The sequence below is a fragment of the Macrococcus bovicus genome, from assembly GCF_004359575.1.
In the GTDB taxonomy this organism is placed as follows: Bacteria; Bacillota; Bacilli; order Staphylococcales; family Staphylococcaceae; genus Macrococcus; species Macrococcus bovicus.
Map to the genome: position 1 here is coordinate 1 of NZ_SCWF01000005.1, position 113,126 is coordinate 113,126.

General features: G+C 44.4%; 132 protein-coding genes (1 of these 132 running past the window's edge). 34 read left to right on the forward strand and 98 right to left on the reverse strand.

Annotation, left to right across the window (positions count from 1 at the left end; all coding sequences use genetic code 11):
• The 3 genes from ERX55_RS05830 to ERX55_RS05840 form a co-directional block, all read left to right on the forward strand.
• Positions 1-554: IS30 family transposase (locus ERX55_RS05830; protein WP_133451640.1), on the forward strand; the 554-nt coding region annotated here is incomplete at its 5' end.
• Positions 555-1,226: 672 nt separating this feature from the next.
• Positions 1,227-1,427 (forward strand): tyrosine-type recombinase/integrase, encoded by a 201-nt coding sequence (locus ERX55_RS05835; protein ID WP_133451641.1) that lies wholly within the window; start codon positions 1,227-1,229, stop codon positions 1,425-1,427.
• Positions 1,428-1,507: 80 nt separating this feature from the next.
• Positions 1,508-2,242 carry a hypothetical protein gene (locus tag ERX55_RS05840; protein ID WP_133451642.1) on the forward strand — a complete coding sequence of 245 codons (735 nt, stop codon included), beginning with the start codon at positions 1,508-1,510 and terminating at the stop codon, positions 2,240-2,242.
• A gap of 161 nt (positions 2,243-2,403) precedes the next feature.
• Here the strand turns inward: ERX55_RS05840 and rpsI are convergent, their stop codons facing one another.
• The 35 genes from rpsI to rpsJ all read right to left on the reverse strand — a co-directional run bounded on the left by rpsI (position 2,404) and on the right by rpsJ (position 20,760).
• Positions 2,404-2,796, reverse strand: a complete 393-nt coding sequence (gene rpsI, locus ERX55_RS05845; RefSeq protein WP_133431452.1) for a 30S ribosomal protein S9 — start codon at positions 2,794-2,796, stop codon at positions 2,404-2,406.
• A 19-nt stretch (positions 2,797-2,815) separates the two neighbouring features.
• Entirely contained in the window at positions 2,816-3,253 is a 438-nt protein-coding gene (rplM, locus tag ERX55_RS05850) for a 50S ribosomal protein L13 (RefSeq protein ID WP_133451643.1), read from the reverse strand.
• A gap of 118 nt (positions 3,254-3,371) precedes the next feature.
• Positions 3,372-4,193, reverse strand: coding sequence for a tRNA pseudouridine(38-40) synthase TruA (gene truA / locus ERX55_RS05855; RefSeq protein ID WP_133451644.1), 822 nt, complete (start codon positions 4,191-4,193; stop codon positions 3,372-3,374).
• A gap of 9 nt (positions 4,194-4,202) precedes the next feature.
• The gene (locus ERX55_RS05860) at positions 4,203-5,000 is read right to left on the reverse strand and encodes an energy-coupling factor transporter transmembrane component T family protein (RefSeq protein WP_133451645.1); all 798 of its coding nucleotides are present in this window, start codon (positions 4,998-5,000) and stop codon (positions 4,203-4,205) included.
• Entirely contained in the window at positions 4,990-5,841 is an 852-nt protein-coding gene (locus ERX55_RS05865) for an energy-coupling factor transporter ATPase (protein ID WP_133451646.1), read from the reverse strand. Before ERX55_RS05865 ends, ERX55_RS05860 begins: the two co-directional genes overlap by 11 nt.
• Positions 5,838-6,629, reverse strand: coding sequence for an energy-coupling factor transporter ATPase (locus tag ERX55_RS05870; protein ID WP_133451647.1), 792 nt, complete (start codon positions 6,627-6,629; stop codon positions 5,838-5,840). Before ERX55_RS05870 ends, ERX55_RS05865 begins: the two co-directional genes overlap by 4 nt.
• Before the next feature lie 250 nt (positions 6,630-6,879).
• Positions 6,880-7,248, reverse strand: coding sequence for a 50S ribosomal protein L17 (gene rplQ / locus ERX55_RS05875; protein ID WP_133431442.1), 369 nt, complete (start codon positions 7,246-7,248; stop codon positions 6,880-6,882).
• An 18-nt stretch (positions 7,249-7,266) separates the two neighbouring features.
• A complete protein-coding gene (locus ERX55_RS05880) occupies positions 7,267-8,211 on the reverse strand; it encodes a DNA-directed RNA polymerase subunit alpha (protein WP_133451648.1) in 945 nt (314 codons plus the stop codon).
• A 78-nt stretch (positions 8,212-8,289) separates the two neighbouring features.
• Positions 8,290-8,679 (reverse strand): 30S ribosomal protein S11, encoded by a 390-nt coding sequence (rpsK, locus tag ERX55_RS05885; RefSeq protein ID WP_133451649.1) that lies wholly within the window; start codon positions 8,677-8,679, stop codon positions 8,290-8,292.
• A gap of 22 nt (positions 8,680-8,701) precedes the next feature.
• Positions 8,702-9,067 (reverse strand): 30S ribosomal protein S13, encoded by a 366-nt coding sequence (gene rpsM, locus ERX55_RS05890; RefSeq protein ID WP_133451650.1) that lies wholly within the window; start codon positions 9,065-9,067, stop codon positions 8,702-8,704.
• 19 nt (positions 9,068-9,086) lie between these two features.
• Positions 9,087-9,200, reverse strand: coding sequence for a 50S ribosomal protein L36 (rpmJ, locus tag ERX55_RS05895; RefSeq protein WP_017473641.1), 114 nt, complete (start codon positions 9,198-9,200; stop codon positions 9,087-9,089).
• A 32-nt stretch (positions 9,201-9,232) separates the two neighbouring features.
• On the reverse strand, positions 9,233-9,451 hold the full coding sequence (gene infA, locus ERX55_RS05900; RefSeq protein ID WP_133451651.1) for a translation initiation factor IF-1: 219 nt from the start codon (positions 9,449-9,451) through the stop codon (positions 9,233-9,235).
• Between the two features lie 187 nt (positions 9,452-9,638).
• The gene (locus ERX55_RS05905) at positions 9,639-10,286 is read right to left on the reverse strand and encodes an adenylate kinase (RefSeq protein WP_133451652.1); all 648 of its coding nucleotides are present in this window, start codon (positions 10,284-10,286) and stop codon (positions 9,639-9,641) included.
• A gap of 15 nt (positions 10,287-10,301) precedes the next feature.
• On the reverse strand, positions 10,302-11,591 hold the full coding sequence (gene secY, locus ERX55_RS05910) for a preprotein translocase subunit SecY (RefSeq protein WP_133451653.1): 1,290 nt from the start codon (positions 11,589-11,591) through the stop codon (positions 10,302-10,304).
• Positions 11,591-12,031 (reverse strand): 50S ribosomal protein L15, encoded by a 441-nt coding sequence (gene rplO, locus ERX55_RS05915; RefSeq protein WP_133451654.1) that lies wholly within the window; start codon positions 12,029-12,031, stop codon positions 11,591-11,593. Before rplO ends, secY begins: the two co-directional genes overlap by 1 nt.
• Before the next feature lie 29 nt (positions 12,032-12,060).
• Positions 12,061-12,240: a 50S ribosomal protein L30 gene (gene rpmD, locus ERX55_RS05920; RefSeq protein ID WP_133431436.1), complete on the reverse strand. Its 180-nt coding sequence runs from the start codon at positions 12,238-12,240 to the stop codon at positions 12,061-12,063.
• Between the two features lie 13 nt (positions 12,241-12,253).
• Positions 12,254-12,751 carry a 30S ribosomal protein S5 gene (gene rpsE, locus ERX55_RS05925; protein WP_133451655.1) on the reverse strand — a complete coding sequence of 166 codons (498 nt, stop codon included), beginning with the start codon at positions 12,749-12,751 and terminating at the stop codon, positions 12,254-12,256.
• 18 nt (positions 12,752-12,769) lie between these two features.
• Positions 12,770-13,126 carry a 50S ribosomal protein L18 gene (rplR, locus tag ERX55_RS05930; protein ID WP_133451656.1) on the reverse strand — a complete coding sequence of 119 codons (357 nt, stop codon included), beginning with the start codon at positions 13,124-13,126 and terminating at the stop codon, positions 12,770-12,772.
• A 25-nt stretch (positions 13,127-13,151) separates the two neighbouring features.
• Positions 13,152-13,688, reverse strand: a complete 537-nt coding sequence (gene rplF / locus ERX55_RS05935; protein WP_133451657.1) for a 50S ribosomal protein L6 — start codon at positions 13,686-13,688, stop codon at positions 13,152-13,154.
• 28 nt (positions 13,689-13,716) lie between these two features.
• Positions 13,717-14,115, reverse strand: a complete 399-nt coding sequence (gene rpsH / locus ERX55_RS05940) for a 30S ribosomal protein S8 (RefSeq protein WP_012656119.1) — start codon at positions 14,113-14,115, stop codon at positions 13,717-13,719.
• Positions 14,116-14,144: 29 nt separating this feature from the next.
• A complete protein-coding gene (rpsN, locus tag ERX55_RS05945; protein ID WP_133417847.1) occupies positions 14,145-14,330 on the reverse strand; it encodes a 30S ribosomal protein S14 in 186 nt (61 codons plus the stop codon).
• Between the two features lie 29 nt (positions 14,331-14,359).
• Complete coding sequence (gene rplE, locus ERX55_RS05950) at positions 14,360-14,899, reverse strand: 50S ribosomal protein L5 (protein ID WP_133451658.1); 540 nt, start codon at positions 14,897-14,899, stop codon at positions 14,360-14,362.
• Between the two features lie 24 nt (positions 14,900-14,923).
• Entirely contained in the window at positions 14,924-15,229 is a 306-nt protein-coding gene (rplX, locus tag ERX55_RS05955; RefSeq protein WP_133451659.1) for a 50S ribosomal protein L24, read from the reverse strand.
• Between the two features lie 31 nt (positions 15,230-15,260).
• On the reverse strand, positions 15,261-15,629 hold the full coding sequence (rplN, locus tag ERX55_RS05960) for a 50S ribosomal protein L14 (protein ID WP_133451660.1): 369 nt from the start codon (positions 15,627-15,629) through the stop codon (positions 15,261-15,263).
• A gap of 29 nt (positions 15,630-15,658) precedes the next feature.
• Entirely contained in the window at positions 15,659-15,922 is a 264-nt protein-coding gene (gene rpsQ, locus ERX55_RS05965) for a 30S ribosomal protein S17 (RefSeq protein WP_133431431.1), read from the reverse strand.
• A gap of 22 nt (positions 15,923-15,944) precedes the next feature.
• Entirely contained in the window at positions 15,945-16,157 is a 213-nt protein-coding gene (rpmC, locus tag ERX55_RS05970) for a 50S ribosomal protein L29 (protein WP_133417843.1), read from the reverse strand.
• Positions 16,147-16,581: a 50S ribosomal protein L16 gene (gene rplP / locus ERX55_RS05975; protein WP_133431430.1), complete on the reverse strand. Its 435-nt coding sequence runs from the start codon at positions 16,579-16,581 to the stop codon at positions 16,147-16,149. The genes rpmC and rplP overlap by 11 nt, the downstream gene beginning before the upstream one ends.
• A 2-nt stretch (positions 16,582-16,583) precedes the next feature.
• Complete coding sequence (gene rpsC, locus ERX55_RS05980; RefSeq protein WP_133451661.1) at positions 16,584-17,237, reverse strand: 30S ribosomal protein S3; 654 nt, start codon at positions 17,235-17,237, stop codon at positions 16,584-16,586.
• A gap of 27 nt (positions 17,238-17,264) precedes the next feature.
• Complete coding sequence (gene rplV, locus ERX55_RS05985) at positions 17,265-17,606, reverse strand: 50S ribosomal protein L22 (protein ID WP_133451662.1); 342 nt, start codon at positions 17,604-17,606, stop codon at positions 17,265-17,267.
• Positions 17,607-17,630: 24 nt separating this feature from the next.
• A complete protein-coding gene (gene rpsS / locus ERX55_RS05990; RefSeq protein WP_133417839.1) occupies positions 17,631-17,909 on the reverse strand; it encodes a 30S ribosomal protein S19 in 279 nt (92 codons plus the stop codon).
• Between the two features lie 65 nt (positions 17,910-17,974).
• Complete coding sequence (gene rplB / locus ERX55_RS05995; protein WP_133451663.1) at positions 17,975-18,805, reverse strand: 50S ribosomal protein L2; 831 nt, start codon at positions 18,803-18,805, stop codon at positions 17,975-17,977.
• 35 nt (positions 18,806-18,840) lie between these two features.
• A complete protein-coding gene (gene rplW / locus ERX55_RS06000) occupies positions 18,841-19,116 on the reverse strand; it encodes a 50S ribosomal protein L23 (RefSeq protein WP_133431425.1) in 276 nt (91 codons plus the stop codon).
• Positions 19,116-19,739, reverse strand: coding sequence for a 50S ribosomal protein L4 (gene rplD, locus ERX55_RS06005; RefSeq protein ID WP_133451664.1), 624 nt, complete (start codon positions 19,737-19,739; stop codon positions 19,116-19,118). Before rplD ends, rplW begins: the two co-directional genes overlap by 1 nt.
• A 24-nt stretch (positions 19,740-19,763) precedes the next feature.
• Complete coding sequence (gene rplC / locus ERX55_RS06010; protein ID WP_133451665.1) at positions 19,764-20,426, reverse strand: 50S ribosomal protein L3; 663 nt, start codon at positions 20,424-20,426, stop codon at positions 19,764-19,766.
• Between the two features lie 25 nt (positions 20,427-20,451).
• On the reverse strand, positions 20,452-20,760 hold the full coding sequence (gene rpsJ / locus ERX55_RS06015) for a 30S ribosomal protein S10 (protein WP_133417834.1): 309 nt from the start codon (positions 20,758-20,760) through the stop codon (positions 20,452-20,454).
• Positions 20,761-21,106: 346 nt separating this feature from the next.
• On the opposite strand from rpsJ, the gene ERX55_RS06020 reads away from it, so the two are divergent.
• A complete protein-coding gene (locus ERX55_RS06020; RefSeq protein WP_133451666.1) occupies positions 21,107-21,502 on the forward strand; it encodes a hypothetical protein in 396 nt (131 codons plus the stop codon).
• A gap of 332 nt (positions 21,503-21,834) precedes the next feature.
• On the opposite strand, the gene ERX55_RS06025 is transcribed toward ERX55_RS06020, so the two are convergent.
• Together ERX55_RS06025 and ERX55_RS06030 are read right to left on the reverse strand one after the other, a co-directional pair.
• Positions 21,835-23,172, reverse strand: coding sequence for an NCS2 family permease (locus ERX55_RS06025; protein WP_133451667.1), 1,338 nt, complete (start codon positions 23,170-23,172; stop codon positions 21,835-21,837).
• Between the two features lie 149 nt (positions 23,173-23,321).
• Complete coding sequence (locus ERX55_RS06030; protein ID WP_133451668.1) at positions 23,322-25,439, reverse strand: DNA topoisomerase III; 2,118 nt, start codon at positions 25,437-25,439, stop codon at positions 23,322-23,324.
• A 104-nt stretch (positions 25,440-25,543) separates the two neighbouring features.
• Between ERX55_RS06030 and ERX55_RS06035 the strand changes: the two genes are divergently transcribed.
• The 5 genes from ERX55_RS06035 to ERX55_RS06055 all read left to right on the forward strand — a co-directional run bounded on the left by ERX55_RS06035 (position 25,544) and on the right by ERX55_RS06055 (position 29,372).
• Positions 25,544-26,347 (forward strand): HAD-IIB family hydrolase, encoded by an 804-nt coding sequence (locus ERX55_RS06035; protein WP_165983722.1) that lies wholly within the window; start codon positions 25,544-25,546, stop codon positions 26,345-26,347.
• Positions 26,337-27,143, forward strand: coding sequence for a GNAT family N-acetyltransferase (locus tag ERX55_RS06040; RefSeq protein WP_165983723.1), 807 nt, complete (start codon positions 26,337-26,339; stop codon positions 27,141-27,143). Before ERX55_RS06035 ends, ERX55_RS06040 begins: the two co-directional genes overlap by 11 nt.
• A 96-nt stretch (positions 27,144-27,239) precedes the next feature.
• Positions 27,240-28,094 carry a GRP family sugar transporter gene (locus ERX55_RS06045; protein ID WP_133451671.1) on the forward strand — a complete coding sequence of 285 codons (855 nt, stop codon included), beginning with the start codon at positions 27,240-27,242 and terminating at the stop codon, positions 28,092-28,094.
• 15 nt (positions 28,095-28,109) lie between these two features.
• Entirely contained in the window at positions 28,110-28,895 is a 786-nt protein-coding gene (locus tag ERX55_RS06050; protein ID WP_133451672.1) for a glucose 1-dehydrogenase, read from the forward strand.
• Between the two features lie 75 nt (positions 28,896-28,970).
• Positions 28,971-29,372 (forward strand): DUF4064 domain-containing protein, encoded by a 402-nt coding sequence (locus tag ERX55_RS06055; RefSeq protein ID WP_133451673.1) that lies wholly within the window; start codon positions 28,971-28,973, stop codon positions 29,370-29,372.
• Here the strand turns inward: ERX55_RS06055 and ERX55_RS06060 are convergent.
• Both ERX55_RS06060 and ybaK read right to left on the reverse strand, forming a co-directional pair.
• Positions 29,366-30,448, reverse strand: a complete 1,083-nt coding sequence (locus ERX55_RS06060; RefSeq protein WP_133451674.1) for a metallophosphoesterase — start codon at positions 30,446-30,448, stop codon at positions 29,366-29,368. The two genes, ERX55_RS06055 and ERX55_RS06060, sit on opposite strands and share 7 nt — an antisense overlap.
• Positions 30,445-30,918, reverse strand: coding sequence for a Cys-tRNA(Pro) deacylase (ybaK, locus tag ERX55_RS06065; RefSeq protein ID WP_133451675.1), 474 nt, complete (start codon positions 30,916-30,918; stop codon positions 30,445-30,447). Before ybaK ends, ERX55_RS06060 begins: the two co-directional genes overlap by 4 nt.
• A gap of 74 nt (positions 30,919-30,992) precedes the next feature.
• Between ybaK and ERX55_RS11405 the strand changes: the two genes are divergently transcribed.
• The 3 genes from ERX55_RS11405 to ERX55_RS06075 are packed head-to-tail and all read left to right on the forward strand — an operon-like array spanning position 30,993 to position 32,606.
• Entirely contained in the window at positions 30,993-31,157 is a 165-nt protein-coding gene (locus ERX55_RS11405) for an SE1832 family protein (RefSeq protein ID WP_165983724.1), read from the forward strand.
• Positions 31,108-32,298 carry an MFS transporter gene (locus tag ERX55_RS06070; RefSeq protein ID WP_243721467.1) on the forward strand — a complete coding sequence of 397 codons (1,191 nt, stop codon included), beginning with the start codon at positions 31,108-31,110 and terminating at the stop codon, positions 32,296-32,298. The genes ERX55_RS11405 and ERX55_RS06070 overlap by 50 nt, the downstream gene beginning before the upstream one ends.
• Entirely contained in the window at positions 32,295-32,606 is a 312-nt protein-coding gene (locus ERX55_RS06075) for a hypothetical protein (protein ID WP_133451677.1), read from the forward strand. The genes ERX55_RS06070 and ERX55_RS06075 overlap by 4 nt, the downstream gene beginning before the upstream one ends.
• Before the next feature lie 35 nt (positions 32,607-32,641).
• Here ERX55_RS06075 and ERX55_RS06080 read toward each other — a convergent pair whose 3' ends face one another.
• Positions 32,642-35,821 (reverse strand): efflux RND transporter permease subunit, encoded by a 3,180-nt coding sequence (locus ERX55_RS06080; RefSeq protein ID WP_133451678.1) that lies wholly within the window; start codon positions 35,819-35,821, stop codon positions 32,642-32,644.
• Between the two features lie 166 nt (positions 35,822-35,987).
• Between ERX55_RS06080 and ERX55_RS06085 the strand changes: the two genes are divergently transcribed.
• A complete protein-coding gene (locus ERX55_RS06085) occupies positions 35,988-36,275 on the forward strand; it encodes a hypothetical protein (protein ID WP_133451679.1) in 288 nt (95 codons plus the stop codon).
• A gap of 32 nt (positions 36,276-36,307) precedes the next feature.
• Here ERX55_RS06085 and ERX55_RS06090 read toward each other — a convergent pair whose 3' ends face one another.
• Positions 36,308-37,546, reverse strand: a complete 1,239-nt coding sequence (locus tag ERX55_RS06090; RefSeq protein ID WP_133451774.1) for a lipid II:glycine glycyltransferase FemX — start codon at positions 37,544-37,546, stop codon at positions 36,308-36,310.
• Between the two features lie 84 nt (positions 37,547-37,630).
• Between ERX55_RS06090 and ERX55_RS06095 the strand changes: the two genes are divergently transcribed.
• Complete coding sequence (locus tag ERX55_RS06095; RefSeq protein ID WP_133451680.1) at positions 37,631-37,885, forward strand: hypothetical protein; 255 nt, start codon at positions 37,631-37,633, stop codon at positions 37,883-37,885.
• Here the strand turns inward: ERX55_RS06095 and ERX55_RS06100 are convergent.
• The 17 genes from ERX55_RS06100 to ERX55_RS06180 all read right to left on the reverse strand — a co-directional run bounded on the left by ERX55_RS06100 (position 37,876) and on the right by ERX55_RS06180 (position 54,492).
• A complete protein-coding gene (locus ERX55_RS06100; RefSeq protein WP_133451681.1) occupies positions 37,876-38,598 on the reverse strand; it encodes a VOC family protein in 723 nt (240 codons plus the stop codon). The genes ERX55_RS06095 and ERX55_RS06100 overlap by 10 nt on opposite strands.
• 77 nt (positions 38,599-38,675) lie before the next feature.
• Positions 38,676-39,338, reverse strand: a complete 663-nt coding sequence (locus tag ERX55_RS06105; RefSeq protein WP_165983725.1) for an SdrD B-like domain-containing protein — start codon at positions 39,336-39,338, stop codon at positions 38,676-38,678.
• On the reverse strand, positions 39,283-39,609 hold the full coding sequence (locus ERX55_RS06110; protein WP_208001508.1) for a lamin tail domain-containing protein: 327 nt from the start codon (positions 39,607-39,609) through the stop codon (positions 39,283-39,285). The genes ERX55_RS06105 and ERX55_RS06110 overlap by 56 nt, the downstream gene beginning before the upstream one ends.
• Before the next feature lie 137 nt (positions 39,610-39,746).
• On the reverse strand, positions 39,747-41,417 hold the full coding sequence (locus tag ERX55_RS06115) for a glycoside hydrolase family 13 protein (protein WP_133451683.1): 1,671 nt from the start codon (positions 41,415-41,417) through the stop codon (positions 39,747-39,749).
• A gap of 84 nt (positions 41,418-41,501) precedes the next feature.
• Positions 41,502-42,638, reverse strand: coding sequence for an ABC transporter ATP-binding protein (locus ERX55_RS06120; RefSeq protein WP_133451684.1), 1,137 nt, complete (start codon positions 42,636-42,638; stop codon positions 41,502-41,504).
• A 12-nt stretch (positions 42,639-42,650) separates the two neighbouring features.
• On the reverse strand, positions 42,651-43,619 hold the full coding sequence (locus ERX55_RS06125) for a sugar phosphate isomerase/epimerase family protein (protein WP_133451685.1): 969 nt from the start codon (positions 43,617-43,619) through the stop codon (positions 42,651-42,653).
• Complete coding sequence (locus ERX55_RS06130) at positions 43,619-44,665, reverse strand: Gfo/Idh/MocA family protein (protein WP_133451686.1); 1,047 nt, start codon at positions 44,663-44,665, stop codon at positions 43,619-43,621. The genes ERX55_RS06125 and ERX55_RS06130 overlap by 1 nt, the downstream gene beginning before the upstream one ends.
• A gap of 12 nt (positions 44,666-44,677) precedes the next feature.
• Positions 44,678-45,694, reverse strand: coding sequence for a Gfo/Idh/MocA family protein (locus ERX55_RS06135; RefSeq protein WP_133451687.1), 1,017 nt, complete (start codon positions 45,692-45,694; stop codon positions 44,678-44,680).
• Positions 45,687-46,415 (reverse strand): ThuA domain-containing protein, encoded by a 729-nt coding sequence (locus ERX55_RS06140; RefSeq protein WP_133451688.1) that lies wholly within the window; start codon positions 46,413-46,415, stop codon positions 45,687-45,689. The genes ERX55_RS06135 and ERX55_RS06140 overlap by 8 nt, the downstream gene beginning before the upstream one ends.
• Positions 46,412-47,422 carry a LacI family DNA-binding transcriptional regulator gene (locus ERX55_RS06145; RefSeq protein ID WP_133451689.1) on the reverse strand — a complete coding sequence of 337 codons (1,011 nt, stop codon included), beginning with the start codon at positions 47,420-47,422 and terminating at the stop codon, positions 46,412-46,414. The genes ERX55_RS06140 and ERX55_RS06145 overlap by 4 nt, the downstream gene beginning before the upstream one ends.
• 1 nt (position 47,423) lies before the next feature.
• Entirely contained in the window at positions 47,424-48,233 is an 810-nt protein-coding gene (locus ERX55_RS06150; RefSeq protein ID WP_133451690.1) for a carbohydrate ABC transporter permease, read from the reverse strand.
• Positions 48,233-49,099 (reverse strand): carbohydrate ABC transporter permease, encoded by an 867-nt coding sequence (locus tag ERX55_RS06155; RefSeq protein ID WP_133451691.1) that lies wholly within the window; start codon positions 49,097-49,099, stop codon positions 48,233-48,235. The genes ERX55_RS06150 and ERX55_RS06155 overlap by 1 nt, the downstream gene beginning before the upstream one ends.
• A 58-nt stretch (positions 49,100-49,157) precedes the next feature.
• Positions 49,158-50,456, reverse strand: coding sequence for an ABC transporter substrate-binding protein (locus tag ERX55_RS06160; RefSeq protein ID WP_133451692.1), 1,299 nt, complete (start codon positions 50,454-50,456; stop codon positions 49,158-49,160).
• Between the two features lie 141 nt (positions 50,457-50,597).
• A complete protein-coding gene (locus ERX55_RS06165) occupies positions 50,598-51,638 on the reverse strand; it encodes a GTPase domain-containing protein (RefSeq protein WP_165983726.1) in 1,041 nt (346 codons plus the stop codon).
• Between the two features lie 54 nt (positions 51,639-51,692).
• The gene (locus ERX55_RS06170) at positions 51,693-52,703 is read right to left on the reverse strand and encodes a FecCD family ABC transporter permease (RefSeq protein WP_133451694.1); all 1,011 of its coding nucleotides are present in this window, start codon (positions 52,701-52,703) and stop codon (positions 51,693-51,695) included.
• Complete coding sequence (locus tag ERX55_RS06175; protein WP_424960682.1) at positions 52,700-53,686, reverse strand: FecCD family ABC transporter permease; 987 nt, start codon at positions 53,684-53,686, stop codon at positions 52,700-52,702. Before ERX55_RS06175 ends, ERX55_RS06170 begins: the two co-directional genes overlap by 4 nt.
• Before the next feature lie 2 nt (positions 53,687-53,688).
• Positions 53,689-54,492, reverse strand: coding sequence for an ABC transporter ATP-binding protein (locus ERX55_RS06180; RefSeq protein WP_133451696.1), 804 nt, complete (start codon positions 54,490-54,492; stop codon positions 53,689-53,691).
• A gap of 101 nt (positions 54,493-54,593) precedes the next feature.
• On the opposite strand from ERX55_RS06180, the gene ERX55_RS06185 reads away from it, so the two are divergent.
• Entirely contained in the window at positions 54,594-55,625 is a 1,032-nt protein-coding gene (locus ERX55_RS06185) for an NAD(P)/FAD-dependent oxidoreductase (RefSeq protein WP_243721468.1), read from the forward strand.
• A gap of 39 nt (positions 55,626-55,664) precedes the next feature.
• On the opposite strand, the gene ERX55_RS06190 is transcribed toward ERX55_RS06185, so the two are convergent.
• From ERX55_RS06190 to ERX55_RS06210, 5 genes are all read right to left on the reverse strand, one after another.
• The gene (locus ERX55_RS06190; protein WP_133451698.1) at positions 55,665-56,402 is read right to left on the reverse strand and encodes a glucosamine-6-phosphate deaminase; all 738 of its coding nucleotides are present in this window, start codon (positions 56,400-56,402) and stop codon (positions 55,665-55,667) included.
• Positions 56,403-56,412: 10 nt separating this feature from the next.
• Positions 56,413-57,246, reverse strand: coding sequence for a YitT family protein (locus tag ERX55_RS06195; protein WP_133451699.1), 834 nt, complete (start codon positions 57,244-57,246; stop codon positions 56,413-56,415).
• Between the two features lie 105 nt (positions 57,247-57,351).
• Positions 57,352-58,299, reverse strand: coding sequence for an L-lactate dehydrogenase (locus ERX55_RS06200; protein WP_133451700.1), 948 nt, complete (start codon positions 58,297-58,299; stop codon positions 57,352-57,354).
• Between the two features lie 31 nt (positions 58,300-58,330).
• Positions 58,331-59,923 (reverse strand): L-lactate permease, encoded by a 1,593-nt coding sequence (locus ERX55_RS06205; protein ID WP_133451701.1) that lies wholly within the window; start codon positions 59,921-59,923, stop codon positions 58,331-58,333.
• Positions 59,924-60,320: 397 nt separating this feature from the next.
• Positions 60,321-61,538, reverse strand: coding sequence for a NupC/NupG family nucleoside CNT transporter (locus tag ERX55_RS06210; protein ID WP_133451702.1), 1,218 nt, complete (start codon positions 61,536-61,538; stop codon positions 60,321-60,323).
• 240 nt (positions 61,539-61,778) lie between these two features.
• Between ERX55_RS06210 and ERX55_RS06215 the strand changes: the two genes are divergently transcribed.
• Positions 61,779-63,056, forward strand: coding sequence for a DUF1958 domain-containing protein (locus tag ERX55_RS06215; protein WP_133451703.1), 1,278 nt, complete (start codon positions 61,779-61,781; stop codon positions 63,054-63,056).
• 76 nt (positions 63,057-63,132) lie between these two features.
• A complete protein-coding gene (locus tag ERX55_RS06220) occupies positions 63,133-63,855 on the forward strand; it encodes a M50 family metallopeptidase (RefSeq protein ID WP_133451704.1) in 723 nt (240 codons plus the stop codon).
• A gap of 31 nt (positions 63,856-63,886) precedes the next feature.
• Here the strand turns inward: ERX55_RS06220 and ERX55_RS06225 are convergent, their stop codons facing one another.
• The gene (locus ERX55_RS06225; protein ID WP_243721469.1) at positions 63,887-65,086 is read right to left on the reverse strand and encodes a putative multidrug effflux MFS transporter TcaB; all 1,200 of its coding nucleotides are present in this window, start codon (positions 65,084-65,086) and stop codon (positions 63,887-63,889) included.
• A 102-nt stretch (positions 65,087-65,188) separates the two neighbouring features.
• On the opposite strand from ERX55_RS06225, the gene ERX55_RS06230 reads away from it, so the two are divergent.
• From ERX55_RS06230 to ERX55_RS06240, 3 genes are all read left to right on the forward strand, one after another.
• Positions 65,189-66,646, forward strand: coding sequence for an NAD-dependent succinate-semialdehyde dehydrogenase (locus ERX55_RS06230; protein WP_133451706.1), 1,458 nt, complete (start codon positions 65,189-65,191; stop codon positions 66,644-66,646).
• A gap of 103 nt (positions 66,647-66,749) precedes the next feature.
• Positions 66,750-67,175, forward strand: coding sequence for a MarR family winged helix-turn-helix transcriptional regulator (locus tag ERX55_RS06235; RefSeq protein ID WP_133451707.1), 426 nt, complete (start codon positions 66,750-66,752; stop codon positions 67,173-67,175).
• A 1-nt stretch (position 67,176) separates the two neighbouring features.
• Positions 67,177-68,364, forward strand: coding sequence for an MFS transporter (locus tag ERX55_RS06240; RefSeq protein ID WP_133451708.1), 1,188 nt, complete (start codon positions 67,177-67,179; stop codon positions 68,362-68,364).
• A 34-nt stretch (positions 68,365-68,398) separates the two neighbouring features.
• Here the strand turns inward: ERX55_RS06240 and desA are convergent, their stop codons facing one another.
• The 7 genes from desA to ERX55_RS06275 form a co-directional block, all read right to left on the reverse strand.
• Positions 68,399-69,397 carry a Delta(5) desaturase DesA gene (desA, locus tag ERX55_RS06245; RefSeq protein WP_133451709.1) on the reverse strand — a complete coding sequence of 333 codons (999 nt, stop codon included), beginning with the start codon at positions 69,395-69,397 and terminating at the stop codon, positions 68,399-68,401.
• A gap of 239 nt (positions 69,398-69,636) precedes the next feature.
• Positions 69,637-70,650, reverse strand: a complete 1,014-nt coding sequence (gene moaA / locus ERX55_RS06250; protein ID WP_133451710.1) for a GTP 3',8-cyclase MoaA — start codon at positions 70,648-70,650, stop codon at positions 69,637-69,639.
• The gene (gene mobA, locus ERX55_RS06255; protein WP_133451711.1) at positions 70,628-71,206 is read right to left on the reverse strand and encodes a molybdenum cofactor guanylyltransferase; all 579 of its coding nucleotides are present in this window, start codon (positions 71,204-71,206) and stop codon (positions 70,628-70,630) included. Before mobA ends, moaA begins: the two co-directional genes overlap by 23 nt.
• Complete coding sequence (locus ERX55_RS06260; RefSeq protein ID WP_133451776.1) at positions 71,203-71,436, reverse strand: MoaD/ThiS family protein; 234 nt, start codon at positions 71,434-71,436, stop codon at positions 71,203-71,205. The genes mobA and ERX55_RS06260 overlap by 4 nt, the downstream gene beginning before the upstream one ends.
• Positions 71,436-71,882 (reverse strand): molybdenum cofactor biosynthesis protein MoaE, encoded by a 447-nt coding sequence (locus ERX55_RS06265; RefSeq protein ID WP_133451712.1) that lies wholly within the window; start codon positions 71,880-71,882, stop codon positions 71,436-71,438. Before ERX55_RS06265 ends, ERX55_RS06260 begins: the two co-directional genes overlap by 1 nt.
• Positions 71,883-71,894: 12 nt before the next feature.
• Positions 71,895-72,335: a molybdopterin-guanine dinucleotide biosynthesis protein B gene (gene mobB, locus ERX55_RS06270; RefSeq protein WP_133451713.1), complete on the reverse strand. Its 441-nt coding sequence runs from the start codon at positions 72,333-72,335 to the stop codon at positions 71,895-71,897.
• Entirely contained in the window at positions 72,329-73,573 is a 1,245-nt protein-coding gene (locus tag ERX55_RS06275; RefSeq protein WP_133451714.1) for a molybdopterin molybdotransferase MoeA, read from the reverse strand. The genes mobB and ERX55_RS06275 overlap by 7 nt, the downstream gene beginning before the upstream one ends.
• A 59-nt stretch (positions 73,574-73,632) precedes the next feature.
• Here ERX55_RS06275 and moaC point away from each other — a divergent pair, with 59 nt between their 5' ends.
• Positions 73,633-74,112 carry a cyclic pyranopterin monophosphate synthase MoaC gene (gene moaC / locus ERX55_RS06280; RefSeq protein ID WP_133451715.1) on the forward strand — a complete coding sequence of 160 codons (480 nt, stop codon included), beginning with the start codon at positions 73,633-73,635 and terminating at the stop codon, positions 74,110-74,112.
• Here moaC and ERX55_RS06285 read toward each other — a convergent pair whose 3' ends face one another.
• Both ERX55_RS06285 and ERX55_RS06290 read right to left on the reverse strand, forming a co-directional pair.
• A complete protein-coding gene (locus tag ERX55_RS06285) occupies positions 74,113-74,598 on the reverse strand; it encodes a MogA/MoaB family molybdenum cofactor biosynthesis protein (protein ID WP_133451716.1) in 486 nt (161 codons plus the stop codon).
• Positions 74,599-74,608: 10 nt separating this feature from the next.
• Complete coding sequence (locus tag ERX55_RS06290; RefSeq protein WP_133451717.1) at positions 74,609-75,604, reverse strand: ThiF family adenylyltransferase; 996 nt, start codon at positions 75,602-75,604, stop codon at positions 74,609-74,611.
• 287 nt (positions 75,605-75,891) lie between these two features.
• Between ERX55_RS06290 and fdhD the strand changes: the two genes are divergently transcribed.
• Positions 75,892-76,677 carry a formate dehydrogenase accessory sulfurtransferase FdhD gene (gene fdhD, locus ERX55_RS06295; protein ID WP_133451718.1) on the forward strand — a complete coding sequence of 262 codons (786 nt, stop codon included), beginning with the start codon at positions 75,892-75,894 and terminating at the stop codon, positions 76,675-76,677.
• 15 nt (positions 76,678-76,692) lie between these two features.
• Here the strand turns inward: fdhD and ERX55_RS06300 are convergent, their stop codons facing one another.
• The 7 genes from ERX55_RS06300 to ERX55_RS06330 form a co-directional block, all read right to left on the reverse strand.
• Positions 76,693-77,433, reverse strand: coding sequence for a GNAT family N-acetyltransferase (locus tag ERX55_RS06300; RefSeq protein WP_133451719.1), 741 nt, complete (start codon positions 77,431-77,433; stop codon positions 76,693-76,695).
• 22 nt (positions 77,434-77,455) lie between these two features.
• Positions 77,456-77,998, reverse strand: a complete 543-nt coding sequence (locus ERX55_RS06305; protein ID WP_133451720.1) for a biotin transporter BioY — start codon at positions 77,996-77,998, stop codon at positions 77,456-77,458.
• Between the two features lie 109 nt (positions 77,999-78,107).
• On the reverse strand, positions 78,108-79,028 hold the full coding sequence (locus ERX55_RS06310) for an ABC transporter substrate-binding protein (RefSeq protein WP_133451721.1): 921 nt from the start codon (positions 79,026-79,028) through the stop codon (positions 78,108-78,110).
• Positions 79,029-79,156: 128 nt separating this feature from the next.
• A complete protein-coding gene (locus ERX55_RS06315) occupies positions 79,157-79,447 on the reverse strand; it encodes a hypothetical protein (RefSeq protein ID WP_165983727.1) in 291 nt (96 codons plus the stop codon).
• Complete coding sequence (locus tag ERX55_RS06320) at positions 79,444-80,058, reverse strand: DUF1361 domain-containing protein (protein ID WP_133451723.1); 615 nt, start codon at positions 80,056-80,058, stop codon at positions 79,444-79,446. The genes ERX55_RS06315 and ERX55_RS06320 overlap by 4 nt, the downstream gene beginning before the upstream one ends.
• Before the next feature lie 58 nt (positions 80,059-80,116).
• On the reverse strand, positions 80,117-81,259 hold the full coding sequence (locus ERX55_RS06325; RefSeq protein WP_133451724.1) for an acyl-CoA dehydrogenase family protein: 1,143 nt from the start codon (positions 81,257-81,259) through the stop codon (positions 80,117-80,119).
• Positions 81,260-81,339: 80 nt separating this feature from the next.
• Complete coding sequence (locus ERX55_RS06330; protein WP_133451777.1) at positions 81,340-82,488, reverse strand: zinc-dependent alcohol dehydrogenase; 1,149 nt, start codon at positions 82,486-82,488, stop codon at positions 81,340-81,342.
• 146 nt (positions 82,489-82,634) lie between these two features.
• Here ERX55_RS06330 and modA point away from each other — a divergent pair, with 146 nt between their 5' ends.
• Positions 82,635-83,366 carry a molybdate ABC transporter substrate-binding protein gene (modA, locus tag ERX55_RS06335; protein ID WP_133451725.1) on the forward strand — a complete coding sequence of 244 codons (732 nt, stop codon included), beginning with the start codon at positions 82,635-82,637 and terminating at the stop codon, positions 83,364-83,366.
• Positions 83,347-84,000 carry a molybdate ABC transporter permease subunit gene (gene modB / locus ERX55_RS06340; RefSeq protein WP_133451726.1) on the forward strand — a complete coding sequence of 218 codons (654 nt, stop codon included), beginning with the start codon at positions 83,347-83,349 and terminating at the stop codon, positions 83,998-84,000. Before modA ends, modB begins: the two co-directional genes overlap by 20 nt.
• 33 nt (positions 84,001-84,033) lie before the next feature.
• Here modB and ERX55_RS06345 read toward each other — a convergent pair whose 3' ends face one another.
• The gene (locus ERX55_RS06345; protein WP_133451727.1) at positions 84,034-84,915 is read right to left on the reverse strand and encodes an SDR family oxidoreductase; all 882 of its coding nucleotides are present in this window, start codon (positions 84,913-84,915) and stop codon (positions 84,034-84,036) included.
• A 133-nt stretch (positions 84,916-85,048) separates the two neighbouring features.
• Here ERX55_RS06345 and deoD point away from each other — a divergent pair, with 133 nt between their 5' ends.
• Positions 85,049-85,765: a purine-nucleoside phosphorylase gene (gene deoD, locus ERX55_RS06350; RefSeq protein ID WP_133451728.1), complete on the forward strand. Its 717-nt coding sequence runs from the start codon at positions 85,049-85,051 to the stop codon at positions 85,763-85,765.
• 22 nt (positions 85,766-85,787) lie between these two features.
• On the opposite strand, the gene ERX55_RS06355 is transcribed toward deoD, so the two are convergent.
• A complete protein-coding gene (locus ERX55_RS06355) occupies positions 85,788-86,117 on the reverse strand; it encodes a PH domain-containing protein (RefSeq protein ID WP_133451729.1) in 330 nt (109 codons plus the stop codon).
• Between the two features lie 167 nt (positions 86,118-86,284).
• On the opposite strand from ERX55_RS06355, the gene ERX55_RS06360 reads away from it, so the two are divergent.
• The 3 genes from ERX55_RS06360 (at position 86,285) to ERX55_RS06370 (ending at position 89,261) form a co-directional block, all read left to right on the forward strand.
• Entirely contained in the window at positions 86,285-86,902 is a 618-nt protein-coding gene (locus ERX55_RS06360) for a DedA family protein (RefSeq protein WP_133451730.1), read from the forward strand.
• The gene (locus tag ERX55_RS06365) at positions 86,902-88,083 is read left to right on the forward strand and encodes an NAD(P)/FAD-dependent oxidoreductase (RefSeq protein WP_133451731.1); all 1,182 of its coding nucleotides are present in this window, start codon (positions 86,902-86,904) and stop codon (positions 88,081-88,083) included. Before ERX55_RS06360 ends, ERX55_RS06365 begins: the two co-directional genes overlap by 1 nt.
• Positions 88,084-88,175: 92 nt before the next feature.
• Positions 88,176-89,261, forward strand: a complete 1,086-nt coding sequence (locus ERX55_RS06370) for a hypothetical protein (RefSeq protein ID WP_133451732.1) — start codon at positions 88,176-88,178, stop codon at positions 89,259-89,261.
• 25 nt (positions 89,262-89,286) lie between these two features.
• Here the strand turns inward: ERX55_RS06370 and ERX55_RS06375 are convergent, their stop codons facing one another.
• Positions 89,287-91,287: a catalase gene (locus ERX55_RS06375; protein WP_133451733.1), complete on the reverse strand. Its 2,001-nt coding sequence runs from the start codon at positions 91,285-91,287 to the stop codon at positions 89,287-89,289.
• Positions 91,288-91,616: 329 nt separating this feature from the next.
• Between ERX55_RS06375 and ERX55_RS06380 the strand changes: the two genes are divergently transcribed.
• Positions 91,617-92,405, forward strand: coding sequence for a TerC family protein (locus ERX55_RS06380; RefSeq protein ID WP_133451734.1), 789 nt, complete (start codon positions 91,617-91,619; stop codon positions 92,403-92,405).
• 100 nt (positions 92,406-92,505) lie between these two features.
• Positions 92,506-93,069, forward strand: a complete 564-nt coding sequence (locus ERX55_RS06385) for a TetR/AcrR family transcriptional regulator (protein ID WP_133451735.1) — start codon at positions 92,506-92,508, stop codon at positions 93,067-93,069.
• Here the strand turns inward: ERX55_RS06385 and ERX55_RS06390 are convergent.
• Positions 93,053-93,298, reverse strand: a complete 246-nt coding sequence (locus ERX55_RS06390) for a hypothetical protein (protein WP_133451736.1) — start codon at positions 93,296-93,298, stop codon at positions 93,053-93,055. The genes ERX55_RS06385 and ERX55_RS06390 overlap by 17 nt on opposite strands.
• 146 nt (positions 93,299-93,444) lie before the next feature.
• Here ERX55_RS06390 and ERX55_RS06395 point away from each other — a divergent pair, with 146 nt between their 5' ends.
• Positions 93,445-95,205, forward strand: coding sequence for an acyltransferase family protein (locus ERX55_RS06395; RefSeq protein WP_133451737.1), 1,761 nt, complete (start codon positions 93,445-93,447; stop codon positions 95,203-95,205).
• A 64-nt stretch (positions 95,206-95,269) separates the two neighbouring features.
• Positions 95,270-95,761: a pyridoxamine 5'-phosphate oxidase family protein gene (locus ERX55_RS06400; RefSeq protein WP_133451738.1), complete on the forward strand. Its 492-nt coding sequence runs from the start codon at positions 95,270-95,272 to the stop codon at positions 95,759-95,761.
• Between the two features lie 22 nt (positions 95,762-95,783).
• On the opposite strand, the gene ERX55_RS06405 is transcribed toward ERX55_RS06400, so the two are convergent.
• Genes ERX55_RS06405 through ERX55_RS06430 form a run of 6 tightly spaced genes read right to left on the reverse strand, consistent with a single transcriptional unit; the run spans position 95,784 to position 102,195 of the window.
• Positions 95,784-96,836, reverse strand: coding sequence for a glycosyltransferase family 2 protein (locus ERX55_RS06405; RefSeq protein ID WP_133451739.1), 1,053 nt, complete (start codon positions 96,834-96,836; stop codon positions 95,784-95,786).
• A complete protein-coding gene (locus ERX55_RS06410) occupies positions 96,833-98,311 on the reverse strand; it encodes a phytoene desaturase family protein (protein ID WP_133451740.1) in 1,479 nt (492 codons plus the stop codon). The genes ERX55_RS06405 and ERX55_RS06410 overlap by 4 nt, the downstream gene beginning before the upstream one ends.
• Positions 98,308-99,174: a phytoene/squalene synthase family protein gene (locus ERX55_RS06415; RefSeq protein ID WP_133451741.1), complete on the reverse strand. Its 867-nt coding sequence runs from the start codon at positions 99,172-99,174 to the stop codon at positions 98,308-98,310. The genes ERX55_RS06410 and ERX55_RS06415 overlap by 4 nt, the downstream gene beginning before the upstream one ends.
• Before the next feature lie 12 nt (positions 99,175-99,186).
• Entirely contained in the window at positions 99,187-100,683 is a 1,497-nt protein-coding gene (locus ERX55_RS06420) for a phytoene desaturase family protein (protein WP_133451742.1), read from the reverse strand.
• Positions 100,680-101,720 carry a type 2 isopentenyl-diphosphate Delta-isomerase gene (gene fni / locus ERX55_RS06425; RefSeq protein WP_133451743.1) on the reverse strand — a complete coding sequence of 347 codons (1,041 nt, stop codon included), beginning with the start codon at positions 101,718-101,720 and terminating at the stop codon, positions 100,680-100,682. Before fni ends, ERX55_RS06420 begins: the two co-directional genes overlap by 4 nt.
• Positions 101,707-102,195, reverse strand: a complete 489-nt coding sequence (locus ERX55_RS06430) for a glycosyl-4,4'-diaponeurosporenoate acyltransferase CrtO family protein (protein WP_133451744.1) — start codon at positions 102,193-102,195, stop codon at positions 101,707-101,709. The genes fni and ERX55_RS06430 overlap by 14 nt, the downstream gene beginning before the upstream one ends.
• Positions 102,196-102,322: 127 nt before the next feature.
• Here ERX55_RS06430 and ERX55_RS06435 point away from each other — a divergent pair, with 127 nt between their 5' ends.
• The gene (locus tag ERX55_RS06435; protein ID WP_133451745.1) at positions 102,323-103,717 is read left to right on the forward strand and encodes a protein adenylyltransferase SelO; all 1,395 of its coding nucleotides are present in this window, start codon (positions 102,323-102,325) and stop codon (positions 103,715-103,717) included.
• 123 nt (positions 103,718-103,840) lie between these two features.
• Here the strand turns inward: ERX55_RS06435 and ERX55_RS06440 are convergent, their stop codons facing one another.
• Positions 103,841-104,692 (reverse strand): PPK2 family polyphosphate kinase, encoded by an 852-nt coding sequence (locus ERX55_RS06440; RefSeq protein WP_133451746.1) that lies wholly within the window; start codon positions 104,690-104,692, stop codon positions 103,841-103,843.
• A 90-nt stretch (positions 104,693-104,782) separates the two neighbouring features.
• Between ERX55_RS06440 and ERX55_RS06445 the strand changes: the two genes are divergently transcribed.
• A complete protein-coding gene (locus tag ERX55_RS06445) occupies positions 104,783-105,211 on the forward strand; it encodes a 6-pyruvoyl trahydropterin synthase family protein (protein WP_133451747.1) in 429 nt (142 codons plus the stop codon).
• Between the two features lie 30 nt (positions 105,212-105,241).
• On the opposite strand, the gene lrgB is transcribed toward ERX55_RS06445, so the two are convergent.
• From lrgB to ERX55_RS06480, 7 genes are all read right to left on the reverse strand, one after another.
• Positions 105,242-105,943: an antiholin-like protein LrgB gene (gene lrgB, locus ERX55_RS06450; RefSeq protein WP_133451748.1), complete on the reverse strand. Its 702-nt coding sequence runs from the start codon at positions 105,941-105,943 to the stop codon at positions 105,242-105,244.
• Position 105,944: 1 nt separating this feature from the next.
• Positions 105,945-106,340 (reverse strand): antiholin-like murein hydrolase modulator LrgA, encoded by a 396-nt coding sequence (gene lrgA / locus ERX55_RS06455; protein ID WP_133451749.1) that lies wholly within the window; start codon positions 106,338-106,340, stop codon positions 105,945-105,947.
• A gap of 115 nt (positions 106,341-106,455) precedes the next feature.
• The gene (locus ERX55_RS06460; RefSeq protein ID WP_133451750.1) at positions 106,456-107,145 is read right to left on the reverse strand and encodes a LytTR family transcriptional regulator DNA-binding domain-containing protein; all 690 of its coding nucleotides are present in this window, start codon (positions 107,143-107,145) and stop codon (positions 106,456-106,458) included.
• The gene (locus ERX55_RS06465) at positions 107,146-108,888 is read right to left on the reverse strand and encodes a sensor histidine kinase (RefSeq protein WP_133451751.1); all 1,743 of its coding nucleotides are present in this window, start codon (positions 108,886-108,888) and stop codon (positions 107,146-107,148) included.
• Positions 108,889-108,938: 50 nt separating this feature from the next.
• Positions 108,939-110,222: an MFS transporter gene (locus ERX55_RS06470; protein WP_133451752.1), complete on the reverse strand. Its 1,284-nt coding sequence runs from the start codon at positions 110,220-110,222 to the stop codon at positions 108,939-108,941.
• A gap of 71 nt (positions 110,223-110,293) precedes the next feature.
• Positions 110,294-112,180, reverse strand: coding sequence for an FUSC family protein (locus tag ERX55_RS06475; RefSeq protein ID WP_165983728.1), 1,887 nt, complete (start codon positions 112,178-112,180; stop codon positions 110,294-110,296).
• 108 nt (positions 112,181-112,288) lie between these two features.
• A protein-coding gene (locus tag ERX55_RS06480) for an MBL fold metallo-hydrolase (RefSeq protein WP_133451754.1) crosses the window boundary here: on the reverse strand, positions 112,289-113,126 show its 3' portion. It continues 488 nt past the right edge of the window; 838 of the gene's 1,326 nt are visible here — the last part of the coding sequence; its start codon lies beyond the right edge, outside the window; it ends in the stop codon at positions 112,289-112,291.

Sequence of the window (113,126 nt, forward strand, 5' to 3'; positions counted from 1 at the left end):
AGTCTATCGAACTACGTCCTCATGCAGTGGATACACGCACAACCTTCGGACATTGGGAGATAGATACCGTTGTCGGCCAGAAGTCTGGGGAGGATCAGGTTCTCCTCACGATGGTTGAGAGAAAAAGCCGGTATGAACTTATCTTAAAGATTGATGGTAAACAAAGCTGCCATGTAGTCAACGCACTACGTCATCTGATAAAGGAAACAGGAGATGCTTTCCCTAAAATATTCAAGTCCATTACATCAGATAACGGACCTGAATTCAGCGATCTTTCTGAATGCCTCAAAGGATTATCTGAAGTCTACTTCACTCACCCCTATGCCTCTTGGGAGAGAGGGACGAAAGAAAATCAGCACAGATTTATTCGCCGGCATATTCCTAAAGGTATCCCCATTTCAACTGTAACAACTTCTACCGTCCATAAAATCCAGGAATGGATGAACAGATATCCACGCAAGATACTAAATGGACAGTCAGCGATGGAAGTGTTTTTGAAGGAACTAATTAAAGAGAACATACTAAGTGAATCCCTAGGATTCTATATGAACTAGATTTGTCAGGGTGGCTAACTTGTAATTGCAATTTAGATAATAGTTAAACCCTTAAATGTTCCAGGTAAAAATGTATAATTGATATCAAAGATGTTCTCTACTTTAGTACTTTTTCTCTGTACATTATGCAGAAAAATACCTGTATGAGGAACCCTTGTTTCAGTAATTTTATTGTATATATATTTGTCAGTAAATACTTTAGCTAACCTATCTTTGCTCATAGTTTTAACTGAACCAATTAACAAGGATGTGGTTCATCTTCTCTCTCCATAATAAGCTCATATTGATAATTCATATCAGTAACTTTATTATTATCTATAATTGGAACTTTAACTATCTCTCCTCTTACGTTAATTCCAATTCCAATTTCAATAAATAGTTCTAAAATCAACTTCTCAAACAAATCCCCGGCAAGTTTTCTAGCTATATCAGATTTACTTGGTGGTAAAACATCTAGTCCAAATCCTATTGACTATTATATGGTATAGATAGTACTGTTAATAATAGTTCTTCCTATAATTGCTGCATTATCCTTATAATTTTTAATTGTTTTAAGCCATCTATTAGTTTTATTATATTTGTTTCAAACTCAGTAATTGAATATAAAATATTTGAATTAAAAAGTTTAGTAACTCGATACTCAACCTCTTCATTATATTGATAAAAGTTATAATGCGTGTGTCAATTTCTAATGATAAACTAGAGGCTTTCTTTAATCGTCATAAGGATTTACACAAGATACACGTACATGGCTTCAGGCACACGCATGCATTACTCCTATTCGAGGCTGGAGCAACATTAAAGGAAGTTCAGTCACGTCTGGGACATAGCGATATAAAGACCACTATGGACATCTATACGCATATCACATAGGCATCTAGAGAAAAACTAGCGGAGAAGTTTCAGAAACATATTGATTTTTAATATGAATCAATTATTAGAGGAGAATATTTATGAACTATCTACCTGTTCCTGACTCTTTCAATGAGAATGAATTTTCATTTGCAAATGATCCTATACTTAAGATATATGATTCTTTATCAGTTATAAAAAGAAGTTTAGAATTAATAGAAAGCGAAGGGTTACACGAATTTGAACCAGTTATAATGGTGCAACTCAGATTATTATTTTTAGAGCAAAATGAAAGTCATGAACGAGGAAAAAAACAGCGAGAAAAGTTTTCATTACTTAGTCTTTTAAATGATTTCCACATTACACTTGATAATAATACTTTAAGATTTGAAGAAGCAAAAATGTTTCCTAAAATTGCATTAATTTATAGAGATTATGACGATATGAAAAATCAAAGTCCATATTTTTATGCTTCAAGTAAATGTATAGTAGAAAGAAACGTTTATACTTATAAAGAATTTATAGCTCAACCTCTATTAAAGATATCTGATGCAAATGGTGAGCTTAAAGAAAAAGACATAAAACATTGTATTGAGGTATTGGTAGATAAAGGACAAGGAGCTCATTATCAACACTATTTAAAAAAAGTACATGTTGATATAATTATGCGACGAAATATTATTTCACAAACTATTGGACTAGCAGTAATTTCTTCACTCTACGAGCCAATTAGAGATTATTTAATCAGCAATCATATGGAACCATATCTTGATAGAAGCAAGGGTAGTTCATTTAGCATTTTCAGACTTACACCTAAATGGAACTCTGAAAATTGAGAAGGTACTTAAGGGGCAACATCTGTGATAAAGCCATACAAAAAAGCACTCTTTGGAATAATCCAAAGAGTGTTTTAAACGTATATTTAATTGAACACAAACTGTCTACGCCAGTTTGCGTACTGGACTTGTAAGCAAACAAGTTTGCAACAATTCCAGTATTAACGTTTTGAGAACTGTGGTGAACGACGAGCGCCTTTAAGACCTGGTTTTTTACGTTCTTTCATACGTGGGTCACGTGTTAACATGCCCGCGCGTTTTAATGATCCACGGTATTCTGGATCTGCTTCGATTAATGCACGTGCGATACCGTGACGGATTGCTTGTGCTTGTCCTGTGAAACCGCCGCCACGTACGTTGACTAATACGTCGTAGTTGCCTTTAGTTTCAGTGATATCGAATGGTTGGTTTAAGTCTAAGATTAATGATTCAAATGGTAAGTAGTCACGTACGTCACGTTTGTTGATTGTGATGTTACCTTCGCCTGGTACTAAACGTACACGTGCTACTGAATGTTTACGACGGCCTGTGCCTTGGTATTCAACTTGTGCCAATGTATTGTCCTCCTCTTAATTAACCACGTAACTCGTAGTTTACAGGTTGTTGTGCTTGGTTTTTGTGTTCTGGTCCAGCGTATACGTGTAATTTTTTGCCCATTTTATCGCCGAGTGAACCTTTTGGTAACATCCCTTTGATAGATGTTTCTAATAAATGTACTGGGTTTTTCTCACGTAATTCACCAGCAGAGATCTGTTTTAAACCACCTGGGTGTAATGAGTGACGGTAGTAGATTTTGTCTTGTGCTTTGTTACCTGTGAAGTGAATTTTCTCAGCGTTGATGATGATGACGTGATCGCCACAGTCAACGTGTGGTGTGAATGTTGGTTTGTTTTTACCGCGTAAGATAGATGCTACTTCTGAAGAAAGACGACCTAATGTTTGTCCTTCTGCATCAACAACGTACCATTTGCGTTCGATGTTTGATTCGTTTGCCATGAATGTTTGACGCATGTGTTTTTCCTCCTAAAATAAAAAAAGTTCCCTCATGATTTCTGTCTATATATCTGTAACACAATAAGTTTCCGGGGCTTATTGTAGTGGTTGATATTAAACAATACCGTTGTCTATCTTATAACATTCCGGGGGCTGTTGTCAATGACTTCGGTGTATTTTTGGTAATTATTTTCGTGCCTGGCGGGATGTCTTCTGCCAGTTCTTCAGGGGTCAGATAGATTTTCTCGAGGTAGAGTCCTTCTGCCGGTGCGGTCTTGCCCGCTTTCTTACGGTCACGTGCGGCAAGTAGCGCCGTCGTATCATCCTGGCGTCTGCCTTGTCCGATATCGAGCAGATGCTGCACCATGATTCTGACCATGTTGTAGAGGAACCCTGAGCCGATGACGTGGAAGTCGTAGCCGTCACGCGTTTTCGTCACGGTGAAGCTGTAGATGGTCCGTTCTTTGTTGTCGATCTCCGTCTTCGCTGAACAGAAGGAGGTGAAGTCGTGTGTGCCGAGAAAGGCTTGCGCCGCTTCATTCATTTTCACAAGGTCCAGGTCATAAGGATACCACGTCTCGAGTCCCGTCTTCATGACGTCTCTATGCGGCGCCTGATAGATTTTATAGCGATAGGCTTTACCGATACAGTCATAGCGGCTGTGGAACGTCTCAGGAATCTCTCTGACGGCTGTGATATAGATATCATCCGGCAGCGCCGAGTTGAAGGCATGCTGCCATTTGTCGGGTGTCAGCTTCAGATGAGTATCGAAATGGACGTACTGACAGAGGGCATGGACCCCTTTGTCGGTACGCGATGATGGATGAATACGTACGAAATCCCGGTGCATACGCTTTAGGATGCGCTCCAGTTCGTACTGCACGGTGCGCCCTTCATTCTGGATCTGAAAGCCCTGAAAGTTCGCGCCGTTATAAGTCAGCTGTAATAGTATACGCATGAGTCACCTCTAATTCCTGAAGTACAGGATCAATAATGTAATCGGGATGATTGCAAGCAGGGCGAGCGTGTCTGCCTGTCGCCAGTGCAGCTTGCGGTATTTCGTGCGGCCGATGTCACCCCGGTAGCCCCGCACCTCCATCGCAACAGCGAGGTCTTCTGCTCGCTTAAAGGCCGAGACAAAGAGCGGCACCAAGAGCGGCACGATAGCTTTCAGCCGCTTCACCGGGCTCCCTGTCGTCATATCAGAGCCTCGTGACATCTGTGCCCGCATGATCTTCTGCGTCTCGTCCATCAAGGTCGGGATGAAGCGCAGTGCGATCGACATCATGAGCGCGAGTTCATGGACCGGCACTTTGATTTTCTTCAGCGGTCTGAAGAGGGTCTCGATGGCATCTGTCAGCGAGATAGGGCTTGTTGACAGCGTCATGATGGTCGTCAGGATAATGATAAGGACAAAGCGGAGCATGATGAAGAGCCCCTGCTCGACGCCGTTCCGGTCGACTGTGATAAAGCCGAGCTTAAAGAGTGTGCCGCCGCCTTTCGTCCAGAAGAGATGCATGAAGAACGTAAAGAGCAGCAGGATCAGTATCGGCTTCAGACCTGCGAGCAGGAAGGACAGCTTCAGCTTCGCTGCATAGAGAATACCTAAAATGACGAGGATCAGGAAGGCGTAGGTGATGACGTTATTCGCAAAGAAGATCACGATCGTCATCAGGAAGACGAAGATGATCTTCGTCCGCGGATCCAGGCGGTGAACGAATGAGTCGAGCGGCACGTAACGGCCGAGTACCATTTTATCGAGCATCGTGCTGCCTCCAGTCCTGATACATGCGGCTGAAGTCATGCATATTCAGCGCGAGCGCCGGGAACTTGATGCCGTGCTTCTCTTCTACTGCACGCTGCAGCTGCACCACTTTAGGAGGCATCATGTCATAAGGCGTCAAATCTCTACTGAATATCTCTGCCGGTGTGCCTTCCAGCACCAGTCGGCCGTCGTGCAGCACTTTGATCTCATCCGCACGAGCAGCCTGGTCCATCTGGTGCGTCACCAGGATGAGGGTCATGCCGGTCGCCTGGATATCGTCAAAGAGCGCCATGATCTCTTCCTGGCCGCGCGGATCAAGGCCCGCTGTCGGTTCGTCGAGAACCAGTATGTCCGGCTCCATGGCGAGAACCCCGGCTATCGCTACACGCCGCATCTGTCCGCCTGAGAGCTCAAAAGGCGAACGGTTAAAAAGGCTTTCATCTATGGCGAGGAGGGCTGCCAGGCGGTAAGCCCGCTCGATGGCTTCTTCTTTAGGTACCCCGTAGTTGAGGGGCCCGAAAATAATATCCTTGAGCACGGTCTCTTCAAAGAGCTGCTGTTCAGCGAACTGAAAAACAACCCCGACTTTACGACGGAGCGGTAGCAGTTCTTTACTCTTCGTCTTCGCTGTGACCTGGACGTCATCAAAATGCATCATGCCTTCTGTCGGTTTCAGCAGTGCATTCAAGTGCTGGATAAGCGTTGATTTCCCGCTCCCTGTATGACCGATAACAGCGTAATACCGTCCAAGCCTGAAGTCTGTTGTTATGGCGTGCAGCGCCCGCACTTCAAAAGGAGTCCCTTTCGAATAAGCGAAGCCTGTCTGGTCAAATTTAATCATAAGTACTCGAGCAGCTCCTCATCCTTCACAAATTTAGATGTTCCTGTGATCATCTGGTACATGCGCATCGAGAACGGCAGCGGCAGACCGATCGCCTCCACTTCATCACCACGCTCAAATAACGCTTCCGGTGTCCCCTCCATCACGAGCCTCCCTTGATGCATCACTAAAAGACGGTCCGCTTCCAGCGTCTCCTCGAGGTCATGGGTGATGGCGATGACAGTGAGATTTAACTCACGCTGCAGCTGACGGATGGTCGCGAGCACTTCCAGGCGGCCTTCAGGATCCAGCATGGCAGTCGCTTCGTCCAGGATGATGATATCGGGGCGTAACGCGATAACGCCCGCTATCGCCACGCGCTGTTTCTGGCCGCCTGACAAGTGATGCGGCTCATGTGTCTTCATATGGTCCATAGAGACCGCCCTCAGCACGGCATCGACCCGCCGGCGCATCTCATCATGTTCAATGCCGTAATTCTCAAGCCCGAACGCCACATCATCCTCGACTGTCGCACCGACAAACTGATTATCCGGATTCTGGAACACCATGCCGACTTTACCGTGCACTTCATAGCCGTTCTCTGCAGTGACCGGCAGCCCATCAATCGTGATCTCGCCTGTCTGGAGCGGCATGATCGCACCGAGGAGTTTGACTAAGGTCGACTTGCCCGAGCCGTTATGACCGACAACGGAGACCCATTCACCGCGTCTGATGGAGAAAGAGACATCCGTCAGTGCAGGCGCCTCCTGCTCTTCATATTGATAACTCACGTGATGGACCTGCAGCATCTGTATTCCTCCTCCAAAGTATGTATTACCAGTATACCGTAAATACCGGTCATAAAAAAAACCTTTTAGCGCCTGCTAAAAGGGTTAAGAATGAAAAAAGCGCGCACTCTGCCACAGGAGTTCACGCATATCGTTGTTCAGTTGTGGCAGAATACTCTGAGCTAGACAATATCTATGTGTGGTAAACATTATCGTTGCACTCATTTGCTTATAGTGTGTGTGTAAGATAAGTGATCTCTATAAATATGAATTAAACTAATTCAATGATAACCATTTCTGAACCGTCTCCGCGACGTGGTCCAACTTTCATGATACGAGTGTAGCCACCTTGACGTTCGTTGTAACGTGGTGCCACTTCATTGAATAATTTTTGTACTGCGAATTGAGTAGTGTCATCTTCGTTAGTGATTTCAACACGACGTAATACTTCTGCTGCCTGACGACGAGCATGTAAGTCACCGCGTTTACCTAAAGTGATTAATTTTTCAACAATTCTACGTAATTCTTTCGCACGAGCTTCAGTTGTTTCGATACGTTCGTTCACGATTAAAGATGTAGCTAAATCGCGTAACATCGCTTTACGTTGATCTGAAGTGCGGCCTAATTTTCTGTAACCCATGAATCGTACCTCCTTTTACTAGTCTTCTTTTCTTAATCCAAGACCTAAGTCTTCGAGTTTAAATTTAACTTCTTCCAGTGACTTGCGGCCTAAATTGCGAACTTTCATCATGTCCGCCTCAGATTTATCTGCAAGTTCCTGTACAGAGTTAATTCCTGCACGTTTTAAGCAGTTGTATGAACGTACTGATAAGTCTAATTCTTCGATAGACATTTCAAGTACTTTTTCTTTGTGATCTTCTTCTTTTTCAATCATGATTTCAGCGTTCTGTGCTTCATCTGTTAAGTTAACGAAGATGTTCAAGTGTTCAGTCATGATCTTCGCACCCAGCGATACTGCTTCCTGTGGTGTTAATGATCCGTCTGTCCAGACATCTAAAGTTAATTTATCAAAGTTCGTACTTTGCCCTACACGTGTATTTTCAACAGTATAGTTCACACGCTCAACTGGTGTATAAAGAGAATCCACTGGAATCACACCAATTGGTAAATCACTCGTATTGTTATCTTCAGCTAAAGCATAGCCACGACCTGCATTCGCGATTAAACGCATTTTCAGGTGTCCACCTTTGGATACTGTTGCGATTTTTAAATCAGGATTTAAAATCTCAACGTCGCTGTCATGCATGATATCTTTGGCAGTGACAATCCCTTCATCTTTCACATCGATTTCAAGCACTTTATCTTCATCTGAGTAGATTTTAAGCGCCAGTCCTTTGATGTTCATGATCATTGTTGTCACGTCTTCTACTACGTTCTCTACTGTAGAGAATTCGTGGAGCACGCCTTCGATTTCGATGTTTTTAACAGCCGCACCAGGTAATGAAGAAAGTAGGATACGACGTAAGGAGTTACCTAAAGTTGTCCCATAACCACGTTCCAACGGTTCAACAACGAATTTACCGAATTTAGAATCTTCACTGATTTCAACTGTCTCAATTCTAGGCTTTTCGATTTCAATCATTTATTTATCCTCCTTCAACAACGTCGAATAATTTTTAGTGCTACTGCTATTGTAAATGAACTGAAGTACTAAATAAAATTATACGCGACGACGTTTTGGCGGACGACAACCGTTGTGAGGAACTGGCGTTACGTCTTTGATCGCTGTGATTTCAAGACCTGCTGATTGTAAAGCACGGATAGCTGCTTCACGACCTGCACCTGGACCTTTAACTGTCACTTCAACTGTTTTTAAGCCGTGTTCCATTGCTGCTTTAGTAGCAGTTTCTGAAGCCATTTGTGCTGCGAATGGAGTAGATTTACGAGAACCTCTGAAACCTAACGCACCAGCTGATGACCAAGATAAAGCATTACCGAATTCATCAGTAATTGTGACGATTGTATTGTTGAATGTTGAACGGATGTGAGCTACACCGTTTTCAATATTCTTTTTAACTCTACGTTTACGAGATACTTGTTTACGAGCCATTTATGTTTCACTCCTTTACTTATTATTTCTTTTTGTTAGCGACCGTTTTAACTGGGCCTTTACGAGTACGTGCATTGTTTTTAGTGTTCTGACCACGAACCGGTAAACCACGACGGTGACGGATACCTCTGTAAGAAGCAATCTCCATCAGACGTTTGATGTTTAAGTTCGTTTCACGACGAAGGTCACCTTCTACTTTGTAACCGTCAACCGTTTCACGGATTTTGTTTAATTCATCTTCTGTTAAGTCGCGCACACGAGTATCTTCAGAAATACCAGCTTCTGAAAGGATCTTTTGTGCGGAAGTTTTACCGATACCATAAATGTAAGTTAACGCGATAACAACGCGTTTCTCACGAGGGATATCTACACCTGCGATACGTGCCATTTATAGTGCACCTCCATTTTTATCCTTGTTTTTGTTTGTGTTTTGGGTTCTCACAAATTACCATTACTTTACCATTACGACGAATAACTTTACATTTTTCGCATATAGGTTTAACTGATGGTCTTACTTTCATGTTTATAACCTCCTATTTATGATGGAGTTCGTTTATTTGAAACGATACGTGATGCGTCCACGCGTTAAGTCGTATGGACTCATTTCCACTGTTACTTTGTCACCTGGCAGAATACGGATATAGTTCATACGGATTTTACCACTCACGTGTGCTAAGATCTCATGACCATTTTCCAGTTCTACTTTGAACATTGTATTCGGTAAAGTATCAAGTACTGTACCTTCTAATTCAATAACATCTTGCTTAGCCATTATCATTTGCCCCCTTTTTTGAAGTTTCAAGAAAGTCGAGATACATTGTCAACTCATCTATTATAAATGATTCGGTGCAATAAATCCACGAGCTTGTTTGGACTTTAGGTGAGGATAACGTCATATCACAAAGATTGATTTGGAACATAAAAAGTATCTTCACCCGGAGGCGAAACGGTAATGTGAATTAAAGGTTAGTTAAAATACCTTCAACGTCAGCTGTCACGTCTTGAATCTCTCTGGAACCGTCAATATTCTTCAGCACGCCCTGCTCGCTGTAAAAGTCGAGTAACGGCTTCGTCTGCTTGATATTAACGCTTAAGCGATTAGCAACAGTTTCAGGATTGTCATCCTCACGTTGATATAATTTACCACCATCAAGGTCACAAATACCTTCTACTTTAGGCGGATTGAATACAAGATGATAAGTTGTTCCGCAAGTCTCACAGATCCGACGTCCCGTCAGACGGTTCATCAGTTCTTCTTCCTGCACTTCAATATTGATCACAGCTTCAATCTTACGACCTGACTCTGCAAGAATATGATTCAGTGCTTCAGCCTGTTCAACTGTACGTGGGAAACCATCAAGTAAAAATCCTTTTTTAGCATCTTCTTCTGCTAAACGTTCTTTCACTATACCAATAGTCACTTCATCTGGTACAAGTTCGCCTTTATCCATGAATGACTTCGCTTCATTGCCGAGCGGTGTGCCGTTCTTGATAGCAGCGCGGAACATGTCACCAGTTGAAATATGTGGGATAGGGTATTTCTTAATAATCTCACTCGCTTGAGTTCCTTTACCTGCACCAGGTAAACCCATTAAAATGATGTTCATTAATTTGCCCTCCTACTAACGTCTTCTAAATCCTCTATATTCACGTTGATTAAGTTGAGCTTTTAATTGAGCGATCGTCTCAAGTGCTACACCGATAACGATCAGTAAACTTGTACCGCCAATCTGCAGAGACTGGGGTAAGTTCATGAGGCCGGTCGCAATCAGCGGCAGGATGGAGATCGCTGCCAGAAAGAGAGAACCGACAAAAGTTAAGCGGTATAAGACACGCGTGATATAGTCTTGTGTTGATTTACCAGGACGGATGCCTGGTACGTAGCTGCCCTGCTTACTTAAGTTCTCAGCCATCTGCTCAGGATTGACCTGGACAAAGGCATAGAAGTAAGAGAATGCAATGATCAGTGCTACATAGATGACCATGCCGACACCGTGAGTAGGGTCTGCATAAGTCGCAACGTTCTGAGCCCAATCTTGTGTCGGGAAGAACATTGTCAGTGTCTTCGGTAACATAAAGAATGCCATCGCGAAGATCACCGGAATTACACCGGCAGCATTCACCTTCATAGGAAGGAATGTTGCCTGTGGTGCAAGACGATTGCCTGTTTGACGTTTAGCATATTGAATCGGAATTTTACGTACTGCCTGCAGTACAAATACCGCACCCGCTGTTAATAGAATCATACCCACAAGTAAGCCAACTGCTTTCAGGATTGCCATCGTCGTATCTTCAGCACCGACGAAACTCTGCTGATAGAACTGTCCAAGTGCTGTAGGGATAGAAGACAGAATACCTGCGAAGATAATGATAGAGATACCATTACCGACACCGTACTGTGTAATCTGTTCGCCTAACCACACTAAAAATGCAGTCCCAGCAGTTAAGACAAGTGCAATCAGCAAGAAGCTCCAGATCGATGTGTTCTGAATCAACTGGCCTCCAAGCATATTGTTAAAGCTATAACTCATTCCCAAACCTTGAATGAAGGCTAAGATGATTGTGAAGTAACGCGTCACCTGATTGATCTTCCTACGTCCTACTTCACCTTGCTTAGACCATTCCGTCAGTTTCGGTACAACATCCATCTGCAGAAGCTGCATGACGATAGATGCCGTGATATAAGGCATAATCCCCATTGCTAGAATGGAGAAGTTCTTTAATGCGCCCCCGCCGAATGTGTTGAATAAATCAGTCACACCAGCGTTGCCTTGTGTGTCAAAAGCACCAGGGTTAACACCCGGGACCGGAATGTAAGTTCCGATCTTAAAGATTAATAACATAGCGAGTGTAAACAATATCTTGCTACGAATTTCTTTTGTTGTGAAGAAATTCTTGAGTGTCTCAAACATTAGATCACCTCGTGAGTTCCGCCCTTACTTTCAATTGCTTCAATCGCAGAAGCTGAGAATTTATGAGCTTTGACTGTAAGCTTTTTAGACAGTTCTCCGTTACCAAGAATCTTGATTCCTGATTTTTCAGCACTTACTACACCAGTTTCAAGTAATAATGCTGGCGTTACTTCAGTACCTTCTTCGAAACGATCTAATTCGCTTAAGTTAACGATAGCATATTCTTTACGGTTGATGTTAGTGAAACCACGTTTTGGCAGACGACGGAATAATGGTAATTGACCACCTTCGAAGCCTAAACGTACGCCACCACCTGAACGAGCTTTCTGACCTTTATGTCCACGGCCACTTGTTTTACCGTTACCTGAAGCCATACCACGGCCTACACGGTTACGTTCTTTACGAGCACCTTCAACAGGTTTCATCTCATGTAATTTCATTACGGCACCTCCTTAATTAATAATAGAAATTAAATTTCTTTAACTGTCACTAAGTGACTTACTTTATTGATTTGCCCACGAATCGCAGGGTTGTCATCAACTTCAACTGTCTGATGCATTTTTTTAAGACCTAAAGCAGCAACAGTTTTACGTTGTGTTTCAGGACGACCGATGATACTACGAGTGAGGGAAATTTGTAATTTAGCCATGTGTATGCCCTCCTTAATTTAATAGTTCTTCGACTGTTTTTCCACGTAACTGAGCTACTTCTTCAGCCACTTTAAGTTCTTTTAAGCCTTCAACTGTCGCGCGGACCATGTTGATTGGTGTGTTTGAACCTAAAGATTTAGATAAGATGTCAGTGATACCTGCTAATTCAAGCACGGCACGCACTGGACCACCAGCGATAACCCCAGTACCAGGTGCAGCTGGTTTAATTAATACGCTACCCGCACCGAAACGACCAATGACTTGGTGAGGAGTCGTACCCTCTACACGAGGAACAGTGATTAAGTTTTTCTTTGCATCTTCGATTGCTTTTTTGATCGCTTCTGGTACTTCTTGTGCTTTACCAGTACCGAAACCAACGCGACCGTTTTTATCTCCAACGACTACAAGTGCAGTGAAACGCATACGACGTCCACCCTTAACTACTTTAGAAACACGGTTAATCGTAACTACGCGTTCTTCAAATTCTTTTACTTCTCTTTCACGACGCATTAAGTGTCCCTCCTTTTATTAAAATTGAAGTCCGTTTTCACGAGCTGCTTCAGCTAAAGCTTGAACACGACCATGGTATAAATACCCTCCGCGGTCGAAGACAACTGCAGTGATACCTTTTTCAGTTGCTGCTTTTGCGACTGCTTCGCCTACTTTTTTAGCTGCTTCTACGTTTGATGTTGCATCTAAGCCTAAAGTTTGAGTAGATGCTTGAGCAATTGTTACACCTTGAGCGTCATCAATGACTTGCGCATAGATGTGTTTATTAGAACGATAGACGTTTAAACGTGGACGTTCAGTTGTACCTGCAAGTTTCGCACGCACACGAGCATGTCTTTTTAAACGTACTTTATTCTTATCGATTTTAGAGATCATGTGAATACTCCTTTCTTTAAGTTAATTACTTACCAGTTTTACCTTCTTTACGACGAACATATTCGCCTTCGTAACGGATACCTTTACCTTTGTAAGGTTCTGGTGGACGAGTAGCACGGATATTTGATGCGATCGCACCTACGCGCTCTTTAGAAATACCTTCAACTTTTACGCTAGTATTTTTCTCAACAGATAATGTGATACCGTCTTCTGCTACGATTTCAACTGGGTGAGAGTATCCAACGTTAAGGATTAAGTTCTTACCTTGCATTTGCGCACGGTAACCAACCCCGATTAATTCAAGTTTCTTTTCGAAACCTTTAGACACACCTTCAACCATGTTTGCAAGTAATGCACGAGTTGTACCATGGATTGTTTTGTGTGCTTTAGAATCAGAAGGACGAACAACTTCTAAAGTGTTCTCTTCTAAGTTATAAGTCATTTCTTCGTTAAATGTTCTTGTTAATTCACCTTTAGGACCCTTAACTGTCACTGTGTTGCCGTTGATCTTCACTTCAACACCAGCTGGGATGTCAATAATTTTCTTACCAACACGACTCATCTGTCGGCACCTCCTTCTTTAATAATTCTTACCAGATGTAAGCTAATACTTCTCCACCGATGTTACGTTGACGCGCTTCTTTATCAGTTAATACACCTTCAGAAGTTGAAACTAATGCGATACCTAAACCATTTAATACTTTAGGAAGCTCATCAGCTTTTGCGTAAACACGTAAACCAGGTTTTGAGATACGTTTTAAACCAGTGATAACACGTTCGTTGTTCGCACCGTATTTAAGGAACATACGGATAACACCTTGTTTGTCATCTTCGATATATTCGACGCTTTTCACGAATCCTTCACGTTTAAGGATTTCAGCGATTTCTTTTTTAATGTTTGATGCAGGTAATTCTAATTTTTCGTGGCGCACCATGTTTGCGTTACGCACACGTGTTAGCATATCTGCGATTGGATCTGACATAGTCATTAAAATTTCCTCCTTTCAACTCTTTGATTTTACCAGCTTGCTTTTTTAACGCCAGGAATCTGACCTTTGTAAGCTAATTCACGGAAACAAATACGGCAAAGTTTAAATTTGCGGATAACTGAATGTGGACGTCCACAACGTTCACATCTTGTGTAAGCTTGAACTTTGAATTTAGGTTCACGTTGTTGTTTAACGATCATTGATTTTTTAGCCATTAAGTTTTAGCCTCCTATTAGATTAGAGATTACTTTTGAAATGGCATACCGAATTGAGTTAACAATTCACGAGCTTCCTCGTCAGTGTTAGCCGTTGTAACGATAACGATATCCATTCCTCGTACTTTACTTACTTTATCATAGTCAATTTCAGGGAAAATGAGTTGTTCTTTAACACCTAAAGTGTAGTTACCACGGCCATCAAACGCTTTGTTTGAGATACCACGGAAGTCACGTACACGAGGAAGTGAAACGTTTACTAATTTGTCGAAGAATTCGTACATTCTTTCGCCACGTAACGTTACTTTCGCACCGATAGGCATTCCTTCACGTAAACGGAATGTTGCGATTGATTTTTTAGCTTTAGTGACCATTGGTTTCTGACCAGTGATTGCTTGAAGCTCTTCAACTGCAGTATCTAATACTTTAGAGTTCTGAACTGCATCACCGATACCCATATTCACAACGATTTTTTCGATTCTTGGTACTTCCATTACTGATGAGTAGTTAAACTTTTTCATCAATTCAGGTGTAATTTCATTATTGAACTTTTCTTTTAAACGAGTCAAAGTGAGAACCTCCTTCCAAGATTATTAAATGATTTCTCCAGACTTCTTCGCAACACGAACTTTTTTACCGTCTTCTACTCTGTAGCCGACACGTGTTGGTTTGTTTGTTTTAGGATCCAGTAACATAACGTTTGATACGTGAATCGCAGCTTCGCGCTCTTCGATTCCGCCTTCAGGATTCATTTGTGTTGGTTTTTGGTGTTTTTTGATGATGTTCACACCTTCAACTACAACGCGATCTTTTTTAGGAAGTGCTTCAATTACAGTTCCTGTTTTACCTTTATCTTTACCTGTGATAACGATAACTTTGTCGCCTTTTTTTACGTGCATGTCGAGACACCTCCTCAATTTTTAGTGATGATTATAATACTTCAGGTGCTAATGAAACGATTTTCATGAAGTTGCCGTCACGTAATTCACGAGCAACTGGTCCGAAGATACGTGTTCCACGAGGACCTTTGTCGTCACGGATGATAACACAAGCGTTCTCATCGAATTTGATGTATGAACCGTCAGTACGACGTACACCAGACTTAGTACGAACGATTACTGCTTTAACAACGTCACCTTTTTTAACAACGCCACCTGGTGTAGCATTTTTAACAGTACATACAATAACGTCACCAATATTAGCTGTTTTGCGGCCAGATCCGCCTAATACTTTAATAGTTAATACTTCACGGGCACCAGAGTTGTCTGCTACTTTTAAGCGTGATTCCTGTTGGATCATTCTGAGTTACCTCCTTTATCTTATAGTGATTAAATAATGATTGATTCTTCAACTACTTCAACTAAACGGAAGCGTTTTGTAGCTGATAAAGGACGTGTTTCCATAATTCTTACGATATCGCCCATTTTAGCTGTATTGTTTTCATCATGTGCTTTATATTTTTTCGTATACTTGATACGTTTGCCGTATAAAGAATGTGTTTTGTAAGTTTCTACTGACACTGTGATTGTTTTATCCATTTTGTCAGATACCACTTTACCAGTGTAAACTTTGCGGTAATTTCTTTCGCTCACTAGAGTGTCCTCCTCTTTTCAATTATTTTTGTTCAGTTTTTTGTTGCTCAATTTCTCTTGCACGTACAACAGTTTTCATTCGCGCGATTGATTTCTTTACTTCACGAATACGTGCTGTATTTTCAAGTTGACCTGTAGCTAACTGAAAGCGTAGGTTGAAAAGTTCCTCTTTAAGCGCTTTTACTTTTGATTCAATTTCAGAAGTGGTTAAATCTCTAATTTCCTTAGCTTTCATTTGTGTCACCACCCAATTCTTCACGTTTTACAAACTTAGTTTTCACTGGAAGTTTGTGAGATGCTAAACGTAATGCTTCACGAGCTGTTTCTTCTGGAACACCAGCGATTTCAAACATAATACGTCCAGGTTTAACTACTGCTACCCATCCTTCAACGGCACCTTTACCAGAACCCATACGTACTTCTAAAGGTTTTTTAGTGTATGGTGTATGTGGGAAGATTTTGATCCAAACTTTCCCGCCACGTTTCATGTAACGAGTCATTGCGATACGAGCAGATTCAATTTGACGTGATGTGATCCAAGCTGTTGTAGTTGCTTGTAAACCATATTCACCAAATGTTACTTCATTTCCGCCTTTTGAACGACCTGTTGTTTTAGGTCTATGTTGACGACGGTATTTTACACGCTTCGGTAATAACATTATTATTTTCCTCCTTCACTAGACTTCTTAGTAGGAAGAACTTCTCCACGGTAGATCCATACTTTAACACCTAATTTACCATAAGTAGTGTCTGCTTCAGCATGTGCGTAATCGATGTCAGCACGTAATGTATGAAGTGGAACAGTTCCTTCAGAATATTGCTCAGCACGTGCGATATCCGCACCACCTAAACGACCTGATACTTGAGTTTTGATACCTTTAGCTCCAAGTTTCATAGCGCGTTGGATTGCTTGTTTCTGAGCGCGACGGAATGATACACGGTTTTCTAATTGACGAGCGATGTTTTCAGCAACAAGTGTTGCATCCATATCAACTTTCTTGATTTCAACTACGTTGATGTGTACGCGTTTGCCAGTTAAACCGTTTAAGTTGTTACGTAATTTTTCGATTTCAGAACCGCCTTTACCGATAACCATACCTGGTTTACCAGTGTGGATAGCGATATTAACGCGATTAGCTGCACGTTCGATTTCTACACGAGAAACAGAAGCGTCTTTTAAGTTTTCTGCGATATATTTACGAATTTTTAAGTCTTCGTGTAACAGAGTAGCGAAATCTTTTTCTGCATACCATTTCGCATCCCAGTCACGGATGATACCGACACGAAGTCCGATAGGATTAATTTTTTGACCCACTGTATTCCCTCCTTAATGAGATATTAATTATTTAGCTTCTTTATCTGCTACAACGATAGTGATGTGACTAGTACGTTTGTTGATCGCGCTCGCACGGCCTTGTGCACGTGGACGGAAACGTTTTAAAGTCGGACCTTCGTTAGCATATGCTTCTTTCACCACTAAAGTGTCGATGTTCATGTCATAGTTGTGCTCAGCATTTGCTAAAGCTGACATTAATAATTTTTCCACTACTGGTGAAGATGCTTTGTTTGTTAATTTTAAGATGGCAATTGCTTCGCCAACTTCTTTACCTCGGATAAGATCTAAAACTAATCTCACTTTACGAGGTGCGATACGGATTGTTCTTGCTACCGCTTTTGCTTCCATGGTTTCTCCTCCTTAAATATGAAATTAGCGTTTAGTTTTCTTGTCGTCTGCACCGTGACCTTTGTAAGTACGTGTAGGTGCGAATTCGCCTAATTTGTGTCCAACCATATCTTCAGTTACGAATACAGGCACGTGTTTACGTCCATCGTATACTGCGATAGTGTGGCCGATGAAGTTAGGGAAAATAGTAGAGCGACGAGACCAAGTTTTAATTACTGATTTTTTTGAATTTGCTTCCATTGCCTCCACTTTTTTCATTAAGTGATCGTCAACGAAAGGTCCTTTTTTAAGACTACGAGCCATTGTGGCGCCTCCCTCTTATCCTGCTGTACACTGCGGCTTACGCCGCAGTCAGCAAGTTGATTTTATTATTTCTTACGTCCACGAACGATAAGTTTGTTAGAACGATTTTTCTTTTTACGAGTTTTCTTACCAAGAGTTGGTTTACCCCATGGAGACATTGGTGATTTACGTCCGATTGGTGAACGTCCTTCACCACCACCGTGTGGGTGATCGTTAGGGTTCATTACAGAACCACGAACAGTTGGGCGTTTGCCTAACCATCTAGAACGACCGGCTTTACCGATGTTGATAAGTTCGTGCTGTTCATTACCAACTTGACCGATAGTTGCACGGCAAGTTGCAAGAATCATACGCACTTCGCCAGATTTAAGACGAACAAGAACGTATTTACCTTCTTTACCAAGTACTTGAGCAGATGTACCAGCTGAACGTACTAACTGACCACCTTTACCTGGTTTTAATTCGATGTTGTGGATAACTGTACCAACAGGGATGTTAGCAAGTGGTAATGCGTTACCTACTTTGATATCTGCTTCTGGGCCGTTGTTGATCTCTTGACCGACAACTAAGCCTTTAGGCGCGATGATGTAACGTTTTTCACCATCTAAATAGTGGATTAATGCGATGTTTGCTGAACGGTTTGGATCGTACTCAACTGTAGCGACCTTACCTGGAACACCGTCTTTGTTACGTTTGAAATCAATTACACGGTATTGACGTTTGTGTCCGCCACCTCTATGACGAACTGTCAGTTTACCTTGGTTGTTACGGCCCGCTTTTCTCGGAAGGGGCTCAAGTAATGACTTTTCAGGTGACGTTGACGTAATTTCAGCGAAATCTGAACTTGTCATATTACGACGACCGTTTGTAATTGGCTTATAATGTTTAATTGCCATTGTCGTTTTACCTCCTTAATGGTAAATGGTTGTTTTTAGTTGAAGAAATCGATTGATCCTTCTTTTAATGTAACGATAGCTTTTCTTCTTTTGTTTGTGTAGCCAGTGTAGCGACCTACACGTTTCTTTTTCGCTTTGTAGTTCATCACGTTTACTTTATCAACTTTGACGTTGAAGATTTCTTCAATCGCAATTTTGATCTGAGTTTTGTTAGCGCGAGTGTCTACATCGAATGTGTACTTCTCATCAGCCATCTGCTCAGATGAACGTTCAGTGATTACGGGGCGCTTAATGATATCGCGAGCTTCCATTAACCGAGCACCTCCTCTACTTTTTGAACTGCTGCTTGAGTCATCACTACTTGGTTAGCATGAACGATATCTAAAACGTTCAGGCCAGCTGCAGTTACAACTGTTACGCCAGGGATGTTACGAGCTGATAAGAACACGTTGATGTCTTCAGCATCAATAACGAAAAGTACTTTTTTAGGTAATTCAAGTGTTGTTGTCATTGACTTGAATTCTTTTGTTTTTGGTGCGTTGAATGTTAATGCATCAAGTACTGTGAATTCGTTGTCTCTTACTTTAGCTGATAATGCTGAACGAAGCGCTAAACGGCGCATTTTCTTAGGCATTTTGTAAGAGTAGCTTCTTGGTGTTGGTCCGAATACGATACCACCACCACGCCATTGTGGCGCACGGATTGTACCTTGACGAGCACGGCCAGTCCCTTTTTGTTTCCAAGGTTTACGTCCACCACCGCGTACTGCTGAACGGTTTTTCACTGAGTGGGTACCTTGACGAAGTGAAGCACGTTGAAGATTGATTGCTTCGAATAATACATGTTGATTAGGTTCGATACCGAATACGTTGTCGTTTAATTCGATTGAACCTGCTTTAGATCCATCTACTTTTAATACATCATAATTAGCCATTATGTTATGTCCTCCTTTCAGCTATTATTTATTGCCTTTTTTGATTGAAGTCTGGATTTTAACTAATCCTTTTTTAGGTCCTGGCACATTACCTTTAACTAAGATAACGTTGTTTTCAACATCAACTTTAACGATTTCTAAGTTTTGCATTGTAACAGTATTACCGCCCATACGGCCTGGTAATGCTTTACCTTTAAATACTTTAGAAGCGTCGGATGCCATACCCATTGAACCTGGGCGTCTGTGGTAACGAGAACCGTGACTCATTGGTCCACGTGACTGTCCGTGGCGTTTGATTGCGCCTTGGAAACCTTTACCTTTTGAAGTTCCTGTCACGTCAACGATGTCACCTGCTTGGAATGCATCCACAGTGACTTCTTGACCTACTTCGTATTCAGAAGCATCTACGTTTCTGAATTCACGAATGAAGCGCTTAGGCGCTGTGCCTGCTTTTTTAGCATGGCCTTCAGCTGGCTTAGTTGCATATTTATTAGACTTACGGTCTTTTTTATATGCTTGTTTGTCTTCGAAACCGATCTGGATTGATGAATAACCATCAACTTCTTCAGTTTTCTTTTGTAATACAACGTTTTGGGCTGCTTCTACTACAGTTACTGGAATTAACTCACCGTTTTCAGCGAATACTTGAGTCATTCCCACTTTTCTTCCTAAGATTCCTTTGGTCATCGAAAGTCGCACCTCCTACTTTAAATTATAATTTGATTTCGATGTCTACGCCTGATGGTAAGTTTAAGCCCATAAGAGCATCAACTGTTTTAGGTGTAGGGTTAACAATGTCGATAAGACGTTTGTGTGTGCGTTGCTCAAATTGCTCACGTGAGTCTTTGTATTTGTGCACGGCACGGATGATTGTATAAACTGTTTTTTCAGTTGGTAACGGAATCGGACCAGATACTTCAGCACCTGAACGTTTCGCTACTTCTACAATCTTCTCAGCTGATTGATCGATCACGCGGTGATCATAAGCTTTCAAACGAATACGAATTTTTTGTTTTGCCATTATTTTACCTCCTCTTGATATCGTCTATTTTGGTTTGATAGACTTCTCCACGAAAATTGTCTCACACATCGCCATGGCAAAGCGGCCGGGTGTGTCAGTAACCTTTCGCTTCATCGCTTTTAAAAGTCCAACAGTAGATATAATACAGGACTTTGCTATAAAATTCAACACTTTACACTAAAAATGTTGAATTTATTTTCAAACCGTATTTTTATATTCTACCGATTATGTGTGGCGGGTGCAAGTCTTTATGATTAAGGATTTTCGTGAAAGAGCGTATAATAGAAGTATCTTCCATTAGAAAGGGTAACTATGGATGGAAGAGGAGAAATAAGGAGGTTATTAAATGAAAAGTTCATTTCGTATTGTATTTTTAGTGCTAGGCATTATCGCATTGATGCGTGAAGCATTCTTTGGTCTGCCGGTCATCGGTGGATCCTACGTATTATCGCTCGCCTGGGCACCGCTCGGCACAAGTATTCTGATTTATGGCATCATGCTTGCGGTGATGCTTGCGGACCGCTACGGGCGCTCTAAAGAGCTCTTATGGGTGCCGCTGATAGGAATGGTCTTCAGCATCATTGCTGTCGTTCCATTTGTTGCGATGGTGCTGCACTGGGTGATGACCCTTATTCTGATCTACTTCATCATTCGTGTGATGACATTGCCGAACCAAGTCGGTAACACGCATGTCTATTACGGTGGCGATACCGACAAAACCGTTAATAGAAGACAATATTAAAATAAATCGACTCTCCTTCATAAAGGAGAGTCGATTTTTTGTCGTATGTTAGTTGGTGTGAAAGTTATGAGCGATATTTACTGTTTATCGCTCATAACGCTGCTGATGCTCCCTTTTCACTTGAGTTATGAGCGATATTTTACGTTTATCGCTCATAACGCCGCTGATACTCCCTTTTCACTTGAGTTATGAGCGATATTTTACGTTTATCGCTCATAACGCCGCTAGTACCCCTCTTCCACTTGAGTTATGAGCGATATTTTACGTTTGTCGCTCATAACTTACCCTTTCATACACATAACTACATAAAAAAAGAATGGCCGCAGCCATTCCTATGAATGTTGTACAAAGATGAAATAAAGGACGAAGACAACAAAGAGCACATACATAATAGGATGAATCTCTTTTCTTCTGCCGGCCATTATCATGGTAATCGGATAGAAGATAAAGCCACATGCGATACCTGTCGCAATCGAATAGGTCAGCGGCATCATGATCATAGTCAGAAATGCCGGCACAGCAATCTCAAAGCGCTCCCACTCAATCTTGCTTAAGTTGGAGACCATGAGTACCCCGACGATGACAAGCGCCGGTGCGGTTACTGCACTGGTCACGACAGCCATCAGCGGAGAGAAGAATAATGCCAACGCAAAGCAGAGAGCTGTCACCACGCTCGCAAAGCCGGTACGTGCACCGACTGCTACACCTGCTGATGATTCAATATAAGAAGTCGTTGTTGACGTACCGAAGACTGCACCAGTCATTGTAGCGAGTGAGTCTGCGAATAACGCACGGCCTGCACGAGGCAGTTTGTTATCTTTAACGAATCCTGCCTGGTTCGCTACAGCAACTAATGTACCTGCTGTATCAAAGAAATCGATGAAAAGGAAGGTCAGAACGACGGCAACGAAATGCCATGTCAATAACTGCCCCGGATTCTGAAATGCTTCGAATGCTTTACCGAATGTCGGTTCAACACTTGGAATCTGGCTGACGATCTGTTTCGGTGGGTCAATCAGGCCGAACACCATACCGAAGATAGCCGTCAGTACCATACCGATAAAGATACTGCCTGGTACTTTACGCGCCATCAGAATGACCGTGATGACGATACCGCCTACTGCAAGCAAGACATGCGGGTCATGAATATTACCGATAGTCACCAAAGTCGCTTTGCTCGGTGCGACAATACCTGCTCCTTTGAGTCCGACAAAGGTGATAAAGAGCCCGATTCCTGCAGAGACCGCCATCTTCAGCTCAAACGGTATCGCATTGATAATCGTTTCGCGCCAGCCACTCATTGTTAACAGTGCAAAGATCACCCCTGAGAAAAGCACGCCTGTCAGACCGATCTGCCAAGGAATGCCGTAAGTCAGAACAACCGTGAACGCGAAGAATGCATTCAGTCCCATACCCGGTGCGAGTGCAATCGGATAATTAGCGATCAGTCCCATAAAGAGGCAGCCGACAATTGATGCAAGTATCGTCGCAACGAAGACGGCTCCTGCATCCATGCGCATGGCATCCGGCAGGTCAGGTACGTCTTTCAGCGATAACATCGCCGGATTGACAGCCAGTATGTAAGCCATGGATAAGAAAGTGGTCAGTCCGCCGAGTATCTCGCGTTTATAGTTTGTGCCGAGTTCATCGAATTTAAAATAATTCTTCATAATAACTCCTTACGCTCTTTTTTTAAAATACTTGTATATTCTATTACGTGATTCATTAAAAAGCAATAATAAATCGAACATTCATAACAAAAATTTCATTTTTGTTCGTAATTAACCTCCCTAAAAAAAGACTGCCCTTCTAGGCAGTCTTATAATTTAAGTCCTTTTAAGGCATCCGCGAACGGATTATTGACGGGTTCTTCTTTTTGCGTATATTTCTTGATATCGTTCCGAGACACTTTTCCTGTTTTCTTGGCGCTGAATCTTTTATCCATCTGTTCCTGGGTCTCATGGAAACCGCATGTACAGCTGTACATGGCTTTCGGCCCTTTACCATGCAACGTCAGCTTTTTCTTACAGTTCGGACAGCGCGCATTCGTCTTACGCTGGACATTTTTCTTCGTCTTACACTGCGGATCCTGACACACCAGCATTTTCGCATTTTTCGTCTTGATCTCCAGCATAAACTTTCCGCAAGTCGGACATTCTGTTGACGTCAGATTGTCGTGCTTAAATTTATCTTCACTGTCCTTGATCTCCTGGATCAGCTGTTCCGTGAATGTTCTCATCTCACTGATGAACGCTTTGCGGTTATATTTGCCCTGTTCAATCAGCATCAGTTTATGCTCCCACTCTGCTGTCAGTTCAGGTGATTTCAGTTCAGCAGGTGCCAGTTCCAGCAGCTGTTTCCCTTTATTCGTGACACGCAGTTTGCCGTCAATGGACTCAATCGCATTGAGATTATAGAGTTTCTCAATAATATCCGCTCTTGTCGCAACGGTACCGATGCCCCCTGTCTCTTTCAATGTGGAACGGCTTTCCTTAGCCAGCTTGAAGATGGCAGCCGGGTTTTCCATCGCTTTCAGCAGCGTACCTTCATTGAAGTAAGGCGGCGGTGCTGTTTCACCGTATGTTTTCGTTAGTTTTGCGTTTAACCGCTCACCTTTTCTGAATGCCAGCGCATCTTTTTCAGTCAGCTGTTCATAGAGGGCTCTGAAACCGAGTTCGAGCGGCCGTTCATGTTTCGCTGTGAAGACTGTGTCACCGATTGTCACTTTGATGGTCTGCAGCTCATAACGATAAGGCTTCAGCAGGACACTCAGAAAGCGTTCAGCAATCAGTTCATATATATGACGTTCACGGAGCGTCAGGTCATCCAGCCGCGCCTTCACTTCTGTCGGTACAATCGCATGGTGATCGGACACTTTCGCATCATCGATAAAATGTTTGCTGCCTCTAATCTGTGTCTTGATCAGATCCACAACGACCGGTCTGAACTGTGTACCACTGAGTGCGGCGACGCGGTCACGAAGTGTCGGCACCATATCTTCTGTCAGATAGTTCGCATCCGTTCTTGGATAAGTGACCAGTTTATGACTTTCATATAAGTTCTGCATCGTACTCAGCGTCTCTTTGGCGGAGTATTTGTAGCGCTTATAAGCTTCCTGCTGCAGTGAAGTCAGATCATACAGTTTATCCGGATATTTCTTCTTCTCCTGGCTCTCAACAGCGTTCACGACCGCTTCCTGGCCCTGCAGTCCCTGCAGCAGCTGATCAATCTCTCTCTCATCAAAAATCTGATGTGGCCCGCTGAACTTCGTGCCATTGATAACGGCTTCAAGGCCGTAGAATTGACGCGCCTTGAACTGATTGATCTCATCCTGACGCAGCTTGACCATCTGTAAGGTCGGTGTCTGGACGCGGCCTGTTGACAGCTGGGCATCATATTTCGTTGTCAGTGCACGCGTGGCATTGATGCCGACAATCCAGTCCGCTTCACTTCGTGCCAAAGCTGCATCATACAGCCCTTGATACTTTCGGCCGTCTTTCAAATGATTGAAGCCCTCTTTAATCGCCTTATCAGTGACCGAGCTGATCCAGAGGCGTTTAACGGGCTTCTCTCCTTTACACTTCTCCAGGATCAGCCGCGCTACAAGTTCCCCTTCACGGCCGGCATCTGTGGCGATGATGATCTCACTCACGTCACTGCGCTCTATCTGATGTTTGACTGTATTGAACTGCTTACGCGTCTTACCGATGACGACGGTCTTCATATATTTAGGCAGGATCGGCAATGCATTTAAGTCCCATGTCTTATACTGACTGTCGTATTGTTCCGGGTCTGCATTCGTGACCAAATGACCCAGGGCCCACGTCACGATATAACGGTTGTTCTCCATATAGCCTTCTTTTTTCTGATTACAGCCGAGGACACGTGCAATATCACGTGCGACAGACGGCTTCTCAGCAAGTACGACTGATTTCATGTTATCATTCCTTCTCGTAAAGTCATTGCATCATTATAGCATTCTTTCAGTTGAGTTCGCATCTTAAGTACTGTATGCTATTTGAAAATAAGGAGGTTTTCTGCATGCTGTTTCCTGAATCAATCCGAACACTTGTCTGCTCTGATTTTGATGAAACTTACTTCGCACATGACCGCAACCATGCACAAGACGTCAAAGCGCTGACGACTTATCTGAACAAAGAACGCCATATGCTGTTCGGTATTGTCTCCGCCAGTACACTCGATATGATTAAAGGCTGTCTCGATGAAATGAAGATGGAATACCCTCACTTTATCGCCTGCAATTCCGGCACGGAACTTTACTATTATAAAGACGGTGTTGAAATCTATGATCAAGCTTATGAATTGATGATGCTGCGTCAAGGATTCACCAAGATGACGATACTGGATGTCGAGAAGGCTCTGGCAGCGCATGATATTCAGCTGATGGTACAAGAACCTTTCATACATGCGCCGTTTTCACGTAATTATTATTACCGCGAAACAACGCCGCAAGAAGACGAACGCCGCTTCAGACAGATTCGTGCCGCTGCAGAAGAACAGCGTTTAATCGTCAACATCAGCAAATGCAATCCATTGATCGGCGACCCTGCCGACTGCTATGACGTCGACTTCTTCCCGGCAAGTGCGGGTAAAGATGCAGTCGTCCGCTATCTTATCGGGAAATATGATATCGACTTTGACGAGACCTACGCATTCGGTGACAGCGGCAATGATATTAAGATGCTAAATGCAGTCAAACATGGGTATTTAGTCAGTAATGCAACAGCGGAAGCGAAAAAAAGACATCTCAAGCATGCGGACTTCCCATATAATAAAGGCATCCTCTCTATTCTTGAAGCAAGGAGCGAGTCAAATGGATATTAAGAAGACGGCTCAGTCCATTCATGCATTGAACCAGGCACCTGAACATCGGGTCGGCTACCTCCCCCGGTCTAGCGATGCAATTGAAACACTGCTCAGCACTCTGTCCGATGATCAGATCATCATGAATGATCAGACCTTTATCGGTTTGATCAAAGAAGATGACTCAGCGAAAGTACTCGGTCCGCTGACCACTGATTTCAATCTTCATACAATTTATGAGATGTGGCGCACTTTAACCAGCCGGCATCCCGACATAAAGACCTATGAATTCTATATAGCAGAGCGCTACCAGTTCGGTCAGCAGGCCATGAAATCCTTGAAAACCCAGTACCTGGGCACGCAGTACACGATGACAGCAGAACGATTGACTGATGAGATAGACACCCGTCAAGTCATCAAATACAGCCCGATCTATAAGAAAAGTTTCTGTGAGCTGCTCAAAAGTCTGTATGTGGATGTCTCCGCCAAGAAAAAAGAGATTCTGGACGCTCTGGATGACCACTACGAACTTTTCCTGCTGCTCAGCGAAGGCATCGTTAAAGGCTATGTCATCCTGGAAGTGAATGACCACGCCGTCTGCTATATCGACCATGTCGAAACCCATAAACATTATCGTCAGCAAGGCATCGGCCATAAACTCGTGGCATATGCGGCAGAGCATGCCTTCAGCGAGCACCAGGCGACAGCTATCCAGCTGGTCGTCGAAGATAAGCGCAAACGCACCATTGAATTCTATGAGAAGCTTGGTTTTCAGAAGACCGAGGAAATGCATCACTTTAAATATACGACCATTTAACACGGCGAACTTTCAGGTTGCCGTGTTTTAATTTGAATGTTTTACAAAAACAATGAAGGGAATGAAAAAACTAGCAGCATAGTAAAGGAGCTTTCAATGGATATACTAATTGCATTATTACCCGCTCTCCTCTGGGGAAGCGTTGTACTCATCAATGTTAAAGTCGGCGGCTCGCCTTATGAGCAGATTATGGGAACGGTTATCGGCGCTTTTCTGATCGGTATCAGTGTCTATCTTTTCGTTCAGCCGGCCCTGAGCTGGAAGATACTGCTGGTCGGGGTCGTATCCGGCGCTTTCTGGGCGCTCGGTCAAGGTAACCAGTTAAAGAGTGTGGAAATGATCGGGGTTTCCCGTACTATGCCCATCTCTACCGGAATGCAGCTTGTCGGCACGACTTTGATCTCTGTTCTCTTCTTCCATGAATGGCGGAGTACAACCGCTGTCATACTCGGCCTTACAGCGCTCCTCTTACTTGTCGGGGGTGTCATACTCACTTCATTGAAAGGCGATCAGGAGAACGATAAAAGTCAGAATAACTTTGCTAAAGCCATCCCTGTCCTCCTGATTTCGAGTGTGGGTTACATCACTTATGTGGTCATCGGCCAGTTCTTCGGTGTTGAAGGGTGGCAAGCCTTATTCCCGCAGGCTATCGGTATGATAATCGGCGGCTTTCTGTTAAGTTTCAAGCATCGCCCTGGACAGAAAGCAGTGATGAAGAACATTGTACCGGGCGTTGTCTGGGCGCTGGGTAATATGGCGATGTTCTACTCTCAGCCACGCGTAGGTGTCGCAACCAGCTTTTCATTCTCCCAGATGCTCGTGGTTGTTTCAACACTCGGCGGAATCTTCTTCTTAAAAGAAAGCAAGACGAAGAAGCAGTACATCGGCATCGCAATCGGTATTATCCTGATTATTGCCGCCGCCTTTTTACTGGGTTATACAAAGAATTAAGGAGGAGGAACATTCATGTATCCTGATTTAAAAGACAAAGTGGTGGTCATCACAGGTGCTTCAAGCGGAATCGGTAAAGCGATGGCAGAAGAATTCGGCAAAAACGGTGCGAAAGTGGTCGTCAACTATCGTTCCAGCGCAGAAGAAGCAGAACAGGTCGCAGAGACTGTGCGAAATAATGGTGGTCAGGCCGTGATCAAAAAGGCAGATGTCTCAAAAGAAGAAGAGATTCTTGCGCTTATTCAGACAGCTATTGACGAATTCGGCAGCCTGGATATCATGATCAATAATGCCGGCACTGAAAAAGCGGTGCCGACTGTTGAAATGACTGCCGAAGAATTCAAGCGTGTCATGGACATCAACTTGACAGGTGCTTTCATCGGCAGCCGTGAAGCTGCCAAATACTTCATCGCTCATCACATCAAAGGCACTATCATTAATATCTCAAGTGTCCATGACATCATCCCTTGGCCGAATTACGTCAATTATGCCGCCAGTAAAGGGGGCATGAAGATGATGATGGAAACCATGAGCATGGAATTTGCGCCTGCAGGTATCCGCGTCAACAATATCTCACCAGGTGCCATCATGTCTGCCCATACGCGTGATAAATTCACTGATCCTGAGACACTCGCTCAGACGGAGAAGATGATTCCGATGGGCATGATCGGCCAGCCGGAGCAAGTCGCAACAGTGGCAACGTTCCTTGCCAGCCAGAATGCCAGCTACATCACCGGTGAAACTATCTACGTTGATGGTGGTATGACAAAATATCCGTCGTTTATGGGCGGGAAAGGCTAATATATGAAAAACGCACTGAATTTCAACATTCAGTGCGTTTTTTGTTATGATAGATGAAAATAACGAGGTGTAACCATGAACGAATTTATCAAACTCCCTAGAACACTCGCCCTTATCGGCATCATGATCCAGACTCTTATCTTCCTCTGTACGATAGCCATCTATCTGCTCGCCGATCAGTCCGTCGTACAGGAATTTCTCAGCGCAAGAACGGACCATGTCACTGAAGCAACGACCGCTTTAAAAGAAGTTCTGCTGCCCTTCAGCATCATCCTTTTCATCCCGTTACTGCTTAATCTGCTCGGCATCCTCTACATGAAGCGCTATATTCTTGCAAGTGCCATCATGCTGATTCTGTCAGGGCTTATGATGCTCTATACAGTGATCCTGCCCATTCTGCTTGTCACTGCCGGCACCATGCTCATCACGCGTCACCGCTACTATAACCGCAACGAAAAATATCAGACCCCTTATTGAGAGGAAGTGGCCAGCACTTCCTCCGGCACCCAGCCGACTACGCCGTTACGCTTGATTAGAGCATAGCCTGTATATCGACTGATCAATTTCACCTGTTCACCCGCATTCACATCCATAAAATAATCGGTGTAATCATCTTTTAAGAAGTGCTGCCCGTCTCTCTCTTTAATCCATTCGGTCTTGACCATCAGCTGCACACCACTTGATAGATGTTCGGCAAACGTAAAGTATTCATCGCCTTCAAATATCTTGACCGCATAATCCGGGAATGTAAATGTATGGGGTTCCTGATAGCTCACTTCAAAGTCCTGGATGACCAGTACTTCCGGATGATGGTCAACAGAGGCCGTGCAGAGCGTGCCATCCGCTTCTATTATCAGCGCATTCAGCTGGCCACTCTCTTTAACCTGGTTGCCTCCATCAAGCGCTATCACCCGACGTTCTTCGTTGATTTTGACTGCATGGCTATACAGGCCGTCCTCCACAAAGTTCGCTGCCGGATAGTGCCCGACGATGACTGTCTTCGGACACTGATGCGTCTGCACATAGAACTCGGGCATCGTCAGTGCGACTTCTCTTGGCGTCTCAAGATAATACGCTTCAACGCCCGCATGAACAAATAAATAATCTTCGGTCTCGATCGCAGTCGGCAGCTGGCTGAACCACTGCCGGTCGTCTCCGTACTGAGCGAGTACCGCCTGAACGAAGTCCTGCTGCGTCGGATAATCGTTGAGCGTCGTGCCGGTCTCCTTCAGAAATTCATGTGCCACTGTATACCGGTCGTTCATATAGGCATACAGCCACTCCTCTTCCAGTTCATCGAAGAAGCGGTCACAGTTGCCTTCAATGACATGGACATTGGCCGACTCGGATAATGCTCTGATATACTGCATCGTCCCTAAACTATCCGGTCCTTTATCCAAGATATCTCCGTTGATGATCAGCATATCTTCATCTGTCCACTTCACGTCATGAAGCAGTGCTTTAAAGAGTGAAAGTTCACCGTGAATATCTGAGATAACGATAGTTCTTTTCCCTCGGATGGACAGACGGCCTAATTTATCCTTCAGTTTCATCGGCAGACCTCACTGAACTGTGCTTTCACCGCTTCTTTCAAGTCAGCAGGCTTCAGTTTCATCTGCGTGCCGCGCTGGCCCGCACTGACAATCATATAGTCCAGCGGGGCCGCTGACTGATCGATGAAGGTCGGTGCCGGTTTCTTCATGCCGACAGGCGAACAGCCGCCGCGCACGTAACCTGTCTTCGGCTGCAGCTCCTTCAGCGGCAGCATTTCAAGTTTCTTGACGCCCGCCGCCTGTGCCGCTTTTTTCATATCCAGTTCGCCTGCCACAGGAATCACATAGACAAACAAGTCTGCTCCGGCATGTGTCACCAATGTCTTAAATACAACCGCAGGGTCTTCACCAATCTGTGCAGCGACACTGACGCCGTCAACCGCTTCCTCACTGTTGTAATGGATGATGTCATACGCCAACTTCAGCTGATCCAGCTTGCGGATGGCATTCGTTTTCAGTTTTTTCGTCATTTCAATCCCACCTCTTTCAAGTCTTCTTCATTATAGCTTATAATGGTTATACACTAGAAATAAAGGAGATCATCATGAATTTAAATGATCAGCTTACCGAACTTAAACATGAATATGTCCGCATTCAAGGTGATATTGAGAAAGTGCAGTCAACCGGCCGTACTGCGGATCAAATGGAGGAACGCTTAATTGAACTCGAACATGAAATCAGACAGATCCGCGAACAGCTCGACGCCTGAACTTAAATCATTCTTCTCCGTATTGATGGCTATACAGTTTTTCATCTATTTCGGCTTCAGTATCGTTATCCCTGTTATCCCTGCTCTCGTCAAGGATATGGGCCTGAATGCCTTTCATATGGGCTTATTGCTCTCTATTTATTCAATTGCCTCTTTTATCGCGGCACCGTTCTGGGGCCAGCTGTCCGATAAAATAGGACGTAAGAAGATTCTGCTCATCGGTCTGACAGGCTTCACGCTCAGCTTTCTGACGTTCGGTCTCTTCATCGATAATCTGCCGATGCTCTATATCTCGCGTATTATCGGCGGTCTGTTCTCAGGTGCCTGCTTCAGTACGACGACAAGTATTGTGGCCGATGTGACGACTTCAGAAGAACGAAACCGTTATATGGGCCTGATGGGTATGATGATCGGCTTCGGTTTTATTTTCGGACCTGCAGTCGGGGGTCTGCTGGCAGGTTATTCTTACCAGCTGCCTTATTTCGTCACTTCTGCCATTCTGCTGGCTATTATAGGGGCAGTCGCTGCAAAATTGCCTGAGACTCACTTCCATGAGACAGGAAAACAGTCAGGCGGCAAACTGAACTACACAGCGCCTATCCTCATTCTGCTGATCAGCACTTTTATTGTGACTTTGACGATGAGCGGGATGGAAAGTTCATTTCAATTACTTGAGATTGAACGTATCGACATCACTCCGACGCAGATGGGCATCCTGTTCATGATCGGCGGCCTGGTCAATGCGTTGCTGCAAGGCGGTTTTCTGCGTAAAGTGAAGCATGGCCAGGAGAGAAAGATCATGGTAATCGGTCAGATTGTGACAATGATTGCGTTTGTCATGCTGCCTTTCACCATGAATATCTACTACGCCGGCATCTGTCTGGTCCTTCTCATGTCAGGCAATGCATTAGTGCGTACGTTGCTCACTTCCACACTGACAAAGTCGACATCGTCACAGAATATGGGTAAGCTGACAGGCGTCAGCTATTCCCTCGATAGCCTCGGCCGTATTATCGGACCGCTATTATTCACCGGGCTCTTATCATACAGCTTGAGTCTGCCGTTCTTCATCGGCGCAGTCACAAGTCTAATCGCGCTTATTTTAATCGCTTTATACTTCTCGAAAGGAAAAACAGCATGATTCTATTACTGACACTCTTCATTGTCATCTACTTACTTATCGCTTTTTTAAGCATCTATTTCTACAACATACAACTGACCCATATCGGACGCATGATATTCGGTGCTGCCCTTATCGTCTTCGCTGCTGGCATGCTGATCGGTCAGAGCGGCTCGCTATGGGTCATCCTGCTGGTCGCAGCACTTGTCATCAATATAGAGATCACTGCCTTCAAGTTTAAGCTCAATGATCTGAAAGCCCTGCAGATTCTGCATATTTTCACTGCGATGCTTGCAGTGATGGTAATTGTGACTGCATTTATGCTATAAAAAAACGGTTAGTCTGATAGACTAACCGTTCCTTATTATCTGACGACTGTTTCAGTCGTCATTTTTTTTCGTCTGTTTTTCAGTTTCATCAGCAGTTCATATACAACAGGGACTACTATCAGGGTCAGGATAGTAGATGATACGAGACCACCGATCACGGTCACGCCGAGTGATTTACTGATCAGTACCGATCCGTCACCGCCGAAGAGAAGAGGCGACAAGGCACCTACAGTCGCCAGTGCTGTCATCAGAATCGGTCTGACACGAGTAGAGGCTGCTTCAAGTAACGCCTCTCGTGTTGACAGACCGCTTGCCTCCATATGGATGACACGGTCAATCAGCACAATCGCATTCGTTACAACGATACCGATCAACATCAGCACCCCGATCATAGATGGGACTGACAAAGTCTCACCTGAGAGCAGCAGTCCGGCGATCACACCGGTAATCGTAAATGGTAATGAGAAAAGGATGGCAAGTGGTGCCAGACCACCTCTGAATGTCAGCACAAGAATCAGATAGACGATACCGATGGCTGCAAGCATCGCAAGTCCCAGTTGAGAGAAGCTTTCGCCGATATCTTCATTTGTCCCGCCGACGTTGATTTTGATATTATCCGGTTTATCGATCTTGCTGATTGCCTGAGTGACATCCGCTGTTGTTTTACCGACGTCATCAGCCTTAATCTTGCCATCTACCGTTGCAGCAACGTCACCATCTTTGCGCAGGATTGTATCTGATGATTGGCCCTTCTTAATTTCAGCGACACTGCTGAGTTTGATCTCACGGCCAAGCGGCGATGTCAGTTTGGTGTTCTCAAGCTTTGACTCCGTCCACTTTGTGTCCTGGTCTTTCGTCAGAATGACATCTGCTGACTGACCTGGCTTGCCGACTTTCGTTACGACCGTCTCAGGTGAACGCTGGTTCAGTGCAAGAGCCACCTGTCCTGCCGTCAGACCGCTTTCAGCCAGTTTGTTCTGGTCGACCTTAATCGTATATTCTTCGTAACTGCTTGCAAGCGAGGAATCTACATTGGATAATGTTTTCTGTTCCTTCATCACATCTTCAACTTCTTTTACCGTTTCACGGATAGCATCTGTCGTCGGACCGACAACAGAGACAGATACCGTATTAGAAGTACCGCCTGTCGCAAAGTCCTGGTTCTTCCATGACCCCGGATGCTTGAAGGTTGCGATTTTATTCAGTACTTTCTCCGCTTCATCATCCCAGTTCGGTGTATCTTTATCATATTCCACCATCATCGCCATATCGTTAGAAGCGACCGGACTGAACGGATTCTTGCCGCCTACTGAATACTGAATATTGGAGACGTTCTTATTTTTAGCGAGTTCTTGCTGTACCTCGTCAGCATGGGCCACCACTTCTTCTTCTGTTTCACCTGGTTCCGGTTTATAAGTTAAGGCCAGTAGCTTATCTTCACCCGTAGAGATGAATGAGGTTCCGACAAGGGGTGTCAGCATCAAACTGCCGGCCAGTAATAAGGTGCTTAAAATACCGACCGTCCACTTATGGTTCAGTGCCCATTCCAGAATGTTGCGATAGAAGTGAGCAATACGACCCGGCTTCTCATCATGATGTCCTTTTATGCCGTTGCGGAAGAAGATATGACCGAGCATCGGCACGATAGTAATCGCGATCAAGAGTGACGCAAGAAGTGCAAAGACAACAGTCAATGCGAACGGCCGGAAAAGTTCACCGATTGACCCGGATACCAGTCCAAGCGGCAGGAATACTGCGATTGTTACCATGGTAGAGGACATGATAGGCATAAACATCTCTTTCGTCGCATCGGCAATTAATGCTGCGCCCCGCAGAGGTTCTGTCTTACTCGACATTCTGCGGAAGATATTCTCAATAACAACGATTGAGTCATCGATTACCCGACCGATTGCCACTGTCATCGCCCCGAGCGTCATGATGTTCAATGTCACACCTAACTGCTTCAGAATCAGCAGGGCAATCAGAATCGACATTGGAATAGAGACGACCGCAATAAACGTTGAGCGGATATTCCGTAAGAAGATCAGAATCATGATAACCGCGAAAATAGCGCCGATCACCGCTTTTTCCACCATCGTCTTAACTGAATCCTGGATAGGTTTAGCCTGATCCATAAGCAACAGTGCGTTGACATCTTTGTTTTCTTTGACGTAGTCATCTACTACTTTTTTGACGTCATTGGCCACGTTGACTGTATTGGCATTGTCCGTTTTCACGAGCTGAATGCTTAAAGAATCCTTGCCGTTCGTTTTTGAAATAGATTCACGGCTCTCCACATTTTTGATGGTGGCGATATCCCCTAACTTCACAGTCGGGATTTTCGCGTTTTTCATCTGTTCAGCCATTGCTTTCTGAGCTTCAGGTGACAGCTGGGCCTGGGCACCGGCACCTTGAGGCGCCTGAGGACTTTGTCCTGCCTGGGCACCGGCACCTTGAGGCGCCTGCGAACCTGTTACAGGCACCTTGAGTGATTTAAGGGCATCGACAGAGGTGAACTGACCATCTACTACGATAGATTTCAAGTCATTGCCGAATGTATAGAGACCGAGCGGCGCATTTGCTGTCGCCCCTTTGATGAACTGAAGGACTGATTCCTCGGTCAGCCCCTTTTTCTTCATCTCGTCTACATCGAACTGAAGTTCAACCTGCTCAACCTGCTGACCGGAGAACGACACGCTTGAGACACCTTCTATCCCTTCGATTTCAGGGATTAAATCGTCCTTGATTTTTTCTGTCAGACCTTTCATATCATTCTTGTCATTCGAAAACGAATAACTGATGATCGGGAATGTGTACATTGAGATTTGATCGATACTTGTCTCCTGAACTTCTTCAGGCAGATCCAGTGAATCAATCGCTTCCTGAACTTTCTTTTCTGCTTTGTCCATATCAGTACCAAAATCATACTGTAAGGTTATGGCTGAAGCATTCTGCATCGACTGACTGGAAACAGTGTCGACACCTTCCATACTCTTGACTTTCTTTTCTATCGGATCGGTTACATTCTCAAGTACTGCCTCTGGTGTTGCACCAGGGTAAGGGGTTATGACTGTAAGAACGGGAGAAGAAATACTCGGCAGCATCTCCTCTTTCATCGTCATCGCCGAGTAAACACCTGCCGCTGCAACAAGTAAAGTCATCAGCCATAATGCCAGTTTATTATGCAACGAAAAATCAATTATTTTCTTTATCACAACTTGCCTCCTAAAAAGATTGTCTTACTAAGTAATATAACTTAAACGTATAGAGTTTACTAATAATAAAACCAGAATTCTCCACTCTTTTATTTAAGGCAGTCTGACCTGATTTCAGTTTTCCTTATTTTTGTTTTTCAACTACAATAAAGAGTGGAGGGATTCTATGCAAAAAGTTCTGATGCTTCTTTCAATCCTGATGCACTTCGTCTTCATCGCCGGCTATTTCATCAACAGCGGCATTATCTTCTTCACCAGTTATTTCTGGATGCTGTTCAGTCTTATCTCGATATTTATCGGATTGCGTTATTACTTCAGTAAAATGAATCTGACTGAAAAAGATCTGATGTATCGCATTCTGTCGATTATTTTGACGTTAACAGCTTTTGTCAGTCTGCTTTTTCTGATATATATCACGTTTATCAATCCCTATCTTTATCTCGATATAAAATAATAAAGTCTTATCCAGCTGGATAAGACTTTTATCTATTTACGGCCTATTTTACGCTTCAGATTCAATACTCGTGGTTTTACCTGCTCCACCAGCTGGTACACATATGGATTCAGAATATAATCGAATTCTCCGACTTTGGCGCTGAGTCTCGTGCCCCACATTTTCTTGAACTGCCAGAGACCGAAGTATTCAGAGCTTTTATCCGGATGATTACTTGTCCCGCCGAAATCATAAGTTTTCGCGCCTCTTTCACGTGCTATCTGCATCATGGTCAGCTGCATATTGTAGTTCGGCAGATAGTCACGGTACTCGTTGCTGGACGCCCCGTACAGGTAATATGCTTTATGACCGGCGAACGTCAGGATAGCGCCTGACAGCACTTTACCTTCCGGACTGGTTTTCTCCATTTCAGTCAGTTCTTCAATCTGTTTCTCAAGTTTCGCCATCTGGACATCCAGATCCTTCAGCTGATTCTCAACCTTCTGATTCTTCTCTTTTGTCAGTAGTCGTTCTTTTTTCTCCTGACGAACTGCCAGTTCTTCTCGTAACTTCGGCAGGACGTGACCGGGTACCAGCTTTACAAGCACCAGCTCTGCATCACCATCTGGATTCAGCGCATCATAGATATTTTCAAAATAAGACACATCACGTGTCAGGAAACCATCTCTTGAACCCGTCTCCTGCATTAAATCTGCGAATGTCTGCAGCTCATCACGCCCCGCAATATAGGCTTCTGTCCCTTTTTTCTGACTCAGTTTCACCCGCGAGCGGTTGTTGCGCTCAAAACTCTTGATCAGGTCCTCGTCACTTTGATCGATGTTAGTGATCATCGTCATACGCGGCTGAATATAATGTTTACTCAAGCCATCTTCGAAACCTTTATGCTTAAAGCCGATGGACTCCATATACTCCACGAGATCCGGCACTGCTGTCACTTCAATATCCGGGTCGATCTTGATGGAATATGCACGTTCGCGACGCGCGACCTCAATCGCCTGCTTTAACAGGGCTTCAACAACTTCGTGGTCACGATAGTCACAGACAAAGCCTCGTGAAATATAGCAGAGCGTATACGGCATTCTTGGCACTTTCTTGAATAACAGCTGTGCGACACCCACTGTTTCATTATTCCGGCTGACTGAAATACGTTGACTGTACCAGCCGGCCGACTTTTTCACCTCTGCCCATTTAGATAATTGCAGCAGGTCTCCATAAGGATGGGTTTTGACAAATTCATCGTGCTCTTTATCACTGATTGTGCTCAATTCGATCATTAATTGTTTCTTCCTTTCAGTATCAAGCATGTTCATTTTTATTCTGTTATAATAGCACTATCCTAAAGAAAAGAGGCTACTATGTTTAGAAATATCTTTCTTGCAGTTATTGCACTTCTGAACTTGATTTTTATTGTCATCATTCAGGGACACCAGTCCGTTGACCGAATTGATTTAAATATCATTGTCGCGGCACTGGGAGCGATTATCAGCATTCTCTTTCTCATCGTCAGAAAAAGCCGACTCAACTTTACGTTCGCTATTATAACACTTTTAATTGTAGCCTTTCATGTTTCACTTATCATCCTGCATATTTATCAGTATGTTTATGCCTGAAAATGATAGGTTGCACCGTGTACTTCTATAGAAGGATGATCGATGCCCGCTATGGTAATGGCTTCAATGCTTTCTCTATCACCTTCCATTAACGTAAAAGTCGGACCATCCGGTATCAGCAGCTGATTATCATCATACTTTGCATTAAACCAGTCTGTCCAGTTTTGGATGAACTGGTCTTTATTTTGCGTCATCAAGGTCATATTGACGACACGAAGCGGCTGAAACCATGGCGCCAGCTGCTCGCGTCTGACTTCATCACTTTCTCCCCACTGAATGAAGAAAGGCAGCTCTCTATCCGTTCTGTCGTCATCAATATAAAGCAGCTGCCAGCTGATGACTTGTCCGTCTGGTTGCGTGCGGGACATCTTACTCGGACCGATTGTCGCCAGGCCGCAAGAAATGAAGTGATCATTCAGCGCTTCAATATCGTCCGTCCGAAAACATAGTCGCTGCCAGCCTTCCTCATAACCTGTTCTCTCTAATGTTGCTGCAAAACTGAGCCGCTGCTCATCTGTTGCAGCTTTCTCCAGCAAGTCTCTATCAAAAACATCAATGAACTCGATATAACTCAAATCTGTGTAGCTCAGATAATTATAGGTTCCAAGCTGCTCATGTCTGCCTCCCTTATGCAGATCAAGGAGCTCATCGGGAAACTCAAATGAATCAAGCCCGTCTATATAATGAATAATATGATCCCACTGTAATTTCATCTCTTTCACCTCAAAACTATTGTAAGGAAGAAAACAAAAGAAAACACCTGAAAAGGTGTTTTCTGATGAAAAAATACTTATTTACGGAATTTACCGATATTTTTTGCAAACCCTGCTGTGACATCTTTTACATCTTTTGTTGCCTTGACAGTAACCTTGCCGTCCTTCATATCAGAATCAAGATCGTCACTTGTCTGATCAGCAAATGTTTCTACTAAATGGTCGGGTGCAGCAAATTTCAGGATATAAGTGCCTTCATTAACAGTTACTTTATAGTGACCCTCTTTATCTGTTTTAACTGTTTTAACCCATTGACCATTCTGATACACGTCAACTTTTACATCTGATAATTTGCGGTCAGGTCTATCATATTTACCATTACTGTTCTGATCAAAGAAGACATATCCGCTTATAGCATGTTGAACCACTGGCGCTTCTGTTGTCGGCGCTTCCGTCGTCGGTACGTCAGCTTGTTCAGTAATCACTGTCGGCAGTAATTTATAAGCATTGAAACTATACGTCACCACACCTTCAATACGGTCATAAGTAGCACCGATGTCGAGTGGTTGTGTGGTTTTAACAAGGAAAGTATAACCCACTGCATCTGTCACTGTGTATTCATTATATGTGTTGACTGATTCTACTTTCACTTTTTCAATCGCAATATATTCCGCTTCTGTCTCTTCACCGATTTGATCGAGTGCTGTAACAGTAGGTTGAACTACTTTTTGTCCCGTCACTTTCACATCTTCTGTTTCCAGTTAATTTCAGTTCTGCTACAGTGCCCGTTGTCTCGCTGGCGCCGTTAACAAAGTTGACAAGTGAATAGGTTGATAAATCCACTGCTGCTGACGTCGGATTATAGATTTCGACGGCTTTATTGTAGCCTGAACCCTCTATGTATTCTGAAATAATTAATGTCCTCGCTGCCTGTACCCGTTGTCCTGAAAATGACAGAACCAGCGACAGTACTATCATGATGGATAAAAGTGCTTTGAAAGTTGATTTCATCCCGTTACTCCTCTTCATGTGATTAAATATCTTATCAGTTTAACAACTGAATATGGAGTCAATATGTAGATAATGTAAACATATTATTAAATATGTAAAAGACCCTCTTTTTGCATCTGCAAAAGAGGGTCTTTGCTCTATGATAAACGGTAGACACGTGCTTCATAAGGTTGTAATTGAATACTATTGCTTGTCTTACTATCAAAGCCGTAGTCATAGTTAGCGATGATTAACTGCTCGGAATTGAATTCAATATTTTCAGAGTCATCAAGTTCGACTTTCTGATTATCCAGATTACCGATGACCAGAATTCTCTCATCTTCCAGCGTTCTAGTATAGGCGAAGACAGTTTCATGTTCTGGATAGACAAGGTCAAATGTGCCGTACGTCATAACCAGGTTTTCTTTTTTGAACCGGATGAGTTTTTTATAAAATTTAAGAATCGAATCCTCACGTTCAAGCTGGTGTGCAACGTTTAAATAAGGATAATTCGGATTGACCTTCATCCAAGGATGTCCAGTTGTAAACCCTGCGTTGTCCGTTGCATCCCATTGCATCGGTGTACGTGAATTATCGCGGCTGATACGCTGGAGCATCTCAATCACTTCTTCTTTAGAAGCACCGTTGATCAGTTCGTTGTTATAGATGTTCTTGGCGTGAACATCATCAAATTCCGTAATATCTTTAAAAGGATAGTTCGTCATGCCGATTTCCTGCCCCTGGTAGATGAATGGTGTCCCTTGCAGCAGCATATAGACTGTCGCATGACTGGTTGAGCTTTCGTACCAGTGATCTTTGTCATCTGCCCAAGTCGAAGGAACACGCGGGCGGTCATGGTTTTCAATGAAAAGTGCATTCCAGCCTTTATTCTCAAGGCCTTTCTGCCAATTAGCCAGTATTTTCTTATAGCCCGGAATATCGAAGCCTGTGCCGATATTATGGTCCCAGAGATTTAAATGCTCAAACTGGAAGACCATGTTGAACTTGCCTTCTTTTTCACCGACCCAGACATCTGCATCTTCAGTCGTCACCCCATTTGCTTCACCGACCGTCATAATATCATATTTAGAGAACGTCTTTTCCTTCAGCTCTTCTAAATACTTGTGAATACCCGGCTGATTCATATGCGCTTCAAATGAATCGACATAGTTCAGCTGATCGGGATTCGGCAGATCGCCTTTGTCAAATGATTTTTTAATGTGACTGATTGCATCCACCCGGAAGCCGTCGATACCTTTATCAAGCCACCAGTTCACCATATTGTAGATGGTTTCACGCATCTCTTTATTTTCCCAGTTCAGATCCGGCTGTTTCCGGCTGAAGACATGCATGAAATACTGATCTGTCGTCACATCATACTCCCACGCAGAACCTTCAAAGATGCTGGCCCAGTTATTCGGTTCCTTGCCCTCTTTAGCGTCCTGCCAGATATACCAGTCACGCTTCGGATTGTCTTTTGAAATACGTGACTCAATGAACCAAGGATGCTCATCACTTGTATGATTGATGACGAGATCCATGATCAGTTTCATACCGCGTGAATGCACCTCAAGAAGCAAGCGGTCGAAATCTTCCATTGTACCGAAATCACGCATGATAGCCTGATAGTCACTGATATCATAGCCATTATCGTCATTCGGCGACTTATAGATCGGGCTGACCCAGATCACATCAATTCCTAAATCCTGCAGATAATCCAGTTTCTCCGTTATACCGTTAATATCACCAATACCATCACCATTTGAATCCTTAAAACTCCGCGGATACACTTGATAGCATACCGCTTCTTTCCACCAGATCCGTTCCATTTTGTTATATCCTCCTGTATTCAGCCATAAAGAAAGCCATTAACATTCATGCATGTTAACAGCTTTTCACTCTCATTTCAAACATTAAACTTGTGCTGCCTGACGTCTCCGGTCTTCAGCTGCTGAACGAATACGCTCGCCTGTCTCAGCATCGAAGAAATGGGCTTTGTTCATATCAATCGCGAGACGGATGATGTCTCCCGGCTGATAGTCATTACGAGCATCCAGTTTAGAGATGAATTCCTGGTCTTCAAACGTGCTGTAAACCATGACTTCTGAACCATGGAGCTCACTGACGGTCACCTTCGTCTCGAAGGAAGTACCTTCTGATGACTGAATGAAGACAGGTTCATCATGAATATCTTCCGGACGAATACCGAACTTGACCGGCTTGTTTTTATAGCCTTTTGCTTCCAACGTACGCAGCGTGCTTTCGGGTACATCGAATGAATACTCACCGATATGCAGCTGATTATCCTGCAGCTGAGCTGAGAAGATATTCATAGGCGGTGAACCGATGAATTCTGCGACAAAGATATTTTCCGGGAAATCATAGACTTCTTTTGGCGTCCCGACTTGCATGATATCTCCTTTGTTGAGGACGACAATGCGTGTCGCCATCGTCAGCGCTTCTGTCTGGTCATGCGTCACGTAAATCGTCGTTGTCTGCAGACGATGGTGCAGCTTAGAAATTTCGGCACGCATCTGTACCCGCAGTTTCGCATCGAGGTTTGACAGCGGTTCATCCATCAAGAAGACTTTTGCTTCACGGACAATCGCCCGGCCTAATGCCACACGCTGACGCTGACCGCCCGACAATGCTTTCGGCTTACGGTTCAAGTATTCTGTCAGACCGAGTATCTCCGCTGCTTCATGGACGCGTGTTTTGATTTCTTCCTTCGGCATTTTGCGTAATTTAAGACCGAATGCCATATTATCAAATACAGTCATATGCGGATAAAGGGCATAGTTCTGGAAGACCATTGCGATATCGCGGTTCTTCGGCGGTACATCATTCATACGGACGCCGTCTATTAACAGGTCGCCTCCCGTGATATCTTCGAGGCCTGCAATCATCCGCAACGTTGTTGATTTACCGCAGCCGGACGGGCCGACAAAGACGATAAATTCTTTATCCTGAATGTGTAAATTAAAATCTTTGACGACCGTATTGCCGCCCTCATATGTCTTCTGGATATGATCCAGTTTAAGTTCTGCCATTTAACTTCCTCCTTAAGCCCACCACATATCTGTCGGTGTCTCTTTAATGATGACTTGCTTTAAGTTACGGACTGCTGTCTGAAATCCTTCTTCAATCGACATCAGTGGATCTTCGTGTTCTATACTGACTACATAGTCATAATGATACGTTCTAAGCGCACTCATCATCCGGGTCCATTCCGCCATATCATGACCACAGCCGACACTTCTGAACGTCCAGCTACGCGACTGAACATCACCGTAAGGCTGCATGTCCAGAAGGCCATACATATTGATGTTATCCTGGTCGAGATAGGTATCCTTTGCATGAAAATGGTGAATGGCATTTTCTTGACCTAGAATCTTGATAGCCGCAACCGGATCAATACCCTGCCACCACATATGACTTGGGTCGAGGTTCGCCCCAATAAACTCATTCGTCGCCTTTCTCAGTTTAAGGAGCGTATAAGGTGAGTGAACAAGGAAGCCGCCGTGCAGCTCTAAACCGATTTTGACATTCGCTTCTTTGGCCAGTTCTGCAATATCCTGCCAGTAAGGAATCAGCTTGTTTTCCCACTGCCAGTTGTAGATATCGCCATATTCTGTCGGCCACGCGACCACTGGCCAGTTCGGCTGCTTAGCATCGTCTGATTCACCCGCTGTCCCGCTGAAACAATTGACGACCGGCACATTCATCAGTGCAGCCAGTCTGATTGTTTTGCGGAGGGTCTCATCCGATTCTCTACGGAACTCAGCATCAGGTGAGATCGGATTACCATGACAGCTGAATGATGAAATAAAAAGACCCCGTTCTGCAAAGGCTTTTAAGTAAGCTTCTCGTGCATCCGCATCTGCCATCAGCTGATCAACATCGATGTGCTTACTGCCGGGATAGCAGCCCGTGCCGACTTCTACCGCTTCTACACCTGATGCCTTTACATAATCAAGCATCTCTTCGAAAGATTTGTCATTAAAAAGTGGATTAAATACGCCTAATTTCATTATTTTTCCCCCTCCAGTCGAATCGCCCGCTGTTTTTGTGCACTTAAGTAAATCGCTTCTATCACACTCGAGACGTCTTTTGCTTCTGCCGGCTGTACACGTAAAGATGTGCTGTTCATAATGGCTGTAATGAAGTTTTCTGCCTGCAGATACTCGAATGGATGATCAACCTGGATGTAATCAATATTCAGTGTCGTCATCAGCGTATCATCCGCCTGGTTCACTTTCATTTCAAAAACGTTCAGCCCCCCTTTAGTACCCGAGATACTGATATGTTCTTCGTCACTCTCAACATTCGCAGCCCAGCTCGTCTCAAAGAGCATCGTCACGTTATTCTCAAACCGGATGAAAGCCGTCACGTGGTCATCCACTTCAAATGTCTCTGGATTGAACATGCCCCATTCATTGACCGGGTTCGGCATACGACTGAGTCTATTATAAGTCTGCGCTGATACTTCAACCGGTTTCTGGTTGCCCGTCAGCCACATCGCCAGGTCCAGTAAGTGACAGCCGTAGTCAATCAGCGCTCCGCCGCCTTGCAGCTCTTTGTTCGTGAAGACACCCCAGCCTGGTACTTTACGTCGTCGCATGGCTTTGACCCGGACGACTAATGGTTCCCCGATAATCCCTTTATCGATGATTTTCTTCGCAGCAATCGCCTCTTTCATAAAGCGATAATGATAGGCGATATGCAGGACACCTTCACTCTTCTCTTCTGCCTGAACCATCGCCCCTGCTTCCGCCCGCGTCGTCGCCATCGGTTTCTCACACATGACAGAGATATTCTTTTCAAGGGCTGTAATCGCCATGGGTGCATGAAACTTATTCGGTGTGGTGATGACAACCGCATCAATCTGGTCAAGCATCTCTTCATAACTGGAAGCGATGTGCGGTATCTGGAACTGATTGGCGACAACCATCGCACGCTCTTTATTGATATCATAAACATGTGTGATTTCAACCTGTTCAAAATCTCTGAATGCCGGTATGTGTCTATCTGTCGCGATACCGCCGACACCTGCTATACCTAGTCTGACTTTCGTCATAAGAAACGCTCCTTAAATTTGTATAATTGATTTAGTTTGTGCTGATTCTATCGCTTTAATGATGACGTTTAAAGATGCACGGCCTTCATACCCGTCACAGATCGGTGTTTCATGACGGCTCAGCGCTTCAAGAAACGCATCAATCGTATGTGAATTTTTCTGACCGCCTTCTTCATTGGTCTGTATTTCACCGAGCTGCTCTCTTTCAATCTGCCCATCCGCTCCGAAGAACTGGTAAGTATAGAGGTCATCTGCATTCAATTTCAGGATCCCTTTTTCACCGTATATCATCGTGCTGTTATCTTCCTGGCCATTATAAGCCCAGGATGCACTTAATGTGCCGATGATGCCGTCAGCGGTCTTCAGAATAAGGACCGCATTGTCATCAACATCTGCTTTTTTTGCAGACGTCTCAATCATCGCACCGACTTCCGTGAATTCTGTACCAAGTATATAACGCATCAAATCTGCCTTATGGACACCGAGGTCTCCCATCGCGCCGATGAAGGCACGCTTTTTGTCAAAGAACCAGCTGTCAGGTCCATCGACACTCCAGCCTTCCGGGCCCGGATGACCGAACGTCGTCTTAAATGAATAGAGTTTCCCGAGCTTCCCTGCTGCGATATCCTCTTTTGCCCGCTGATGTGCCTCATTAATACGCTGGTTATGGCCAATCATCAATGTCTTGCCACTTTCTTCTGCCGCTCTGATCATGGCATCTGCATCCTCAAGTGACGTCGCCATCGGTTTCTCACAGAGCACATGCTTGCCAGCCTTAAGCGCTGCTATCGTCATCTCTGCATGCAGGTAGTTCGGTGTACAGATGCTGATGACCTCCACTTCCGGATCAGCTAACAGGTCATGATAATCGCTGTAACTCACACCTCCAAATGCTGCAGCGAGCTCATCGCTACGCTCTTTGACAATATCACAGTATGCGATGATTTCAGCGTTCGCGTTCTGCTGATACTCCGGAATATGGCGATGTGTAGCAATACTTCCGCAGCCAATGATTCCTACCTTAAACATCTGACTTCTCTCCTTTATCCAAGTCTTCAAGCGGCTGATAGTTCCCGTATGTCGGATAGGCATTCGTCGTTGGACGTGCCCATTTCACTGCGTTGTTGATGACGCGCTGCACGTTCTCATTGTAATAAGTCGGATAAGTCTCATGTCCCGGGCGGAAATAGAAGATCTTACCGTTACCTCGCCTGAAAGTGGCACCTGAACGGAAGACTTCTCCGCCCTGGAACCAGCTGACGAACAGGAGTTCTTCCGGAGCTGGAATATCAAAATGCTCACCGTACATCTCTTCCTCTTCTAGTTCAAAATATTCACCCAGGCCCTCTGCAATCGGATGATTCGGCATCACAGTCCAGATCCGTTCTTTCTCGCCTGCCTCACGCCACTTCAAGTCGCAGCCGGTTCCCATCAGCTTCTTGAATACTTTCGAGAAGTGGCCTGAATGCAGAACAATCAGACCCATTCCTTCCAGCACTCGTTTATGAACGCGGTCAACGATTGCGTCCTGTACGTCATCATGCGCTTTATGCCCCCACCAGATCAAAACATCTGTCTGATTCAGCACATCTTCTGTCAGTCCATGTTCCGGCTCATCTAATGTCGCAGTTGTGACCTCAGCTCCTTCTATAAACGAGGCAATCTGCTGATGAATACCTTCCGGATAAATGCTTCTGACTTCCTCTGATTCTTTTTCATGTCTGAATTCATTCCATACGGTCACTTTCATGTTTCTCTCTCCTTTAAACGTTTTGTAGACTGTCGTTCAATAATACGAGTAGGAATCATTTTACTCACCTTCAGCATATCACGGTGATGTAAATATTTAATCAATCGGCTGGCTGCTTCCTGACCAAGACGTTCAGGGAAGATATCGACTACCGTCTGCGGGGGACAAGCAGCTTCATTCAGATAAGAATCATTGAAAGTAGCCGTCTGGATATCTTCCGGGATACGTCTGCCTAAAAGATACAACTCACTTAGAACGCTCAAGTTCATCATGCTGTCTGATGTAATAATTGCGGTTATTTCCTCGGGCATATTTTGTACGATATGCTTCACATCTTCTGTTCCTGCAGCACCTTCAAAAACCGTAGTCTCAAGCCCTGCATCTGCACAGGCTTCTCTGTATCCTGTCAGGCGGTCAATGTTAACGGCATAGGTCTTATTTTCTGCGATAAAGGCAATCTTTTCATGGCCTAAATCGATTAGGTACTGCGTCAGCTTAAACGCAGCTTCGACATTATCATTATCAATAAATATATCTGTTGATTGATTCAGCTTCTTCCCGATGATGACGTAGGGGCAATCAAGCTTGCGCAGATAATCCAAGACCGTATTCTCTTCTTTTGAATAAAGGACGATAAAACCATCAACCGCATTACTGGTGACCATCTCTTTTACTTCATGCAGTAGTTCTGCTTCTTCCTTACTGGTCGAAATAACCGTGGAATAACCATTATCCTTACAGACTCTCGAGATACTCATGAGTACATCTGTGAAAAATGGATTCTGCCGCATCTCCTTTGAAGATGATTTCAGCAAGAGACCGATCGTATTCGACTGCTTTGTCACTAATCTTCTGGCAGAAACGTTCGGGATATAGCCCATCTCCTCCATGATTCTGCGGACTTTATCGGCTGTCTTCTGACTGATCGCATCGCTGTTACTGATCACCCGTGAAACAGTGGAGGGAGCGACATTCGCTCGTTTCGCCACATCTTTGATCGTTACCATGTTATTTCACTGCGCCGTCAGAAACACCTTTGATGATCTGTTTCTGCGCAAAGAAATAACCGATGATAACAGGAATAATTGAAATCGTCAGACCTGCCAGTGCTAAATGCCACTGCTTAGTGTACTGACCAAAGAAGAGGAATAATTTCAGTGGAATCGTTTCCTGACCAGGGCCGAGTACGAGACTTGGTAACAGATAGTCATTCCAGATCCAGATCACATTCAGGATACCGACTGTTACTGAGATCGGTTTTAATAACGGGAAGATGACATGCCAGTAAATCTGCCATTTACTTGCGCCGTCAATCATCGCTGCCTCATCGAGCGATTTTGAAATCCCCTGCAGTGAACCGTGATACAGGAAGATAGATAAACTTGCACCGAAGCCGAGGTACATGAACATCAGACCCCAGATATTCAAGCTCTGCAGATCGCCGAATATTTTGACGAGTGGAATCATGACCGATTGGAACGGCACAAGCATCGCTGCGACGAACAGGAAGAAAATCAGGTTTGACACCTTACCTTTATTCCGGCTCAGAGCATAGGCCGCCATACTTGAAAAGATAATAATGAGCGCGACACTGGCAACAGAGACAAGGACAGAGTTCAGGAACGTCTGCGCGAAGTTCAATTGCTGGAAGGCATCAATAAAGTTCTGGAATGTCTTCTCTTTCGGTAATGCCAGCGTATTGTTGAAGATCTCAAGCTTTGTCTTAAAGGCGTTGACAATCATCAAGTAGAAAGGAGACAGCCAGAGAAGACCGATAACGAGTGCAATGATTTCAAGGATATACCATTTTGCTTTCATTACATCTCCACCTCTCTTTTCTTATTGTAATAAACCTGAATCAAGCTGATCGTTGTCACGATCAGGAAGAAAATCACCGCTTTTGCCTGCGCAGAACCCATCAAGTTCATTTTGAAGGCTGTGTCGACGATATCCATCGCGACCATTTTCGTGGAGTTACCCGGTCCACCGTTTGTCAGTGATAAGTTCTGGTCGTAAATCTTGAAAGCACCTGATAGTGTCAGGAACATGCTGACTGTAAATGCGGGTGCCACGAGCGGGAAAGTGATGTTCTTGAAACGCTGCCAAGTATTCGCGCCGTCTATTTCAGCCGCTTCCAGTAAGTCTGCTGGTACATTCTCTAAATAAGCGATATAGATGATCATGATATAACCTGCCATCTGCCACGTAGAGAGAATGACCATGCCCCAGAAACCGGTCGTTGTATCACTGAGCCAGCCCTGCATCCATTCCGAGCCGATCGCCACTCCGATAGAAGCAAATACTTTCGTGAAGATGAACTGCCAGATGAAACCGAGGATCAGTCCACCGATCAAGTTCGGCATAAAGAAAATCGTCCGCAGGAAATTTCTTGATTTGATCCGGCTTGTGACTAACAGCGCCAGTCCGAGACCAATAATATTGATGATGAATACCGCTGCAATTGAATATTTGAACGTAAACCAGAGTGCGTTTTTAAAGGTGTCATCACTCAGCAGATTGATATAGTTATCGAAGCCGACAAAATCAGGCACCTGTGATGTATCACCGTTCCAGTTGGTAAATGAATAATAGATACCATATAAAAATGGAATGATGATGACCATTGACAACGCGAATAAAACAGGCAGCAGGAACAGCCAGAACGCAAAACTTTTTGTCTTCATTTTTTCACCTCAGATTTTAAAAAGGGGGCACACGCAATGTGACCCCCTTTTTAAACTATTATTTTCTTGCTTTTTCCCAAGCATCTTGAGATTTTTTGATTGCTTCATCAAATGAAATTTTACCTGTTAAGTAATCTTGCAGGTAAGCACCTAATGCGTCATCGGTGTAACCTGTCGGGTAACCTTTGAATACCCACGCAGATGTTTTACCTTCTTCTGAATACTTATAGATTTCTTTTGAGAGTGGGTCAGCAATTTTAGAAGTATCGTAGTCTTTATAAGCTGGAATGAACTTGAAGTCTTCCATGACAATCTTTTTACCTTCATCAGATGTGTATAACCAGTCCAAGAATTCTTTGGCTGCTTTTTGAACTTTTTCATCTGATTTTTTGTTGACTGCCCAGTTGTTTGCAACCCCTACTGGAATGGTCGCTTCACCTGAACCTGTTGGTACAGCGATGAGGCCGACGTTTTTAGCCACTTCAGGATTCACACCTTCGATTGTCGGATAAGCCCAGTTACCTTGTTGAATCATAGCTACTTTACCTGTCGAGAATAACTCTTCTACCTGCTGAGAATAATCAAGAGAAGCAACAGGTTGTTTAGAATATTTGTTCTGGATATCTAAATATTGTTTTAACTGATCTTTTTGAGTGAAAGGCAGTGTTTTAGCATCTGCTGCTTTCTGAATATCATTGTCGAAATCTTTCGCTAAGAACATGCTTGCTGCGTGGTCGCCTAAAACCCATTTTTCTTTCGCCGGTAATGCAAAGACACCGCTTAATTTTAACTCATCTTTTTTAGAGTCGATGGTCTGTGCCACTTTCTCTAAATCGTCCAATGTTTTGATATCTTCTGCTTTAACGCCTGCTTTTTCGAAGATCTCTTTATTGTAGATCAAGCCGTATCCTTCCTGGTTCATTGGGATACCATATGTTTTACCGTCTTTCTGGACTGGTGCAAGTAACGCTTCATCGACAACCGCTTTAGTTGATTTCATATCTGATAAATCTGCTAAACGACTTGCGTGTTGTTTTAAATCCTCAGGACCACCGATATTGAAAATGTCCGGCTCGTTTTTAGAAGCGATTTTAGCTTTTAATGCTTGACCGTAGTCGTTGCCCCCGCCTACTGTTTCAACATTGATTTTTACATTTGGATGTTCAGCCATATATTTCTTAGCCATTTCTTCAAACTGCTGCTTGAATTCCACTTTGAACTGGAAGACATTGACCGTAACTTGATCACCGTCACCTTTCTTGGCAGTACCTCCGCCGGAACCTGAATTACCGCACGCTGCAAGAACTGAGGCAAAAATTAAAGATAGAACAAGCATTAACAATGACGATTTCTTCATCTCTTAATCTCCTTTAGCTATATAGTTTTAGAAAACGTTTTCATTCTTAAAATCATCTTAGCATCCTTCTTCATCGAGCGTCAACACTTTTTTGCAAACGATTGCATAAAATCATAAAAAAAGAAGCTCCGAAGAGCATCCTTATCTGTAAAGAGGGGTCGATTGATCTAATATATATTTCGCCACCGCTTTCATATCATTCGTGTAATGAATCATGCCCTGGACGGCAGGGAGTGCCTGTGCCATGCCTGCTTCAAACAGCGAGCTGAACACCGCCTGAATAGGATTGATTGATTTAAGTTTAAAGGCACTGCGGACCATCTGAATCATCTTCGTCATATCCATCATCTTCATCAGTGAAGATCCTTGCTCTTCTATCTCCCTCACGTTCTTCTCTATAGAGGGCCAGTGATGAAAACGGTCATAGACATCATCTGCTTCTACTCTGAAGTGGCTGCGAATCGTCCGCTCCAGAATGGTATAGTTCTGATGTGACAGGACTTCCTTCAAGGCAGGCGTGAAAAGTTTAGGAAAGACGGCGTTCACTTTGTAATTCAGATAGCTTTCTTTCATCTCTTCGCTTTGATAGTGCTTCAGATATTCGTCATACATCATGGTCATCTGCTGACGTATCTGTTCACTGAGCCCTTCTATCCCTTCACCCGATAAGGCACTTGTAAATAAATAGTCTTGATGTTCGTTCAATACGCCACGCAGCATCACTTTCAGCTCGGTATTTTTCGTGTGGCGCAGCAGCTCACTGCTTTCTGTACGGTTGACATCAATCAAGGCGTCCACTTTGTTATAGACGAAATGAATCTCTTTTCCTTCTTTCGCCAGATATTTGATCAAGTCCATATCAGTCTCTCTGATTTTACTGCTTAAAATATAGTAGAACTGCTGAATATCACTTGCTTTAATGATCTTCTTATATTGTGCTAACGTGATTTCCTCAGTGCCGACCCCCGGAAAATCAACGAGTTCTCCGTATTCAGGATAGATGTAGGACTGCGCAGTCAGCGTTGCATCTGTATGAACCCCTGTATAAGCTTTCGCCTTTGGCAGCAGCTGATTGATCAGGCTGCTTTTACCTGCATCAGGCTGGCCGATAAAACCAATGGCATGCGGTGTACGGTTCGCCACAAACTTTCTGTATGCCTTGACCAAAGGATGATTCTTCATCTTCATCACTCCATTAACGTATAGTTATACTTCTACTATACCAATAAATAACCCCTAGTATTCATTCTGTGCACTTCTATTCATCAGATAGAGGAAATAAGGTGCGCCCATGATACTCACAATAATACCCGCCGGCTGCAGCAGCAGTCGGCCGAGCGTATCGGATAACGCCAGCAGAATAGCACCGATCAGCAGTGCAACCGGCATAAACATCTGGTGTCTTGGCCCGACTAAGCTTCGCGCAATATGCGGACCAAGCAGACCGATAAAACCGATCCCTCCACTTACAGCGACGGCACAGGAGCTTAAAAATACAGCGATAGAGACCATGATCAGCCGTTGTCTGTTAACGTCGACACCTACACCAGTCGATACATGCTCATGCGTGTTTAAGATATTCAATATGTTAGCTTTCATCAATACAATCGGCATCAGGATGCAGACTGCTACCGTAATCATCACAGCAAACGGCCACGTATCTCCCCAGATGGAACCCGCATACCAGGCAGAGATGAACTCCATCTGATCACTGTTGAAAGTTGACGTCATCATAATGGAGGCGCCACTTAACGCCGTCGCCATCCCAACACCTATCAGTATCATTCTGACCGGTTGAATGCCCTCATTCTTTTTATAGCTCAGCACAAAAATCAACAGAGCTGTCAGCAGGCCGCCGAGCATACTGAAGAACGGCAGTATATAAACGAATGTACTGCTGTCAACAGGCATAAACATGATCAGGAGCACGATGAAGAAACCACTGCCTGCATTGATGCCGATGATACCGGGATCTGCCAGCGGATTCTTAGTGATGCTCTGTAACAGGGCACCGCTGATAGCAAGTGCCATGCCGCTGAGTAACGTGACCACAAGTCGCGGCATCCTGAACTCGAACAGCACCATCGTATCCGTCGCCTCTCCATGGCCGAACAATGTACGGAAGAACTGGGGAACCGTCATCTTGAAGTCACCGGTAGTCATGCTGAACGCCATCGTCAACAGCGCGACGATGCACAGGACCACCAGAATAAGCAGCTGTCTGCGTCTTTTATACTTTTCTATCATAATAGTTTACCGTCCTTTCTCACTAAATAAATAAAGAACGGCACACCCACAATCGAAATGATGGCACCGAGCGGCGATTCGCCTGCCAGGCGTGCCAGGGTATCTGCCGCCACAATGGACAGCCCGCCCAGCAGCGCGGAGAACGGTACTATCAAACGGTAGTCTGTTCCTATAAGCAATCTGACGATATGCGGTATCATCAGCCCGACAAAAGCAAGTGAACCCACTAATGAGACGGCTACCCCTGCCAGAAGCATCGTCATCACAGAGAAGAGGATTCTGATCCGGTGCGTATTCACTCCTAACCCTTGTGCCATCTCTTCCCCGAGACTGAGGGCTGTCAGCTGTCTGCCAGTCAGTGATGCGACAATGATGATCATCAGAATGACCGGTGCAGCATACGCAAGCTGCTGCCACGTTGTGCCGGCAACACCGCCTGCCGACCAGAATGTAATACTCTGATTCAGTCTGAAAAGTAGAGCGATACCTTCAGCCAGTGCTGTCAGTAAAGCCGAGATAGCCGCACCTGCCAGGACGATACGCATCGTATTAAAGCCGCCTCTTCTGGAGCTGCCGATCACCATGACCAGTGTGCCACCGAGCACCGCCCCTAAGAAACCTGCTATCATCAGCCAGAGGAAGTTGGTTTCTCTGAACAGAGCCATTGTGACACTGATCATCATAGCTGCACCCGCATTCAGTCCGAGGAGTGCCGGGTCAGCGAGCGCATTCTTCGTCACACCTTGCATAATGGCCCCGCTGCAGGCAAGCGCCGCACCGACGAGCAGGGCGCCTAATTCACGCGGGACTCTGATATCCCTGATGATATTCTGACTTTCTGTGTTCCGGTAATGAAAGAATGCGCCGAGAACTTCTTGCACTGAATAATAAGTGGTACCCAGACAGAATGAGAGGATCAACATCCCGATAATGGCCAGACAGATACATATACTGAGAACAATAGGTTTATGTATACTTTTCATCATCAAATCCTCGTGTAGTGTTTACACAATAAATCATAAGTGATCAGCAAAGGTTTTCCTGTACGTGGATCCAGACTGAGTTCTGCATCGATATTAAAGACTTCTTCCAGTACGTCGTGCGTCAGAACGTCTGCCGGAGAACCTTGCTGAACGATTTCCCCTTTTTTCATCGCAATCAGATGATCCGAAAAACGAATCGCCTGATTAATATCATGTAAGACCATGATGATCGTTGTCCCTTGTTCACGGTTCAGCGTCTGCACAAGGTCCAGTATTTCAAGCTGATGGGAGATGTCCAGATAGGTAGTGGGTTCATCGAGGAACATGATATCTGTCTTCTGTGCAAGTGCCATAGCAATCCAGACACGCTGGCGTTGTCCGCCGCTTAAGTCATTGACGGCCCGATGTTTGAACTCGTAAGTGCCTGTCGCGCGAAGCGCCCAGTCGATGACGTCCTTATCTTCTTTCGATAGCCGACCGAAGCCGCTCTGATATGGAAAACGCCCATAGCTGACCAGTTCGCCTGCTGTGAGACCGTCTGCTACTTCAGGTGACTGCGGCAGTATCGCAATTTTTTTCGCCACTTCTTTCGTTGATTGCTGATGGATATTTTTGCCGTCAAGGACCACTCGTCCATCCTTGACGGGAATGATGCGGGCCATCGCTTTCAAAAGCGTGGATTTACCACAGCCGTTCGGCCCGATAATCGATGTCACTTTGCCGTCTGGAATGTGGACTGTCAGTTCTTTGACGATTTCGCGTTCGCCGTAGCTGATTGTTATTTTTTCTCCGGATAATCTTTCCATTTTAAACCGCCTTCACTTTTTAAGTGATAATCATTATCAATGCACTCATTTTATAGTATAATGGTAAACAACGCAACTTAACGAAGTAAGGGGACTTTATTTTGAGTCAATTATTAGATATAACTATTATCGGTGGCGGCCCAGCTGGTCTGTATACTGCTTTTTATGCCGGTTTACGGGGTATGAAGGTCCGTATCATCGAATACCAGGACAAACTAGGCGGTAAAGTCAATCTCTATCCAGAGAAAATTGTCTGGGACATCGGTGGCATCGCGCCCAAACCTGCCGGTGAGATTGTCGAGGATATGATCACGCAAGGGCTGACGTTTGAACCAGATGTCCATCTAAGTGAGAAAGTCATCAATATAACGAAAAAAGATGAACAGCTTTTTGAAGTGACAACAGATAAGAGCCGCTACTTATCAAGATCTGTCATTATTGCGATCGGCAGCGGGATTATCTCGCCGATGAAGCTCGCAATCGAAGGGGCTGAACGTTATGAAGTATCCAATCTTCATTATGTAGTCCCTTCACTCAGCCGTTTTAAAGATAGACGTGTACTGATTTCCGGCGGCGGCAATGCAGCAGTCGACTGGGCCTATGCCATCGCGCCATTCGCTGCCCATGTCTCCATCTTATGCCGCAAAGATGATTTCAAGGGGCATGAAGAAATGGTCCGTAAGCTGGATGACCGCAGTGTTGAAAAAATTATGAGTCACTCCATCCATTCCCTGCAGGCTGAAGGAGATGCGATTGAATCTGTGATCATCCAGCATTGCCGGACACGGGAGCCACGAGAAATAGCTGTAGATGATGTCATCATCAATCACGGCTTCCATATGGAGAGTGATCTGCTCGATCAATGTGACATCAAACTCGAACGTCAAGACAACTTCTATATTAAAGGTCATGCAGATTCCTCTACCCAGGTTGCAGGGGTCTATGCAGTCGGCGATATATTGTCACATGACAGTAAAGTCCAGCTGATGGCGGGCTGTTTTCATGATGCGGCCAACGCAGCTAATCTGGCAAAGACTTATATTGACCCGACAGCAAATGATGCCGGCACGGTCTCCAGCCATAATGAAGTCTTTAAAGAGAAGAATGAAGAACTGCTGTCCAATATGCTATGAATAGAAAATCCCGTTTAGCACATGCTAGACGGGATTTTCCTATTTGAACGGAATATGCTGTGCAGCAGCCGCGTCCATAATGATTTCTACATTGGGATGCAGCAGCAGACTGCTCGCCGGCACAGCGGTATCCGGTTCTGTCATGCTATAGAGTCTGGCCATGATCGGCGCTTTTTTATCGCCTATTGCCAACAGCAGAATACGATTTGAATACAGAATCGATTCTATACCCATGGATACCGCCTGACTAGGCACATCGTCCTGACTGTCAAAGAAGCGGGCATTGGCTGCAATGGTTTCAGGGGAGAGCTCTACCACTCTTGTCTTACTATCAAAAGGGGTACCCGGCTCGTTAAACCCGATGTGTCCATTGACACCGATTCCCAGCAGCTGGATATGCAGCGGGCCTTTGACACGGATCGCTGCATCATAGCGCCGGTTATCCCCTTCCACATCAATGAGATCATTATCCGGCAGATGGAACTGAGACTCCTGCATCCCTAACGGCTGAAAAAAGTGCTTTTTCATGTAGCTCATGTAGCTGTTCGGATGGGCGGCATCCAGATTGAAGTATTCATCTAAATTGAATGTCTCAAGGCAGGAGATATCTGTCTGATGGCGCTGCAGTAACGCCACTAACTCCCGGTACATATCTTCCATCGTACCACCTGTCGCTAAACCTAAGAGCGTGCATGCATTAAAATGAATTTCCTTGAACATTTCGACCGCTACATAACGACTCGCATTTTCCGGACTGCCTAAGTTCATGAATTTCATGACTGCCTCCTTAATCTTCTGTAATAAAGCCGTTGCCGAGTACATCCCGGACATCATGGACGACAACAAAGGCTTCCGGATCAATTTTTCTGATCATCCGCTTAGTCTTAGTCAGCTGTAATTTGTTGATGACGCAGTATAATACGTCTGTCTCACGTTTCGTATAGTATCCTTTACCGCTCAAGAGTGTTACACCGCGGCCGATATCTTCATCGAGCATCTTGGCAATCGGCTCCGGATTCTGCGAAATAATCGTGACCGCCTTTTTCGGGTTCGTCCCTTCAATCATGAAGTCCATCGCTTTTGTCCCGATGTATAGACTCAATGTGGTCAACAGCGCTTTTTCAATAGGCATCACAGTCAGTGAAATCGCTACAACAATCAAGTCGAAGAACAACAGGGCATATGACGTGCTGACGTCCAGATATTTATGCGCAATACGTGCCAGAATCGTTGTCCCGGCAGTTGTGCCGCCCACCATGACAATCAGCCCAATTCCGATTCCGATGAGAAAGCCTCCGAATATAGGCGCAACCAGAACCTCTTCCAGATGCAGCTGCCAGGACTCTGTCAATCTCAGAAAGACGGATAAAGAAACAATGGAAACGATCGTCAGCACCATCGAACGCTTGGATAAGAACTTATAACCGACTGCCAGGAGTACCATATTCATGACAAAAGTCGTGATAGCTGGCGACCAGCCGAATGCATATAAGAAGATGAGCGACATCCCTGTCACACCACCTTCGCCTAAATTGGCAGGGATGATAAACATATTCACCGCCATAGAAAAAAGAAATGAACCTAACATAACCACTAATACAGTCTTCAGAGAAATTTTCATCAAAACACTCACTTTCCAGCAATCTAATCCATCTATAATTTACCTTAATTAAGATGAAATAAACAACCGGTACCTTCTGGATACTGGTTGTCTATCTCTCCTTTTTTATTTGAAGAAAGGCGTCTGAATGCCTTTCATCGTATTGACGGAATAATCGAACTTGATTTGCTCTTCCTCTGACAGCGGTGATTCAATGACTTCTCTGATACCATTACGATTGATGACTGCTGGTACGCCGATATACACGTCCTGATGACCATATTCGCCATTTAAGTAGGCGGACACTGTCAGTACGACGTCCTGATTGCTTAAAATCGCTTTTGTGATGCGCATCAGACCCATGGCTACGCCGTAATAAGTTGCCCCTTTAGCTTCAATAATCTGATATGCCGCGTCACGTACATTGATATAGATATCTTTCATACGGTCTTCTTTTTCCGGATGCATTTCAAGGAGACGTTTTAACGATACACCGGCAATGTTTGCACCGCTCCAGACAGCCAGTTCAGTATCGCCATGTTCACCGATAATATTGGCATGGACACTGGAAGACGCCACATCAAACTCTTTACTCAATAAATATCTGAAGCGCGCTGTATCTAAAATGGTGCCTGAGCCGATGACGCGATGCTTCGGCAGACCTGAGAACTTCCAGCTGGCATAAGTCAGAATGTCTACCGGATTTGTAGCGATAAGCAAAATACCGTCAAATCCAGATGTCATAATTTCTTCGACAATTGATTTAAATATTTTAATGTTTTTACCGACCAGATCCAACCTTGTTTCTCCAGGTTTCTGTGCGGCTCCCGCACAAATCACAACGATGTCAGCATCGTGACAGTCAGCGTATGAACCTGCTTTGATCTTCATCGGGCTCGGTGCATACAGTACGCCATGATTTAAATCCATCACATCACCGATCACTCGTTCTTCATTTAAGTCGATAATATAAAGTTCATCACAAATACCTTGATTTAATAAGGAGAATGCATAGCTGGAGCCTACTGCTCCATTACCTACTAAAACGATTTTATTCCCTTTGATTTTATTCATGATAGACACTCCTTTATAAATGATATTCTCTCTACAGTACTATACTTAAGATACCCGTCCAAATACAAACAAATACAAGAAGTGAGAGACTATATTTCAATGTCATGCTCAATAATTTTGATTCTTTGCCCACTTCTCCGACAGCTGCAGTGGCGATGGCGATGGATTGAGGAGAAATCAGTTTCGCCATCACACCGCCTGCCGTATTAGCTGCCACAAGCAACGTCGGATTTACACCGATTGTCACGCCTGCAGTGGACTGGATGGAAGCAAACAATGTATTGTTATTGACCACAGAACCGGTCATAAAGACACCGATCCATCCTAATACCGGCGACAGAACAGGAAATACAGACCCAGTCTTAGCAATAGCAGTCCCTAAAGTAACCGTAAGACCGCCATAAGTGGTCAGTTTAGCGATGGCCAGAATCGCACATATCGTGACAACGGGTAACCAGAGCTCTTTAATCGTGACGAGCAGTAAATCCAATGCTTCTTTAAAGTTGATCTGTTTTGATAACAGGATCGTGAAGAGGACTGCCAGCAGAATAGCGGTTCCCGTAGCCCCGAAGAAATCGACTTTCAGCATGACCCCTTTCTGAGCCTCTGCATTGAAAGTGCCGGGCACCATATACTGAAGCACAGTGCGGCTTAACGCACCTTCTGGAGCAAATAGAGCTTTATAAGCCGGCATGCTCCAGATAAGGACAAACGCGGTTAAAAAGTAAAAAGGTGACCAGGCTAATAGGACTTCTTTTTTCGTATGGCGTGCAGTAGCGACTGTCGGGTCACTGAGCCGGAAGATATGTGCCGGCTGCCACTTCTGACAGAAAACCGCTAACGCACCCATCGCTGCTAAAGGTGGTATGATATCTGCAAGTTCAGGACCCTGGAAGACAATGATAAGGGTCTGCAGTGCTGTAAAAACAACAGAGGTAATGATGATGACAGGTAGTGTCTCCTTGACGCCTTTAAAGCCATCCAAAATAAAGACCAGAATAAACGGCAGGACAAACGTTGTAATAGGTAAAGTATAGGCTGTCATCTGAGAGACCTGCATTGCCGTCATATCTGCTAATCCTAATGAATTGACGATACCTACCGGAATCCCGATGGCTCCATATGCACCGGCAGCTGCATTGGCTACCAGACAGAGCATCGCAGCCTGCAGCGGTTTAAAACCGAGCTGAATCAATAACACCGCACAAATCGCGATCGGCACTCCGAACCCTGCTGCACCTTCCAGAAAAGCATTAAAACAAAAGCCGATCAGTAAAAGCTGCACCCGCTGATCATTTGAGATACTTGCGATACTGTCCTGTATCACCTGGAACTTTCCGCTTCTTTCCGTCACTTTGTATAACCAGACGGCCATTATAATGATATAACCGATAGGCATGAGACCTTGTAATAATCCTTCAGAGACGCCTCCCGCTGCTACCGGCAAAGGCAGCTTAAAGACGACAAGCGTAATGAACAGGGTCACCGTCAAGGTTAATAGGGCTGCATTAATCCCTTTCATCTTGAAAAGAGTCAGACATAGCAGAAACAATAAGATAGGGACTGCTGCCACAACTGCTGATAAACCGATATTGCCGAACGGATCAAATGAATGAACAAACATAACGCTTCCTTCTTTCGAATGATAATTTATAAAATCACTAATAAATATACATAAAAGTTTGTTAATCTTTTCACAAACTTATAATACTCCATTATTTATTTGTTTTCAATACATTTTCATAAATTTATTTTATAAATTTCAGGCAAACGTTTTCATATTTATTCATGGTTGATTCGGGGTGATATTCGCTGTGCTAAAAAAAATAGACTGACCAAATGGTCAGTCTATTTATGCAGTTGTCGGCATTTTGGGCATCAGGGATTGTTTTAATCTACGACGTAAGTCTCTCAGTACTCGGTTAGTCATGAAAAAGCCTCCCTTTTCATTTACTCTAGCACCTTAAGTATACGTTTCGATTATTAACCTCTTATTGATTCATTATGAAGTTGCTGTAAAATTACCAGATGAATAACCCGACAAATCCAGCTGATAATAATGAAACAAGAATACCTGCTAAGAGCATCATCGGTACGTACTTACTGACAAAGTCAGAAGTTTTCACATCGACAATTCCTTTTAGTGTTCCAATAATCATCCCCACTGTTGAGAAGTTGGCGAATGAAATAAGAAACGTAACAAGTACTGCTTTCATATGTTCAGGCATTGTTTTCAGTGCATCCTTGATTCCAATCATAACAACGAATTCGTTTGTTACAATCTTGGTTGCCATCTGACTACCTACATATTTCGCTTCACCCCATGGTAAACCAAGTAACATCGCAAATGGTGCCATATAGAAACCAAGAATATCTTTAAGACGAATATCATCATGCGTCCAGCGGTCCAGCAATGACAGTAACATATCAATGAAATGAGCAAGTGATACAAATGCGATTAAGAATGCGATGATGATTAAAATCAGTTTTCCTGCACCTAGCACAGAATCTCCTAAGAAAGAGAAGAACGGTGGACGTTTTTCATTATTGATTTCTACAATGTAATCTTCTTCCGGTGTCACACGTACTGGATTCAGAATCGTACTGATAATGATAGCATTAATAATGTTGAGTGGAATCGCTGTCAGAACCAGTTCACCCGGCACCATCGTTACATAAGCACCGACGATAGAACCTGAAATACAGCTCATCGACATTAATGCAATAGTCAGTACACGCGCCTGACTCATTTCACGTACTTGTGCATTAGAGACGGCAAGTGCTTCTGTATTACCTAATACCATCATCTCAACAGAGAAGAATGACTCAAATTTCGGTTGGCCTGTGACTTTCGAGATCAGCCAGCCGAACCATTTAATGATAAATGGCAGAACACCGATATACATGAGGATATCGAATAGCGGCACGATAAAGAGAATCGGCAGTAAGGCAGAGACAGCCATATCCATCTTGCCAGGTCCTGGCGCAGTCCAACTACCGAACGGCATACCGATACCTACGTAAGCAGCATTCAGCATCCAGCTGAAGCCATTTGCAACCGCTTCGACTCCTTTACGTCCAAAAGAGAACTGTGTGAAGAACCAAGCCAGGAATAAGTTGACGACAAGCATAATGGCCACTGCTTTCCAGTTGATATTTTTTCTGTCGCGTGAAAAAAGATAAGCAACCAGTATGAATACAAAGAGACCTGAAATATTAAGCAATAAGTAAAGATTCATTTTTTCCACCTTTAATTTTGATAGAAAGATTATAGCATTGATTTTAGGGTATGAATATATATTTTTTAACTATAAACGAACAATTCTTTCAAGATGGGTGATGAAATCGTTTGAAAATCGAATGATATTGGCTTTTTCTTCCTCTGAGATTCACCATTTCATATGATCAGAATTAAAACTAGCGGTTGCCGTAAGATGTGATAAGATTAAAATATTCCCTATACTAATCGAGGTTTAATCATGTCTATCTCTATCAAATCATTGCTTGCATTTATGATGATCACTGCTTTTTTCTGTTCTTCAGCATCTGCGAAATCCCCAGTTGAAATCGCCAATGAGCAAGGTGCTTATATCGGTGAGCAGTATGCGCCTCATGGCACTATGGTGATTGCGGCGCGCAACGGTCAGATTCTTTATGCGGACCATCCCGATATCAAATGGCCTCCTGCTTCAATGTCTAAGCTGATGACGATTTATCTGGTCTACCAGGCCATGGAGCAAGGCAAGTTCACCAAGAACACCAAAGTTAAAGTCAATGATAAGTTCTATGCGATCTCGCAGCTGCCGATGCTCAGTAACAACCATATGCGTCTCGGTGCCTCCTATACGGTCGATGAACTCCTGCAGACAGCTTTGACAGACTCCTCAAATGTAGCGACTTACATGCTTGCTTCACTTGTGGACAAGAATGATACCGCCTTTATCGACAAAATGAATCAGCAGGCGAAAGCACTGCATATGACCCACACCCATTACTATAATCCTGTCGGTGCGCCTAATAATTTATTAGGGCCATATAAAGCAAAAGGTTATCCTGAGGACGATGATAATTTTTCAAGCGCTAAAGATTATGCCATTCTTTCACAGCATCTCATCAGTGAATTTCCTGATATCCTGAGCTATACAAAAAAAGTCGAAGTAACGATTAAAAAAGGCACGCAGGACGAAGAAACATTTCATACCTACAACCATTCCTTGGAAGGTGCTAAGCTCGGTTATAAAGGTGTGGACGGCTTAAAGACCGGTTCTAGTGATACAGCCGGATTTAATACAGCAATAACAGGCCACAAAAATAATATGCGTATTATTCTGACCATGATGGGTGTCATGAACTGGTACGATCCGCCGGCCGAATTCAACCGGAATATAATGGCGAACGCCATTATGGATGAAATCTATCAGCGCTATTCATACCAGAAAGTCCTCGCCAAAGGTAAACATCAGCTGGGCGACCAGGAAGTATATATCGCAAACGATCTCTATGATATCGTTGATAAAAAGCAAAAAGGGACACTCAAATATGAGAACGGCAAGGTTCAATACGAATACAAGCGCCAGTTTGTCGACCGTGATGATCAGCCAGCTACTGTCACCTATGAAGATTATAAACGTTATGCGATGAAGAAGTTTGTCAGCGATTATTTCGGCTGGATCGTCGGTTTAACCACTCTGTCCATCCTTCTCGGTCTCGCCTTACTCATCTACAGTTTGATGCCGAAGAAGAAAAAAACCTCATAAAAATTCAAAAGATGCATCTCACGACCGATGAGATGCATCTTTTTATATGTTAGATTGCTCTTAAAGGAGCGATTTAATGTTTGATTTCTTATTATCCCCTGTCACTTTATATCCGTGGTTTATTATCGGCATCGCCATTCTCTATACACTCATCAACATCAGATATCAGCAGCACTTTCTGCTGCGCTGGATTCATATTATCCCGACCTTACTGCACGAATTCGGTCATGCACTGTTCTGCCAGCTGACAGGCGGGAAAGTAGATGATATCGTTATTGTCACCAGTCGTTATGAAAGAAAAGCGACCGGTCGGGCAGGATACGCAGTGACGCGTACCAGACACGCATTCAATCAGTTTATGACGATTATAGGGGGCTATCTCTTCCCGCCTCTGATGCTGCTGACTGGCATTCTCTCTCTCCAATATCAGCAGCCTATCATTTTCTGGCTGACACTGATCGCTATCTTCAGTTACTATTTTGTGAAGACATCAAGAAAATGGCTGCCTCTCATTGTCATGATTGTAGTCGGCACTTTTACATACTTCATGATCGTTCATCCTCAGTATCAGTACATCCTGCTGAATGATATCACCTATCAGCTGATTCTGGCAGTGCTTCTGGCAGATACGGTTCTCACTTCGATTACGATAAGCGCCCTGTATTTCCGGGAGCGCAATCAGACATGGGATGGTGCTGTATTAGGCCGGATGACAAGATGCCCTGTATTCCTTTACTATTTCCTGTTCCTAAGCGTTCATCTTATCGCTTTATATACCGCAATTGCTTTAATCTTCTAAGTTATAGACCCGAAACGCAGACACCTTTATTCTATGAGTCCTGGATCAGATCCATAAAATATTTGCGGTTCACTGCTCGGACCAGTTGCGCAGTGACTGTACAAATAAAGATAATCACGATAAACGGCAGCACCGAAGTCTCACCCATCAGACCGACGAGCGGTGATAATAAGGCCCCTATCATAAACTGCATCAAGCCGAGTATCGATGATGCGCTTCCGGCCCCCTGCTGCTGAACCTGCATCGCGATAGAGAAACCTGTCGTCCCGATCATACTGACCGGCGCAATAAGCAGGAAGAAAGCGATAAAGAGCAGCCAGACGGGCAGATGCAAAAGAAGAACGGCAGCTGTGAGCAACATCCCCATAAGTTGCACAAGCTGGCCCCATTTCAATATCGTGAACTCATCATGACGATCGACCAGTTTCGCTGTCAGCTGACTGGCAATAATCAGACCTACACCATTCGCTGCGAACATATAGCTGAACTGCTGAGCGCTCAGATGGAAAATCTTCTGGGTGATAAATGGTGAAGCCGAAATGTAGCTGAACAGCACACCGTAAGTCAAGGACTGAAGCAGCAGCATAATCAGGAAACGCTGGTTTCTGAACAATGCTTTAAAATCATGGACAATAACGGCAAAAGCTCCTTCTCTTCTCGCTTCAGTTGGCAGTGTTTCCTCTAACGGGAGACTCAGCATGACCATTAATACACCGTAGCCTGCTAAAATATAGAAGACCATGTGCCAGGTAGAAAAGCTGAGAATCACTCCGCCTATAACCGGCGCGAGTATAGGTGCAAGTCCGTTGACCAGCATCAGCATGCTCAGAAATTTCGTCAGTGCCTTGCCCTGATACATATCACTGGAAATAGCCCGGGAAATCACCGCACCTGCTCCGCCGCTTGCCCCCTGGATAAATCTGAGAACAATCAAGAGGACAATATGATCTGCAAAGGCACAGAGTAACGAGGCAATCGCATACACTATCAAAACAATAATCAAAGGTTTCTTACGGCCGGTAATGTCGCTTAAGGGTCCGACAAGTACCTGTCCCAATGCCAGCCCTATCAGACAGGCGGTTAGACTCAGCTGCGCTGTCGAGGCAGAGGTCGACAGATCATCGGCCACACCAGGTAACGCCGGCAAATACATATCCAGTGACAACGGACCGAACGCTGCCAGGAGACCAAGTACTATAACTAATGATACTTTTACTTTTTTCTCTTCCATCAAGAGCCTCCTTCTATTCATGGAGGCATTATACCTTAACGTTTAAGGGCAGGTGAAGCGGGAATAATTATAACATCACTATTATGAAAGAAGGGTTCCTACATGAGTAATGTTATTGAACAAGTACACACTCAGTTATTTATAGACGGGCAATGGGTAGAAGGCGACAGTCAAGAAACGAAAGAAGTCATTAACCCGGCCACAGGTGAAGTCATCGCTAAAGTCGCACAAGCAGGTGAAGCTGAAACGAAGCGTGCTATAGAAGCAGCTGAGAAAGCATCCCCGGCATGGCGCGATATGGAGCTGAAAGACAGAGTCGAACTGCTGAATAAAGTCGCGGATTTACTGGAAGAAAACGCTGATTATATCGCTGAAGTGATGACAATTGAGCAAGGTAAACCTTTCAAGGAATCACAAGTAGAATCTATCGGCGGCGCAGATTTATTCAGATGGAACGCTGAAGAATCCCGTCGCTTATACGGCGAACTGATTCCCGCACCCAATAATCATAAATTTGAGATTGTCTATCAGCCAATCGGCGTCGTCGGTGCTATCACACCCTGGAACTTCCCAGCAGGTATGGTGACACGTAAACTGGCTCCGGCACTTGCGGCAGGGAACACGGTAGTCCTTAAGCCTTCCAGCGACACGCCACTGACTGCTCTCGCGATCTTCGAACAGTTCGAAGCAGCTGGTTTACCGGCTGGAGTTGTTAACCTCGTAATGGGCAGCTCAGAAGTAATCGGCAAAACGATGACGGACTCCGACACGGTACGCAAGCTGACCTTTACAGGCTCCACCCCTATCGGTAAAGAACTTTATAAACAATCGGCAGACACACTCAAAAAGATGTCGCTTGAACTTGGAGGTCACGCACCGTTCATTGTTCATGGTGATGCAGATATTGACGCAGCTGTCGAAGGCCTTGTAGCAGCGAAATTCCGTAACAACGGACAGGTCTGCGTGTCGCCTAACCGTATCTTCCTCCACGACAGCATCAAAGATACATTTACAGAACGTCTGGTCGATAAAGTGAAAACGTTGAAAGTCGGTAATGGGATGGATTCATCCAATGATATCGGTCCTCTGATTCGTGAAGATGCCATCGACAAAATCCAGGAACAGCTGGATGATGCCACTTCTAAAGGTGCCAAGATTCTTCTCGGTGGCGAACGCCTGATTGAAGGTAATTATGCTACAGGCTCCTTCTATGCGCCTACCATTCTTGATGGCGTCGATCGTACAATGGACATCTTCTACAAGGAAACATTCGGTCCTGTCATTCCTTTAATCAGCTATTCAGAGCTTGATGAAGTGATTGAGATGGCAAATGATACAGAGTTCGGTCTTGCTTCTTATGCATTTGCTTCATCAGCAAAAGTCATCCAGGAAATTTCACGACGTCTGGAATATGGGATGGTCGGCATCAACGCAACTTCTATTTCCCAACCAGAGACACCCTTCGGTGGTGTCAAACATTCCGGTTTCGGCCGTGAAAACAGTCATTTAGGTATCAAGGAATATGTGATTGAGAAATTCGTCAACACGCGCTTCCTCTGATGATAAGAAGAGATGGATACTTCGGTATCCATCTTTTTTTATTGACATCTTACATCTTTCTGATATAGTTAGTTAGGCTAACTAATTAAAAGGAGGGCGTACAATGGAACAATCTCAACGCTTCTTCGACTTACTTCTCGACATCCGCCGTCTCTATGTAGAAGAGATGAACAAAGTCCTGCTCCGTCATCACTTGTCATCCGCCCAGTGGCTTGTCTTTAAAGAAATCGCGAAACAGCAGCCGACGACGCTTGTTGAAGTGGCACGCAGCCGTCGTATCGAAAAACCGACAGCGACTAAAGTCATTCATCATCTGATTGAACTGAATCTGATCGAAACTTCTGAAGGAACAGATAAGCGCGAAAAAATACTGACACTGACACCAGCAGGCAGCAATCATTATGCCACGATGCTGAGAGAGGTCATTCAAAAACAGCAAGAGATACTGGCAGAGGTCGCTCACCTTGAGATAGTGACAGACGAACTCGCCATCATCTATCAGCAACTGCAAAAAAGAAAGGATGAATAACTTGCATACACCTGTTAAAGAACCTCTGTGGACAAAGAACTTCATTTTAGTTTCTCTTATCAACTTTATTATTATGCTATCCATGTATTTATTATTAGTGACAATCGGCGGTTACGCAGTGGAAGAATATCATGTGAGCCAAAGCATGGCTGGACTCGTCTCAGGGATATTTATTGTCGGCAGCTTAATCGGACGTTTCTGGGCCGGTAAATATATCGATATCCTCGGGGAGAAAAAAATCCTGATGATCGGGACCATCATCTTCACGATAACAACGGGTCTCTACCTCTTCTCAAGCAATCTGACGTTGATGCTGATCATGCGACTTGTCAATGGAATCGGTAGCGGTATCGCTTCTACGGCAACAGGGACTATCGCAGCCTCCATCACTCCGGTCACTCGACGTGGTGAGGGGGTCAGTTATTTCAGCATGAGTACTGTCTTATCTACAGCAGTCGGTCCTTTTCTCGGTTTAACTTTATTACGTTTTATTACATTTAAGCAGCTCTTTATCGTCTGCTTTGTGCTGGCAGTAGCGGCTCTGCTCATTCTCTCATCCGTTAAAGTGAAGCAAAATCTGCCGTCGCAGGCTCAAGCGGCTAAAGGCCTTCACCTCGGCGACTTCATTGATAAGAATGCCTTACCTATTGCAGTCGTTATGCTCGTAGCAGCCACTGCATACTCAAGTATTTTAAGTTTTATTTCTTTCTTCACTCAAGAAAATCACTTAGTCGAAGCCGGCAGTTTCTTTTTCTTAGTGTATGCTATAGCTGTACTGGTCTCACGACCGATTACCGGTAGACTGATGGATACTAAAGGGACGAATATCGTGATGATTCCAGCATTTATCAGTTTCGTTATCGGGCTGCTGATTCTCAGCGTGACGCATCATGCACTCCTGCTGCTCGTCAGCGCTATCTTCATCGGTCTCGGGTATGGCAATATACAATCAATCGCCCAGGCTGTGGCCATTAAAGTGACTGATGCCCATAAAATCGGGCTGGCTACCTCCACTTACTTCATCTTTCTGGATTTCGCACTTGGTTTCGGCCCATACGGACTCGGTTATCTGATTCCATCAGTCGGTATGCACGGTCTCTACCAGCTGATGGGTATCCTTGCTGTGGTCGGCCTGATTCTCTACTACTTACTGCATGGACGCAATGCCAAGCAGTTTGAACAGCAATAACAAAGAACCCTTACCAGCTGGTAAGGGTTCTTTGTTATTTGGCAAACTTTTTATACTCGCCGAATGTGATGAAACGCTTCTGCTGCGGATCATATAGTTTATATTTCAGCGACTCAAAACTTTGACGAATGTCGATTGTCGTCGCGTGCTGCAGCGGCGTTACTTCATTATGGGCTTTCTCAAGCATATAATTCGGGATTCTCGGACTTAAGTGATGGACGTGATGGTAACCGATGTTCCCTGTCAGCCATTGAAACAGTTTAGGGAGTCTGTAGTAAGAGCTGCCTTCTACTGCCGCTTTGACGTAATCCCATTCACTTTCATCTTCAAAATATGAATCTTCAAATGTATGCTGGATATAGAACATCCAGATGCCGAGCATGCCGCCGATAAATAGAACGGGACCCATCACACTGAAGAATCTGACTGGTCCGAGTAAATAGATCAGCAGACCGTAGATAATGATAATTGCCAGGTTATGAAGATGTGTATTCCGTCTTTCTGCAGGTTTTGCGTCTTTCGTATTGACACGGTTAGTGATGAAAAGCAGATAAATGGGACCGAGTACAAACATGACAAATGGATGCCGGTACAGGCGATAGGCCAGTCGTTTAGCAGGTGTTGATTCTTGATACTCTGCAATCGTCATCATCCAGATATCGCCGGTTCCCTTCTTATCCAGGTTGCCGCTTGTCGCGTGATGCGTAATATGTTCTCTGCGCCACTTCTCAAATGGAAACAACGTCATAACACCTGTGATATTACCGAGTATCTTGTTAGCCCGCTTATCCTTGAAGAACGAACCATGGGTACAGTCGTGAAAAATAATGAAACTGCGGACCAGGAAGAAAGCCCCTACCGTCCCACATATAACTGACAGGATAGGATGGACCTGATAGAGCAGGAAGCCGAGTACAATGAGCAATATATACGGGACTAATGTATTCAGGATCTGTATCGTGCTGATCTGCAGACTTGTCCGTTCGTAAGGCTTAACCGATTTTCTAAGCTGTAACTTTTTTTCTCTTTCCATAATTCACCTCAAAAAAATAATATGAAACCGTGATACTGTGATGGAAATAATAGAAATAAAATCAGCTAGAAGACTCCTTTATTATACACGCATTTAACATAAATGACACAGTTAATTTATACCTGATACTAGTAACAACTGCTATTTACTATATTATTATATAGATTAAATATTGAATGTGACTAAAATGACTTTCAGATTGCAAATTTAATTATATAAATATAATAAAAAAAGAGGCTTCAGCCTCCAATATAATTCATATTTATCTTCTTTTTCTGTCTGTTTCTGACCGTCTCTTCTGTACGCTCATCTGAATAACGATCACTGCGTGCTGACCACAACCGGCTCAGCTGCAGACGTAATTCTTCATCTGTGACACCTTGTCTGATAAATTGCTTCAGATCAAATCCACCCGTGGCAAACAGACAGCCGAATATCTTACCGTCAGAACTGAGTCTGACACGTGTACAGCTGGAACAGAACGACTCAGAGACACTGGTGATGAAACCCAGTTTTGAACCGTTAGCATGCTGGTAGTATTTCGCTACTTCACCGAAATACTTGGGCGCTACAGGCTGAATATCAAATAGGTCTGTCAGCTGATCAAGCAGCTCCTGTTTCGTAATCACTTTATCAAAATTCCAGCCGTTATCATTGCCGACATCCATAAATTCAATAAATCTCAGTGTGATTCCCTTATCTCTGAAATATTCGACCATCGGTACAATCTGATGTTCATTCATGCCTTTTTGGATCACCATATTGACCTTGATGTCAAAGCCGAGATTCTTCGCGTAATCAATCTGTTCAAGAATAGCCTCCGCCTGAATACCCCGACCATTCACCGCTTCAAATGTCTCGTCAAGTGCGTCCAGACTGATGTTCAGTCGTCTGAGCCCCGCATCATATAGCGCCTGCCCATGTTTTTTAAGCAGCAGGCCGTTTGTCGTCAGTCCGATATCTTCAATACCTGGAATCTGGTTCAGTTCACGGATCAACAGCGGCAAATCGCGTCGTAAAAGTGGTTCGCCGCCAGTCAATCTGATTTTCTTCACCCCAAGCACAGCATACTGACGGGCAATCCTGGTGAGTTCTTCGAAGGAGAGTAATTCATCCTTTGGCATAAAGACATAATCATCACCAAATATTTCTTTTGGCATACAGTAAGTACAGCGGAAGTTGCAGCGGTCTGTCACTGAGATTCTTAAATCTCTGATAGGCCGTCCCAGCTTATCGGTGATTTGTTCTGTCATGTCTTTCCCCTCCTTTCAGGTCCTCCGGTCTGTTGATGTTAAGATACCAGTGCCCGGGGACTGTCTTAACATCTATGTAAGTCGTTGCTTCATCGAACAATGCTCTCAGTCTGAGCTCGCGATGATCCAAATGCTGCTTGATGGTCTGTTTTAAGTGATAAGGATAGATACCGATTGTCGCGTGAATCTGTTCATCATCCCGGTAGACGGTTGTATGCCCCCGGAAATTTTCAATGAGATGGTTCACCGCTTCCACGGTTATAAAAGGTGTATCTACTGCAATAACAAAATAAGCGTCGTCCGGTAATTCAGTCATCACGGTATAAAGGCCAGTCAAAGGACCGAGCCCTTGATAGCGGCTGTCATCCACAATGACTTTCTGATCGAAGCCCTCTTTCAGCTGTGCGTTAGTATTGATGACGACCTGCTGAAGGCGGCCGCAGCCCTTCATGGCGTCATAGACATGCTGATAGAAAGGCTTGCCGTCTAACTGATGAAAGGCTTTCTGGCTGCCGAATCTGCGCGATTCCCCGCCGGCAAGGACGACTCCGATCATCCGCCGCTCACAGGTGGAATCAGCGCGACAACGTCATGGGGCATAATAAGGTCTGTGTCATTCACAAACTCCTCGTTGACAGCCACCTGAAACGCTTCACTCTGGAGTTTCGGGTACGTCATGAATAAGTGCTCACGGAACGCTTTGACGCTGATGGGTTCAGAAAAAGTGAAGTGGTCTTCTCTTCGGTCGACGATCTCTTTCGTATGTGCAAAGTATAGGACTTTCATCATTGTTCCTCCTTATAAGAAGAATGATAACCACGCTGGCCGCCTATCCACTCTTCCCCGTCTTCCCAGATTTCCTTCTTCCAGATAGGGACGACTTCCTTAATACGCTCTATCGCATATTCATTTGCGGCATAGCTGTCTTTTCTATGAGGCGAAGATACAGCGATGACCACAGCGATATCCGAAATATCCAGCGCCCCGATCCGATGGCCGATACTGACAACTGTCCCCGGCCACTTAGCATTGATTTCGTCGCCGATTTCAGCAAGCTTCTTCTCCGCCATCGGGACATAGGCTTCATAGTGCAGATATTCTGTCCGGATGCCTTTCGTCCATTCACGGACAATACCGACAAAGAGACAGACAGCACCCTGTTTCGGATTGACGGTAAACAGACGATAATCATCTGGAATTAATTCGTGTTCTACTACTTCAAACTGCTTCATGTGCTTCATCCTTTATATGAATTGACCGAAATCAGTCAATGAAATATCCTCAGTCTTAATGATGCCTTTAATATTCTTAAGGTCAAGTAATTCATTGTCTTCTGTATCTCTCAGTAACACCAGTTTATCATAGTGTGCCTGCTTATACCCTTCGATTAAGATGACATCAGGCGATGCTGTGATGTCTTCAGCAATGATACGTGCCAGCGGTTTAGGTGTCGAGAGCTTATGAACATAGTCATAGCCTTCAACAATACTCTCAGCGGCACCGCTTGTCATAAAGGTGATATGGTCTCTTTTCAGTGGGATGTCGATCTCCTGTCCGGATTTATCACCGTGATGTTTGATGACGCTGACCGTCAGGCCCTTTGCTTGAGCAGCCAGAATCAGCTGATTGATCACCGTCGTTTTGCCGCTCTTCTTATAACCGACGACTTGCAGTATTTTCACCATGTACCAGCCACATCCGTCAGACGGGTCACCATGACGTCTACTAAGTCGCCTGCTTTAAAACCTCTTGTGCCACCCGGCAGAATGATCATACTGTTGCTTCTGGCAATCGCAATGACTGCATTACTCTTATTGAAGCCGGCAGGGCGGACAGTGCCGCTGACCATATCCAGTTCTGCACGGATAAAGCGGGTAAAAGGATTCGCTTTCGTGAAATCAGCTGCCAGTCGTGCTTTAATGACGGGCGCATGGACATTCGCTGCCCCCATCATTTCTTTCAATGCAGGTTTGACAAATAATTCATAGCCTGAATAGCAGGCGCTCGGGTTTCCTGACAGACCGAAGAGCAGCTGGCTGCCTTTAGCTGCAACGGTTGTGACACTGCCTGGACGCATGGCCACTTTATTAAATAAGACGTCTGCTGAGAGTGCCGCATAAATGGCAGGCATGAAATCAAAGTCACCGACAGAGACCCCGCCCGTTGTGATGACAATATCATGCTTGCTGAGTGCTCTTTCAACAATCGCCAGGAGATGCTCATAATGATCTGCTGTGACGCGGTAAGTTTCAGTGTCCATTTCCATCTCAGCTAAAAGGCCCGCTATCATCGGCCCATTTGAGTTGCGGATCTTTCCGGGTGCCAGTTCTTCATCCGCTGCTGCCAGTTCGCTCCCTGTTGCGATCAATGCCACAGTCGGTTTTTGTCTGACCTTAACAGACTGATATGAAAAAGTCGCAAGAACTGCAATCACACCGGGCGTAATCTTTGTGCCAGCAGTCAGAACAACTTCACCCTTCGTACATTCCTCGCCCTGTCTTGAAATATTTTCTCCAGGTTCAAAAGACTTGCGTAAAGTAAAGCCTTCAGCTGTCTCGACGGTCTGTTCAAGCATGACCACTGCGTCTGCTCCCTCAGGAATCGGCGCGCCTGTCATGATGCGTACCGCTTCATTATCCGATAGCACAGACGTACTGACCGATCCTGCTCCGATATGGTCGATCTTCTTGAAAGCAAGACGGTTGTCTCCGCTTGCGCCTGCAGAAGCTGCACTTCTGATGGCGTAGCCATCATAAGGCGACTTATCGAACATCGGAATATCATATGCCGCAATGATATCTTCCGCTAGATAGTAGCCGAGACTGTCCTCGATTGAGACATCGATCAGCGGCATCTTCTGACTCTGATCTATACATCGTTCAATGGCCGCCTGCACATTGAGGGGCGTTCTTTTTTCCAGCATGGTCATCCCACTTTCTCTACTGATAAGCTATAATAAGTATAAATGAAAGGGTGAAGCGAATGAATCAATTAACACATTTCAACGAAGAAGGACGGGCCCGTATGGTCGATGTCTCTGATAAAGAAGTGACCACCAGAACAGCCACCGCCATCAGCTCCATTGAAGTCAATGAGGTCATCTACCAGCAGATTACCAACCATACCGCTAAAAAAGGTGACGTTCTCGCCGTAGCACAAGTGGCCGGTATTATGGCTGCCAAAGATACATCCCGCATCATCCCGATGTGTCATCCATTAAGCTTGAGCGGCATCGATATTTCCTTCAGCTGGCAGCTCTCAGATGACCGCTACACTCTGCAGATTGCCTGCACTGTCAAAACGAAAGGGCTGACAGGCGTTGAGATGGAGGCTCTGACCGGTGCTTCTGTTACTGCCCTGACAGTCTATGACATGACAAAGGCAGTCGATAAAGGCATGGTCATCGGGCCGACCTACCTGCAGTCCAAGTCCGGCGGTAAAAATGGTGACTTCAGTCGCTGACTATTTATTCAGCTCATGCACAATGTGAAAGACCTCTTGTGTGATGAGCTTTTTCATTGCCAGATTCACTGCTCCGACAGACCCCGGTATCGAGAAGACGACTGTCTGGTCTTTCGTACCGCAGAAGGCGCGGGACAGCATCGCTCTTGTCCCGACGTCTTCTGTATAGCTTAAGTAGCGGAAAATCTCTCCGAAACCTTCCATCTCCTTATCTACCAGGGGTCGTACAGCTTCTATCGTGACATCACGCCGAGCGACACCCGTCCCCCCTGTTGTAATGATGACATCTACTTGACTCAGTGCTGTAGTGACAGCTGACTGAATCGCCTTAAAGTCATCTCTGACAATTTGATAGCTCGCTACTTCTATCCGGCAGTCATCCAGGTGTTCCATGACAGCTCGTCCGCCTTTATCCGTCGCTTCTGTCCGGGTATCACTGATCGTAATGACAGCGGCTTTGATCTCTCTATAATCATTAGTATGCATGATGAATCTCCTATCCGAATAATTGATAATACACCTTCTGGCCTTCAGCGACCGTTTTAACGTCATGGACCAGAAGTCGTCCACCTTTGAACCAGATGACCGGCTTATCATTGACAAAGAAACGCACAAAGTAAGGGGTCTCCTGGTAGTTGATGTTCAGCGTGGATAGAAACGTCGTCAGCTGAGTGAACTCAGTGACCGGTGAGGCAAATTGTACAGTGTCACGACCACAGAGCATCGTCTGTATCGTTCTCGTCTCTAAATGTGGATAGGTCGGGTTCGCACCGCAAGTCTCACATATCATCTCGCTCATCCGACTGAACTTCATGGCACTGTGTTCAAGCGTCCATACATCACCGAATATAAGGCGCGGGTCAACCGGTTCTTCCGCCAGAATCTTTAAGGCATACATCGCCTGAAAGCTTGTCGCCAGGCTGACAGCAGGTTCGATGACACCGACCGTATCACATGTCCGGTTCATCACCGGCAAGCGTCCCATGACACACCTGAAACAAGGCGTCACATCCGGAATAAACGGACACGCTGCATAAGTTGATTCTACGCAGGCACCGTATATCCACGGAATCTGATAGCGGTAACTGAAATCATTCAATGTGAGTCGTACATCGAAGTTGTCACTGCCATCAATCAGCAGGTCACATGCTGAAAACGCCGCTTCTAGAAGCGGCGCATCGCAATGTTCAATATAAGTCTCTATTTGAAGATCTGCTCTGATTCTCAGCAGCTCATCTCGTGCCGCTATGACTTTCGGCGTCAGGTCTGTCGCATGCTGTTCAGTGAAAAGCGTCTGGCGCTGCAAGTTGGATATTTCCACATAATCCCGGTCGACGAGAATCAGTTTCTTGACGCCGGCCCGGGCCAAGGTGTTCGCTGTATGGGTACCTAGGGCACCGATACCGATGATGCCGACAGTCTTTTCCGTGATTGATGTCTGTCCGCGAGAACCTATTCCTTTAAATTTTTCCTGTCTGTCATAGCGTTTCATATTTAAACCCTCTGTTCTTTTTTATCCATCCACATCCTAGTCAGTAAAGCTATTATACCAAACAATGCCAGGAAGAAGAAAGCAAGCTTGTTCGTACCCAATACCCCGGTCACCGTTATGAGGCCAGGCGGCGGACTGTATTCATGTTCATTCTCTCTAAAGACCTATCAGACTAAGGAGCTCACTGTCATATTGAATCTGCTGAAATGAAGAAGAGGTGACAGTGCGGCTGTGGAGTATAACCCCTCCTACTCATGTATAATAATCATATAAAGGGGGCTCTTCATTTGCCTGAGGATATTACTTTCAATCAGCCAATTATCAAGTATCAGAACGGTGCATTTATAGATCAAAGCGACAATATTGCAACCGAGTTTCCTCTGACACTCTATATCAACCAGCAGGAATTCGCGACCATCGTCTGCAGTCCGACCCACCTCGAAGAACTCGTTCTCGGTTTTCTCGCATCTGAAGGTGTCATTTTCAGACAAGGAGATATTCAGAACATTCATCTTGATGACAGCAAAGGATTCTGTCATATCACGCTGAACCGTGAAATTGAACAGCATTCCGGCCAGTATACGAAGCGCATGATCAGTTCGTGCTGCGGGAAAAGCCGGCAGTTCTATTTCGTCAATGATGCCGCTACTTCAAAAGTGTCAATGACAGAGACGAAGATTACGGCGGCGGAAATCTTCAGCATGATGGCGGCGTTACAGGAGCAGAGCACAGACTTCAAGCAGACAGGGGGCCTGCATAATGCAGCCATCAGTGACGGTAAGAATTTCTATATCCACCGCTCAGATATCGGACGTCATAACGCGCTCGACAAACTGTTTGGCTACTGTATTAAACAGCGTATACCTATTCGCGATAAAGTCCTTATCTTCTCCGGACGTATTTCCTCGGAAATCCTGATCAAAGCCTCCAAAATTGGAGTAGGCATTATTCTCTCCAAATCAGCACCGACAGATCTGGCCATCAAGCTCGCAGATGACTTGAATATCACAGCGGTCGGTTTTATCAGAAATGAATCTTTCAATATTTACAGTCACCCGGAGCGCATCATCTAAAAAAGCTCGAGCTATTCAGCTCGAGCTTTTAACTTTCAATAGTTCGTATCGTTCACTGATTTTACGATAACCCTGACGTTCGTACATCTCTTTTGGCGTATCATTGCCATCTGCTATCAGAATAAGAGATTGACCGTAATCAAGCACTTTCTCCTGCAAGGCGGTCCCTATTCCTTTTCCCCTCGCTGTCTCCAGTACGTAAAAATCATCCAGTTCAATTAAATCTCCGTGCAGTATCGCTTCTAATTTTCCGACCGGCTGCCCATGATCATAAGCCACCAGCTGAATCACAGAATCATCAGCACGGTCAGCTGTATGCATCTCAGTTTTGAGGTCAGCAAACTCCTCACCGTACTCCCTCTCGCCTACGCGGCAGACAGTAAGAAAGTCTTTGAACGTCTGATCATCCCCTACTATCCTTACTTCTCCTGCCCGCTTGCCGAGTGTCAGCTCCTCTGTCTGATAAAGTTCCATCTTCTCAGTGGTATACCCTGAAGCTTCAGCATAATCTTTCAGGTCCTGAGGCAGCGGTTCATTTTCAGGAAAGATAAACAATAGGTGCTGCTGCCCATGCCGCTCATGAAAATCCGACTGCATTTTCTCGTCTTCCTTAAATGTTTCAAGTGAGGGCATGACTTTATACTCAAAGTAATTGGAGTAGTAACGAATCAGCTGACTTGGTGTATGAAAATGGGTATAGCGCGTATTCTCGCTGTAAAATTCTGCGACTTGTTTTGTATCTTTAAAAGAAACCATCCTATCATCCCCTTTAAGAGAATTATAGCGTATTTTTGATGGACGGAATATTTCGTAGACGGACTGCCAGAATGGCTGCAATCAATCCTTTGATAAGGTCTCCCGGAATAAAAACAATGACTGTTTTTAAGGCTTTGATAATCGGCATATGCAGATTAAAGGCCATAAAAATCCCGCCGATTAAATTACAGAGCACTGCCCCGATGAGACCATTGATCAGAAAAATCTGCCAGATATTCAGATTCTGAAACTGGCGTTCAGTCAGTAAGCCAATCAAATAGGCAACCAGCGGGAATGATAAAATATAGCCACCAGTCGGTCCAAAGAATAAACCAAATCCACCATGTCCACCTGATAACAGCGGCAGTCCCAGTGCAATTAAAATCACAAACAATAAGACGCTTAAACCTCCGCGCTTACTGCCGAGTAAACAGCCTGCTAAGATATAGCCTAAGTTCTGAAAAGTAAAAGGTACACCGATTCCTAAATTAATGGCCGGCAGCAAACCGAGCACTGCAATAAGTGCGGTGAACATCGCAATAATAACTAGATCTTTCGTCTTCATCTTCAATCTCCTTTCGACAATAAACTGATTATAACTGAATTGTTAACCGTTTAAAATATAAAGTTTACATTAGCAGCAAAAAAAGGTGCACCATCAGTGCACCTTCCTCTTATTTCAGTTTCAATAATTCTTCTTTCAGTACTTTGCGCTGATACTCCAATGAAATCGGATCATTGAACCAGAAATCCTCTGCATCGTATTGCACGACACGATTATTTTTCACAGCGTCCATGTTTTTCCAGACATTCGATTGGACAACACTGTTCGCATCTTTACCTGCATCACTAGAGTAAAGTACGACGTCACCTGCATATTTACTGATATCTTCTGCTGAAATCTTCTTCCAGCCTGTCGGTTTAACGTCCTTCACAACATCTTCCTGCATCTTCAGTCCAAATGCCTGATAGATGATTTCAGAACCACGTCCCCAGTTATCACCATATGCATAAATCTCTTTTTGGAAGAACTGATAAATGGTATAAGTTAAATCTTCGCCTAGCTTAGCTTTAATTTCTTTGCCGTCCTTCGCTGTTTCTTCTTTCCATTTATCAACGAATGCTTTCGCTTCTTTTTCTTTACTGACGATTTTGCCGAGTTCCTCGTGAATCTGCAGATAGTTATGTTTTGCATAGGATACAGGAATGGTCGGTGCAATCTTCGCATATTTTGAATTATTTTTATCTGTATCAAATGAGATGATTAAATCCGGTTTTAAAGTTGCTACTTTTTCAACATCTCCTGCACCTAATTTTTCAACACCTTTTAATTTTGGTGCCAGGATTTCTGACTGGAATGCATATTCATCGACACCTACTGGTTTAACGCCTAGATCCAGTAGGTTACCTGTATAGCTTGCCCCCATCAGTACAATACGTTTCGGCTCAGCAGGAATCTTGATTGTTTTGCCATTATCTAATTTATAGTCAACTGTACTGCTTTTCTTTGTATCCTCTGCTTTCTTATCTGCATGATTGCCACATGCAGCAAGTGTTAATAAGCATGCGATCAAAACGAATAACCACTTTTTCATTGTTCTCCTCCTAATTGAGATTCATTCTCATCAATAATACAAAACTAATCATACCTGTATCCATCCGTTCGTGCAACATTTTTATGAATAAAATTAAAAGAGCACTGCGCGAAGGCCGTACTCTCAGATTAATGATAAGTAAAAAAGTCCATATATATGATAGTCGCTGCGATATATTGAATAATCACGAAAGCATAGCTCCACTGTAGCCAGTATCTAGCGTTGTCAGGCGTACGCCAGCCCGGGAAAAGACGCTCGAGCAAGCCCACCTGGACCAAATATAAGCCGATGCCAAGTGGTAAGGCCCATGCTATCAGGGCCGCTGTCTTCTGATGGGTGACACGCAAAATAGTGTAACCAATATAGCACTGACAGAGGAGAATGATGACGGAGAGAAAAGCAGTCTGAATATCTATCATATTTTTCTCACGCCCTTCACCATCAGTATAAGCAGGGCCTGAAGTCCTGTGATCAGTGCCATCCATACTATCGCATCCTTATTCACAGCGTTCAGCGTATCAACCACAACCTGCAGCGGATGGGTCAGAATATGTACCGAATGAAAACGCAAGAAGCGACCAATAAAAATGCCCGCACTCGTCAATACCATAAACATGAACATCGTGCATCCTCGGAGCAGTCGATCTGAAACCAGTCGATACAACGTAAAAATGACCTGGATATAAAAATATAAGCTGAGCATCACACCTGCTAACAGATAGGTAAAATCAATCCATTCAGTCAAAATTAATTTCTTAAGAAAATCAAATGGGTAGAGATTGAAGTGAATCAAATCCGTCACCACATAAAAGATATTCGGGGCCAGCAGTATGAACACCAGTGACACCATTAAGAACAGTGGCCATTCTCTTCTGCTATGCGGTTTAAAGAGTGGAAGCAACTGGCTGATTTCATAAGGGATGAAAGCTAAAATCAAATTCTGCACCATAAATAGATAATGGGTAGGAATGATAAATGAAACCATCAGGTATAATACAAAACACAAGCGACCGATATTTCGGCTGTACATCAGAAACCCTCAATTCTCTTACAGTTTTGAATCCTCATTCTACAATAAAACTAAGATATTAGCGACTGATGTCCTGTGTCTCCTCTGCCAGCATACGTATCACCGCATCATCCATCGGCGGATTATGAAGTCCCGCTCGCATACTTCTATGGCGGCGTTCTATTATTCCTGATTTCTCCAGACTCTTCCCGCCGATGATTCTCATCGCAATATCCACGATATCAATGCCATTATTCACGACGATATGCTTCGCAGCCCCGAAAGTAGGCGCCAGTCCTTCAACGCCTGCTTGATGGAGATCTGCAGCATGATAGAGGAAGTGTCTCGCTGTCATAAGTTTCAGTTCCATTTCACCGAGTTTCGCCTGAATATGGGGGAGATCTGCTATCGTCCCTTCAATTGAGTTAGGTGAATGATGATGCGCAAAGACAGCTGCATCGTCTCTCGCACCTTGGGCGATGCCCAGATAGACGGCCGGAATATGCATGAGCCACGGATTATCCACTTTATCGCGGCCTGCTTCAACTAAGTAACGGTCTTCTACATAGACATCGTCAAGCAGCAGGTCATGGCTTTCAGTCGCTCGCATGCCCGTCACATCCCAGCTTTCTTCAATGCGACAACCTGGTGTGTCTGCCGGCACGTAGAAAAAGCAGAGCGTTCCTTTGTCTTCCACGTAAGCCCCGACTATATAATGTGTCAGTCTGTGACTCATAGACGTATAAGTTTTGACGCCATTCAACAGCCAGCCTTCTCCCTGACGTACTGCATGGGTTGCAGGCCGCCCTCCTCTTGTCGGACTTCCTGTCTGTGCTTCTGAAACGACACGATTCGATAAGGCACCGTGCTGCACCGCCTCTGCAAATTCCGTCATCATCTCATCAGGCCATAGTTTAAATTGGAACACTTCACCCACAATACCTAGATGCCAGCCCATAGATAAAGCCGTTGACTCATCATAGCTTGCTAATGTTTCCTGCAGCAAGATGACCGACTTGATACCAAGCCCGTACCCGCCATACGCTTCTGGTAAAGTCAGCTTGCTGTATCCTTCTGCCATCAGCCAGTCGATTAACCTATGATTCAGTTTCCCTGCACGATCGGCCTCTCTTGCTGTCTGTTCAATCCACTCCCGGTTCTGCTGGAGTTTACGGATCCACTCCTGCTCCAGCTGATTTGTTACAAATAACTCACGATCCATTTTTATCACCTCATAGACATACTACCACTGTTAAAATCACCCAAACAAAAAAACCGACTCCAAAAGTCGGTTTTTAATACTTAAGGTTTAAGCACTACTTTGATGTTATTGTCTTTTTTCTCATCAAAGATTTCATAGGCTTCTGCTGCCTGGTCGAGTGACATATTATGGGTGATGATTTCTGTCGGATCGAAGACACCGTCACGAATCATCTCATAGAGCTTAGGCATCAGGTGAATAACAGGTGCCTGTCCTGTTTTCACTTGTACGTTACGATTGAAGATAAGTGGTAACGGGAAGTTCGCTGCAGGTGCCGCATAGACACCCGTAATCTGAATAGTACCGAATTTACGTACCGCTTCAGCAGCTGTTTCAATCGGACTGATAGTGCCACGCTGCGGTGTCACTAAGTTGGATACACGTTCAGTTAATTTCACCTGACCGTCCATACCGACACAGTCAATCACGACATCCGCGCCACCTTTTGTATTTTCACGCAGTAATTTACCGATTTCTTTCTCTTTGTCGAAGTTGTAGACCTCAACCTGATTGTATTTCTTTGCATGTTCCAGACGATGCTCGACATTATCAACAGCGATGACACGGTCAGCACCTTTCAGTTTCGCGAATTTCTGCGCCATCAGACCGATCGGACCGCAGCCTAAGACGATGACGGTATCCCCTGCTTTAACGCCTGCATGTTCAACACTCCAGTAAGCAGTCGGTACAACGTCGGATAAGAACAGGACCTGCTCATCTTTCATATCGCTGTCTGGCACCACGAATGATGAGAAGTCAGCAAATGGAACTCTTAAATACTCAGCCTGGCCACCCCAGTGGTTGCCGTGCATTTTACCGAAGCCGAACAGGCCGCCGTTATCCATCTTCCAGTTCGCCTGCTCTTGATTTGAGTTATCACACTGAGATTCCATATCATGTGTACAGTAGTAGCATTCGCCGCAGCCAATGTTGAATGGGATGACGACACGGTCACCTTTTTTGAGCTTAGTCACCTGGCTGCCGACTTCTTCAACGATGCCCATCGGTTCATGACCGATAACAAATCCCGGATCCATCATCATATCGCCTTGGTGATATAAGTGTAAATCAGAGCCGCAGATACCTGTCGCTGTAATTTTAATGATTGCATCAGTAGGTGCTTCAATAATCGGATCTTTGACTTGTTTGACTTCCATCTTTTTCTTTCCTTGGAACGTTACTGCCTTCATCATTAGACACCTCTTTATATTTTTTTGACTTGTTAACCTATACCCGCTTTCAGACAATTAAACTCAGAATGCATCCAATAAATTCAACCTACTTATATGATTGTTTTTCGTTATAATATAGCTAACGAACGCTATGGAGGTCCTCAATGAAAAAGCTAATTTTTATTGCTGCCATTCTTCTTCTGACCGGCTGCAGTCACGATGACTCGCCAGAAAGAAAGGAAATCACCGTCTCTGCCGCTGCCAGTCTGAAAGATGCCCTATCAGTTATTGAAAAAGACTATGAAAAAACACATGATGTTGATATCAAGATCAATTACGGCGCTTCAGGCGCACTCGCTAATCAGATTAAAGCAGGCGCACCCGTCGATCTCTTTTTTTCTGCCGCACAAAGTAAAGTGGATGATCTGGTCAAGGCGCACGTCGTCAAAAAGGAAAATCAGCAGAGTGTCCTTGAAAATCAACTTGTTCTCGTCAGTCAATCGGATATGACAGATATCAGCAACCTTAAAGAAGCCTCCATCAAAAAGATCGCAGTCGGCACGCCTGCGACAGTGCCGGCAGGAGCTTACGCCAAAGAAACGCTGATGAAGGCCGGTGTCTGGAATCTTATTGATGACAAAATCATTTATACAAAGGATGTCAGACAAGCGCTCACCTATGTGGAGACAGGTAATACAGATGCCGGTATCGTCTATACGACAGATGCCAAAGGAACGAAGCTTAAACAAACGCCCATAGATGAAGCGCTGCACAGTCCTATCACCTATCCGCTCGCACTTATCACAGACAACCAGACAGCACGTGCATTCTATGAGTACCTGCAATCTGATGCCGCAAAGAAAGTTTATCAGTCTTATGGCTTTACTGTTAAGTGAGTCGTTTCTGTCACCGATTCTGACGTCACTTAAAGTCTCCATCATTGCTACAGCAGCCAGTCTCATCATCAGTGTCCTGTTCGTCCTGCTGACTTCCCGCCCCTTCCCCGGAAAATCAGTGGTTGAAACGCTTATCATGCTGCCGATGGTGCTGCCCCCTACTGTAGTAGGCTTTCTATTGTTGCTGGCATTCGGTAAGCAAGGGCTCGGCCAATGGGGCATCAGCCCTGTCTTCACCATTTACGCGGCCATTATCGCAGCCACTGTTGTCGCCATTCCCCTTATGTATCAATCACTTAAGATCGGTATCGATAATGTCTCAGCCGATGTGATCGATGCCGCTAAAGTAGATGGGGCAAGTCATCTCATGATATTCAGAAAGATGATTCTGCCCTTATCGAAAGGTGCACTGCTGACAGGTATTCTTTTCTCGTTTGCACGTGCATTAGGCGAATTCGGTGCCACCTTAATTTTTGCCGGGAATATTCCGGGTGTTACACAGACGATGGCGACCGCTATTTACATCGCCATCGATAATAATGAACTGTCACTCGCAGGTTTATGGGTCGCGCTGATGATTATCTTCTCATTTATACTTATGTTCATCATCCAGCGCCTTAAAAAACACACATAAAAAAGAAGCAGTCAAAAGACTGCTTCTTTTGGGTTAGTTAATCTGCACGCCGCCTGTCACACCGTATACCTGGCCAGTCACATAACTTGCGCTGTCAGATGCTAGAAAGACATAGACATCAGAGAGTTCGACCGGCTGTCCGGCACGCTTAAGATCCACTTTCTGACCGAACTCAGGAATTTTTTCCTGCGGCTGACCGCCTGTAATCTGCAGTGCAGTCCAGATAGGACCAGGTGCTACAGAGTTGACGCGGATCCCTTTCTCACCGAACTGAGTAGCGAGTGATTTTGTGATGGATACAATCGCACTTTTCGTTGCGGCGTAATCCACTAAGTTTTTACTTGGGTTATAAGACTGAACAGATGAAGTCGTAATGATAGAGGCACCTGCTTTAAGATGCGGCAGCGCAGCCTGAATCAGCCATACTAAAGAAAAGACATTCGTTTCAAAAGTCGAACGTAACTGCTCAGTAGATAAATCTTCAATATGGTCTACTGCGGTCTGTTCACCTGCAACGCTGCAGAGAATATCAATACCGCCCAGTTCTTTGACCGCCTGCTCTACAAGTGTCTTGTTAAATGCTTCATCGCGTAAGTCACCCGGAATTAATACGGCCTTCTGGCCTGCTTCTTCAATAACTGCTTTGACTTCCTGTGCATCTGCTTCTTCAAAAGGCAGATAGTTGATGGCAACGTCTGCGCCTTCCTTCGCATAGGCAATGGCAGCTGCACGTCCGATACCTGAATCGCCGCCAGTCACAAGGGCTTTCTTACCTGTCAGGTTGCCTGATCCCTTGTATGATGTTTCACCGCAGTCCGGTACTGGTGTCATCTTCTGCTGCAGACCAGGAGCCTGCTGTTCCTGTTTCTCGAATTTCCCGTTATAGTGCTTAGTTAATGGATTTTCATTTGTCATTACTATCACTCCTTATATGTATTAGTATTGCACGTATGAAATGGTTTAAACACGGATTAGGTCTTCTCTTGAAAAAATAACCACCAATCGGTAGACTGAAGTTGAACACAACTTAATTAAAGGAGAATGAGTCATGACTAAATCTACACCTCACATCAAACCGGAAAACAATCCTATCGCAGAAACGATTCTCTTACCTGGCGACCCGCTGCGCGCAAAATTCATCGCCGACACTTATTTAGAAGATGTCGTACAGTTCAATGAAGTGCGTAATATGTTCGGTTATACCGGCACATACAAAGGGAAAAAAATCTCTGTAATGGGTACAGGTATGGGCATCCCGTCAATCGGTATCTATTCTTACGAACTGATTCACACATTCGGCGTCAAGAACCTGATCCGTGTCGGTTCATGCGGTGCAATGCAGGAAGGAATCAATGTCTATGATGTGATCATCGCTCAAGGGGCATCTACTGACTCTAACTATGTGGCACAATATGGTCTGCCAGGTCACTTCGCACCAATCGCTGACTATAGCTTACTGGCACGTGCTAAACAATTAGCCGATGAAAAAGGGGTACCGAACCATGTAGGTAACGTCTTATCATCAGATATTTTCTACAATGCGAATGCCGAGGCCACTGACAAATGGCGCTCTATGGGCATCTTAGCAGTGGAAATGGAATCTGCCGGTCTTTATATGAATGCTGCTTATGCAGGCGGCGATGTTAAAGCACTCGGTATCTTCACGGTCAGCGATCACTTATTGACACATGAAGAGACAACACCAGAAGAACGCCAGACATCATTTACTAAAATGATGGAAATCGCGCTGGAAATCGTGGAATAATAAAAAGCCCCGAGGGGCTTTTTTATTTGCGCTTATCCAGCTGTTCATTGACATAATCTGCAAATACTTGTGCGGTACCGTTGCCGATATCGCGAATACGAATCGGTCCCATCTCAAAGTTGACAGTCACTGCACTGTCTTCTACTTCCACACCTTTAATGTCATCATAGCTGATGACACGCTGATACGGCTGTCCGTTCATATCGGCCACCATAAAGAAACGCATATCAGTCGGAATGTATTCACCCGTGAATTCTTTTTGATCCCCTACTGCGAACTCGATGATACCCACTACACCTGGCCCTCTTTTTTCTGTCGGACTCAGTTCTGATGCATTGAATAATTCTGTCATTTCAAACGACCTCCTTATATCTACCTCTTAAGTATACCCGCAACTGTCTTTCTTTATTCTCAAAACTTGAAGAAGTTATCTCCATCTTTAGCGTAATTATCATAATATTCGCATTCATTTGTCTGATTCATTAAACTCAGGGTATAACATTGATAAAGGAGTCTGTTATGCAGCAATGGATTATGGATGTGATGGAGCAGTTCGGGTACTTCGGTGTCTTCCTGCTGATCCTTCTTGAAAATGTCTTTCCTCCTATTCCGTCAGAAGTCATCCTGACGTTCGGCGGGTTCATGGTGACACAGTCTGACAAGCTGAATTTTTTCGGTATGCTTTTAGCTTCAACACTAGGTGCTGTCGTGGGTGCACTTATTCTTTATTACCTGGGACATCTTCTCGGCTTAAAAAGACTCGAAAAAATCGTCGATCGTTATGGCTGGATTCTACGACTGACAAAGGATGATCTCTACAAAGCGGATAAATGGTTCAGGAAATATGGCGGTATCGCTGTCTTTCTCTGCCGCTTCGTCCCCTTGGTGCGCAGCCTGATTTCTATTCCTGCCGGCATCAATCGTATGAACATCGTGACGTTCACACTCTATACCACTGTCGGCACCATCATCTGGAATGCTGTGCTGATTTACTTAGGCTATACTCTCGGCGAAAACTGGGAGCAGGTCCTGCACACTTTCGATACGTACTCAAACTTCTTCTATATTCTGATGGCCATCGGTATTATCGCAATCGTTATCTATTTATATAAACGTAAACCAAAAGGAGAATCGTAATGAATAAAAAATATCAAGTCGTTATTCTTGGTGGCGGATCGGGCGGTATTTCAACTGCCAGCCATCTGATTAAAGCAGGTATTAAAGATGTATTAATCATCGATCACGCTGACTATCATGCCTATCAGCCGGCGTGGCCCCTAGTAGGTAGCGGCGCAGAGAAAAAAGAGAACAGCCGTAAAAAGATGAAAAAAGTCATTCCTCATGGTGCGGACTTTCTTCAGCAGAAAGTAACAGCTATTCAGGCGGTCGAACGTATTATCAGACTGAATAACAACGAACAGATCAATTATGAATATCTCGTTGTGGCACTCGGTCTCCAGCTGGACTTTGAAAAAATTGAAGGCCTGCCAGCAACGCTCGGCAAAAATAATGTCTGTACGAACTATCTCTATGACTATGCGGACTATACCTACGCATCACTGAAAAAAGTAACAGCCGGTAATGTCATTGTGACTAAGCCTTCTACCCCGATTAAAGGGGGCGTTGCACCTGAAAACTCCTTATTCACCTTCGATGAGTTCTTCAAGAACAAGAAAAAAGACCGCCCGACTCTTATCCTTAAGAGCGCTCTTGATTCTCTGTTTCCGGTTGAGAAATACAGAAGAGAGATCGAAAAACAGATTGAAAAGAAAGGGATCTCTTATGATCTGCAGCATGAATTAATTGCCGTCAACGGACCTGAAAAGACGGCTACCTTCAAGAACCTGGCAACATCCGAAATTTATTCACTGCCTTTCGAAATGCTCCTGGTCACTCCTCCGATGAGTGCGCCGGATGTCATCAAACAGTCCACCCTGAGCGATGAAGAGGGCTGGTTAGATGTCAATAAACACACCCTGCAGCATGTCCGTCACCAGAACGTCTTCGGACTCGGTGACTGCACGAATCTACCTACTGTCAAGATGGGAGCCGCTGTCCGTAAGCAAGCACCTGTCCTTGCTCAAAACCTGATTGCCCAGATAAAAGGCAAACCACTGAAAGGGTATTATAACGGCATGACGGCCTGCCCTATCGCAACTGAATATGGTCAGGCGATTATGGCAGAGTTCGGCTACGATTTAAAGCCTAAGGAATCACTGCCTCTTGATCAGTCCAAGACGAATCCGCTGCTCTATCAGATCAAAAAGAGAGGGATTCCTCTGATGTACTGGCATGGCATGCTCAAAGGCCGCAGCTAAAAAGCAGTCCACATATGGACTGCTTTTTTCACTGTCTCACTTGCCTTAAATTAGGTACAATACCTGTAAAGCACATTAAGGAAGTGAGCCATATGTTCAGAAAGTTTCTTGCACCTCTTCATAAAAAAGTACTCAGCAGTTATGACTCAAGTCATCATCAGACATTTGATGAACTGATCCACAGACTCCCCTTAGAAGAACTGCGCGATAGCGCCATGTACTATCAGCTGGATTTTGATGACCAGACTTCCCGCCAAGCATTGATCGATATGCTTTCAGAACGTTTCCACAAAAAAGGCAGTCTCTACTATGAACTGCTGATTCAAGAGGAAGTGCTGGATATTCAGTTGCTAGCCGATGCCTTAGCAGAAAATCATAATATCATCCATCTCTCACCTAAAGATCTGGAGCAGATGGTCGCCGCACTGATTATTTTCGATATCGACAAGAAACTGGTCATCCCTGAAGATACAAAACAAGCGCTGATGCAGCTGCCGTTAGATGCCATCGAGCAGAAAAAGGAGAAATACGAGCAGGATTTCACCTTTATTTCCAGTAATCTGATGCTCTACGGTTTTGTCACCCGTGAACATCTGGAAGCCCATTACAAGAAAACCTATCAAGATACTTTCGAAGTGGATAGCATTGATCTTTTCCTGTCCATCTACGATCTGCAGATTCATGAAGGTTATATTGTTGATGCGCTACTTGATTCATGGGTAGATGATAAAGAAGCTTTCCAGGAACTTCAGCAGTTTCCTTACTACGAATTCAAAGATCCTCACGAAGTCTATGATTTTGTCGGCCCCGACCATCACTTACAGACACCGCAGATGAAAAATCTGGGCAAATTCCTCAAAAAAAAGACACAGTTATCGCCTGATGAATGGGATCATCTCATTGAAGACATCCAAGTCTACACCGTGGGGGCACCGGGCTTTGAGAGTGCTCAGCATGAAATCAGTTTATTAATAAAAGGGCAGTTCGCTCGGGAGGACAGAGACCAGTTCGATTTACTGTACAAAGATTTCTTTCAGCATACGAGACAATGGATGCTCGGCGGTCATACCCCTGCCGAAATTGAAAAGATGGAACTTGAACATGAATCCATGAAACGTGCCATTAAAATGAATAAAATCGTTGCTATTAATGATATTAAAGCAATCAAAAAGGATTGATCGTTATGATCAATCCTTTTTAAGATTAAAGCTGTCTAGACCAGTGACGCTGTTCTACAAGGTTATTCAAGTAATCTTTTAAGTCTGTACCGACTAAGACGATACCTGGCTGCCCTTCTTTAACAGCAGTCTGTGCCAGTAAAGGTTGGACTTTCTGTGTATAACCGATTGTTTTGTAGTGACGGTTTGCTGCCTCAATTGCATCTTTAGCTGGGGGTGCAAGGGGTTCTGCAGCATCGGCAACTAAAATACCATCGAATAATGTAGAGTGCACTGTGTCATATGTTTCAGTCACTTTCAGATTACCGAGCTTCATTGCGCGGTCAGCTACTAATTTATAGTTCACTTTATTCGCTGCCAGTTCTTTGACATAGCTTTCTAACTGCTTAGCATCAGAATCAGCTGTCACATATACGGCTACTGATAAAGTGTCCAGCTTCTTAATCGTCTCTAATGTGCTAAGGGCTTTAGATACTTTTGTTTCTTTGGATTCTTCATCACCGGTCGGTACTTCTGCACCTACACGTAATGCAACCTCTTCCGCCAGCTTCTTATCTACTTTGTTTAAGTTATTGACTGCATTCTGTTTAACGAAGTCTAACTTACATTTACCGATTTCAAAGCTGAACGCATCTGTTAAATGCTGACGTTCCGGCTCAGATAAGCTGTTTAGGAACATTTTAGCTTGAGAGTAGTGGTCAACGAAGCTTTCGCTGCGAGCGCGCACTTTATGAGCATCGATGCGTTCGTAGTAATGCTCGTATCCACCCTCTTCAGCTGGCGTTGTATGAGGGTTATTGTTATTGATCCCATTATTATGATAACTTGTCATCCCTTTATGGATCTGATGCTGGTGTAAACCATCACGCTGATTGTTGGCGAATGGACAGATTGGCGCATTGATCGGAATCTGATGGAAGTTCGGGCCACCGAGACGTAAGAGCTGCGTATCTGTATAAGAGAACAGACGGCCCTGTAATAACGGGTCGTTACTGAAATCAATACCTGGTACCACATGAGCTGGACTGAACATCACTTGCTCTGTTTCAGCGAAGACGTTATCAACGTTACGGTTTAAAGTTAACCTACCGACGATTTGAACAGGTACGTCTTCTTCCGGCCATACTTTTGTCGGATCCAGAATATCGAAATCGAATTTAAACTCATCTTCCTCTGCAATCAGCTGCAGACCCAGTTCCCATTCAGGATAGTCGCCTTTCTCGATCGCTTCATACAAGTCTTCACGGTTGAAGTCGATATTTTTACCCGCTATAATCTGTGCTTCATCCCAGACTAATGAATGAGTCCCGAGAAGAGGTTTCCAGTGAAATTTAACGAAGTGTGATTGACCTTCTTTGTTGATCAGACGGAATGTATTGACGCCAAAACCTTCCATCGTGCGGAAGCTCTTAGGGATACCGCGGTCACTCATTGTCCACATCGTCATATGGGTAGACTCTGGATTCTGCGCAAAGAAATCCCAGAATGTATCGTGTGCTGTTCCTGCCTGAGGAATCTCGTTATGAGGCTCCGGTTTGATGGCATGAACCAGATCCGGGAATTTAATGGCATCCTGAATAAAGAAGACAGGAATATTGTTACCGACTAAGTCGTAGTTCCCTTCTTCAGTATAGAACTTCGTTGCAAACCCACGCGCATCACGGACAGTCTCCGGAGAACCTTTAGAGCCTGCAACAGTTGAGAAACGAACGAAAACAGGTGTTTTCTTAGAAGTATCATTTAAGAATTTTGCTTTTGTATACTTTTCCTGCGATTCATATAACTCAAATTCACCGTGCGCCCCGTAACCACGTGCATGGACAATTCTTTCAGGGATGCGTTCGTGGTCGAAGTGGGTCATTTTTTCTCTGAAATGAAAATCTTCAAGTAAAGAAGGCCCACGTTCACCTGCTTTTAAAGTAAATTCATCTTCAGCCATTTTAAGCCCTTGATTGGTAGTGAGCGCTGCTTCTTGAGTCGTATCAACTGTATAGTTTTGTAACTGCTTGTCTTTTTCACTAGCCATTCTCATATTTCCCCCTCATACTAATTAATGTACTTGTTTTATTTACCCGTCTAAATAGGACAGAAACATTTAAAATACATGTTGGTTTTTTTCTTGATTTTGAGTCTTTTACTCGAAATTCTGATATATCGTGTTATAATGAAATAAATAAATACCTACGACACCTGTCGAAGGGGAGTAACTCAAGGAATATATTTCCTGGTATAATCTCGTCATTACGAAAGCCTGCTTTCCGGGATTATAGAACTTATTGTTCAGTGAGACCTTTGCCAATGAATTTGGCATGGGTCTTTTTATTTGGCAAAATTATAATGAAGGAGGTTTCTTTAATGGATCCAAGTATTTTATTGTCCTATCTCTGGGTATTAGTTGTCCTGATTGTCTTGGAAGGCTTGCTCGCTGCTGATAATGCGATTGTTATGGCGGTGATGGTCAAGCATCTGAAACCCGAAGATCAGAAAAAAGCTTTATTCTATGGTTTAATCGGTGCTTTTATTTTCCGTATGGTGTCACTTTTCATGATTTCTATTCTCGCGAAATACTGGGAGATACAAGCAATTGGCGCGGCCTATCTGATTTTCATGTCAGTCAAAAATCTCATCGACTACTTCAAACATAAAGATCATCCTAATGATCCGGCTGTGCCTGATGTCGTCGAAGAACAATCGGAAGATACGAAAGGCAGCGGCTTCTGGATGACTGTCTTAAAAGTCGAATTCGCTGATATTGCTTTTGCGATTGATTCCATGCTTGCGGCTATTGCTATCGCCTTGACTTTACCTCATGTCGGCCCTGACTTTATGGGGCTGAATGCCGGACAGTTCACCGTGATGTTTGCCGGTGGTATGATTGGTGTTATTCTGATGCGTTTCGCAGCTAATTACTTTGTAGCGATCTTAGCTAAATACCCGTCGCTTGAGGCAGCCGCATTCGCCATCGTCGGTTGGGTCGGTATTAAACTGGTCGTGCTGGTCTTAGCGCATGAAAAAATCCATGTATTGCCGCATGACTTTCCTCATTCATGGCAGTGGCAGTTGATTTTCTGGACTGTTCTGATCGGTATCGCTTTAGGTGGTTTCCTGCTCGGAAAATTCAAAGAAAAAAGAGCTTCACATTAAGTAAAAAGCAGCATTCGTGAGAATGCTGCTTTTTACTTATACATCTTACACGGACGTCTCATGTATAATAAGCGTAAACACATGAGAAAGGAAGGTGTCTATGCTTATTTTTTCTAAGATTAAATTATTGCTGATTACCACACTCGATGAAATGCTAAAAGATGTGACCATTGAAGACATCACTACAACTTCTATCGTACAGAAATCCGGTATCACCCGCTCTACTTTTTACACACACTACAAGGACAAATATGCCTTATTTGAAGATCTGGTCTTATATATCTATTCTGAGATTATCAATAATCTGCGCTTTAAAGCTGAATTCAGTTCTAACCAGGAACTTTTAGAACAATTTAAAGACAACTATGTGCGTACCCTTCATCAACTTTATGGTCACAGACATATCTTCGCCCAGATTCCTGCTAGAAGCCGCCTGACGGTTATTAGAAGCGGAATCGATTTCTCAAAAGAGCATTTTCTGGATCAGTTTAAGAAAATGAACTTTGATAGCCCTCTTACCACTGAATATGCTGTGAACTTCTTCTTATCCGGTCTATTTCTTACATATGAGCTCTGGATCAATAATCAGTTTGATCTTCCGATCGATGAACTGAGTGACCAACTGACTCAGCTGACAGCCGTGCAGTTTAATCTCTGTGATTAAACTGCTGTTTTTTTATGGCTTGCTTTAATACCGTTTCACCCAGGAATGTTAAGGTGAGAGGTTCCCCTTCTTTTATTAACTTTTCTTCTTTTAATCTGGTGTAAGCTGCGTTAAATTCATCCTCCGTTAGATCAGCCAGGGTATGGACAGTCAGATTCTTAAGCTGCTGATAGGAAAAAGGTTCGCGGTGATGCAAGTGGATAGTGTGTAATAAATAGTTCGTATTCATCGCTCTCACTCCTTTACTACTTCATTAGTTATACCCTAAGTAAACAATGAATTTAAAAATTTGATGAAAAAATCCAGTTAACACTTAACAATAAATCCCTTTTATATTACAATATCATTACATATTGATTAAAAGAGGATTTCCAAATGACTTCTATGAAAAAAGAAACACATTACTTACCTGGCTTAGATGGTTTAAGGGCTATTGCGGTGATGGCCATCATCATCTTCCACTTAAATCCTAAATTTCTGCCAGGCGGCTTTCTCGGCGTTGATACCTTCTTCATTATTTCGGGTTACTTGATCACCATGATCCTGCTTAAGGAATATCGTGAAACGGGTTCTATCAATCTCTTTAAATTCTATACAAAGAGGATTAAACGGCTGTTTCCTGCTATCTTATTTCTGCTGGTTACATTGTTTGCTTACTGTCTGTTATTTGAACAGTCTATTCTTCACCAGCTGAAAAAAGATATCATCGCTGCCTTTTTTTATGTTTCTAACTGGTGGTATATCTATGATAAAGTAGACTACTTCCAGGCGCTTGAGCCAAGACCGCTTCAGCATCTCTGGTCGCTAGCTATAGAAGAGCAGTTCTATATTTTCTTTCCCCTTATCTTACTGCTCTTCCTGAAGAAGTTTTCTCGTCGGACAGCAATGATTGCTTTCACCGTTGTGGCTATTATTTCAGCTATCTGGATGGCCATCCTTTATCAACCAGGCATGCAGGTTTCACGGCTGTATTTCGGTACAGATACCCGCCTACAGACGATGCTGCTCGGTGTTCTACTCGCCTTCTTCTGGCCTGCCTTCCGCCTGAAACGTGAAGTGCCTCCTGCCATGCGATTGACCATCAGCGCCATCGGACTGATTAATTTTGTCATCCTGCTGATCAGTTTTACCCAGATTACTGAAGCGACCGGCTTCCTATATAACGGCGGCTTCTTTATTCTCGGCTTGATCACCATCTCAACCATTGCTTCATCTGTCCATCCAGGCAGCATGCTTAAGCAGCTGCTCAGTTTGCCGTTCCTGACTTATATCGGGCGGCTGTCATACAGTCTGTATCTGTGGCATTTCCCTGTTATCGTCATGGTGGAGCACCATTTCGTTAAAGGGCAAGCCCCGTTTTATGCGTATATCATCGAGATCACACTGACTCTTCTGTTTGCCTGGTTCAGCTATGAGTTTATCGAGACCCCCTTCAGACGTGAAGGCTTCAGTTACTTCAAACCTAGTCGTCTGAAAACAAGATGGCCCGTCGTTCTGATGTTACTGGCTCTCGTCGGATTCTCAGGTTACTCGTTTGTTCAGACAGACACAGCTGAAGCCCCTAAAGTGTATACGACTCAGACGATGGGCAGTGTGACATCACCGAAACTCCTCGGTCCAGTCAGCTGGACTGACGAAGATAATAGCGGCAATGACACTCAGTATGAAGCGAAACAATATATTTCACCGCTCTTTATCGGCGATTCAGTGCTTGTTGATATCAATCAGCAGTTAAAAGAGATCTATCCGAATGCGACAATAGACGGGGAAATCGGACGGAGTATTTATAAGGCGATTCCGCTTGCCGATCAATACAGTTATCTGAATAAAAAAGACCAGATTGTGGTTTTAGGCATCGGTACAAATGGTGATTTCGAAGAGGTTCAGCTCGAAACTCTACTGGCTAAATTCGATAAAGCAAAAGTTTACCTTGTCACGGCGCGCGTGCCGCTTTCCTATGAATCTCATGTCAATGAGCTGATGAAAGAAGCAGCTGAAAAACACAAGAATGTTCAAGTCATCGACTGGTATGCAGTCTCCAGTAACCATACCGAGTACTTCGCGCCGGACGGTATCCACCTTGAATATCCAGGTATCCAGGCGATGATCAAATTATTTAACGATTCTATTAAATAGCATATTATTTGAAAGTTTTATCCAAAACCTATAAGCTTACAGTATAATAAGCGGAGGTGTTCAAATGAGTGAACAAATTTCAACTGAAGAAAAACGTCAGCGTCTATCCGATTTACTGAAAAAGAATGATATTGCGATGTTAACAACGATTTCTGACAACAAATTAATCGCTCGTCCAATGGCTTATAAACATCTGGAAGATGATGCAGATCTATGGTTCTTCACTCTGAAAGATACGGATAAAGCAGATGAGATCCAGAAAGATAACCGCGTCAATGTCTCATTTTCCAAAGAAGGTTATGCTTCTATTTCAGGTACTATCCACATTGTAGAAGATGACGCGAAGAAAAAAGAATTATGGAGTAAGCCGATGGAATCTTTTCTTCATACAAGCTATGATGACCCTAATGTCATCTTGCTAAAAGTAGAAGCTGAATCAGCTGAATACTGGAGTACAGATCAGACTGTCAAGACCGTCTTCGATGGTTTCAAACGCCTTATTCAAGGTGACCAGAAAGATAATGACGAAAGCATGAATGATACAGTGGAACTATAAAAAGAGCCTTCGGGCTCTTTTTTTATAGCTTTAAGTTCCGGCCTTTCCATTCCACCTTCTTAAAGATGAACGTATGGATGAAAGATTGAGTGAAGACATAGAGAAAATAAATAAAGGCTAAGCTTGAAAATAGCGCTGTCACCAAACTGAAACGCCCGACACGTCTACTTAAAATATAGAAATGCAGACTGTAAAGAATATACATCATTATACTGAATGGCTCAGGTGACAGGATGAGGAGACTCAAACTGAGGAGACTGCCCAGCATCCACAAAATAATAAGCAGCATGATCCACGGTTTAGTTGCGGCTGCCCCAGAGGCGAAATGCTTTGCCCAGCCTTTAGTCATCGCCTGGAAATGAGAGTACATCCGAAAACTGATGGTCCCTTTGCCGAGTAGCGCTGTTACAGGCAGCTGGTGCTGAGCGAACTGAGCCGCAAGACCGAAGCCTTCAATCAGCTGGCCGCGAGCACCGTAGTGCCCTCCCGTCTCAAAATAATGTGCGCTTGAAGTCAGAACAACCGGCCCGAATGCAGCGGGCGTACTGCTGGAGACCGCTGAAAAGCTGTTCTGTCCGACGACTGTCAGGATATTAAACCAGACTGAGAGCTCTTCATAAGGCTTTTTTGTGATGTGATAAGGTTGAACCGTCATAAGACCGCCGTTATAACACGTCAGTAGATTTCTAAGCGACTGCGAGTGATTCAGTATAACATCCGCATCTAAAAACAACAGATAATCCGACTGTGCATGTTCAGCACCGAAGTAACAGGCTGCAGATTTACCCTGCCAGTCTGTTCTTTTCGGCGGCGTGAGAACCGTCGCCCCTAACTGCCTCGCGATAGCAGCTGTCTCGTCAGTAGACCCGTCATCGATAACCAGACATTGGTGAGGAAGATCCTGCTGCTTTAGAGAAGTGAGCAGATGAGGTAGATTATGCGCTTCATTACGTGCCGGAATAATAACAGTGACCGAGCCTGCTTCTGATGGCCCGCTCTTAACGTAAGGCTTTTTATAGAAGACAAAGCTTCCGGCGCACATCGTGAGCAGTACTAAAAGGCCTGCGATCATCATTCAGACTCTCTATCCGCAATCATCTGCCCGACCTGCTGACCACTTAATGTGACCATCGGCATGCCGCCACCTGGATTCACTGTCCCACCGACAAAATAAAGATTATCAAAATAGGCACTTTTTTTCGGATGTTTAAAGCCTTTGTTCTTCTTCTTATCAGAAACCGTGCCATATATGGCGCCCCGGTCAGAGCCATAGGTGGCTTCGATATCATCCGGCATCCAGAAATCCTCTGTTACGATGTGCTGTCTTAAATCGGTCAGTCCCATCCGTTCAAGCTTAATCAAGACCCGTTCTCTCAGTTGGCGGTACTCCGCTTCAGTGAAAGGCTTCTCCTGCTTAAAAGGCACATGGGGTAGAATCTTGATGTTCTCATGTCCTGCTGGTGCCTGACTTGGATCCGTCTTGTTCGTATTGACCAGATAGATGGTCGGGTCATCCGGCAGAACCCGGTCATGAAAGACTTGCTGGTAGTTCTTCTTTGGGTCACGAGAGAAAAAGAAATTATGATGTGCAAGCTGCGGATAACTTCTGTCAACACCGATATGCATGACAATACCTGAAGCAGCCGGCTCAAACTTTTCCTTCTCTTTCTTGATGACGGGCGGCTTCTTCAGCATTTTCTCGTAGAACGGGATGACTTCCATGTTGGAGACAAAATAATCGGCACGAATTGTCTCGCCTGCTGATGTCGTGACGCTGACGATACGCCCTTTCTCAACTTCTGCGGCATTGATACGGATACCTGTATGAAACTTGACACCGATCTCTTTGCCCAGCTTGACGATTGCATCCGCAATCTGATGCATACCGCCTGGGACATACCAGGCACCTTGCTCATGCTGCATATGAATCATCATGTTGAGTACCGCAGGCGCGTCATAAGAAGACGAACCGACATATTTAATGAAGTAACCCAGCAAGGTTCTGAACTCTGCGTTTTTAACACGTTTATCGATGCCTTCCTGCATAGTATGGAAATAATCAAAGCCTCGCAGTGCTTCAAGAGGTCCATGATGCTTGATCAGCGGCCATGTGGAATCCAGTCCCTTGTCAAAATAGCTTTCGACCGTCAGATCATGTATTTTTCCGGCATACTTCAGAAATCGTTGATAGTCTTCAATGTCTCTATTACTCAGATGCTGATTGTCTTTCTTCATCTTCTGCAGATCACCGTAAAGGTTATAGACATGGCCGCTTTCAAAAAAACCGCGCCATTCCAGCTCTAACCGAGTGATCTGCAGATAATCCTCCATCCGTCTACCGCTTCGTTCGAATAGACGTCGAAAAATATACGGCATCGTTAAAATAGAAGGCCCTAAATCAAAGCCGAAACCTTCCTGTTCGAGGCGGTTGAGCTTTCCCCCTAAATGCTGATTGGCTTCATACAAAGAAACATCAAATCCTTGCTGTCTAAGCGTAACAGCTGCTGAAAGACCGCCGAGTCCGCCACCGATAACGACAACATGCTTCATACTTCCTCCTCCTTTAAATAGCGACTGACCTGCTGACTGATACGATTTTTGTTCATAAGACTGACTTTATGGCGCTGAGTCAGGCAGTTATAATGATTCTTTCTGACTTCCTCCAGTATTTCTGCATAGATCATCGCGGCGATGAGCAGCGGTTTGCGGCAGGGTCTTTTATAAGTAGTGATCAACGGATAAAACGCTGCATATCTCGCCTCGGCATCTGCTGCCAGTGTTTCCCACAGCTCAATGAAGGCAGGCGTTATTTCATGCCGCTGCAACTGTTCTGGCGTGTAGCCGTACTGCTGCATCAATTCAGCCGGCATATAGATACGCTGATGTTGCCGGTAATCTTCACCAATGTCCCGGAGTATATTAGTCAGTTGCATAGCGATCCCAAGGCTGTCTGCTGCCTCTCTGCCTTCTGGTGTATCTTCCCCCGCTAAAATCGGGTATAACAGCTCGCCGACCGAGCCTGCTACATGGGAGCTATAAATATAGAGTTCTGAAAGCGTTCTAGGTTGCTTGAATGCTATATCCATCTGCTGGCCGGTCACTTGTTTACGTAACATAGCGACGTCCAGCGGGAAGCGCTCTCTGACATCAGCGAGCGCCCGCCACATCGCACTGTTCTGAGGCCGCCCTTCTTCAAAACAGTCTATATCTTCCATCAGCTTCTTCAGCGCGGCTTTTTTCTCTTCGGCCGAGCCCGGCCGGTCAATCAGATCGTCTGCTGTCCGGCAGAAAGTATAGATAGCATAGACTGCATTCGCCTCTTCACGTGGCAATGTACTGAATCCATAATAAAATGATTTGGAATGATGCTTGATAATCTGCCGGCAGTATTCATAATCCTGTTCAATAGTCATACAGTATCTCCTTTACTGGCTGTCATCTAAGATCAGTTCATCTGTTGCGATTTTGGAGGAGAGTAGAACGATAGGCACACCTGCACCCGGATGCGTGCTGCTGCCTGTAAAGTAAAGATTTTCGCAATGCGCTGCCTTACTCTGCGGCCGTAGATGATTGCTCTGCAGAAGGGTCGGCTGCAGCCCGAAGGTTGCGCCGTTATAGGCATTGAAGCTTTTCTTGAATGCTTCCGGTGTGATATAGGTTTCAGTGACAATTTCCTCTCTTATATGTGCCATACCTGGCAGCTGCTCTACTTTCGCTAACGCTTTGTCACGGTAATAGGCGATTGTTTCTTGATTCCATTCGTACTGAGCAACAGATAGCTCCGAGATCGGCATCAAAATATAGAGTCCGTCTTTACCTGCCGGTGCCATAGTCGGCTCTTTCTTGGAAGCGATATACATATAGACAGAAGGGTCCGTTAACATTCGACCATCGAAAATCTGTTTAATGTTCTCATCCAGATCATCCGAGAAAATAAAATTATGCATATTCTCTACTTCATCATATTTTTTCTCCATACCGAGATACAGGACAAAACATGAGCACGAGTAAGCCATCTTGTCGATATAATCATCCGTATACTTTCCTTTCGCCGCTATATCCTTGACCAGTTCTTTTTTCGCGTAAGGGAAATCCGCATTGCACATGACGTAATCCGCATAGATCATCCCATTTGCTGTGCGGATGCCTGTTGCTCTGCCGGATCGAATCATGATTTCTTCCACCGGTGTATTCAAATGGATTGTGCCGCCGAGCTCCTCAAAAAGCTGAGCCATCGCACTGGCCATCCGATGCATACCCCCTTCTATGAACCAGATGCCGTAGAGGAACTCAATCATCGGAATAATCGTGTATAGTGACGGACTTTTAGAAGGTGCGATGCCGATATAGAGGGTCTGGAAACTGATGACATCACGCAGTCTCTTGTCTTTAATATATTTAGCCATGCTGCTCTCAGCATTGCCGAGTGTACGAAGCTTCAGTCCCTGTCTCAATGTCTCAAAGTTATAGAAATCTTTCTGCTGCCGGAAAGGCCGCTGCAGAAAATGATGTTTCGCAATCGTAAAACGCTGATAAAGATCACTGATATATCTCAGAAAACCTGCGGCATCCTGTTCATTCACCCCTTCAAACAACTCCATCAGCTGGACCAGATCGTTTGAGACATCCAGTTTTTCTGTCCCATTGTTGAAATATGCGCTATACATCGGCGTGAGCTTCTGCATCGGAATATAGTCATCTGGATTGCGGCCGGCAAGTTCAAAGATTTCTCTATAGAGTTCAGGCATCATGACAATAGTGGGCCCTAAATCAAATTCATAGCCATCCTGTTTGATGCGGTGCATCTTACCACCGGGCATACTTTCTTTTTCGTATATTTCAACCTCATAACCTGCATGCTGCAGACGGATAGCAGAGGCAAGACCTGCTACGCCTGCCCCAATCACGATTACTTTTTTCATTTGCTTCTCTCCTTCAGATTGCGTTGACGTTGCCAAGATTCAAGTTCAGGGGATAACACATAAGGGACTTGGTGTAATTCATTGATGTTCCTCGCCCCTAATATAAGTGAGATATCAATCATATGTGCCTTAAATGTCTCTATCAACTGAATAGCAGCCTCCAGGCCATTTGTCTCTACTTCTGTTAAAACAGCACGCGATAAACCGGCGGCTTTAGCTCCCAGTACAATGGATTTAATCGCATCAAGCGGCGACTGGATGCCTCCGCTTGCGAGAATCGTCATCTCCTGCTGAAAAGGTTGGCTCTCGAGGAGTGAGACGGATGTGGTCTGCCCCCATTCTGATAAGTAGCTTTGATCTTTCTGGGGTCTACGTTCATTTTCAATATAGATGAAATTAGTCCCCCCTCGTCCGCTGACATCCACGATTTGGACTCCAATTCCACGTAACTGTTCTAGTGTTTCTGCGCTCATGCCAAATCCGACTTCCTTAACAATGACCGGGACATCAACACTGCGGATGATGCCTTCTATATTTGTCAGCCAGTCTGAAAAATCCCGTCCGCCTTCAGGCATCACTACCTCCTGAGGGGCATTGAGATGAATCTGCAGCGCATCTGCAGTGAGCATATCAACTGCGCGCGCCGCAGAACTGAGCGGTACATCTGCACCGATATTAGCAAATACTTTGCCGTGCGGGTTTATTTCTCTGATAATCCGATATGTAGGTATCAATTCCTCATTTTTAAGTGCCGCATGCATCGAACCGACAGCCATCGCAATATCTGTTTCACGTGAAATAATGGCAAGTTTCCTGTTGATTTCACCGGCCCATTTACTGCCACCTGTCATCGCATTGATATAGAGCGGAAAGTTCAGCGTCAGGGAATCAATCTGAGTTTCAAGTGAGATATCAGATCTCTTAATGGCAGGAATCGAGCGATGTACTAATTGAATCCCGTCGAAGCTCGACTGTGTGACAGGATGACTTAAAGCCAGACGAATATGTTCATCTTTTCTTTGTTCACGTGTTGTCATAAAGTCTCCTTTTCTTTCTGGTGATAAGACGCTGCAGTTTCGGCCTGTTGTAGCGTTGGACTATAATAAAAGGCAGGCTGCTGATGAGCGCATAAAAAACATTGATCCTTGCTGCCCATCTGGGGTTCCAGAAGTAAAAGAACGGGCATATTAATAGTGTCAGCCAGTGCGTGAATTCTGCCCGATTGGTTTCGATGCTGAATGTCTGAAGGGCATGTAAGTCGCTAGAAGCAAGCTCACGATGGTTAAAGCTCGCGCTAAATAGAGTTGAACTATCAGGTAATTGATGTTTCCATCTTTTCACTTTAAAGTGACGCTGCCAGAAGCGGCCTTCATCCTCAAAATTCAGGGATTGAAATAACCACCCATAAGAGTGAAATAATGTTCGCGGAACACGCATGATTGTGTAGGATAAGGCTAGTTGAATAAACATCCAAGCTGCTGTATTCCGTAACAATAATCTGAGCAACTTCATCTAAGACTCCTTTCCGTTCTACAGTTATCTTGAATTTTACCATAAAAATCAGAAAGACACTTGTATACTGAATTACTATATTTTCTTGATTTATTCTGTCATGATAAGCATGAAGGAGTGATAAATAATGGACACAAACTTTAATTTTGATAACAGCTATCGTCAGTTACCAGCCGACTTTTATGATTTAGCTGAACTGAACCCTGTGTCAGCGCCAGCAATCCTCATTCTAAATGATAAGCTGGCTGACCGGCTGAATCTCAGTGTAGAAGCATTAACTGACTCAGCAGATGAACTGGCAGGCAATAAAAAGTTCCCCCATTCTGAACCCCTTGCCCAGGCTTATGCCGGACATCAATTCGGTCATTTTACTATGCTCGGTGACGGGCGTGCTGTTCTGCTTGGCGAGCACCTCATGCCTGACGGCTCACGTTATGATATTCAGCTGAAAGGCTCCGGACGCACGGCTTTCTCAAGAATGGGTGATGGGCGTGCACCCCTTGCGCCGATGCTGAGAGAATATTTGATCAGTGAAGCGATGCATGCGTTGGGTATACCGACGACAAGAAGTCTTGCTGTCACAGCAACCGGTGATACAGTCAGAAGAGAGACCGCACAACCAGGCGCTGTCCTTACACGAGTGGCGAGCAGTCATATTCGAGTCGGCACATTTGAATATGCAGTGCGTCAAGGCATCGTCAAGGAGCTGGCTGACTATGCGATTAATCGTCATTACCCTGAACTCGCCACTTCAAGCACAAAATATATCGATTTTCTTTATGCTGTGATTGATCGGCAAGCTGCCTTGATTGCACAGTGGCAGAGCATCGGTTTCATCCATGGTGTGATGAACACCGATAATATGACCATCAGCGGTGAAACAATTGATTACGGCCCATGTGCTTTTATGGACAGCTTTGACCGCGCGACCGTCTTCAGTTCAATTGACCGGCAGGGCCGTTATGCCTACTATAATCAGCCGGGTATAGGGCAATGGAATCTGGCTCGTTTTGCAGAGAGTCTGATTCCGCTCTTCGGACAACAGACTGATGAAGCCATTGAGACAGCTAAAGAAGCACTGACTTACTACGAAACCCAGTTCGATCAATACTGGCTGAATGCGATGGCTGCAAAAATCGGCATCCGGACACCTCAGCCAGAAGACCGTGACCTGATAGGCGAGCTCCTCAGCATTATGGAGGATCTTGAACTGGACTTCACACGGACATTCCGTCAGTTGAGTCTGCAGCAGCCTGTTGATTCTGCGCTGGACGACTGGAAAGTGCGCTGGCAGAAACGGATCACAACAGAAGAAGCGCCTTTTGAACTCATGAAACAAGTGAACCCGGCGATTATCCCGCGCAATCACCTTGTTGAAAAAGCGGTGAACAGTTCAGACTTAACATTCTTTAAAGAACTGCTCACTCAACTTGAAGAGCCCTTCAGTGATGATCATCCTGACTTATATCTCTCTCCTCCTAAAGAGACCGAGCAAGTCTTCCAGACTTACTGCGGCACTTAAAAACAATAGCAGTAAAGCCGCGCGGCTTTACTGCTATCATTGATTTCAGATGATGATTTTTCTGTAATTGTGCAGGTAGTAAGCCATCCAGAAAGGATTCAAATATCATCCTTAGTTTTCTGCTTACAGTTTCTCAATATATTCCTGCAATGTCTTCTTATCTTCACCGGTTATTTCCGGGAACTGCGGATCAATTTCTTTCAATACACTGATCATCACTTCAGAAACGAGACGTCTCGCATGCCATTCGTCATCTGCCGGAAGAATGTACCACGGACTGTGCTCAGTTGAAGTCTGATTCAGCATATCTTCAAATGTTGCCTGATACTCCTCCCAATGTTCGCGTTCTTTGACGTCATTGAATGAAAACTCCCAGTTTTTCTTCGGGTCTTTCATCCGTTCGAGTAAACGCTTGCGCTGTTCGTCTTTCGATATATGGAAGAAGAATTTCACGACATGGAAGCCGTTTTCGTGTAAATACTCTTCGTAGTTGTTGATCTGACGATAACGCACGTCCCAGATCTCTTCTCTCTTTTTATCATCCGGCACCTGTTCTTCACCGAGCAGATCATGGACTCTCGTCACGATGACTTCCTCATAATAAGAGCGGTTCAGAATACCGATTTCACCACGCGTCGGCAGCCCGTCATGTAAACGCCACATATAGTCATGTTTCGCTTCTTCATCAGACGGTTTTTTGAACGATGTGGTCCTCAGACCCTGTGCATTCAAGTTTGAGAATATATAACTGATGACTTCATCTTTACCTGCGGCATCCAGTGCCTGTAACACGACGAGAATGCCTTTCTTCTCTTCCGCATGGAGTTTAAGATGCAGCTCTTTCAGTTCACTGACAAGGGGAGGTATTTCATTTTCCTTGATATCTTCATTATATTTCTTCTTATCTTCACTCGTTGGATAATCTTGTAATTTGATATTTGCCTCTACCGGTACTCTATATGAATCAATGTTCATTCTTATTCCTCCTGTTGCCTACTTATTCCTACATCACATAGTCCTTAAACATGTAAAATAAGAGAAGACATCATTCAAGGAGGGTCCTCGATGCATATATTTGGCGACATTCAAGCGCCGGACGTATTTAAAATCTACGACGCATCACCTGTATTAAAATTAAAGTTCTCTTTCCATGCGCACTGCCGTATTTACTTCTCCCCTGACAGATATAAGGATCTTGAAAATCATCTCTATGTTTTCTATGTGACGGTCAGCAGTCCCCTTAATGATATGGGTATGGCTGTTGATTTCTTTCATATAGAAGATATCTTTACCACTCACATCAAACCTTTTGTCGATCAGCAGTTACTCAATCAGACGCTACCTTCAATGAATATGACCACTGAAAATATCGCCCACTGGCTTTATGAGACATTTGAAGAACATCTGCCTGCCAATACGACTATGGAAACTCTTGAATTATTTGAAACAGCGAATCATAGTGTGCTGCTGATGCAGTACAATAGACCTCAATAAACGGATGCCCTCTGCGCATCCGTTTATTGATTATAAAAGTATGGTTGCGAGTATCGGTACAACGACGACAACAATCACACCAACGAGTACTATGGCAATACTTGCCATAGACGTTTCCACTTCACCCAGTTCCTGTGCTGCTGATACTCCTAGTGAGTGGCCACTCGTGCCGAGCGCAAGACCACGTGCTATTGGGTGATTGATATGGAAAAGTTTCAGCATCTTATTACCGAGTGCATAGATGATGACCGCATTCAGAATGACAGCAAGTGACGTCAGTTCAGGGATACCATTAATACTCTTAGCGACCGGCAAAGCAATGGCTGTTGTCGCTGCCTGCGGTAACATGGACGCGATGATATCAGTATTAAAACCGAATAGTTTGGCGACAATGTAAATAATGAAAAGTGCGCCGGTCGTCCCAAGTGCAATGCCACCCATGATCTGCATCCAGTATTTTTTCAGCACTTCTCTCTTTTTGTAGAGGGGAATAGCAAAACAGATCGTCGCAGGTTCCAGGAAGAAGCCTACAATCTTACCTCCTTCCAGATAGTTGTCGTAACTGATACCCGTTATCTTAAGAAAGAAGATACCGAAGACCATGCCGACAAAGAGCGGCGCGAATAGGAAGAAGCCATTTGTTTTCTTAAACAGATATTGGCCGACCATAAAAGGGACAATCGTTAACAGAATACCGAAGTAAGGTGTATGCACACCGAGTGCCTCCCACATATTAATGCACCTCCATCTCTTTAGGTGCTTGTGTCATGACCGGAGATTTTGTTACCAGTACTTGTGAGAAAATACCAGTTGACACGAGCAGCATCACTGTTGAGATAAAGATCAGACCTAGAATCAGGAATGGGTGTGCACTGATAATACCAAGGGAATTGATAACTGAAATACCCGCAGGTACGAATAAGAGACCGATATGATTAACGAGTGCGCTTCCTACTGTTTCAACTTGAGCAAGCTTGATGATGCCCGTACACAATGCGACAAATAGCAGCACGAGTCCAATCACAGATGCTGGCATCGGAATCGGCATGATACCTTCCAGCACTTTTGAGATAAGTAGAATCAGGGTGATGACTGTGACCTGATGAAAGAATGAATAACTTTTTGTCATGTGAATGACCTCCCGTATATTTTATCTTGAGGTCAGTATAACAAGGATTTACAGCTTATCAGACGTAATCCAGTTGAGATGCAAAAATAACAGGTTGAAATGCAAAAAAACCGGCTTAAATTAAACCGATTTCTTCTTTGAATGCGCGGATATATGAACGACTGACCTGAAGCTTGATATCACCTGTCAGTTTGACTTGATAGGTGTGATTAAACCAGTGTTCTGCGCTGATGATGTGTCTTGTGTTAATGATATTAGAACGATGAATACGCATGAAATAATCAGGTAGTTTCTTCTCGTAATTACTGAGCGGCTCATTAAGTAAATATTCTCTGTCTACTGTCGTAATGTGCAGCTGTCCTTCCTCTACATACAACGCTACAATCTCCTCACATTTCAACACATAGATTTTGTCGTCTGACTGAATGGAAATAGCGGTGATTTGTTGTTTTTCTGTCCGCGCTTTTGCTACTGCCTGCTCAATCCGCAGCGGATCAAATGGCTTCAGCACATAGTCGAGCGCATTCAGCTCAAACGCCTTGACTGCATAGGTGTCATGAGCAGTCGCAAAGATAATATGCGGCGGCCGCTTCATCTTATTGATCTTCTGCGCGAGATCCAGGCCACTTTCATCAATCAGATTAATATCCAGGAATAATAAATCATAGCGTTCTGATAAAAGTGCAGTCAGTGTTTCTTCAACACAATCTGCTTCGTCCACTAAATCAATATCATCCAGCTGTTCGACCAGAAACTTCAGTTCATTTCTTGCGAGCGGTTCATCGTCTACAATCAATATTTTCATCTATTGTTCTCCTTTCAGCGGCAATTCAGAATAGAAACGTGTCCCTGTCACCGCTGTTTCGAATTGCAGTTTAGCTTTCTCACCAAACAATCCGGTAAGCCTTCTGTTCAAGTTTTCCAGTGCACTTCCTGTCCCCGATTCTGAATGAACGAGTGACTGGCCGATCAGTTTTCTTTTATCAGCTGAAATACCAAAGCCATTATCTTTCACTTCAATATAGAGGCAGTGGGTTTTTCTGACCCGCACATCGATATCATTCCCTCTTTTACGGTTGCTGAAGGCATGTTTAATGGCGTTCTCCACTAATATCTGAATGAGAAAGGGTGGCACATATTCCTGCAGGCAGTTGTCATCAACCTCAAAATGAATGTTGAATCGGTCTGGGAATCTAGCCTGCTCAAGCGCAAGATAGGCTTGGACCTGCTGCAATTCTTTCTCGACTGTAATCGTTGGTGTCCTAGCGCCCTGCAGATTAGAACGGAAGAAATGGCTGAGACTCAGCAGCAATTCTCTTGCACGTTCACTATCCACTCTGACCAGTGCTGAAATAGTATTAATCGCATTAAAGAAGAAATGAGGATTGACCTGTGCCTGAAGTGATTTAATCTCTGCTTCTTTCAACAACTTACTCTGCAGTTCAGCCCGACCAAGTTCAATCTGACTGGAGAAGATATTACCGAGCCCTTCTGCCAGCTGTCGTTCGACATAAGTCATTTTGCGATTATCTGTAAAATAGAACTTAAGCGTCCCAGCAATCTGGTTTTCAGCATAAAGCGGAATGACAATCGCCCCGTCCAGCGGACAATTCGGATGTGTGCAGCCGATGCCTTCTTTAGAGTGCGCTTCTTTTACTTCGCCTAATCTGATGACATCTTTTGAGAGATCCGTAATAATTTTTTTCTGAGGCACATGGTGATCACTCCCTGCTCCGACATGCGCCAGAATATCTGTCGTATTGGTGATGGAGACAGCAGAGAGTTTGAGCAAATCTTTAATAATGGATGCCGCTTCTGTTGCTGACTCCTGGGTAAGACCTGCTCTGAAATAAGGCAGTGTCTGATTCGCCACCGCCAGTACGTCATGCGTCTGTACAGCACGCATACGTTCCTCCTGCTGCAGTGTCGAGAGAATGATGGATAAGAAAATAGCAGAACCCAGACTGTTAATCGAAATCATCGGCAGCGCGATAAACTGTACGAGTTCAACCGATGCACCTTTATCCGGTGAAAACAGGATAATACATAACATTTGAATCATCTCAAGCACGGCGCCGATGATGATACCCTGAATAATAGTGGGATAACGGTTCTCCCGGAGTGATCTGTAACCGACATAACCTGCGATAATCCCTACGACTACTGAAGAAATAATATAAGTATAAGCAGCTTCTCCACCCATGAAATAACGGGATAGGCCGGATATCACACCGACCCCGATGCCGACATAGGGACCGCCGACCAGTCCGGCAACACTGATGATCAAGATACGGGTATTGGCAAGCGACGTGTCATCTGAAAGTTTATAGAAAATTTCACTTGAAATAATTTGGTTATTCTTAATCTCTACACCTGTAAAATTAGAGATGACAGCAAAAAGACCGAAGATAAGCAGCAGCTGAAGCTGCGTTGACCCTCTTTCCCTCTTTGTCATGACTTTTTTGAAATAAGGCACATTCATCAGCAGATAGGCGATGAGAATAATCAGACCGACACGTTCCAGAAGTAATATGAAAAGACTCAGCATAGCAAATCCTCCTATCATTCCCATTATAACGCAAAAAAGAGTAACCGAAGTTACTCCTTTGTTAAAAGTCTGATGACCTTAAAATGTAGAATGAAGGCACCGAGCGCCATGATAAATAACGAGAGAATCGCCACCCGACTCGCCATCGCCCCGTAGTCACTGAGCAACCAGGTAATGGTACCATATATAAAGGGACCTATAACAGCTGATAGTTTGCCGCTCATTGAAAAAAGACCGAAGAACTGTCCTTCATGTTCAGCAGGTGACAATTCAATGATAAGTGTCCGTGATATCACCCAGATAGAACCCATGGCAACGCCGAAGAGAATCGCACATACATAAAACCATTCTTTGGCCAGGGGCAGGCTTGCGAGAACTAAAGCTATCATCAGTACAAGTGCAACCCATTGTAGTGCTCTTGCTGAGCCGATATGTTTCGCGATATAACCGAAGATAAAAGCACCGATAACGCTGAAGACTGTCGCAATCAGGAAGATGCTGATAAACTGACTGTTCGAGAAGCCGACCACTGTCGTCGCATAAGGCTGCATCATACTGATAGCGGTTGCCAGCGCATCGTTCAAGAAAAAGTAAACAATCAGGAAGACATAAATAGCAGGTTCCTGCCGAGCAAGCTTAAAAGTCTCCCAGACTTCCTGATAACCATTGACCGTTTTCTCTCTCTTCACTTCACGATCACCATCTCTGCCGAAAATGAAAATTGGCAGACTGAAGATCAGAAAAAGAATCGCTGTCGGAATAAAGGTCTCAGCTGTCGGCCCCTTACCGACTAACGCTGTGACACCGAGAACTCCTACTAGCGTTCCAAGATACCCTAAAGCGACACCGAACCCCGATATCACTGAATGGTCCTCTTTCGGTGCAAGACTGCTCATCATAGCATCATAGAAGACAAGACTGGAGTTATAAGTAAACTTCGCAATGGTAAAAAGGATGATGGTGAGTAAAAATGTGGCCGGAAGACCGAATACCGATTGTTTTAAAGCGATGCTGTTTACGTACCCCATAAGATACGTACAGCCAAAAACAATCAGCGTGAAAATAATGATCCATTTTTTCTTCTTATTCGTACGGTCAATATAAACGCCGTACAGCGGACTCAGTAAAATCAGAAAAAATGCGGCAATACTTGCAGAATAGGCAATCCAGGTTGAAGCGATCTGCTCCTGTACCGGGTTCGTCCCCAGTTGTTCCGTAACGAACTGCGGGAAAAACAACGTGATGATATTCGCACTGAAAATCGTATTACTGAAATCATAGAGGGCCCAACTCAGGACCGGGACTGAAAGCAGCAGTCTGATATCTCTTTTCATAGAGGCTCCTTTTACACCTTAGTTTCATCTCTTTTATTATAGAGGACTCGGTCGAAAAAGAAAGCTGTTTCTCATGAAACAGCTTGATCATGACTGCAGAATTTCTGCAGTTCATTCAGCATTCCTCTTAAATAATCCGCTTCCGGCAATTCCGGTAGCTCTACTTTATCAAGAGACCGCTGATATTCAATTTGTTTTGCGACATGTGCAAAAGTCAGCATATAGACACTCAGTGTATGGTCATCCAATGGTTGCGGCGACTGCTTTTGCAGACGATTAAGTGCAAAGCTGATCTGTTCGAGAAGTGTGATAACCGCGTAATAGGATTCAACTTGTGCCTTATCAGCAGTCAGTTCGCCTGATGCCTGAGTATAGGTGAGTCTGGTATTGAAGACCTGCTGATTAAGCGGAAACGAACGTCTTCTGACTTCTGTCTCGTGTTCATTTGTGAACAGATCATGGAAGACCACAGCTTCCTGACGTAATAACGAAGCTAACATATGCGGCAGCCGAGCATATGCCGTTACACGTCCAAGGAGGAGGGTGCCGAGTACCGCAATAAGGACACCGATAATGGTATCCGTTATTCTTAACAAAGCAAAATCCTGTGACAGATGTCCTGCTACAATAGCAGACATCATGAGAACCTGAATGGTGATGAAGATCATGGCAAGAGAATAATTGGAAGCCACAAACATTTCTGTAATCCCGCCGGTCACTGCAACAATCAGCAGAATAGTAAGCGGACTGGGACTAAGAGGCAGAATGGCAAGTATGATCAGCAAGCCGATAGACGTACCGATAATACGGGCCCCGGCCCGCTGCATGCTCGACACCGTATGAATACCCAGCATAACAGTATGAGCTGACAATACCACCCAGTAAGGTCGTTCAATATTAAAGAGCAGCGCCATCGTCACAGCTGCCGTGATAATAGCTGCATACTTTAAGGTCATGATAAAAACCATCGATTCCGGTGTCAGGTTCTGTATAAGACATTCTACATAGTTAACATCCCTTGTACGCATCTTATATGACAATTGTTCCGGGGGTGCATTCAAGACTTCTTCTGTGCGAAAGAGTGCAGCTGCAAGGGCTTCGAACTGAGGCTCAACATCCACAGACTTCTTCCAGGAAACAGGTGCTTGATTTTCTATACTTAGACAGAGATATTCGAACATGTCTATAATATCTCCTGGTATTGCCTTGTGACCACGAGAACGAAGCTCCAGTAACTCCGCAAAGATAACCTGCGCCATTTCATGGAGCAGCAATTGTCTTTCATAGTTGACTTTATTCTCTTTCACTAAGCCGATATCTGCACTTCTCAGCGTCTGGCTGCTGGAACTGAAGATCTGCAGGGCCTGCTGATTCGCTTTGCTGAACGGCTCAACATCTGAAAAATGGTGAGCAAGTGTGAACAGCGTGCGGAAATCATTGATGACGGCCTGTTGCTGCACCGTATTTTTGAACAGCAGCGCCTCAATATAGACAACGAGTACAGTCAGGAGCCCGCCAAGCATGACGAGTGCACCTCGGTAAAGCGCTGTTTCAGGATGATACGGCATGAACGAAGCAAGACCAAACGCCACGATAAAAAATGTGGCTGACGGTCCTTTAACACCTAGCGCAGTAAAGATATAGAAAGGTATCACTGCAAAAGCGGTCAGCAGGATGGCATAGAGGAGTGCATGGTGTCCGACCAGTGAACCCAAAATCATGGCCAGCGCTAATGTCGCACTCACCATTAAAGCTGTCTTTATCTTAGATTTGAGCGTGCCACCGAAAAGGTAGATATGAGACAATGCGCCCATCGATACAAGGAGTCCGGTCTGCAGCTGACCGAATAAATAGAAGATAAATAAAGCGATAAACATAAGAAGTCCTTGTCTGATGCCTTTAGGAACATCTATTTTAGCAGCATCAATTGACAGCAGCGACTGATAATAAGCCTTCAAATAAGGTCCACCTTCCCATAAAAAAACCACACAAATCAAATTTGTGAGGTTCTTTATCATTTATATCAAGCATAGTCCTGAAAAACTAAATTTTCAAGTCTGTGGCCTTTATTTCACTGCCTCATAACCGCCTTTTATATTAATGGCTTGTTTATAGCCCAGTCTTTCAAGAATACTCATGGCGATTGCGCTGCGAACACCTGACTGACAGTGAACATAGATTCTGTCATCCTGACTGAACGGAATATCTTCGGCCAGCAGTTTACCGAAGTGAAGATGTTTTGCACCTTCAAAATGGCTGTCATCCCATTCTTTTTGTGTACGAACGTCCAGAATATTGATGCCTTCTTTATCTTTTCGTTTAAAGTCAGCGGATTCAATCTGTTCATAGCCTGGTCCATTCACTTTATTGCCCGGTAAATAACCCGTCACTGCATCAAAGCCGATCAACTTCAGTTCATCTGCTGCCTGTTGAACCACTTCGAAGTTTCCGATTAACTGAAGCGGCTCTTCATAGTTCAGATACCAGCCGGCAAAACTGAGGAACTTCTTATTGTAAGGAACATTGATGCCCTTACTGCCATTCTCCGCAAATACTTCTTTCGGTCGTAAGTCCAGTATAACGGGTGCGGTCAGTTCAGTGACCGGCATAACCGGTTCAGCGGAATAAGGTCTGACGCCGTCACGGTTGATTCTTTTCATCTCCTTGAAATAATACGGAGGCTCAGGCTGCTCGCTGGTCAGTGCCTGAATAAAACTTTCTTCATCCTCATACTGGAATGCCCAGCTGTTCACGCGTTCGTAGCCGAGCGTCGTCACTGGCACTGCGCCTAACGACTTGCCGCATGCGCTGCCTGCGCCGTGCCCCGGCCAGATCTGGATGTAATCCGGTAAGTCAGCCATTTTCTTAAGTGACTGGTACATCTGTTTCGCACCGATTGCGGTA

Excerpts from the sequence above, each read along its gene's own strand:
- ERX55_RS06300 (WP_133451719.1), bottom strand. The coding sequence starts at position 77,433 with ATGGTTTCTTTTAAAGATACAAAACAAGTCGCAGAATTTTACAGCGAG.
- ERX55_RS06030 (WP_133451668.1), bottom strand. The coding sequence starts at position 25,439 with ATGAAATCAGTCGTACTTGCTGAGAAGCCGTCTGTCGCACGTGATATT.
- ERX55_RS06260 (WP_133451776.1), bottom strand. The coding sequence starts at position 71,436 with ATGAAAGTCCTATACTTTGCACATACGAAAGAGATCGTCGACCGAAGA.
- ERX55_RS06315 (WP_165983727.1), bottom strand. The coding sequence starts at position 79,447 with ATGATAGATATTCAGACTGCTTTTCTCTCCGTCATCATTCTCCTCTGT.
- ERX55_RS06360 (WP_133451730.1), top strand. The coding sequence starts at position 86,285 with ATGCAGCAATGGATTATGGATGTGATGGAGCAGTTCGGGTACTTCGGT.
- ERX55_RS06225 (WP_243721469.1), bottom strand. The coding sequence starts at position 65,086 with ATGGAAGAGAAAAAAGTAAAAGTATCATTAGTTATAGTACTTGGTCTC.
- ERX55_RS06140 (WP_133451688.1), bottom strand. The coding sequence starts at position 46,415 with ATGAAAGTGACCGTATGGAATGAATTCAGACATGAAAAAGAATCAGAG.
- ERX55_RS06120 (WP_133451684.1), bottom strand. The coding sequence starts at position 42,638 with ATGGCAGAACTTAAACTGGATCATATCCAGAAGACATATGAGGGCGGC.
- ERX55_RS06390 (WP_133451736.1), bottom strand. The coding sequence starts at position 93,298 with ATGAATACGAACTATTTATTACACACTATCCACTTGCATCACCGCGAA.
- ERX55_RS06110 (WP_208001508.1), bottom strand. The coding sequence starts at position 39,609 with ATGAAATCAACTTTCAAAGCACTTTTATCCATCATGATAGTACTGTCG.
- ERX55_RS06150 (WP_133451690.1), bottom strand. The coding sequence starts at position 48,233 with ATGAAAGCAAAATGGTATATCCTTGAAATCATTGCACTCGTTATCGGT.
- ERX55_RS06235 (WP_133451707.1), top strand. The coding sequence starts at position 66,750 with ATGGAACAATCTCAACGCTTCTTCGACTTACTTCTCGACATCCGCCGT.
- ERX55_RS06205 (WP_133451701.1), bottom strand. The coding sequence starts at position 59,923 with ATGTTTGTTCATTCATTTGATCCGTTCGGCAATATCGGTTTATCAGCA.
- rplQ (WP_133431442.1), bottom strand. The coding sequence starts at position 7,248 with ATGGGTTACAGAAAATTAGGCCGCACTTCAGATCAACGTAAAGCGATG.
- ERX55_RS06305 (WP_133451720.1), bottom strand. The coding sequence starts at position 77,998 with ATGAAGACGAAAGATCTAGTTATTATTGCGATGTTCACCGCACTTATT.
- ERX55_RS06345 (WP_133451727.1), bottom strand. The coding sequence starts at position 84,915 with ATGACAAATGAAAATCCATTAACTAAGCACTATAACGGGAAATTCGAG.
- rplN (WP_133451660.1), bottom strand. The coding sequence starts at position 15,629 with ATGATCCAACAGGAATCACGCTTAAAAGTAGCAGACAACTCTGGTGCC.
- rpsS (WP_133417839.1), bottom strand. The coding sequence starts at position 17,909 with ATGGCTCGTAGTCTTAAAAAAGGACCTTTCGTTGACGATCACTTAATG.
- ERX55_RS06040 (WP_165983723.1), top strand. The coding sequence starts at position 26,337 with ATGGATATTAAGAAGACGGCTCAGTCCATTCATGCATTGAACCAGGCA.
- ERX55_RS06045 (WP_133451671.1), top strand. The coding sequence starts at position 27,240 with ATGGATATACTAATTGCATTATTACCCGCTCTCCTCTGGGGAAGCGTT.
- ERX55_RS06180 (WP_133451696.1), bottom strand. The coding sequence starts at position 54,492 with ATGGAAAGATTATCCGGAGAAAAAATAACAATCAGCTACGGCGAACGC.
- ERX55_RS06385 (WP_133451735.1), top strand. The coding sequence starts at position 92,506 with ATGCTTATTTTTTCTAAGATTAAATTATTGCTGATTACCACACTCGAT.
- rplD (WP_133451664.1), bottom strand. The coding sequence starts at position 19,739 with ATGGCTAATTATGATGTATTAAAAGTAGATGGATCTAAAGCAGGTTCA.
- mobB (WP_133451713.1), bottom strand. The coding sequence starts at position 72,335 with ATGGTGAAAATACTGCAAGTCGTCGGTTATAAGAAGAGCGGCAAAACG.
- ERX55_RS06230 (WP_133451706.1), top strand. The coding sequence starts at position 65,189 with ATGAGTAATGTTATTGAACAAGTACACACTCAGTTATTTATAGACGGG.
- ERX55_RS06175 (WP_424960682.1), bottom strand. The coding sequence starts at position 53,686 with ATGAAAAGTATACATAAACCTATTGTTCTCAGTATATGTATCTGTCTG.
- ERX55_RS05840 (WP_133451642.1), top strand. The coding sequence starts at position 1,508 with ATGAACTATCTACCTGTTCCTGACTCTTTCAATGAGAATGAATTTTCA.
- truA (WP_133451644.1), bottom strand. The coding sequence starts at position 4,193 with ATGCGTATACTATTACAGCTGACTTATAACGGCGCGAACTTTCAGGGC.
- ERX55_RS06130 (WP_133451686.1), bottom strand. The coding sequence starts at position 44,665 with ATGACGAAAGTCAGACTAGGTATAGCAGGTGTCGGCGGTATCGCGACA.
- ERX55_RS06050 (WP_133451672.1), top strand. The coding sequence starts at position 28,110 with ATGTATCCTGATTTAAAAGACAAAGTGGTGGTCATCACAGGTGCTTCA.
- ERX55_RS06155 (WP_133451691.1), bottom strand. The coding sequence starts at position 49,099 with ATGAAGACAAAAAGTTTTGCGTTCTGGCTGTTCCTGCTGCCTGTTTTA.
- ERX55_RS06095 (WP_133451680.1), top strand. The coding sequence starts at position 37,631 with ATGTTTAGAAATATCTTTCTTGCAGTTATTGCACTTCTGAACTTGATT.
- moaA (WP_133451710.1), bottom strand. The coding sequence starts at position 70,650 with ATGACAGAACAAATCACCGATAAGCTGGGACGGCCTATCAGAGATTTA.
- ERX55_RS06275 (WP_133451714.1), bottom strand. The coding sequence starts at position 73,573 with ATGCTGGAAAAAAGAACGCCCCTCAATGTGCAGGCGGCCATTGAACGA.
- ERX55_RS06430 (WP_133451744.1), bottom strand. The coding sequence starts at position 102,195 with ATGAAGTTGCTCAGATTATTGTTACGGAATACAGCAGCTTGGATGTTT.
- ERX55_RS06020 (WP_133451666.1), top strand. The coding sequence starts at position 21,107 with ATGAAAAGTTCATTTCGTATTGTATTTTTAGTGCTAGGCATTATCGCA.
- ERX55_RS05865 (WP_133451646.1), bottom strand. The coding sequence starts at position 5,841 with ATGATTAAATTTGACCAGACAGGCTTCGCTTATTCGAAAGGGACTCCT.
- ERX55_RS06435 (WP_133451745.1), top strand. The coding sequence starts at position 102,323 with ATGGACACAAACTTTAATTTTGATAACAGCTATCGTCAGTTACCAGCC.
- rpsM (WP_133451650.1), bottom strand. The coding sequence starts at position 9,067 with ATGGCACGTATCGCAGGTGTAGATATCCCTCGTGAGAAACGCGTTGTT.
- rplB (WP_133451663.1), bottom strand. The coding sequence starts at position 18,805 with ATGGCAATTAAACATTATAAGCCAATTACAAACGGTCGTCGTAATATG.
- ERX55_RS06460 (WP_133451750.1), bottom strand. The coding sequence starts at position 107,145 with ATGAAAATATTGATTGTAGACGATGAACCGCTCGCAAGAAATGAACTG.
- ERX55_RS06165 (WP_165983726.1), bottom strand. The coding sequence starts at position 51,638 with ATGAAGAATCATCCTTTGGTCAAGGCATACAGAAAGTTTGTGGCGAAC.
- moaC (WP_133451715.1), top strand. The coding sequence starts at position 73,633 with ATGAATCAATTAACACATTTCAACGAAGAAGGACGGGCCCGTATGGTC.
- ERX55_RS06415 (WP_133451741.1), bottom strand. The coding sequence starts at position 99,174 with ATGACTATTGAACAGGATTATGAATACTGCCGGCAGATTATCAAGCAT.
- infA (WP_133451651.1), bottom strand. The coding sequence starts at position 9,451 with ATGGCTAAGCAAGATGTTATTGAATTAGAAGGTACAGTACTTGATACT.
- lrgA (WP_133451749.1), bottom strand. The coding sequence starts at position 106,340 with ATGACAAAAAGTTATTCATTCTTTCATCAGGTCACAGTCATCACCCTG.
- rplP (WP_133431430.1), bottom strand. The coding sequence starts at position 16,581 with ATGTTATTACCGAAGCGTGTAAAATACCGTCGTCAACATAGACCTAAA.
- rplV (WP_133451662.1), bottom strand. The coding sequence starts at position 17,606 with ATGGAAGCAAAAGCGGTAGCAAGAACAATCCGTATCGCACCTCGTAAA.
- ERX55_RS06470 (WP_133451752.1), bottom strand. The coding sequence starts at position 110,222 with ATGAAAAGAGATATCAGACTGCTGCTTTCAGTCCCGGTCCTGAGTTGG.
- rplX (WP_133451659.1), bottom strand. The coding sequence starts at position 15,229 with ATGCACGTAAAAAAAGGCGACAAAGTTATCGTTATCACAGGTAAAGAT.
- ERX55_RS05880 (WP_133451648.1), bottom strand. The coding sequence starts at position 8,211 with ATGATTGAAATCGAAAAGCCTAGAATTGAGACAGTTGAAATCAGTGAA.
- fni (WP_133451743.1), bottom strand. The coding sequence starts at position 101,720 with ATGACAACACGTGAACAAAGAAAAGATGAACATATTCGTCTGGCTTTA.
- ERX55_RS06035 (WP_165983722.1), top strand. The coding sequence starts at position 25,544 with ATGCTGTTTCCTGAATCAATCCGAACACTTGTCTGCTCTGATTTTGAT.
- ERX55_RS06440 (WP_133451746.1), bottom strand. The coding sequence starts at position 104,692 with ATGAACATTGATTCATATAGAGTACCGGTAGAGGCAAATATCAAATTA.
- ERX55_RS06265 (WP_133451712.1), bottom strand. The coding sequence starts at position 71,882 with ATGAAGCAGTTTGAAGTAGTAGAACACGAATTAATTCCAGATGATTAT.
- rplO (WP_133451654.1), bottom strand. The coding sequence starts at position 12,031 with ATGAAATTACATGAGATGAAACCTGTTGAAGGTGCTCGTAAAGAACGT.
- rpsJ (WP_133417834.1), bottom strand. The coding sequence starts at position 20,760 with ATGGCAAAACAAAAAATTCGTATTCGTTTGAAAGCTTATGATCACCGC.
- rpmD (WP_133431436.1), bottom strand. The coding sequence starts at position 12,240 with ATGGCTAAATTACAAATTTCCCTCACTCGTAGTATCATCGGTCGTCCT.
- ERX55_RS06380 (WP_133451734.1), top strand. The coding sequence starts at position 91,617 with ATGGATCCAAGTATTTTATTGTCCTATCTCTGGGTATTAGTTGTCCTG.
- ERX55_RS06055 (WP_133451673.1), top strand. The coding sequence starts at position 28,971 with ATGAACGAATTTATCAAACTCCCTAGAACACTCGCCCTTATCGGCATC.
- ERX55_RS06215 (WP_133451703.1), top strand. The coding sequence starts at position 61,779 with ATGTCTATCTCTATCAAATCATTGCTTGCATTTATGATGATCACTGCT.
- mobA (WP_133451711.1), bottom strand. The coding sequence starts at position 71,206 with ATGATCGGAGTCGTCCTTGCCGGCGGGGAATCGCGCAGATTCGGCAGC.
- ERX55_RS05860 (WP_133451645.1), bottom strand. The coding sequence starts at position 5,000 with ATGCTCGATAAAATGGTACTCGGCCGTTACGTGCCGCTCGACTCATTC.
- lrgB (WP_133451748.1), bottom strand. The coding sequence starts at position 105,943 with ATGTGGGAGGCACTCGGTGTGCATACACCTTACTTCGGTATTCTGTTA.
- ERX55_RS06125 (WP_133451685.1), bottom strand. The coding sequence starts at position 43,619 with ATGAAATTAGGCGTATTTAATCCACTTTTTAATGACAAATCTTTCGAA.
- rpsN (WP_133417847.1), bottom strand. The coding sequence starts at position 14,330 with ATGGCTAAAAAATCAATGATCGTTAAACAACAACGTGAACCTAAATTC.
- ERX55_RS05905 (WP_133451652.1), bottom strand. The coding sequence starts at position 10,286 with ATGAACATCATTTTAATGGGTTTACCTGGTGCAGGTAAAGGAACTCAA.
- ERX55_RS06375 (WP_133451733.1), bottom strand. The coding sequence starts at position 91,287 with ATGGCTAGTGAAAAAGACAAGCAGTTACAAAACTATACAGTTGATACG.
- ybaK (WP_133451675.1), bottom strand. The coding sequence starts at position 30,918 with ATGACGAAAAAACTGAAAACGAATGCCATCCGCAAGCTGGATCAGCTG.
- ERX55_RS06025 (WP_133451667.1), bottom strand. The coding sequence starts at position 23,172 with ATGAAGAATTATTTTAAATTCGATGAACTCGGCACAAACTATAAACGC.
- ERX55_RS06410 (WP_133451740.1), bottom strand. The coding sequence starts at position 98,311 with ATGAAGCATGTTGTCGTTATCGGTGGCGGACTCGGCGGTCTTTCAGCA.
- ERX55_RS06160 (WP_133451692.1), bottom strand. The coding sequence starts at position 50,456 with ATGAAGAAATCGTCATTGTTAATGCTTGTTCTATCTTTAATTTTTGCC.
- ERX55_RS06370 (WP_133451732.1), top strand. The coding sequence starts at position 88,176 with ATGTTCAGAAAGTTTCTTGCACCTCTTCATAAAAAAGTACTCAGCAGT.
- ERX55_RS06395 (WP_133451737.1), top strand. The coding sequence starts at position 93,445 with ATGACTTCTATGAAAAAAGAAACACATTACTTACCTGGCTTAGATGGT.
- rplR (WP_133451656.1), bottom strand. The coding sequence starts at position 13,126 with ATGATCTCTAAAATCGATAAGAATAAAGTACGTTTAAAAAGACATGCT.
- ERX55_RS06290 (WP_133451717.1), bottom strand. The coding sequence starts at position 75,604 with ATGAAACGCTATGACAGACAGGAAAAATTTAAAGGAATAGGTTCTCGC.
- ERX55_RS06400 (WP_133451738.1), top strand. The coding sequence starts at position 95,270 with ATGAGTGAACAAATTTCAACTGAAGAAAAACGTCAGCGTCTATCCGAT.
- ERX55_RS06085 (WP_133451679.1), top strand. The coding sequence starts at position 35,988 with ATGCAAAAAGTTCTGATGCTTCTTTCAATCCTGATGCACTTCGTCTTC.
- modA (WP_133451725.1), top strand. The coding sequence starts at position 82,635 with ATGAAAAAGCTAATTTTTATTGCTGCCATTCTTCTTCTGACCGGCTGC.
- ERX55_RS06145 (WP_133451689.1), bottom strand. The coding sequence starts at position 47,422 with ATGGTAACGATCAAAGATGTGGCGAAACGAGCGAATGTCGCTCCCTCC.
- ERX55_RS06325 (WP_133451724.1), bottom strand. The coding sequence starts at position 81,259 with ATGGATCGTGAGTTATTTGTAACAAATCAGCTGGAGCAGGAGTGGATC.
- rplW (WP_133431425.1), bottom strand. The coding sequence starts at position 19,116 with ATGGAAGCTCGCGATATCATTAAGCGCCCCGTAATCACTGAACGTTCA.
- rpmC (WP_133417843.1), bottom strand. The coding sequence starts at position 16,157 with ATGAAAGCTAAGGAAATTAGAGATTTAACCACTTCTGAAATTGAATCA.
- secY (WP_133451653.1), bottom strand. The coding sequence starts at position 11,591 with ATGTTTGAGACACTCAAGAATTTCTTCACAACAAAAGAAATTCGTAGC.
- ERX55_RS11405 (WP_165983724.1), top strand. The coding sequence starts at position 30,993 with ATGAATTTAAATGATCAGCTTACCGAACTTAAACATGAATATGTCCGC.
- ERX55_RS06190 (WP_133451698.1), bottom strand. The coding sequence starts at position 56,402 with ATGAAATTCATGAACTTAGGCAGTCCGGAAAATGCGAGTCGTTATGTA.
- ERX55_RS06320 (WP_133451723.1), bottom strand. The coding sequence starts at position 80,058 with ATGTACAGCCGAAATATCGGTCGCTTGTGTTTTGTATTATACCTGATG.
- rplF (WP_133451657.1), bottom strand. The coding sequence starts at position 13,688 with ATGAGTCGTGTTGGTAAGAAAATTATTGACATCCCAGCTGGTGTTGAA.
- ERX55_RS06445 (WP_133451747.1), top strand. The coding sequence starts at position 104,783 with ATGCATATATTTGGCGACATTCAAGCGCCGGACGTATTTAAAATCTAC.
- rplM (WP_133451643.1), bottom strand. The coding sequence starts at position 3,253 with ATGCGTCAAACATTCATGGCAAACGAATCAAACATCGAACGCAAATGG.
- ERX55_RS06355 (WP_133451729.1), bottom strand. The coding sequence starts at position 86,117 with ATGACAGAATTATTCAATGCATCAGAACTGAGTCCGACAGAAAAAAGA.
- desA (WP_133451709.1), bottom strand. The coding sequence starts at position 69,397 with ATGGAAAGAGAAAAAAAGTTACAGCTTAGAAAATCGGTTAAGCCTTAC.
- rpsK (WP_133451649.1), bottom strand. The coding sequence starts at position 8,679 with ATGGCTCGTAAACAAGTATCTCGTAAACGTAGAGTTAAAAAGAATATT.
- ERX55_RS06115 (WP_133451683.1), bottom strand. The coding sequence starts at position 41,417 with ATGGAACGGATCTGGTGGAAAGAAGCGGTATGCTATCAAGTGTATCCG.
- ERX55_RS05870 (WP_133451647.1), bottom strand. The coding sequence starts at position 6,629 with ATGCTGCAGGTCCATCACGTGAGTTATCAATATGAAGAGCAGGAGGCG.
- ERX55_RS06420 (WP_133451742.1), bottom strand. The coding sequence starts at position 100,683 with ATGAAAAAAGTAATCGTGATTGGGGCAGGCGTAGCAGGTCTTGCCTCT.
- ERX55_RS06285 (WP_133451716.1), bottom strand. The coding sequence starts at position 74,598 with ATGCATACTAATGATTATAGAGAGATCAAAGCCGCTGTCATTACGATC.
- modB (WP_133451726.1), top strand. The coding sequence starts at position 83,347 with ATGGCTTTACTGTTAAGTGAGTCGTTTCTGTCACCGATTCTGACGTCA.
- ERX55_RS06330 (WP_133451777.1), bottom strand. The coding sequence starts at position 82,488 with ATGAAGGCAGTAACGTTCCAAGGAAAGAAAAAGATGGAAGTCAAACAA.
- ERX55_RS06100 (WP_133451681.1), bottom strand. The coding sequence starts at position 38,598 with ATGAAATTACAGTGGGATCATATTATTCATTATATAGACGGGCTTGAT.
- ERX55_RS06220 (WP_133451704.1), top strand. The coding sequence starts at position 63,133 with ATGTTTGATTTCTTATTATCCCCTGTCACTTTATATCCGTGGTTTATT.
- ERX55_RS06170 (WP_133451694.1), bottom strand. The coding sequence starts at position 52,703 with ATGATAGAAAAGTATAAAAGACGCAGACAGCTGCTTATTCTGGTGGTC.
- ERX55_RS06075 (WP_133451677.1), top strand. The coding sequence starts at position 32,295 with ATGATTCTATTACTGACACTCTTCATTGTCATCTACTTACTTATCGCT.
- rpsE (WP_133451655.1), bottom strand. The coding sequence starts at position 12,751 with ATGCGTCGTGAAAGAGAAGTAAAAGAATTTGAAGAACGCGTAGTTACG.
- rpsH (WP_012656119.1), bottom strand. The coding sequence starts at position 14,115 with ATGACTATGTCAGATCCAATCGCAGATATGCTAACACGTGTGCGTAAC.
- ERX55_RS05835 (WP_133451641.1), top strand. The coding sequence starts at position 1,227 with ATGCGTGTGTCAATTTCTAATGATAAACTAGAGGCTTTCTTTAATCGT.
- rplC (WP_133451665.1), bottom strand. The coding sequence starts at position 20,426 with ATGACCAAAGGAATCTTAGGAAGAAAAGTGGGAATGACTCAAGTATTC.
- ERX55_RS06195 (WP_133451699.1), bottom strand. The coding sequence starts at position 57,246 with ATGAAAATTTCTCTGAAGACTGTATTAGTGGTTATGTTAGGTTCATTT.
- deoD (WP_133451728.1), top strand. The coding sequence starts at position 85,049 with ATGACTAAATCTACACCTCACATCAAACCGGAAAACAATCCTATCGCA.
- ERX55_RS06310 (WP_133451721.1), bottom strand. The coding sequence starts at position 79,028 with ATGAAAAAGTGGTTATTCGTTTTGATCGCATGCTTATTAACACTTGCT.
- rpmJ (WP_017473641.1), bottom strand. The coding sequence starts at position 9,200 with ATGAAAGTAAGACCATCAGTTAAACCTATATGCGAAAAATGTAAAGTT.
- ERX55_RS06060 (WP_133451674.1), bottom strand. The coding sequence starts at position 30,448 with ATGAAACTGAAGGATAAATTAGGCCGTCTGTCCATCCGAGGGAAAAGA.
- ERX55_RS06365 (WP_133451731.1), top strand. The coding sequence starts at position 86,902 with ATGAATAAAAAATATCAAGTCGTTATTCTTGGTGGCGGATCGGGCGGT.
- ERX55_RS06405 (WP_133451739.1), bottom strand. The coding sequence starts at position 96,836 with ATGATGATCGCAGGCCTTTTAGTACTGCTCACGATGTGCGCCGGAAGC.
- ERX55_RS06200 (WP_133451700.1), bottom strand. The coding sequence starts at position 58,299 with ATGAATAAAATCAAAGGGAATAAAATCGTTTTAGTAGGTAATGGAGCA.
- ERX55_RS06210 (WP_133451702.1), bottom strand. The coding sequence starts at position 61,538 with ATGAATCTTTACTTATTGCTTAATATTTCAGGTCTCTTTGTATTCATA.
- ERX55_RS06135 (WP_133451687.1), bottom strand. The coding sequence starts at position 45,694 with ATGTTTAAGGTAGGAATCATTGGCTGCGGAAGTATTGCTACACATCGC.
- ERX55_RS06465 (WP_133451751.1), bottom strand. The coding sequence starts at position 108,888 with ATGCTGAGTCTTTTCATATTACTTCTGGAACGTGTCGGTCTGATTATT.